97 protein-coding genes, 3 tRNA genes and 1 riboswitch (1 of these 101 running past the window's edge) are annotated in these 115343 nt (G+C 42.9%); of the genes, 44 read left to right on the top strand and 56 right to left on the bottom strand.

Features of this window, described 5'->3' with window-relative positions:
• The 5 genes from ABEB05_RS14050 to ABEB05_RS14030 all read left to right on the top strand — a co-directional run.
• On the top strand, window positions 1-898 hold the 3' portion of the coding sequence (locus ABEB05_RS14050) for a WG repeat-containing protein (RefSeq protein ID WP_265791282.1). It extends 161 nt beyond the left edge of the window; 898 of the gene's 1059 nt are visible here — the last part of the coding sequence; its start codon lies off the left edge, out of view; its stop codon occupies window positions 896-898.
• A 112-nt stretch (window positions 899-1010) separates the two neighbouring features.
• Window positions 1011-2393, top strand: a complete 1383-nt coding sequence (locus ABEB05_RS14045) for a 3-deoxy-7-phosphoheptulonate synthase class II (RefSeq protein WP_265791284.1) — start codon at window positions 1011-1013, stop codon at window positions 2391-2393.
• Between the two features lie 299 nt (window positions 2394-2692).
• A complete protein-coding gene (locus tag ABEB05_RS14040) occupies window positions 2693-3121 on the top strand; it encodes an Hsp20/alpha crystallin family protein (RefSeq protein ID WP_265791286.1) in 429 nt (142 codons plus the stop codon).
• Window positions 3122-3311: 190 nt separating this feature from the next.
• Window positions 3312-4799: a Do family serine endopeptidase gene (locus ABEB05_RS14035; RefSeq protein WP_265791288.1), complete on the top strand. Its 1488-nt coding sequence runs from the start codon at window positions 3312-3314 to the stop codon at window positions 4797-4799.
• Window positions 4800-4987: 188 nt separating this feature from the next.
• Window positions 4988-6022 carry a J domain-containing protein gene (locus ABEB05_RS14030; RefSeq protein ID WP_286669190.1) on the top strand — a complete coding sequence of 345 codons (1035 nt, stop codon included), beginning with the start codon at window positions 4988-4990 and terminating at the stop codon, window positions 6020-6022.
• 37 nt (window positions 6023-6059) lie between these two features.
• On the opposite strand, the gene ABEB05_RS14025 is transcribed toward ABEB05_RS14030, so the two are convergent.
• Window positions 6060-6389: a DUF2784 family protein gene (locus ABEB05_RS14025; RefSeq protein WP_345694308.1), complete on the bottom strand. Its 330-nt coding sequence runs from the start codon at window positions 6387-6389 to the stop codon at window positions 6060-6062.
• 152 nt (window positions 6390-6541) lie between these two features.
• Between ABEB05_RS14025 and ABEB05_RS14020 the strand changes: the two genes are divergently transcribed.
• Window positions 6542-7327: a S1/P1 nuclease gene (locus tag ABEB05_RS14020; protein WP_265791291.1), complete on the top strand. Its 786-nt coding sequence runs from the start codon at window positions 6542-6544 to the stop codon at window positions 7325-7327.
• Between the two features lie 14 nt (window positions 7328-7341).
• On the opposite strand, the gene ABEB05_RS14015 is transcribed toward ABEB05_RS14020, so the two are convergent.
• Window positions 7342-7887: a macro domain-containing protein gene (locus ABEB05_RS14015; protein ID WP_265791293.1), complete on the bottom strand. Its 546-nt coding sequence runs from the start codon at window positions 7885-7887 to the stop codon at window positions 7342-7344.
• Between the two features lie 257 nt (window positions 7888-8144).
• On the opposite strand from ABEB05_RS14015, the gene clpB reads away from it, so the two are divergent.
• Window positions 8145-10778, top strand: coding sequence for an ATP-dependent chaperone ClpB (gene clpB, locus ABEB05_RS14010; RefSeq protein ID WP_265791294.1), 2634 nt, complete (start codon window positions 8145-8147; stop codon window positions 10776-10778).
• A gap of 148 nt (window positions 10779-10926) precedes the next feature.
• On the opposite strand, the gene ABEB05_RS14005 is transcribed toward clpB, so the two are convergent.
• The 7 genes from ABEB05_RS14005 to ABEB05_RS13980 form a co-directional block, all read right to left on the bottom strand.
• Window positions 10927-11337, bottom strand: coding sequence for a DUF1761 domain-containing protein (locus ABEB05_RS14005; RefSeq protein ID WP_265791295.1), 411 nt, complete (start codon window positions 11335-11337; stop codon window positions 10927-10929).
• A 239-nt stretch (window positions 11338-11576) separates the two neighbouring features.
• Window positions 11577-11786 (bottom strand): helix-turn-helix domain-containing protein, encoded by a 210-nt coding sequence (locus ABEB05_RS17140; RefSeq protein ID WP_350356652.1) that lies wholly within the window; start codon window positions 11784-11786, stop codon window positions 11577-11579.
• Window positions 11771-11932 carry a hypothetical protein gene (locus ABEB05_RS14000; protein ID WP_265791297.1) on the bottom strand — a complete coding sequence of 54 codons (162 nt, stop codon included), beginning with the start codon at window positions 11930-11932 and terminating at the stop codon, window positions 11771-11773. The genes ABEB05_RS17140 and ABEB05_RS14000 overlap by 16 nt, the downstream gene beginning before the upstream one ends.
• A 157-nt stretch (window positions 11933-12089) precedes the next feature.
• The gene (locus ABEB05_RS13995; RefSeq protein ID WP_265791299.1) at window positions 12090-13478 is read right to left on the bottom strand and encodes a hypothetical protein; all 1389 of its coding nucleotides are present in this window, start codon (window positions 13476-13478) and stop codon (window positions 12090-12092) included.
• A 168-nt stretch (window positions 13479-13646) separates the two neighbouring features.
• Window positions 13647-14753, bottom strand: coding sequence for an aminopeptidase (locus tag ABEB05_RS13990; protein WP_265791300.1), 1107 nt, complete (start codon window positions 14751-14753; stop codon window positions 13647-13649).
• Window positions 14754-14913: 160 nt separating this feature from the next.
• A complete protein-coding gene (locus ABEB05_RS13985; RefSeq protein ID WP_265791302.1) occupies window positions 14914-19383 on the bottom strand; it encodes a translocation/assembly module TamB domain-containing protein in 4470 nt (1489 codons plus the stop codon).
• A complete protein-coding gene (locus tag ABEB05_RS13980; RefSeq protein ID WP_265791304.1) occupies window positions 19384-21300 on the bottom strand; it encodes a BamA/OMP85 family outer membrane protein in 1917 nt (638 codons plus the stop codon).
• Between the two features lie 178 nt (window positions 21301-21478).
• Here ABEB05_RS13980 and ABEB05_RS13975 point away from each other — a divergent pair, with 178 nt between their 5' ends.
• From ABEB05_RS13975 to crcB, 5 genes are all read left to right on the top strand, one after another.
• Window positions 21479-22756: a M14 family metallopeptidase gene (locus tag ABEB05_RS13975; RefSeq protein ID WP_265791306.1), complete on the top strand. Its 1278-nt coding sequence runs from the start codon at window positions 21479-21481 to the stop codon at window positions 22754-22756.
• Between the two features lie 192 nt (window positions 22757-22948).
• The gene (locus tag ABEB05_RS13970) at window positions 22949-23116 is read left to right on the top strand and encodes a DUF3309 family protein (protein ID WP_425558416.1); all 168 of its coding nucleotides are present in this window, start codon (window positions 22949-22951) and stop codon (window positions 23114-23116) included.
• Between the two features lie 327 nt (window positions 23117-23443).
• Window positions 23444-24025 (top strand): SCO family protein, encoded by a 582-nt coding sequence (locus ABEB05_RS13965; protein WP_265791308.1) that lies wholly within the window; start codon window positions 23444-23446, stop codon window positions 24023-24025.
• 13 nt (window positions 24026-24038) lie between these two features.
• Window positions 24039-24509 carry a copper chaperone PCu(A)C gene (locus ABEB05_RS13960; RefSeq protein ID WP_265791309.1) on the top strand — a complete coding sequence of 157 codons (471 nt, stop codon included), beginning with the start codon at window positions 24039-24041 and terminating at the stop codon, window positions 24507-24509.
• Between the two features lie 36 nt (window positions 24510-24545).
• A riboswitch (Fluoride riboswitch) is annotated at window positions 24546-24619 on the top strand.
• Between the two features lie 32 nt (window positions 24620-24651).
• Window positions 24652-25026: a fluoride efflux transporter CrcB gene (gene crcB, locus ABEB05_RS13955; protein WP_265791311.1), complete on the top strand. Its 375-nt coding sequence runs from the start codon at window positions 24652-24654 to the stop codon at window positions 25024-25026.
• A 66-nt stretch (window positions 25027-25092) separates the two neighbouring features.
• Here the strand turns inward: crcB and pafA are convergent, their stop codons facing one another.
• Complete coding sequence (pafA, locus tag ABEB05_RS13950; protein WP_265791313.1) at window positions 25093-26730, bottom strand: alkaline phosphatase PafA; 1638 nt, start codon at window positions 26728-26730, stop codon at window positions 25093-25095.
• A 172-nt stretch (window positions 26731-26902) separates the two neighbouring features.
• Between pafA and ABEB05_RS13945 the strand changes: the two genes are divergently transcribed.
• The gene (locus tag ABEB05_RS13945) at window positions 26903-27526 is read left to right on the top strand and encodes a TlpA family protein disulfide reductase (RefSeq protein WP_265791314.1); all 624 of its coding nucleotides are present in this window, start codon (window positions 26903-26905) and stop codon (window positions 27524-27526) included.
• 39 nt (window positions 27527-27565) lie between these two features.
• Here the strand turns inward: ABEB05_RS13945 and ABEB05_RS13940 are convergent, their stop codons facing one another.
• The 19 genes from ABEB05_RS13940 to ABEB05_RS13850 form a co-directional block, all read right to left on the bottom strand.
• Window positions 27566-28420, bottom strand: a complete 855-nt coding sequence (locus ABEB05_RS13940) for a DUF5777 family beta-barrel protein (RefSeq protein ID WP_345694302.1) — start codon at window positions 28418-28420, stop codon at window positions 27566-27568.
• A 6-nt stretch (window positions 28421-28426) separates the two neighbouring features.
• A complete protein-coding gene (locus ABEB05_RS13935; protein WP_265791316.1) occupies window positions 28427-28978 on the bottom strand; it encodes a YceI family protein in 552 nt (183 codons plus the stop codon).
• Between the two features lie 28 nt (window positions 28979-29006).
• On the bottom strand, window positions 29007-29501 hold the full coding sequence (locus tag ABEB05_RS13930; protein ID WP_265791318.1) for a hypothetical protein: 495 nt from the start codon (window positions 29499-29501) through the stop codon (window positions 29007-29009).
• A 49-nt stretch (window positions 29502-29550) separates the two neighbouring features.
• A complete protein-coding gene (locus ABEB05_RS13925) occupies window positions 29551-30810 on the bottom strand; it encodes an outer membrane beta-barrel protein (RefSeq protein WP_265791319.1) in 1260 nt (419 codons plus the stop codon).
• A 6-nt stretch (window positions 30811-30816) separates the two neighbouring features.
• Window positions 30817-31344: an RNA polymerase sigma factor gene (locus ABEB05_RS13920; protein WP_265791321.1), complete on the bottom strand. Its 528-nt coding sequence runs from the start codon at window positions 31342-31344 to the stop codon at window positions 30817-30819.
• Between the two features lie 299 nt (window positions 31345-31643).
• Window positions 31644-32099, bottom strand: coding sequence for a methyltransferase family protein (locus tag ABEB05_RS13915; RefSeq protein WP_265791322.1), 456 nt, complete (start codon window positions 32097-32099; stop codon window positions 31644-31646).
• A 5-nt stretch (window positions 32100-32104) separates the two neighbouring features.
• Window positions 32105-32941 (bottom strand): sterol desaturase family protein, encoded by an 837-nt coding sequence (locus ABEB05_RS13910; RefSeq protein WP_265791323.1) that lies wholly within the window; start codon window positions 32939-32941, stop codon window positions 32105-32107.
• Window positions 32942-32997: 56 nt separating this feature from the next.
• The gene (locus tag ABEB05_RS13905; RefSeq protein WP_265791325.1) at window positions 32998-33393 is read right to left on the bottom strand and encodes a rhodanese-like domain-containing protein; all 396 of its coding nucleotides are present in this window, start codon (window positions 33391-33393) and stop codon (window positions 32998-33000) included.
• A 34-nt stretch (window positions 33394-33427) separates the two neighbouring features.
• On the bottom strand, window positions 33428-33820 hold the full coding sequence (locus tag ABEB05_RS13900) for a rhodanese-like domain-containing protein (protein ID WP_265791326.1): 393 nt from the start codon (window positions 33818-33820) through the stop codon (window positions 33428-33430).
• A 119-nt stretch (window positions 33821-33939) separates the two neighbouring features.
• On the bottom strand, window positions 33940-35676 hold the full coding sequence (locus tag ABEB05_RS13895; protein WP_265791327.1) for a SulP family inorganic anion transporter: 1737 nt from the start codon (window positions 35674-35676) through the stop codon (window positions 33940-33942).
• A gap of 55 nt (window positions 35677-35731) precedes the next feature.
• Window positions 35732-37123 carry an MBL fold metallo-hydrolase gene (locus tag ABEB05_RS13890; RefSeq protein ID WP_265791328.1) on the bottom strand — a complete coding sequence of 464 codons (1392 nt, stop codon included), beginning with the start codon at window positions 37121-37123 and terminating at the stop codon, window positions 35732-35734.
• Between the two features lie 66 nt (window positions 37124-37189).
• Complete coding sequence (locus ABEB05_RS13885) at window positions 37190-37609, bottom strand: DUF6691 family protein (protein WP_265791329.1); 420 nt, start codon at window positions 37607-37609, stop codon at window positions 37190-37192.
• Window positions 37610-37654: 45 nt separating this feature from the next.
• Window positions 37655-38215 (bottom strand): YeeE/YedE family protein, encoded by a 561-nt coding sequence (locus tag ABEB05_RS13880; RefSeq protein WP_265791331.1) that lies wholly within the window; start codon window positions 38213-38215, stop codon window positions 37655-37657.
• A 229-nt stretch (window positions 38216-38444) separates the two neighbouring features.
• Window positions 38445-38702, bottom strand: coding sequence for a YgaP family membrane protein (locus ABEB05_RS13875; RefSeq protein WP_265791333.1), 258 nt, complete (start codon window positions 38700-38702; stop codon window positions 38445-38447).
• A gap of 36 nt (window positions 38703-38738) precedes the next feature.
• Complete coding sequence (locus ABEB05_RS13870; RefSeq protein ID WP_265791334.1) at window positions 38739-39050, bottom strand: hypothetical protein; 312 nt, start codon at window positions 39048-39050, stop codon at window positions 38739-38741.
• Between the two features lie 74 nt (window positions 39051-39124).
• On the bottom strand, window positions 39125-42349 hold the full coding sequence (locus tag ABEB05_RS13865; protein ID WP_265791336.1) for an efflux RND transporter permease subunit: 3225 nt from the start codon (window positions 42347-42349) through the stop codon (window positions 39125-39127).
• A 25-nt stretch (window positions 42350-42374) separates the two neighbouring features.
• Complete coding sequence (locus ABEB05_RS13860) at window positions 42375-43454, bottom strand: efflux RND transporter periplasmic adaptor subunit (RefSeq protein ID WP_265791338.1); 1080 nt, start codon at window positions 43452-43454, stop codon at window positions 42375-42377.
• A gap of 53 nt (window positions 43455-43507) precedes the next feature.
• Window positions 43508-44878, bottom strand: a complete 1371-nt coding sequence (locus tag ABEB05_RS13855; RefSeq protein WP_265791340.1) for a TolC family protein — start codon at window positions 44876-44878, stop codon at window positions 43508-43510.
• Between the two features lie 40 nt (window positions 44879-44918).
• Window positions 44919-45305 carry a DUF302 domain-containing protein gene (locus ABEB05_RS13850; RefSeq protein WP_265791342.1) on the bottom strand — a complete coding sequence of 129 codons (387 nt, stop codon included), beginning with the start codon at window positions 45303-45305 and terminating at the stop codon, window positions 44919-44921.
• Window positions 45306-45555: 250 nt separating this feature from the next.
• Between ABEB05_RS13850 and ABEB05_RS13845 the strand changes: the two genes are divergently transcribed.
• The 10 genes from ABEB05_RS13845 to ABEB05_RS13800 all read left to right on the top strand — a co-directional run bounded on the left by ABEB05_RS13845 (window position 45556) and on the right by ABEB05_RS13800 (window position 61003).
• Window positions 45556-46356, top strand: a complete 801-nt coding sequence (locus tag ABEB05_RS13845; protein ID WP_265791343.1) for a GntR family transcriptional regulator — start codon at window positions 45556-45558, stop codon at window positions 46354-46356.
• A 35-nt stretch (window positions 46357-46391) separates the two neighbouring features.
• The gene (locus ABEB05_RS13840; RefSeq protein ID WP_345694301.1) at window positions 46392-46595 is read left to right on the top strand and encodes a YgaP family membrane protein; all 204 of its coding nucleotides are present in this window, start codon (window positions 46392-46394) and stop codon (window positions 46593-46595) included.
• Between the two features lie 188 nt (window positions 46596-46783).
• Window positions 46784-49582 carry a PAS domain-containing sensor histidine kinase gene (locus ABEB05_RS13835; RefSeq protein WP_265791345.1) on the top strand — a complete coding sequence of 933 codons (2799 nt, stop codon included), beginning with the start codon at window positions 46784-46786 and terminating at the stop codon, window positions 49580-49582.
• Between the two features lie 10 nt (window positions 49583-49592).
• On the top strand, window positions 49593-50252 hold the full coding sequence (locus ABEB05_RS13830; RefSeq protein ID WP_265791347.1) for a response regulator: 660 nt from the start codon (window positions 49593-49595) through the stop codon (window positions 50250-50252).
• A gap of 592 nt (window positions 50253-50844) precedes the next feature.
• Window positions 50845-53028, top strand: coding sequence for a PAS domain-containing sensor histidine kinase (locus ABEB05_RS13825; protein ID WP_265791348.1), 2184 nt, complete (start codon window positions 50845-50847; stop codon window positions 53026-53028).
• A gap of 76 nt (window positions 53029-53104) precedes the next feature.
• Entirely contained in the window at window positions 53105-54964 is a 1860-nt protein-coding gene (locus tag ABEB05_RS13820; RefSeq protein WP_265791349.1) for a glycerophosphodiester phosphodiesterase family protein, read from the top strand.
• Between the two features lie 171 nt (window positions 54965-55135).
• Window positions 55136-58345, top strand: a complete 3210-nt coding sequence (locus ABEB05_RS13815; RefSeq protein ID WP_265791350.1) for a S41 family peptidase — start codon at window positions 55136-55138, stop codon at window positions 58343-58345.
• A gap of 472 nt (window positions 58346-58817) precedes the next feature.
• A complete protein-coding gene (locus ABEB05_RS17135; RefSeq protein ID WP_265791352.1) occupies window positions 58818-58955 on the top strand; it encodes a hypothetical protein in 138 nt (45 codons plus the stop codon).
• Window positions 58956-58969: 14 nt separating this feature from the next.
• The gene (locus ABEB05_RS13805) at window positions 58970-59668 is read left to right on the top strand and encodes a TetR/AcrR family transcriptional regulator (RefSeq protein ID WP_265791354.1); all 699 of its coding nucleotides are present in this window, start codon (window positions 58970-58972) and stop codon (window positions 59666-59668) included.
• A gap of 3 nt (window positions 59669-59671) precedes the next feature.
• The gene (locus ABEB05_RS13800; RefSeq protein WP_265791355.1) at window positions 59672-61003 is read left to right on the top strand and encodes an ABC1 kinase family protein; all 1332 of its coding nucleotides are present in this window, start codon (window positions 59672-59674) and stop codon (window positions 61001-61003) included.
• 159 nt (window positions 61004-61162) lie between these two features.
• Here the strand turns inward: ABEB05_RS13800 and ABEB05_RS13795 are convergent, their stop codons facing one another.
• Window positions 61163-61615: a BrxA/BrxB family bacilliredoxin gene (locus ABEB05_RS13795; protein WP_265791357.1), complete on the bottom strand. Its 453-nt coding sequence runs from the start codon at window positions 61613-61615 to the stop codon at window positions 61163-61165.
• A gap of 135 nt (window positions 61616-61750) precedes the next feature.
• The gene (locus ABEB05_RS13790) at window positions 61751-62359 is read right to left on the bottom strand and encodes a superoxide dismutase (RefSeq protein ID WP_265791359.1); all 609 of its coding nucleotides are present in this window, start codon (window positions 62357-62359) and stop codon (window positions 61751-61753) included.
• Window positions 62360-62602: 243 nt separating this feature from the next.
• Here ABEB05_RS13790 and sthA point away from each other — a divergent pair, with 243 nt between their 5' ends.
• On the top strand, window positions 62603-64057 hold the full coding sequence (sthA, locus tag ABEB05_RS13785; RefSeq protein ID WP_265791361.1) for a Si-specific NAD(P)(+) transhydrogenase: 1455 nt from the start codon (window positions 62603-62605) through the stop codon (window positions 64055-64057).
• A gap of 5 nt (window positions 64058-64062) precedes the next feature.
• On the opposite strand, the gene ABEB05_RS13780 is transcribed toward sthA, so the two are convergent.
• Together ABEB05_RS13780 and aspS are read right to left on the bottom strand one after the other, a co-directional pair.
• A complete protein-coding gene (locus tag ABEB05_RS13780) occupies window positions 64063-64773 on the bottom strand; it encodes a DUF429 domain-containing protein (protein WP_265791362.1) in 711 nt (236 codons plus the stop codon).
• 30 nt (window positions 64774-64803) lie between these two features.
• Entirely contained in the window at window positions 64804-66591 is a 1788-nt protein-coding gene (gene aspS / locus ABEB05_RS13775) for an aspartate--tRNA ligase (protein WP_265791364.1), read from the bottom strand.
• Window positions 66592-66796: 205 nt separating this feature from the next.
• Between aspS and ABEB05_RS13770 the strand changes: the two genes are divergently transcribed.
• Window positions 66797-67447, top strand: a complete 651-nt coding sequence (locus ABEB05_RS13770; protein WP_265791365.1) for a response regulator transcription factor — start codon at window positions 66797-66799, stop codon at window positions 67445-67447.
• Between the two features lie 645 nt (window positions 67448-68092).
• Here ABEB05_RS13770 and ABEB05_RS13765 read toward each other — a convergent pair.
• The 9 genes from ABEB05_RS13765 to ABEB05_RS13725 all read right to left on the bottom strand — a co-directional run bounded on the left by ABEB05_RS13765 (window position 68093) and on the right by ABEB05_RS13725 (window position 79479).
• Window positions 68093-69436, bottom strand: a complete 1344-nt coding sequence (locus ABEB05_RS13765) for an AGE family epimerase/isomerase (RefSeq protein WP_265791367.1) — start codon at window positions 69434-69436, stop codon at window positions 68093-68095.
• 126 nt (window positions 69437-69562) lie between these two features.
• Window positions 69563-70960, bottom strand: a complete 1398-nt coding sequence (locus ABEB05_RS13760; RefSeq protein WP_265791368.1) for a mandelate racemase/muconate lactonizing enzyme family protein — start codon at window positions 70958-70960, stop codon at window positions 69563-69565.
• Between the two features lie 46 nt (window positions 70961-71006).
• A complete protein-coding gene (locus ABEB05_RS13755) occupies window positions 71007-72155 on the bottom strand; it encodes a bile acid:sodium symporter family protein (RefSeq protein WP_265791370.1) in 1149 nt (382 codons plus the stop codon).
• A 135-nt stretch (window positions 72156-72290) separates the two neighbouring features.
• On the bottom strand, window positions 72291-73718 hold the full coding sequence (locus ABEB05_RS13750) for a mandelate racemase/muconate lactonizing enzyme family protein (RefSeq protein ID WP_265791372.1): 1428 nt from the start codon (window positions 73716-73718) through the stop codon (window positions 72291-72293).
• Window positions 73719-73776: 58 nt separating this feature from the next.
• The gene (locus tag ABEB05_RS13745; protein ID WP_265791373.1) at window positions 73777-74718 is read right to left on the bottom strand and encodes an RraA family protein; all 942 of its coding nucleotides are present in this window, start codon (window positions 74716-74718) and stop codon (window positions 73777-73779) included.
• Window positions 74719-75826: 1108 nt separating this feature from the next.
• Entirely contained in the window at window positions 75827-76831 is a 1005-nt protein-coding gene (locus tag ABEB05_RS13740; protein WP_265791375.1) for a sugar phosphate isomerase/epimerase family protein, read from the bottom strand.
• A gap of 948 nt (window positions 76832-77779) precedes the next feature.
• The gene (locus ABEB05_RS13735) at window positions 77780-78016 is read right to left on the bottom strand and encodes a hypothetical protein (RefSeq protein WP_265791376.1); all 237 of its coding nucleotides are present in this window, start codon (window positions 78014-78016) and stop codon (window positions 77780-77782) included.
• Window positions 78017-78302: 286 nt separating this feature from the next.
• On the bottom strand, window positions 78303-79109 hold the full coding sequence (locus tag ABEB05_RS13730) for a dienelactone hydrolase family protein (protein ID WP_265791377.1): 807 nt from the start codon (window positions 79107-79109) through the stop codon (window positions 78303-78305).
• A gap of 296 nt (window positions 79110-79405) precedes the next feature.
• Window positions 79406-79479, bottom strand: a tRNA-Met gene (locus tag ABEB05_RS13725).
• 225 nt (window positions 79480-79704) lie between these two features.
• On the opposite strand from ABEB05_RS13725, the gene proS reads away from it, so the two are divergent.
• From proS to ABEB05_RS13690, 7 genes are all read left to right on the top strand, one after another.
• Window positions 79705-81171: a proline--tRNA ligase gene (proS, locus tag ABEB05_RS13720; RefSeq protein WP_265791378.1), complete on the top strand. Its 1467-nt coding sequence runs from the start codon at window positions 79705-79707 to the stop codon at window positions 81169-81171.
• A gap of 18 nt (window positions 81172-81189) precedes the next feature.
• Complete coding sequence (locus ABEB05_RS13715) at window positions 81190-81867, top strand: hypothetical protein (RefSeq protein ID WP_265791379.1); 678 nt, start codon at window positions 81190-81192, stop codon at window positions 81865-81867.
• Window positions 81868-81869: 2 nt separating this feature from the next.
• Window positions 81870-83378 carry an NAD(P)H-hydrate dehydratase gene (locus tag ABEB05_RS13710; RefSeq protein ID WP_265791381.1) on the top strand — a complete coding sequence of 503 codons (1509 nt, stop codon included), beginning with the start codon at window positions 81870-81872 and terminating at the stop codon, window positions 83376-83378.
• A complete protein-coding gene (locus ABEB05_RS13705) occupies window positions 83375-83770 on the top strand; it encodes a VanZ family protein (protein WP_265791382.1) in 396 nt (131 codons plus the stop codon). Before ABEB05_RS13710 ends, ABEB05_RS13705 begins: the two co-directional genes overlap by 4 nt.
• A 78-nt stretch (window positions 83771-83848) precedes the next feature.
• Window positions 83849-84505 carry an energy transducer TonB gene (locus ABEB05_RS13700; RefSeq protein WP_265791383.1) on the top strand — a complete coding sequence of 219 codons (657 nt, stop codon included), beginning with the start codon at window positions 83849-83851 and terminating at the stop codon, window positions 84503-84505.
• Between the two features lie 166 nt (window positions 84506-84671).
• On the top strand, window positions 84672-85334 hold the full coding sequence (locus ABEB05_RS13695; RefSeq protein ID WP_265791384.1) for an energy transducer TonB: 663 nt from the start codon (window positions 84672-84674) through the stop codon (window positions 85332-85334).
• Between the two features lie 200 nt (window positions 85335-85534).
• The gene (locus tag ABEB05_RS13690; protein WP_265791386.1) at window positions 85535-86194 is read left to right on the top strand and encodes an energy transducer TonB; all 660 of its coding nucleotides are present in this window, start codon (window positions 85535-85537) and stop codon (window positions 86192-86194) included.
• 109 nt (window positions 86195-86303) lie between these two features.
• Here the strand turns inward: ABEB05_RS13690 and ABEB05_RS13685 are convergent, their stop codons facing one another.
• Complete coding sequence (locus tag ABEB05_RS13685; RefSeq protein WP_265791388.1) at window positions 86304-86738, bottom strand: NUDIX hydrolase; 435 nt, start codon at window positions 86736-86738, stop codon at window positions 86304-86306.
• Window positions 86719-87042 (bottom strand): DUF1844 domain-containing protein, encoded by a 324-nt coding sequence (locus ABEB05_RS13680; RefSeq protein ID WP_265791390.1) that lies wholly within the window; start codon window positions 87040-87042, stop codon window positions 86719-86721. Before ABEB05_RS13680 ends, ABEB05_RS13685 begins: the two co-directional genes overlap by 20 nt.
• A 129-nt stretch (window positions 87043-87171) precedes the next feature.
• Here ABEB05_RS13680 and ABEB05_RS13675 point away from each other — a divergent pair, with 129 nt between their 5' ends.
• The 3 genes from ABEB05_RS13675 (at window position 87172) to serC (ending at window position 90217) form a co-directional block, all read left to right on the top strand.
• The gene (locus ABEB05_RS13675; protein WP_265791391.1) at window positions 87172-87780 is read left to right on the top strand and encodes a 3-keto-disaccharide hydrolase; all 609 of its coding nucleotides are present in this window, start codon (window positions 87172-87174) and stop codon (window positions 87778-87780) included.
• Between the two features lie 122 nt (window positions 87781-87902).
• On the top strand, window positions 87903-89111 hold the full coding sequence (locus tag ABEB05_RS13670; RefSeq protein WP_265791393.1) for a DUF1015 domain-containing protein: 1209 nt from the start codon (window positions 87903-87905) through the stop codon (window positions 89109-89111).
• Window positions 89112-89134: 23 nt separating this feature from the next.
• On the top strand, window positions 89135-90217 hold the full coding sequence (gene serC, locus ABEB05_RS13665; protein ID WP_265791395.1) for a 3-phosphoserine/phosphohydroxythreonine transaminase: 1083 nt from the start codon (window positions 89135-89137) through the stop codon (window positions 90215-90217).
• A 65-nt stretch (window positions 90218-90282) separates the two neighbouring features.
• On the opposite strand, the gene ABEB05_RS13660 is transcribed toward serC, so the two are convergent.
• Window positions 90283-90900, bottom strand: coding sequence for a rhomboid family intramembrane serine protease (locus tag ABEB05_RS13660; protein ID WP_265791396.1), 618 nt, complete (start codon window positions 90898-90900; stop codon window positions 90283-90285).
• Window positions 90901-91035: 135 nt separating this feature from the next.
• Between ABEB05_RS13660 and ABEB05_RS13655 the strand changes: the two genes are divergently transcribed.
• The 5 genes from ABEB05_RS13655 to ABEB05_RS13635 all read left to right on the top strand — a co-directional run bounded on the left by ABEB05_RS13655 (window position 91036) and on the right by ABEB05_RS13635 (window position 94395).
• Window positions 91036-91107 (top strand) — tRNA-Thr (locus ABEB05_RS13655).
• A gap of 150 nt (window positions 91108-91257) precedes the next feature.
• Entirely contained in the window at window positions 91258-91638 is a 381-nt protein-coding gene (locus ABEB05_RS13650) for a DUF1206 domain-containing protein (protein ID WP_265791398.1), read from the top strand.
• The gene (locus ABEB05_RS13645; RefSeq protein ID WP_265791400.1) at window positions 91592-92062 is read left to right on the top strand and encodes a DUF1206 domain-containing protein; all 471 of its coding nucleotides are present in this window, start codon (window positions 91592-91594) and stop codon (window positions 92060-92062) included. Before ABEB05_RS13650 ends, ABEB05_RS13645 begins: the two co-directional genes overlap by 47 nt.
• Before the next feature lie 94 nt (window positions 92063-92156).
• The gene (locus ABEB05_RS13640; protein ID WP_345694300.1) at window positions 92157-92849 is read left to right on the top strand and encodes a septal ring lytic transglycosylase RlpA family protein; all 693 of its coding nucleotides are present in this window, start codon (window positions 92157-92159) and stop codon (window positions 92847-92849) included.
• 70 nt (window positions 92850-92919) lie between these two features.
• Window positions 92920-94395, top strand: a complete 1476-nt coding sequence (locus tag ABEB05_RS13635; protein WP_265791402.1) for a phytoene desaturase — start codon at window positions 92920-92922, stop codon at window positions 94393-94395.
• A gap of 74 nt (window positions 94396-94469) precedes the next feature.
• On the opposite strand, the gene fsa is transcribed toward ABEB05_RS13635, so the two are convergent.
• The gene (gene fsa, locus ABEB05_RS13630) at window positions 94470-95129 is read right to left on the bottom strand and encodes a fructose-6-phosphate aldolase (protein WP_265791404.1); all 660 of its coding nucleotides are present in this window, start codon (window positions 95127-95129) and stop codon (window positions 94470-94472) included.
• Between the two features lie 260 nt (window positions 95130-95389).
• On the opposite strand from fsa, the gene ABEB05_RS13625 reads away from it, so the two are divergent.
• The 4 genes from ABEB05_RS13625 (at window position 95390) to ABEB05_RS13610 (ending at window position 103431) form a co-directional block, all read left to right on the top strand.
• Window positions 95390-96610, top strand: coding sequence for an efflux RND transporter periplasmic adaptor subunit (locus tag ABEB05_RS13625; RefSeq protein ID WP_265791406.1), 1221 nt, complete (start codon window positions 95390-95392; stop codon window positions 96608-96610).
• A gap of 28 nt (window positions 96611-96638) precedes the next feature.
• Complete coding sequence (locus ABEB05_RS13620; protein ID WP_265791408.1) at window positions 96639-99908, top strand: efflux RND transporter permease subunit; 3270 nt, start codon at window positions 96639-96641, stop codon at window positions 99906-99908.
• 10 nt (window positions 99909-99918) lie between these two features.
• The gene (locus tag ABEB05_RS13615) at window positions 99919-102990 is read left to right on the top strand and encodes an efflux RND transporter permease subunit (RefSeq protein WP_265791410.1); all 3072 of its coding nucleotides are present in this window, start codon (window positions 99919-99921) and stop codon (window positions 102988-102990) included.
• Window positions 102991-103113: 123 nt separating this feature from the next.
• On the top strand, window positions 103114-103431 hold the full coding sequence (locus tag ABEB05_RS13610; protein WP_265791411.1) for a YtxH domain-containing protein: 318 nt from the start codon (window positions 103114-103116) through the stop codon (window positions 103429-103431).
• A 270-nt stretch (window positions 103432-103701) separates the two neighbouring features.
• On the opposite strand, the gene rpoC is transcribed toward ABEB05_RS13610, so the two are convergent.
• The 10 genes from rpoC to ABEB05_RS13560 all read right to left on the bottom strand — a co-directional run.
• Window positions 103702-108057, bottom strand: coding sequence for a DNA-directed RNA polymerase subunit beta' (gene rpoC, locus ABEB05_RS13605; RefSeq protein WP_265791413.1), 4356 nt, complete (start codon window positions 108055-108057; stop codon window positions 103702-103704).
• 51 nt (window positions 108058-108108) lie between these two features.
• Window positions 108109-111924: a DNA-directed RNA polymerase subunit beta gene (gene rpoB / locus ABEB05_RS13600; RefSeq protein ID WP_345694305.1), complete on the bottom strand. Its 3816-nt coding sequence runs from the start codon at window positions 111922-111924 to the stop codon at window positions 108109-108111.
• A gap of 183 nt (window positions 111925-112107) precedes the next feature.
• Complete coding sequence (gene rplL, locus ABEB05_RS13595; protein ID WP_265791417.1) at window positions 112108-112479, bottom strand: 50S ribosomal protein L7/L12; 372 nt, start codon at window positions 112477-112479, stop codon at window positions 112108-112110.
• Window positions 112480-112533: 54 nt separating this feature from the next.
• Window positions 112534-113058 carry a 50S ribosomal protein L10 gene (gene rplJ, locus ABEB05_RS13590; RefSeq protein WP_265791419.1) on the bottom strand — a complete coding sequence of 175 codons (525 nt, stop codon included), beginning with the start codon at window positions 113056-113058 and terminating at the stop codon, window positions 112534-112536.
• A gap of 26 nt (window positions 113059-113084) precedes the next feature.
• Entirely contained in the window at window positions 113085-113783 is a 699-nt protein-coding gene (rplA, locus tag ABEB05_RS13585; protein WP_265791421.1) for a 50S ribosomal protein L1, read from the bottom strand.
• Window positions 113784-113798: 15 nt separating this feature from the next.
• Window positions 113799-114230, bottom strand: a complete 432-nt coding sequence (gene rplK / locus ABEB05_RS13580) for a 50S ribosomal protein L11 (RefSeq protein WP_073066592.1) — start codon at window positions 114228-114230, stop codon at window positions 113799-113801.
• A gap of 71 nt (window positions 114231-114301) precedes the next feature.
• Window positions 114302-114868, bottom strand: coding sequence for a transcription termination/antitermination protein NusG (gene nusG / locus ABEB05_RS13575; protein WP_265791425.1), 567 nt, complete (start codon window positions 114866-114868; stop codon window positions 114302-114304).
• Window positions 114865-115047, bottom strand: a complete 183-nt coding sequence (secE, locus tag ABEB05_RS13570) for a preprotein translocase subunit SecE (RefSeq protein WP_265791427.1) — start codon at window positions 115045-115047, stop codon at window positions 114865-114867. Before secE ends, nusG begins: the two co-directional genes overlap by 4 nt.
• Before the next feature lie 25 nt (window positions 115048-115072).
• A tRNA-Trp gene (locus tag ABEB05_RS13565) sits at window positions 115073-115145 on the bottom strand.
• Window positions 115146-115215: 70 nt separating this feature from the next.
• The coding region (locus ABEB05_RS13560; RefSeq protein ID WP_486322322.1) for an EF-Tu C-terminal domain-related protein at window positions 115216-115343 on the bottom strand (128 nt) is incomplete at its 5' end.

The following is a 115343-nucleotide window of genomic DNA, read 5'->3' as shown; positions in this document are numbered from 1 at the left end:
CCAGCAAATTATGCCGCAGTTCCAGTTGTCGGAGAGTACTATTTGGCCGTATTCATTTTCTGAGGGATTAGCCGCTGTTCCTATGTCCGGCTCCATAGGATATATTAATCGCTCTGGAGAAACGGAAATTGAACCCCGATTTGAAGAAGCCAAACCATTTAATGATGGTATGGCGCTGGTCAAACTTGAGGGACAATACGGATTTATAGATGATTCCGGAGACTTTGTAATTGAACCACAATTCCATCAGGCTTATGAATTTCAAAACAACAGGGCTGTTGTTCAAAAAGGGCGGGGCGGAAACTGGGGATTCATCAACAGGGACGGCGACTTTGTTATCGAACCGCAGTTTATTTCTGCCCGAAGCTTTTCTGACGGACGGGCCCTTGTTCAAACCGCTGCTCACCGCGACTGGGGATATATCGACCGAGAAGGTGAAATAGTTATTGAGTCCCAATACCGGGATGCAAAATCTTTTGCCAACGGTTTAGCTCCGGTACAACTGGAATTTCGGCAATGGGGTTATATCGATAAAAATGGTGCTACCGTCATCCCGTCCAAATTTTTAGAAGCCGAGCCCTTTTCCGAAGGTATTGCCGTAGTGGCAATGCCTGTAAACAATGCCAATCTTAATCAAAAGAAATTTGGCTATATTGATCGGGAAGGCAGGTTTATCGTAGAACCCACCTTTGAGCAGGCCTTTGCGTTTAAAGAAGGTCGGGGAAGAGTCCAGAAAAAAGGAAAATTTGGGTTTGTCAATGGTCAGGGCAAGCTCGCAATCGATCCTATTTACGATTTTGCCTGGGATTTTTCCGGTAACTTTGCGTTAGTTAAGCTTGGTGATAAATACGGGTACCTCAATAAGCAGGGTATTTTTGTTCGCGAGCCGACCCGTTAATTTTACTTATCCAGTTTATCATTATAATTTATTAATTTAATAGGGCATTTACGTTGTTCCTATACCCTTTTTTATATACATTAAGGGTTTAATTTTGAATCAAAGTAACATCATGTTTTCAGATAAATCTGTAGCAACCGAAGTTGCAAACCCTAAAGACTGGTCTCCAACTTCTTGGAAAGACTTTCCCATCAAGCAGTTACCTCCATATCCGGATGAGGAAGAACTGCAAAAAGCGTATGAAGAATTACGGAAAAATCCACCGCTTATTACTTCCTGGGAAGTTGAAGCACTAAAGAACAAACTCGCAAATGTAGCTGCGGGACGCAGTTTTTTGCTACAGGGAGGAGATTGTGCTGAAAGCTTTGCCGGATGCAAGTCGCCCAAGATTGTCAATTTGCTGAAGGTATTGCTACAGATGAGTTTTATACTCATTCACGAGATGGAAACACCTATCGTCCGTATCGGACGTATTGCCGGACAGTATGCGAAACCCCGTTCCAATGATTTTGAAATTGTGGATGGCGAAAAGATTCATAACTACCGGGGCGATCTGATCAATAGCATCAACCCTACTCGCGAGGACCGCATGCCTGATCCGCAAAGACTTCTCAAAGGATATGAAAAGGCGGCCTTAACGCTTAATTTCCTCCGCGGATTGGCCGATGAGGGCTTTGCAGATCTCCACCATCCGGAGTATTGGGAGCTGGATTTCATGCGCGAAAACAAGTATTATAAGGAATACGAAGAGATGGTTAACTCCATACAGAAAGCGGTTAGCTTTATGGAAACCATCACGCCCAACCAGTTTAATACTGTACAGAAAGTTAATCTTTATACTTCGCACGAAGCTCTGAATCTCCATTACGATTCTGCACAAACACGCCAGGTGCCCCGCCGCGAAGGATGGTACAATCTGAGTGCCCATATGGTATGGCTGGGAAATCGGACCCGCAATATAGATGAAGCACACGTAGAATATTTGCGTGGAATCCGTAATCCTATTGGAATTAAGATCGGACCAAATTACGATATAGATGAAACGTTGAATCTTATCAATAAGCTGAATCCGGTCCACGAGCAGGGAAAGATTGTTCTTATTACCCGCTTCGGTAAAGACGAAGTAGAAAAGGGACTGCCGGACCTAATCCAGCGCATCAAGCATGAGGGGATGCCGGTAGTATGGAGTTGCGATCCCATGCATGGAAATACTTTTGCTACCGATGACGATATAAAAACTCGTAATTTCGACGATATTCTCTCCGAAATGCGCAAAACATTTGCCATCCACCGCGACCAGGGAAGTTACCTTGGCGGTGTACACCTGGAGCTTACCGGAGATAATGTAACGGAGTGTGTGGGAGGAGCTAAAGGTCTGCATGAAGGAGAGCTTCACCACAACTACGAAACGTACTGCGATCCGCGCCTTAACTATGAACAAAGCTTAGAAATGGCTTTCCTTGTAGCTAAAGAATGGAAAAAAAGTTATAGTTAATAATCTATTAAAATCCATTATTACTGGTTGTCAGTTATTGGTCTCATCCCAAATTACCAATAACTGACAACCAATTTACTAATCCCTGCCACAAATACAGCCCGCTGTCGCTTTGTCGACGGGAGCTATGACATTTTTTTGCTGCCCTCCATCGTTTCTGTAAAAAAATCAGTTCCTTCTGGCTGAATGTCAGCCGCTTATTCCTCTTTCCCGCCTTGGCATAGCTATTGCTCCTTTAAAAGTGAGTTTGATTGAAACAAAACAACTTTTAAACAAAAACCTTTTAGGAGGTAATTATTATGACACTTGTAAGATATAACCGACCCAACAAAGACGTGGCATCCAAACGATTTTCTGATATCATGGACGAATTTTTCAACGATGTTGTAAGTTCGCGCCGTGATAGTTTTGTGCCCGGCATTGACATCTCAGAGACAGAAAAGCAGTTCCAAATATCTGCTGAGCTGCCCGGCATGAAAAAGGAAGATATTGATATCAGTCTGGAAAATGGACGGCTGAGCATCAGCGGTGAACGGCAATTTAAAAATGAAGAGGAAGGCAAAACCTTCCATCGGGTAGAAACCAGTTATGGTTCTTTCAACCGTTCCTTCCAGCTTCCGGACAACGTCGATGAGAATAGCATTCAAGCCTCGTATGAAGACGGCCTTCTGAATATCTCCATCGACAAAAATGAAGACAAAGTGAAAAAACAAATTGAAATAAGTTAACTGATTTTCACAATCCCTTATTATCCCGATCCCAATGGCGGAAGTTGCCTGAAAAGTAGCTTCCGCCTTTCTCTTCGTTTAATATGACATAAAAATATTGCACAATAATAAACGCATTTAAGGGGTTTATTCATCTATCAGGACTTACAAGTTTTTTTAAACAAAATTATGATTCAAAACGGAGTTAAATATGAAAAACATTAAATATTCGAATGTACTTTGGATTTTGGCTGCGGTACTCCTTTTAGGGTTTTATACCCTTGATTTGGAGTCGGAGAAAGCCTCTGTCTTTACCATGCCCGATTTCTCCTCTACTACAGAAGTCCCCCAATCAAATAATCAGAATGCTCCTACCCTTCAGGACTTCAACGACGCTATTGTCAATATTGCCGATCAAACAAATCCTACGGTAGTAACGGTTCGGGTAACTAAGACCGTAGAACGACAAAATCCATTTTCTCGTTTTTTTGGCAATCCCCAGGGAGAACCTGAACAGTATCGGCGTCAAGGACTAGGATCCGGTGTCATCGTATCACAGGACGGATATATCCTGACCAATAATCATGTGGTTGCAAATGCTGATGAAGTAGAAGTTAAATTCTATGACGACACAAGAACAACCGCTGAGGTCGTGGGTACAGATCCCCAAACGGATATTGCTGTTTTAAAGGTTGATACAGAAGATCTCAACGTGATTGAGTTGGGTAACAGCGAACAGATCCGCGTGGGCGAAATGGTACTGGCCATAGGAAGTCCCCTTGGGGCTGAACTTGCCCACTCCGTATCGATGGGAATTGTTTCGGCTAAAGATCGCCATGTTGGCATTCTAGCGGAACAGGGAGGCTATGAGCGATTCATTCAGACGGATGCTGCTATTAATCCCGGTAATTCCGGTGGCGCATTGGTCAATATGAATGGCGAGCTTATCGGCATCAATACGGCAATTGCTTCGCGTTCCGGAGGTAATGACGGTATCGGCTTCGCGGTTCCCATAAATATCGCCAAAAGCGTGATGGAATCGATTATTGAGCACGGCCATGTTACACGTGGATATTTAGGTATCTCAATGGGTGGTGAAGTGGATGCTACCATGGCAAAAGCTCTGGGTCTTGATCAGCCATACGGCGTTATTGTAGGTAGCGTTGAGGAAGATGGTCCTGCAAAAGAGGCTGGTCTTCAAGAAGATGATGTTATCCAGGCTATTGATGGTGAACCCATCCGAAATTGGGGTGCGTTCCGCACTGAAATCGGTACCTCCTCTCCGGGCGACGAGGTAGAATTAACGATAAATCGTGATGGAGATACCCGGGATATTACGGTCACCCTTGGTGAAATGCCTGACGAGATGATGGCGAACCAAAACAGACCTACTGACAGAGAATCAATGGACGAACAGCTTGGCTTTAGCGTCCGTAATCTGAATAGTGAAATCGCGCGGCAGCTACAGCTGGATCCCGGTCAGGAAGGCGTTGTAGTAACAGAGGTTACGCGCGGAAGTAATGCTCAGCAACAGGGCCTGCAAAGAGGCGATGTTATCATATCAGTAGATCGCAATCCTATATCTTCTGTAGGTGAATTTCAAGAAGCTGTTCGCAGTATCGCTGAAGGAGACGATAATGTTGTTCTCTTACAGGTATTGCGTGGCGGTAACAAGCAATACATCGCTTTTGAGCTCTAATTCTTCTTAAAATTAACGACAAATGCTCTTTAAGCCCCTCCGATTCTAAGCCGGAGGGGCTTTTTTATGACAAGCTGGCGAAGACATTCTCTCTTTTTGACAAATCGTTAGTCTTTTCAGGATGGCACTTTATTTGCTTTTTCTATATATAGCAAACACTTGAAAGTGATGAGAGTTTAAATGGCATTATGGAATACAAAAACTATTACGACATACTGGGAGTCTCCAGAGATGCATCTCAGGATGAAATAAAAAAGGCCTACCGCAAAAAGGCGGCCAAATATCATCCGGATAAGAATCCTGACGACGACTCCGCGGAAGATAAATTCAAGGAGGTCGGGGAGGCTTATGAAGTGTTAAGCGACCCAGAAAAACGAAACCTCTACGATAAAGTCGGCAAAGATTGGAAAAAATATCAGCGTGCTGGCGGTAATGCCCAAGACTTTAACTGGTCAGACTACGCCCGCCAACAAAGTCAGGGACGTGGCTTTGGCGGACAACAGCGCCAGCAAAGCTATCAAAAGGGTTTTGACATTAATGATCTGTTTGGTGGCGGCGGTGCCAGAGATGCAGGTGCCCGCGGACGCGGCGGTGGCTTTTCCAGTTTTTTTGAAACCATTTTTGGCGGGGGGCGCAATCCTTTTGAGCAGGCTCAACAGACTCGCACCCAGGGCCGAAGATACCAAAGTAATGCCCGTAAGCGGTCTGCATCAGCAAAAACGAAACAGAATACCAAGGCCGAGGTTACTATCTCACTAAAAGAGGCCTTTGAAGGTACCTCCCGTACGCTCAGGGTTGGGAAAGAAAAGATGAAGATTAAAATACCAGCCGGTATTAAAGACGGTCAGCGCCTAAAACTTAAAGGCAAGGGAACGTCAAGAGCCCGAAACGGCGCGCGCGGTGATCTTTACCTGACTGTCCGTATTAATATGCCCGAAGAGTACGAACGTAAAGGAGATAACCTCTATCTCGATCATCCCATAGATTTATATACCGCAGTACTGGGTGGTGAAACAGTCGTGCAAACACTAAGTGGCAAGGCCAAACTTTCGATCCCGGAAGGGACTTCAAGTGGAAAACTCTTCAGACTGAATGGAATGGGAATGCCTAAGTTCAAGCATTCATCCAAACAGGGAGATCTCTTGGTTCGTATTCAAATAGAAGTACCGGAACAACTTTCAGCCGAGGAGAAAAAACTCTTCAAAAAGTTGGCTCAAAAGTAATGTATAACGGAATAATTGCGACAATTATAGTATTCTTTTACCTCCTCCGGTTTTGTTTGTAATCCCTGATATTTAGAGCCACAGAGAGTATAAGCGCAAGACCAAAGCTCACCCCAGTCAGCCAATCTACTGCGACTGCACTGATATTCATTGCCGTTAGCTCCTGAATTAAAAACTTTATGTAGGAGCTAGGCATATTCGTATAGCCAAGTTCCCTGCGCACCAGCCAGTGCCAATGAGTGCAGGGGCAATATCCCAATCCATACCATATTCCAAGTCCAAACCACGAAAAAGCAGTTAGCAGCAAAGATAATAAATTCCATTTCCGGACTCTTTTCCATATCCATCCAAAAAGGTTGAACAGCATCCATGCGGTATGAAAAAATAAAAAGAATATGTTAAGTAGCTCATACATTCAGACTCCGTAACTATATTAAAATTCAGAAAAGAGTTTACCTTTTTACTGAAAAGTAGGCATATTTGAACTGCCTGAAAATTTTGACTTAATCTATTCTACATATGACTTTTCTAATCACCTTAATCCTGTCTCTGCTCCTCATTAATCCTGTGGATATATCGGATAATAAGCAAAAAAAGTGGGGACAAACAGGTCATCGCATTGTAGGTGATATTGCAGCTGATTACCTGGATAAAAAAGCTGAAATGGCTATATCAAAAATTTTAGGGCATGAATCTATGGCCATTGCCAGTACCTGGATGGATAAAATAAGATCCGATTCACGATATGACCATACTCATGCCTGGCACTGGGTGACCATTCCCGACGGAATGACCTATGAGGAAACAGAAAAAAATCCTGATGGCGACCTTATTAACGCTCTTCAAACCATCATTACGGAACTGAAAGAAGGAAATTTATCAGAAGAGGAAGAAGCGAAAAAGCTTAAAATGCTCATTCATTTGGTCGGAGATCTGCATCAGCCGATGCATGTCGGAACGGGGGAAGACCGTGGTGGCAATGATACCAAAGTTGAGTGGTTTTATGAGCCTTCAAACCTCCACCGAGTATGGGACTCCGAAATCATTGATGATACCAAGCTAAGCTATACAGAATTTTCTAACGCTGTTAATCATCCAACAGAAGAACAACTGAGAGAGTGGCAACAGGGAGATATACTGGATTGGGCACATGAGTCCATGGAATATCGTGACCAAATCTATGACCTCCCCGATGACAATCAAATTGGCTATCAATACCAGTATAATAACCGCGATCTTTTGGACCAACAGTTACTTAAAGCCGGGGTACGTCTGGCATATGTATTAAATCAAATTTATGGATAATGGATAAACCATAATTATCCGTTACTCTCAAATACCTGTTCCATTATCTTTTTATGTGTTTTCATGGCTTCTTCTCCCCAGAGGACAAACCGAATCAGCTGTACCCATTTCAGGTTGGGTATACTTGCTTTAATAGTTTTGAATGCAACATTTGCGGCCTCATCCATGGGATATCCAAAAGCCCCAGTTGAAATCGCGGGGAAAGCAATACGTTCTATCTCATGGTCTTCTGCTAATTTAAGTGAATTTTTATAACAAAATCCCAATAGCTTATCTTCTGGCTTATCCCGCCCGTAAACCGGTCCCAGGCAATGTATTATATATTTATTGGGCAGATTGTGTCCCCCTGAAATGACTGCTTCACCGGGCTTGATCGGTGCCATCGAACGAGTTTCTTCAGTAAGTTCAGGTCCCGCAGCCCGATGAATTGCTCCTGCAACTCCTCCACCGGTACGGAGCTGAGCATTGGCAGCATTTACCACCGCATCCACATCCGGTTGATTGGTAATATCTCCGCGCTTCAGTTCAACTATCCTGCCTTTGAATGTTATCTTTTTCATAAAACAACAATTTAATTGGTGCTTTAGTGATTTAAACAACAAATTATAATTCTATCATTCAATAACTGCCAAAGCTGCTCATTTTAGTCCTATATGGCAGGTTATGGTTTCACAGTTACAGTAACAAATTCATTGCTTCACCCTTTATGACATATCAAAACTGAAAAATAGACATATTTCAAGATGCGGTATGGTATTGGCTTCTTTAATAACAGAATAGATCAACCAATGAATTTTAACAGAGTGATTATAACACTATGAATTTAGATAAATTTACACTTAAAGCCCAGAAAGCGGTACAGGAAGCTGTTGATGTGGCTTCCGGCAATAACCACCAGGCGGTGGCTCCGGCCCATATTCTCATGGCGTTACTCACCGATGCTGATAATGTGGTAAATACCATTCTCAACAAAGTTGGCGTGCGGGTGCCTCAACTAAAATCGGAACTAGAAGAACGTATCGACAAGCTGCCGGTCGTTAAGGGTGCATCTGTATCCGGACAGTACCTGGCAAACGATACCAAAGAACTGTTTGATGAGGCCCAATCATCTGCAAATGAAATGGGAGACGAGTACATCAGTTCCGAGCATATCCTAATTGGAATGCTAAAAGCTCAAAACGAAGCGGGACGCCTCTTAAAACAACACGGTGTAACCAAGGATAATGTTTTACAGGTTATGCAGGATGTCCGTGGTTCTCAGAAAGTAGATGACCCCAATGCGGAAAGCCGCTATAATGCGCTCAAAAAATATGCCCGTGATCTTAATGAAGAGGCTGAAAAGAATAAACTTGACCCAGTTATTGGCCGCGACCAGGAGATCCGGCGCGTCATGCAGATTCTTTCCCGGCGCACCAAGAATAACCCGGTATTAATCGGAGAGGCCGGAGTAGGAAAGACCGCTATTGCAGAAGGAATGGCACTGCGTATAAACCGCGGCGATGTGCCAGAGGGGCTGAAGTCCAAGCGTATTGTTGCTCTTGATATGGGGGCCCTGATGGCAGGGACCAAATTTCGTGGTGAATTTGAAGAACGACTGAAAGCAGTTGTTAACGAAGTACAGGACTCAGAAGGAGAAATTATTCTCTTTATTGATGAGATCCATACACTGGTTGGAGCCGGTGCTTCCGAAGGCTCTATGGATGCCGCTAACATTCTGAAGCCCTCGCTGGCCCGCGGCGAACTCCACGCTATTGGTGCCACTACCCTCGATGAGTACCGCAAGTATATAGAAAAGGACCGTGCCCTCGAGCGCCGTATGCAGAAAGTGCTGATCAATGAACCCAGTGTGGAAGATACAGTTTCGATTTTGCGCGGACTCCAGGAACGCTATGAGCTCCATCACGGAGTAAAAATTCGAGATGAAGCCCTGGTAGCCGCCGCGGAACTCTCTCACCGGTACATCAGCGAACGATTCCTGCCAGACAAGGCTATCGACCTGATTGACGAGGCTGCTTCCCGATTGCGACTGGAGATCGACTCCATGCCGGAAGAACTGGACCAGGTGGAGCGGCAAATACGTCAGCTTGAAATCGAGCGCGAGGGCCTGAAACGGGAACAGAATGAAGAAAAAATTGAAAATATTGAAAAAGAATTGGCTGATCTTGAAGAGAAACGGTCGACCATGCGCAACCAATGGGATACCGAACGCGACCTGATTAAGAAAACACGCGATCTCAAACAGGCGATAGAAACCTCGCGCAATGAAGCCGAAAAGGCGGAACGCGAAGGAAAATATGAGAAGGTAGCCGAGCTGCGATACGGCACCATCAACCAGCTGGAAAAAGATCTTGAAGAGACGAAAGAACAGCTGGAAGAAGTGCAGGAAGGCCGTGCCATGCTCAAAGAGGAAGTCGAATACGAAGATATTGCTGATATTGTATCACGATGGACCGGCATCCCGGTTCGGAAGATGCTGCAGAGCGAACGGGAAAAATTGGTTCACCTTGAGGAGGAACTGCATAAGCGCGTTGTAGGACAAGATCCCGCAGTTGAAACGGTATCCAATGCCGTGCGGCGTTCACGCGCCGGCTTGCAGGATGCCCAGCGTCCCATCGGATCGTTCTTCTTCCTCGGATCAACGGGAGTTGGTAAAACCGAGCTTGCCCGTTCACTGGCCAACTTCCTCTTTAATGACGAAGATGCCATGGTCCGCATTGATATGAGTGAGTACATGGAACGACACAGCGTAAGTCGCTTGGTGGGTGCCCCCCCTGGCTATGTAGGCTACGATGAAGGCGGTCAGCTTACCGAAGCTGTGCGGCGCAAGCCATACTCAGTCATTTTACTGGATGAGATCGAAAAAGCACATGCCGATGTATTCAATATGCTCTTGCAGGTACTGGATGAAGGTCGCCTTACGGACAACAAAGGCGTAACGGTGGATTTCACTAATACTATAATCATTATGACCAGCAACATAGGTTCTCACCTTATCTCCGAAAAAGTTGAAGAGACGGGCGGAAAATTCACGGATGAAGTCTATAACAAACTGCAAGATCAACTGATGGAGCAGCTCAAGAAACAAATTCGTCCGGAGTTCCTAAACCGTGTGGATGATGTCATTGTATTCCATCCGCTGGAGAAAGAACACATCCGGGAAATTGTGGATATCCAACTCAGCCGCGTCCACAAGATGCTGGACAAAAAGGATATCAAGCTGTCGGTTTCAGACAATGTTAAAGACTGGCTGGCCGAACGCGGATACGATCCCGTATACGGAGCCCGTCCGCTTAAGCGACTAATACAAACGAAGATTATCGACAAGCTTGCTACTGAACTGATCAAGCGTGAAGAAGAAGCCAAAGCCCATTTTGAGGCTACCATCAGCAAGGACGGTGAGAGTATCGAATTTGCGGAAGTGTTTGATAACGCAGAAGCGTGGGCAGATTAAATGCAGTTAGCAGTTTACTGTAAATCAGGAATATTCTACCCTACTTAAAATCTAAGATCTAAATCTGGGCTGCGTACCTCTGGTGCGCAGTCTTTTATACATTCCGCACCTGAGGTACGGGACGAGATTAAACCGACTGCCGATATTTTTACCACCAACCAAGTACAAGTCCGGCCAACACTAATCCAATTACGTGATAGCCGTTATCAAGAAAATGAAGTTTCATAGGAACTTCGGAAAAGATTCCGGTCGTTCCAGCAAGAGTGAATACAAAACCGGCGCCTGCCCCAAATCCTATTAAGGCTCCATTTCCAGCACTTCCAATACCCATTGCTTTCATAAACAATGCAAGAGAAGCAACGGCTATAAACTGCAGGATAAAAGAGTAGAGAAAAATAACCGGATTAGGTTCTCCGATATCTTCTTCGGTAACATTTCGTAACTTCATCCACGTTTTTGCAAAAAGCAGGTTACTGTACCAGAGTGCGCCTAAAGCAAAATACACCACGGTAGCTACAATAACCGCCAGCCAGTTAAGGGAAGAGATTATTTCAGACATAAACGTTGCTTTAGAGTAGAGGTTTACTCTATGTAATTAAGAAATATTTTAAAAAACAACTTAAATATTATTAATAAGTTGCCCGCTCCTCGCATAAAGACTGTTTTACCTACCGCTTTTCCCTATAGGATATGGCTTATACTGTCATCCCGCACCGGAGATACAGGACAAGATTAATTATATAGACTCTGGTAACATATTCAGTTTATTAATCTGTCTGGTGAATAATACCTGGCTGCTTACCTCCCGGCTCTCCATCCGGATACCCATCCGCGCCTTGACAACCCCAACTCTCGTTTGAATAATGATGAAAACGAACCAATACTCTCAAAACATATTTCAGAGACCGATAACTGATCTTCCGTTAATAATCTGTAGGTATATTTTATCCTCCGTTCAGTAAGATATTGATTGGGCGTTTTACTATATGCACTTATAAAAAGTCGCAAAAATTAAATTTGGAAAAATTAGCTTCCTCAGAAATTGCTTCCAGATCTATGGATTCATTAAAATGCTCATCTATATATCGTTTAGCCCGGACAATACGGCGGTAACGATAGGCTTTTGGATAATCCGTTGTATGTCGCTTCTTCATGCTCATACTTACTTAATTGAAAGCACATAATTTCTGTACCTCAATCTAATCCTGGCAGATTTTAAGGGCCCATAAATATTTTTATCAAACTAAAGGCTTATAAAAAAGCAGCACCAGATTATGGTGCTGCTTTTTATTCTATTAATGGATAAACGGATTATCCATCATCGTCCTCGGATTCTTCTTCATCAGCTGGACAACAACGATACTCCTGCGACTTTTCAAGCAACTCTATCTGACGTTCAAGTAACTTATTCTGCAATTTTTTGTATTCCAGATCCAACTGTATTTCACGCATTACGGCTGGCTCACAAATATTACATTCATCCAAGCAACTGCGTACGAACAATCCGGGCGTTGGCAGAGAAGATGTAAGCTCAAAAGAAAACTTTTGACGGGTTTCCTCTGAAATATCTCCTCCCTCTTCTTTCAGCAATCCGGCGTTCACCAAATCCCGATCTACGATCGCAAGTGCTTCTGCCCGTATCGATGGAGATAAAGGCTCAGCGGTGTTGAACGAAGCAAATGTTGCCGCCGTATCAACCCGGGAAAACCTCTGATCCGGATTGAGGCGTACAGCATTATCAAGATCGGCCGAGACGCTTTCACGTCCCCGACGCTCTACCGATAACCTATTTTCATCCGTTGCCAGCACCGAGTTAGGTATCACCGATATATCTCCCCGGGAAATAAACGGGTTGTTGGCAACCTTTGTATTGGCTGCCGGGTCAATGACTCTTCGTCGAATAGACTCAATCGTAAATTTTATGGTTTGAGTTTTATTGATCTGATAAAAGTAGTATGTAATTGCATGGCAATGATTGGGGTTTGAAAATACCCGGGAAGAAGATTCAAAATGATCTTCGGTTTCTCCCTCGGCATGGCTACGGGTATTAACCTCACCTACCGAAACACTGCTGGCCGTCCGTGTCGCTTGCACCGAACTGTGGTGGGACGACTCAACATGCTGATTAAGCTCACGAAGGAACGTACTGGTAGATTCGGCATCGTAACTTCCTTCAATATCCACTGAAGGGCCTGAAAAGAAGGTTTCGATAGGGCCGCTGGTGCCTCCGCTTGTTTTTGTACTCCCCCGGTTTTTATTAGAGGAACTCCCTTCATTCCGAATAGACAGGTCAGACATAAAATCACTCATCGAAGACATATAATAACGCTCCTCTGAGGTCTGCTCATGCCGATAGCTTATGTTTGTACTGCTGTCGTAACTAAATCGACTTCGGCGATCTATGCTAAACAGGCGCACCTTCTCACCAGGATAAAGTGTATTAGTATATACTAAATCTCCAAGCGCAAGTGGTCCTGTACAACGTTCCAACCGGGCTTTAATGATAACCTCAACTGGAATTCTACGACTGGTATTATCAAGGCTAACCTGGGCATTATGTACGGTACGATATTGAAAATCAATAATATCGCATGCCTCGTCGGTTTTCAACTCCGGACAACAAGGTATCGAAATCTTATCTTTATCTGGATTTCGATGTCCGGTCTCTTTCATCCCTTTTTCCTTTTTTTCCTGGTTCATTTTTCTCTCTGTTTTTTATGATTAAGGTGGGACTATTATTATAGCGAAAAAAAATAATATTTGCCCCTTTATCCCTAATTATTTTTGGGGCCGATCCCTTTTTAAAAGAATCGCCCCCAGAATGATAAACCCAAGGAAAATAATTGCCGGTATTACGTAAGTTTCAAATCAGTCGGACAACAAATTCTCTGGATTCAAGCCCTTCAAATCATCCGCAATAAAGGTGCGTCCCTCCCTGACTTTCTCGCCATCCAGATACACATCGGCACCTATACAGACCAAATCCCAGTGGATATTACTTTCATTTCCATTGGGGGCAATTTCGTAGTCATTACCGAGGGTCAGGTGATTGGAACCATAAATCTTTTCATCAAAGAGGATATCGTACATCGGCTCCTCAATCACGGGATTCAATCCAAAGCTGAACTCCCCAAACTGTCGTGCTCCGGCATCCGTATCCAGTATCTCTTCAAGCGCTTCATTATCGGAGGAGTCAGAATCCACTACTACTCCATCGCAGACTTCCAGTTTAACAAACTCAAACGGTTTGCCCTGATATACGCTGGGAGCATAGGTAATATGTCCATTAACAGACGATAAGACAGGCGAAGAGAACAGCTCCCCATCCGGGATATTACGCTTTCCAAAACAGGGAATCCATGTCTGACCTTTTACCGAAAATTCAATATCCGTCCCCTCACCTTCCAGACGGATTTTCTTGGTATCTTCCAGTCGTTTTTGAAGCGGTTTCATAGCCTCGGCTAATTCGCTGTAATCCAACAGGCAAGCCTTATAGTAGAAATCGCGAAACTTTTGGGTTGGCATTCTGGCATTCATGGCAAAGGCTTCTGAAGGATAGCGGAGCACTACCCAATTAGTATTATTCACTCGTTCCTTAAAGTGAACCGGATCAGCAAAATAATCGGCATAGGCCTTATTGGCCTTTTTACTGACGTCAGCCTGTTCATAGATATTGAGCGAGGCCCGGATGCCTACGAAAGCATCCATCTTCTTCATAAGGGGCAGCTGATCTGTTTCAGCCTGATTTTTCCAAAATTCTTTGTCTCCCTTTTCAGCAAGTATGCGGCGAACTTCAGTATCTTCAATCTGTACAAAGGGATGGGCATTCATTTCCCGTACTTTTTTTACCAAGGCCCGAAGCAATCCAATGCCATTGAGTCCTACCAACTGAAGCATCACATTTTGTCCTTCTTTAAGCTCACAACTGAAGTTGAGAATTTTATCGGCTAACTGCTGGTCTTTATTGTTAAACATAGCTTACCTATCAATTTTTGATTCTATATCGTTTATTCTCTTTGTGTTTGTATCCTTCATTCAGGGGCGATCCAGGGCATCCATGAACATAAATACGAATAATAAAAATTATAATACTTAATCTTTGAATATTTATCGTAGCTAAACGGTTAGTTTCGTTTTAGTAGTCGTGCTCCCACTTTAAGTCTATGCCTTCCCGGATTCCATTTCCCTGGCGCAGCATCAATTTCAGGTTTTCGCGCAACAGATATTCCAGCTGAAAACCAGTATTAGGGGTAGAGCCCGTTATCACATTTTGTATAGCAAAAAATACCTTTGGATTAATATACCAACCTGTGGTAACTGAGGTCCCCGTTTGTCCGCCGGTATTGGTATTATCAATTCTCACTACATCAATGCCAAGCTTCCGTGTTGCCAGAGACTCCACACGATCGAGCAGCACATCCAGAGCGATAGTGGTAGCAGATGTATTGTTGCCAGACCCTGTCACTACCTGCTGCCAGGAATCCAGTGCATAGAAGGGCTGACCAAAAAGGGTATAGCTGAGAATATTTTCCAGCTCCATTGGCGGCTGACTCTCGTACTTAAACTTTGGATCTTCTACCGTTCCCTCAATAATATACCATATCCTGATCTCTTCCTGGGTTTGTGGCGGTGCATACATTGACCGAACGCTCATCTGTGGATTGGTGGGTTCTCCGCTGAAAATGACCGAACCTTCTTCAATTTCAAATCTTTTGCCAAGAGGACGAGCATACCCATCTGCTGTATTCATGGTACCAAAAAGCTGCATATCATTTCCTTTCTCCTTAACCACATCAAGGGAACCATCCAATTCCATCTCCATATCAAGATACTGGCTATTTCGGACAAAAAACCGTCTGTTGAAGGAAATATTCATATCCATACTCAACGAATCGAATACAGAAAAATTCAGCTCCTCCTCTGTCTCAGAATCCAGCTTTATATTTTCTACTGATTCCTCCCCAAAGTTCTGTAACTCATAAAAACCACTAACAAACTCCAGATCACCAGACAAGTGTGCTCCATAAAAGGGACCTTGCATCCGCATGTCAGCATTTACAATGGCATTCATTTCATTGGTATTAGCGATCCTGAAATTTTTTGTACGCAGGCGAATATCCATATTACTAATACCGAAATCAGCAAAATCGGTGGTCCCTGTTATATTAAGCCTACCATTACCACTACGGGTAGTAAATTCCGCTATTCGCATTTGCCCCTTCTCGAAGTGGATATCAGATCGCATTTCATTCAAACGAATTCCCAGCGGAATTATACGGATACCTCCTCTGCGCAGCGTAAAAGCACCATTCGTTTCCAGACTATCAATAGGACCGGATAGCATGACATTACCACTTATACTCCCGCGCAAATCCCGGGCTGTTTGATCGTCCAGAAAATCATTGAGCGCTGCTAAATTAAAATCCTGAGTCTTGATATTCGCTGATATAGGATCGTTCCCATCCGGATAGGTAACCTCAAAGGTTTTAAAATCCATATAGAAGGGAAGGACGGTCTCTAGTTCTGCAGCTGTCTGTTTAAGGGAAGTAATAGAACCATTGAGGTTGAGTACGGATTGAGCATGCTCATAATTGACTGCAGCGGATACTGAGTCAAGTTCTACACCAGAAAGAACCGCCTGATGCAACGTTGTTCGGGCAGAAAACTGAGGAGAACCTGCGGTTCCTGAGAGGTCAGCTCTTCCGGTCAAAATTCCGGAAGTTTCTGTAAATCCTAGTTCCTCAAATATAGGTTCAAAACGTTCCATTGCAATAGCCCGAATCCTCAGTTCCCCATTAACGGACTCATCAAAAAACGTATCTGGCAAACTTTCCGGATCTGCTAACCGAAACGGCACATCTGCTTTCCCCCACATCAGTTCGTCCCCCTGATCTTGTACTAACAGGCTGCCGGTTAAGCGTTCTTCATCAATCTTTCCATCAATAGAGAGCGAATCAAAATTAAGTTCCTGATATGAAAGACCGGACATTACTATACTTCCATCGGCCCGTAACGTAGTATCTGTACGATTGAACTCCATTTCACCGGAAAGAATGCCATTTACATAGGATTCTTTCAATAATGCCTCCTGAATGGGGGCCAAATTTATACTATTTCCCTGAAGCGATCCTTGCTGGCGGAGTGAATCGGCATACGGAACAGCCAACTCAACAAAGGCACCACTGGAGGAGGTCATCTGCAAGGTATCCATCCGGAGTACTCCTTTAGAAAAATCTACATTGAACGACTCATTAAGGCTAAGGACCAAATCGGGACTTACAATATCAAATTCGGATATTCGAACATTTGTTGAATCATCGCTCACAGCATATTGTCCCCTCTGCTCTAAATACTCTCCTGATGTACCACTAAAGCGAAGTTCGTAGTTGCCTGCTGTTTCATCCTCTCTAACTTCACCGGCGGTTTTTATCCATACATCATGTAGCTGAATATCAGAAATAACAGGAGAAATTAAATTAATATCCAACGCATACTCGTTCTTTTCCTTAATAACAGCGCTAATATCTCCATGAGCTTGTTTCGTGGTAAATAATTCATCCAAAACGATATTTGACAGTTCAAAAGTACTCTCCATTTGTAAGTCATTGCCTTCAGCAAGATGCAACTCCGCATTAACGGTCCCTTCGGCTGCAACAGTGTCTACACCCATAAGAGGAGCCAATGAACTTATATCCTTTACCCTCAGATTGATATTAAATCTATTGTCAGGATCCAAAGGATTTTGAAGATGCCTTTGCCCCTTGATCATTCCGTCGGCAATCATACTTGATAGTTCAATTCCTTTAACCTCGGCCACCGTATCTATTACAGATATTTTTCCATCCAGTTGATATATAGATTCCTTATTTACCACAGAAGAATCAATGGCCAAAGCCAGGTTTAACTGCATATCAGCGGGTGTAAAACCGGTGCCTTTACCAGAAACAGATCCATTAAGAGAAGTTTGCAGTGAATCAATCTGAAAGACTTCCCCCAGATCTAATTGATCCATTCCTAAATTAAAATTATAGGTGGGCTGGTCTTGCAACTCATTAAGGCGGGCATCCACTTTTACCAAACCATCCCCTAGATTGAGACGTCCCTTTGTTGTCAGCCCATTCATATTCACCTGCCCCTGCATTGATAGCTTTCTGTTGTAGGAACGATTTTTACTATGATCAATAGCACTGATATGATATTTCCAGGGACTCTCCTCTGGATACCAACCTGCACCAAAAAATGTGCTGACTATATCCCATTCACTATCCAACATCTCATTTTGGGACCAATATCCCGGATTAATACGCTGTGCCCTAATTTCTCCCCGGATACCGGGATTTCCCCAAACCTGTTGAATGGTAATACTTGAAGATAACTTTTGTTTATTCTCCATAGCCTGAAAGTCAATCGCTAACTCCTGATTTTGTAACTGGGCTTTACTTTCAATCTGATTAAACGTAACTGATGGATGCGCTAACTGAGCTATTGTCAATTCCAGATCGCCTTTGCTTTGCTGATAGTCTGCCAGCGGTACATTACCTGTAAAATTCAGATCCAGTTCTTCGATAGCTGGCAGAGTTGTATCTCCCAACAGCGATTGCAAATCCAATCGATCGGCCTGCATTTGTAATCTCTCCAGATCACTTCCGCTTCCGGGGGCCCACTTAAGGTCTGCTTCTGCATTGAAATTGTAAATGTCTTTTGAACGAGCCTGCAGACTTGCCTTATAATCACCCGAAGATCCTGTAAGTGATATCTCTGCCTCTATTTCCTGTTGTAATGAGAGCTCTTCGCTATAAGGAACTAAATCCTGAAAAGATAATGGGTTTGCAGAAAGAGCTAGCTCAACAGTCGAATCCGATAGATTCACCAGTCCGGAAGAACGTAAGCTTGATTCTGCTGTAGATAACTGCAGTTCTTCTAGCGTAAGCTGTTTGTTTTTAAAAGTAGCTGCAGACTCAACAAATACTTTTTTCCCCTCGGCAATATGATTAAACTCGAAATCGAGAGCCTCCACCTTTGCCTCAAAATCCGATTCTTTTATATCGAGATTACCAAAGAGTTCAATATTTGCTATTTCAATCGGAGTGGTCAGTGCCAAGGAATCTCCATTTATGTGTAACTCTCCACCTGCAATGGACAAATGATCTATACGAAATGGAAATACCGATGAAGTCGTATCTGGCGGAGGAGTGGGTTTTATCAGATTCTCCATATTCCATCGGCCATTTTGTTGCTCCAGATGGGTAACAGGTTTATATACATTCAAATCGGATACTACCATCTGATCAGAAAAAAAACTCCATATTGAATAAGTGGCATGAACTGAATCGATGCTCGCTAAAGTAGCTTCATCTTCTACATTCAGTTGTATTTTTTCCAATGTAATGCCACGCCATAGGTCGCCCGAAAGATACCCGATACTTAAATTAGCGTTAAGTTGGCTATTGATAGCATTCACGGTATAATTCTTAACCCAGTTACGAACCGGATCAGTTGTCAGTGAAAATCTCAGAGCAGCTATGAGAAACAGCAAAATAACGGTCACCCATCCGAGGCGAATCATCCATTTTTTTAACCTGCTATGTGATGCCGTTTTAACCATCTAAAATGCCTGACCTATACTAACATGAATACCAATGCGATCCCATGAACTGCCATAATTACGCCCCCTATAGAAATTTAAATCTTGCTGAGTAGGGTTAATTTTGTATCCGACGTCAAGACGCACAGGCCCTATAGGTGACTGGTAACGTAAACCTCCACCCGTTCCAAATTGAATCGGACGAATTCCCCGATCAACGTTTGAATCCCATATCTGTCCCCCGTCTAAAAATACAGCTATTCCAAATCCATCTATGAGTGCATTAAGTTCTTGTCGAATTTCCAGATTAAAACCAAACATGGCTCGCCCTCCTGAAGGCACATAGCGCTGGAAACCACTGCTATCAACTTCTGCCCGCTTTGGACCCATTTGGCGACGTTGCCAGCCCCGAACGGAATTGGTACCTCCCATATAATATCGGATGTTTTGCGGTAAAGAATCGGTGGATACATTAAACAAGCGTCCTCCCTGTACCCGGGTAGCAAGCATGGTAGAACTGCTTAACCGTGTAAATTTTCGGACATCAAGCGAAATTTTCTGAAAGTTTAAAGAGGTTAGTCCCATAAAACCAAATATTTCCGCATAAGGCTGTATTACCCATCCTTCCTGCTGCCGACCGTACCCTTGCGTATAATAGCTCGAAAATTGCAGGGATGAGAGATCATATTTTTGTGTTGAATCGGGCATATTTTGTGCAAATTGCTGCGAAAGCTCCCGGTTTTTGGTGTACTCATAAGAGGCGGATGCGGTCAAAGTTTTACTGTATTGATAAATAAAACTATTGGTAATACCTGTCCTGAATAATTCGAAATTACTCTCCAGAAGATGCTGCACAAAAGGAGACAGAATAACACTGCTTTTCGTATTAAAAACATATGGAAAAAGGTAGTCAAGACTGAGGGATTGTTCGATAAAAGACGCCCGGCCGGTAGAAGTAAACCGATGTGCAGCCCCGAATGCATTTCTGTGTTGCCAACTTACCTGTCCACGAAATTTCTCCTCGGTTCCAAACCCTGCTAATAATTCAACGGACCGACTTTCTCTCTCCCGCACCCGCAATACCAAACGTAGAGTAGAATCTCTGGGTTGCTCCTCCGGAATACTAATAGTAGCAAAACGTACAAGATGGTGATTAAATAGCTGTTGTTGAGCATCCTGCAATTTTTCCAGACTGTATCGTTCTCCAACCTCAAGAGAAGCCTGTCTTTTTATATATTCATCAGACAGGCGATTGTTATCCTTGATTTCTATCTCACCAATAGTAGTAAGGGGACCCGCCTTACAATGTATCATTACACTGGCACTCAAATTTGTAGAATCAATCTCTGCCTCAATACTCACAGAGGCATGGGCAAAGCCAATATTTTTAAGTACATCAGTAAAACTACCAATTACCTCCGGCTCTCGTATGGACTCATACCTGTTACCTTCCTGGAAGGCATGATTTCTTTTCACCCTTTCGAAACTATTTTTGGAGTGAACTTCCTGTTCATCTAGTCCCTCACTGTCAATCTGGTACTCTAACTTTTCTATATGAACGGGAGCGTTTTCATCTATATAAAAATACACTTCCTTTTTCCAGGGCTCATCTCCTTCTTTAATTTCATAATTAACATTTACGTTGATGAAGCCCCGGCGTTTGTAATAATTTGCCAGTCGAATATTATCCTTTCGTATGGTCGTTTCATTCAGACTATACCCCTCTCTACTACCATAGATTAATTTTTTAAAGAAGGGAGGCACCTCTGTTGCAATTTGATCCCTCAGCAAAACGTCCGAAAAAGCCTCATTCCCCTCTATTTCTACCTTCCAAACCTGGGGACGTTCGGGATCATTAGGAGCGGAGCTCCCGTCAGTAGTCCATCCGGCTAACAGCAGTCCGACAAAAAATATGTGAATAACAACTTGGGGAAACAATATTCGTTACTTATAGCTATTTAAAAGTATGAGCGCCGCCTAATAGAGTTTGGAAATATTATAAGATAATGGTTTTACTGATCAAAAAGCGATTTATAACATCTGAGATACAGTTTTCGATTCTTCATTTTTTCAATACCTTGAGTTAAAATTAAAAACCTATATAAATCTATCAGCTATGGCAATGCATCTACGGTTTGTCTCTTTTGTCTGCCTCTTCAGTTTGTTACTGCTGTTAAGCAGTTGTACTTCATCAGACGAATTTACCGGATATTCCTACGATCCTGAAGGCGTCACCAATACAACTGATAAGGAAATACAGGAGCAACACAAGCGAACGATTGGCGTATCATCGACCGGTGTATGGATAAGCAATGAATTTGACGGAGCCCGAATGAACAATTTTTACAGGGTGAAAGATTCACTCTATCGCGTTGTAATTGAGCCTGAAAATCATCCGATAAATAATAGTCCATGGTACTCCTTTAAAATTCATAGCGATTCTCCTCAAAAAATACGCCTGCAGCTTGCCTATAAACACGGAAAACATCGCTATTTTCCCAAATTGAGTATCGATGGCGAACATTGGAGTCCTATTCCTCTGTCAAGAATTGAAGCAGATACAGCAGCCGGGACTGCTACCCTTACCCTTGACCTATATGAAGAACCGCTTTGGGTATCGGCCCAGGAACTACTCACCTTTGATGACATGCAGCAGTGGGCGGACTCTATTAGCACTTCAGCATCCGTAGCCAAGCTGGATACCGTGGGATACTCTCATAATAACCGCCCCATCCTGAAAATTAGTGCGGTACAAAATATCTCCACCAGAAACCGGGGTGTTCTCATTATCACAGGGCGTCAACATCCGCCGGAAGTTACCGGGGGACTAGCCAGTCAATACTTTATTGAAACAATGCTCAACGACAGCGAACTTGCAAAGAGTTTCCGCGACAAGTTTGATATCCTGATCTATCCAGTAGTAAATCCGGATGGCGTGGATAACGGACACTGGCGACATAACGGTGCGGGCATAGACCTTAACCGGGATTGGGAACATTTTAATCAGCCGGAAACCAAGGCTATTCGTGATGATCTTCTGCCATTAACCAATGATTCCAGCCGCACCGTGTACTACGGAATTGATTTCCACTCGACGAATGAGAATATATTCTATCCGATTAACCGAGACATTTCGACCTTCCCGGAAGACTTTACCTATGGGTGGATAGATACGCTCATAAAGGCGGCGCCGGACATGCCCATTAATGTTGAACCTTTTCCGCCTAACTCCCCTATTGCCAAGAATTGGATTTATCACACTTTTGGAGCTGACGCCGTCACCTATGAAGTGGATGATGCCGCAGATCGAAAAAAACTTGAGGAGATATCCCGGCAAACAGCTCAAATAATTATGCGTCAATTGCTTGAAGAATGGAACAAAAACAAGAAATGATCTCTAAGTAACTTCAGATAGGCTACAGAAGAATACTTGATGGGCATAATCATTCCAAACAATAAGCATCATTTATCAGAGTAGTACTTGGTATTCTCAAAATTATCTTCCTGTCTGGGAACATAATTGAGGTATACCAACTTTAAAGGATTGTAAACTGAGAATGACCGGTGTTTCACTCATATTTAATTAATGAGGTTTATTATGCTAGGTACTATTCTTATTATCGTCCTGATTCTGATGCTTCTCGGTTCTCTGCCAACCTGGAGATACAGCCGGACATGGGGATATGGCCCCAGTGGACTTCTCAGTACACTTCTGATCATTTTTCTGATCCTTTGGCTACTGGGACACATTTAATAAAACCCTAGATCAGGAAGTAAAGTAAGTGGCTATTATTGATCCTTCATAGTCGTATCTGAGCTATTGGAAAGACTCAGGTAATTAACGAATATCTAAGTTTCTCTCCAACTAACTTCATCGCCTTCCTAAAGTGCGTTTCTTTTTTTAAGTTCATTACTTTGTGATAATCATCTTTCCATGTCAGAAACAGATAATATCTTTTTTATACTGAACTTATCTCATTTTCTGATAGTTATTATTTTTTCATTGCCTTGAAAAGTTTTGGAGACCTAAACAAACACTCTCCACGAATTTCAAACTGTTACCAACGTTTATATTTCACTTATGAAATCCACGTCCTTATTCGTTTGGGTTATCTTTCTCTTATCAATTGCGCTGGCTTCTTGCGGGCCTGAAACTATTGTTGACCTTGGAAATGAATCCTTTACACTCTTTAATTCTGACAGCACAGAGGTACAATTCCCAGATGATTATAAAGGTAAAACAACGGTCATTAGTTTTATTTATACCCACTGCCCGGACGTGTGTCCTGCTATTACGGCGAATATGAAAAATATACAAGCGGAACTGGATGACACTACCAATATTCGTTTTGTCGAACTTACTTTTGATCCGAAACGGGACACCCCATCGACATTGGCCAAATATAAAAAGCTTTATGACCTTAACGACCAGTTTTCTCTTCTTACCGGTTCTGCCTCCGAGGTCGATTCTCTGCTAAACAGGCTCAATATTGTGGCCCAAAAAACGCAAATTGATTCCCTGCAGCAAGATAGCAGTGAATACTTTATGAACCATTCAAATACCATCTATTTAATGGATAAACAGGGACGCATCCGAACGGAATATCCTGCTAATGTTGTTCCCCCGGAACATGTGTCCGAAGACCTTCAAAAAATACGTTAGTGATATTAATGCCATGAATTCTTCCCGCTTAATTCTTTTAACCGGATTAGTAATAGTTGGGATCTGTGCATGTACTTCCAATGAAAGTAAGGAAGGACAACACGAAGGAGTCATATTCGGTAAAATAGAATTATCAGATGGCTGGGTTAGACCCGCCACAAAAGGAGGTATGAGTGCAGCCTATCTGACTATAAGTAACGGTACAGTCTCCCGGGATACCTTGATGAATATTTCAAGTAGTGCCGCCGCTAAAGCTGAACTTCATGAATCGTATAAAGGCGAAAACGGCATTATGGCAATGCGTCCAGTCTCCCAACCGGTTATTCCGTCCGGGGAAAAATTGCATATGAGTCCCGGGCGATTTCATATTATGCTTCAAGATCTCAACAGGAATCTTAGCGTTGGTGATTCGGTGGATATAACCTTGACCTACAGTCGTGTTGATACGCAATCCATTCGGCTACCAGTAAAATCACAACCTTAAGCTGCAAATAAGCTCGGTTTTAAGTAGTTTTTCTCATTTATCTACGGCGACGGAGTTCGCCCATAGCCGTTCTCTACTTTTAGAAGAGAGCTGATGACTCCTGTGTGAACAATTTATAGAAATAACCCAACTGGAGTATCCTATGCTACAATCCATTTTAATAGTCGGTGTCGGTGGTTTTTTTGGAAGTATTTTCCGTTATCTAATGACCCATTACGTTAATACAAGTGCCCAGTCTATTTTCCCGTGGGGCACCCTATTCGTCAATTTATTGGGCTCTTTTTTTATAGGCATCATCATCGCTTCTGTAATAAGCGAAAATTTAAGTCAACCTTATCGCCTATTGCTGGCAACCGGTTTCTGCGGTGGATTCACCACTTTCTCTTCTTTTTCCTATGAATTCTTCTCCCTGCTTCAGCATGAGCATACCGGCTATGCTTTTCTATATGCCATAGGCAGTTTTGGATTGGGACTTCTGCTTGTTTGGCTTGGCTTTACCCTTGGGAAAGCAATATAAGCTATAGAAAATGGCAGGGCTATTCTGTAAAGACCCTGCCTTATATCCTTACAAGCTTATGACCTGTTATTTAAACTCCAGGACTTTTGCCGATGATCCACTGGGAAAGCTAATACCCAACATATTGGATAGGGTCGGAGCAATTTGAGGAATAGTTGTCTTTTCACTTGAAGAGCCCTGTGGTACGCCCCACCCATAGAAAAGAAGCGGCACATGCGTATCATAATTGTAGGGAGATCCATGTGAAGTCCCGGTTTCATAACTGCTGTCCAGCCAGCCCGGTTTTAGCTGAATAAATACATCCCCGGAACGATCTTCCTGAAATCCCCGCTGATACATCGCCTGGTATCCCTCCGAATATCCCTTGGTGCGATAATTATAGGCCGTATTTGTGGAGTTTACGGCTTTAAATTGCAAAAGAAATTCTGCTACCTCTTTCTGTAATTCCTTAAGCGAGACTCCATTTCTATTGACCAAATCATGATCCAGGTAAACCTGCTGATTTGCATACGCTTCTACCCATTCGCCTTCACCGTATCTGCGATTTAAATATCCTTTAAGCACATCAATGACTGCATCACTTCTGAAGTATCCGCCCGGCAGTTTTTTATCGATCAGTTCCTGGGGAACATCTACCGCACCATGGTCGGAGGTCAGCATAACAAGATAATTTCCCTCGCCGACTTTCTTATCAAGATAATTCAACAGATCTGCCAGGTCCCGGTCAAGTCGTAAGTAAGTATCTTGCAGTTCAATAGAATTTGGTCCAAATTGATGACCCACATAATCGGTGGAAGAGAAGCTAACTCCAAGGAAATCAGTCGTTTCATCAGATCCCAAATCCTCTCCTTCAATTGCACTTTTAGCTAATTCCTTTACCAGGGTATTACCAAAAGGAGTGGAACTTACGATTCCATAGGAGTCTCCCCTGTTTGCTTCTAGATCATGCGGGAAAACCGGGGCTTCTTCATTTTCAAAAGTACCTTCATATGAGGTATTATCGGCATTGCTTTCGGTATAGTTTTCAATAGGCAAAAGCGTTTCCCAGGTTTTATTACTCAATTCACGAGCCAATCCTTCTTCGTTAAAGTTCTGGATCCATTTTGGCAGCTGGTCGCGGTACCAAGAGCTAGTCACAAAGTTCCCGGAGTCTCCTTCATACCAATAGGCGGCATCTCCTACATGTCCCGCTGGCAGAACAGCTCCCCGATCTTTAATGGATAAAGCAATCACTTTATGATCGTTGTTGGCCTCTTTAAGTTCGTCAGTAACGGTTGTACTCATCAAATTTGCGGGAGACATCTTACCGGCCTCTCCTTCCGTTCCCACAGGTGTTGTAGTTGAATCTGCAACCACATACATATTTTTGTCAATATTACGATCGTACCACGAATTTCCTACAATCCCGTTTACCGCTGGCGTTGTTCCCGTATAAACAGCAGCATGTCCGGGACCAGTGTAAGTGGGAAAATAATTGAAATGATTATTGGTAAAACTGTATCCTTCATTCACCAATCGTTTAAAACCATCTTCTCCATATTTATCCCAATACAAAGGGATATATTCATATCGCATCTGGTCAACCACTATACCAACAACCAGCCTAGGCTTATCTTTTTCAGATAGATTATTCTGTGCCCATACAGACTGGGTTGCAATAAGCAGGGTTAAAACAACAAATCCTATACTTTTTAAAAGTTTCATATAATCGACATTTGCTAATGTGAATATTTTCCTAAAGAAAATAACCTCTTTTAATAAAGAATCGAATTATGATTATGATAAAAAATTAATTGAATGATTCATGAAGCTTTCATTGTTCATCAGCTAACAAAACGATGTATATATTTGTTCCAAAACTCTTATTTTTCAGCTAATGAATTCTACTGATAACAATCAAAAATCTTCTGGCCTTAAAAGAACGTTAATCGAATGGGGCCTCATCGGTGTAGTTATTGCCATTCTTTATGCTACGGGATTGCATACCGAGGTACTCGGTACCATGCAGCGTGCCCTGCTATGGACCGGACTATTCGATGCCGATACTTCTGAAATTGCTACCACCGAGGGATCATTTTTATCTGAGTCGGACTATCGTTTTGCCTTGGAAAAAAAGAATGGAAAGACTGTTTCACTGAGTGATTACCGTGGCAATGTAGTTTTTATAAATGTATGGGCTTCGTGGTGTCCACCCTGTGTGGCTGAAATGCCTACTATCGAAACACTCTATGACAATGTTGCCGGTGAAAAAAATATTCAGTTTATCCTTCTGGCAATGGATGAGGATCAACAAAAGGCCATTGATTTTATGGAGGGAAAAGAATTCTCTATGCCCTATTTCTTTCCTGCATCCGCGCTACCGAACCACTTTCGAAGTCAGTACTTGCCAACAACCTATGTCCTCTCCAAAGAGGGACAGATTGTGTATAAAAAGGAAGGCATAGCTGATTATAGCTCTTCTAACTTTGCCCAATGGATTAGGGACCTGGCCCAAAAGTAACAATTGCTGCAGACTATGTGTCCCGTCGGCAACTAGCACCTATTTTACCAGAGAAAAAACTCGATTCACGTTAAAGCCAAATCGGAAATCACCTGCCCAAAATTGCTCCCTGTTTGTAGCTAAAACATATTGTTCAAGATGCCATTCCGTAGAGGTAAAGAAAAGCTGAAAAACATGTCCCCCGGTCTCTATATTCAATCCTAGTGAAAAGGTGTTCTTGGTATTAGCAGCCCGTTCACCAATCACGGGATAGTATTCCGCAGATAGCGCGAAGCGCCTCGAAAGTGGCATATGAGCTCCCAATCCTACTGCAAAAAAACTATTGGGATCACCGGCAGAAACACTGCTCATATGACCATACATTGGGGTAAGTTGCAAGCTAAGGTGATCATTAAATTTCCTTGAAAATATGGCCGATATGGAGGTACTCACATCGTCTTTAATCGGCCGATCGTTCTCCTGGGTTACTATACCAAAATCACCTTTTACGGATATGCTAATAGGTTGGGTATCCGACTGATTTTGTTGAAGAATTGCCAGCTTCGTACGCAGGTCTACGATATTAGTTAGTGAAGAACGGCCGATACCCATAGACCATCGATCGGTAATTCCATAATCAATACCCAGCCGTACATTTCGAACATTATCGATTCCAAAGAAGGTCTGAAGTGGACGCTGAGTGGCAACGCCAAAGCTATGCATAATGGTACTATTTAAATTACCAGCAGGCAGATGTTCCGTACTTGCTTGGGTAATCAATGTGGGAGCCCAAAATACATCCTGAACCGGGCCATCAGTTTGTACTCGTTTCCGCTCCATTTGGCCATACACCGTGGAAGTAATCAGAAGAATAATAAACAGAACTGAGAATAATTGTTTGTTCATCGTTTTCATAAGATTCTACTGCTCGATTGGTTTGAGTGTTGCTTCGATTCTAATATCCATTTGTTCACTTACGCGATAAAATAAAATTCCCGGAGGTTCTATATCATAATCTTCGATATTAATGGTCCACGAAGAAGTAAGATGAAGACCCTCCGATGTAGGTTTAAGGGTGCCCTCAATACTTCTCTCCCTGCTAATCCCGTGAATAGTAAATTCACCTTCAACCGTCACTTTTTGTGGCGTTTCATTTTCCGGATCAAAGGGAGTTGTTAGTTTGCCATAAAATTCTGCAAAGGGATATTCTTCAGCTTCCAGCGTTTCTAGCATATCTTTGTCGCGCTTACCGATACCAGTTTTCAGGGTTGTTACATCCAGATAAAAATCAACAACGGAATTATCCAGATTAATTTTACCCACCAGGTAATCGCTTTCGCCGGTAAAGGTATGCAGGGGTACGGATGAGTCAAACTCTGCGTGCCCCGATTCCGTCATAAAGGCCTGTCCATAAGCCTCCGGGGAAAAACCATAAACCATGAACAGACATAGAATAAAAGCCCGATGAAGCATAACCGCTTTAGATTTTATGATTAATCCTTTAATTATTCTGCGCGCCCTCATCAATCCATTCCCTGATCAATGATATTTCTTCGTCAGATAAGTAAGGTCCTCCCACCGGCATGCGCTGTCCTTGATCAGGAGAAGGTTCAATTTTATCCACCAGAGGACTTCCCGCTGCATCATTAGGTTGAACCACCAGCTCTCCATATTGTAAGCCCTCACTTTCTATCACATTATTATAGGAATCAAGTCGTACGCCGTTCCTTTGTTCCCCTATATGACAATTTGACCCCCCACAACTTGAATTAAATATCTCCAGCACATTGGAAAAAGTTGGCTCCGCTGGTGGTTCGTTTCCATTGCCTCCATTCCCCCCATTACCTCCGTTTGGATCGGTAGAACTGTCCCCACAGGATACCAGCAGCATCCCCAGAGAACATAGCACAATCAGTGAATAAGAACGCATTGACCGGAATTTTATCCCCCCAATGGAAAACGACTCTATCTCTTGTTGCTTATCTGAATATTCCATAATCCCTCGTTTTTTGATCTTTAATTATAATTTGCAAATAGCTTCTCAACTATTGAAGCTGAAAATTAAGTGACACAAAACTTCCGATGGAATACAGCTTTACGTTCCCTTCTCCAACCCCTTTCAAAGGTACTCTTACATAGGGTTCAGCCCTCAGGCTCCACCTGGGATGGATATCATATTCCAGTCCAATTGAAAATCCCACATTACTCATTAAGTGTCCTGTGCCCGTCCTTTTATTCCAGCTTTGTGGTAATCCTTCACCATTTTGGTCATATCTAAAATCGTATTCTTCATTCAGCATGATATAGGAAGCAATACCAGTAGACGCATACAGTCTGGAATGTTCAAAATTTAGAAAGTTATACTTCACGTTTATCGGGATATCGAGAATAAGGCAGCGGGCAAATGTTTCATCGGGTAGAACCCCGGGATTCCCATAACTGCCGTACCCTTGATTAGGGTTATAATCTCCTCCCTGGGCAGTATATCGAACATCCGACTGAATAACTCCCCCGGAAACAGAGAGATTCTTTGTCAGACGGTATTCCACTGCCACCCCAATTTTATATCCCATATCCGAAAAGTTTGACAATGAACCCACCGTGCTAAAATCCGGACTGGCCACAAAACCCAAAGCAAAACGCGAGGATGCGATCATGCCTTCTCCATTCTCAGAATGATCAGAAGTTATCGATTGATTTTCAGTTCGCTCATTTCCTTCTTCTGACTCGACTGTAGCGAATACTTTTGGGTATACTTTTTTACCCAAAGAAGACAGATTACATTCGGGACAGTAAACCTCATTCACATTCAACCCTCTGCTCATCTGATTACTTACTAAATATTCCTGCTGGGCTTGTTCTGCCTGCCTTGTACCAGCAATATTTTGCCTGTTATCCTCTACATCTCCATTTGAGGATTCATCAGCCATTTCTCCACTGATATTCTGATCAGACTCCAGATTATCATCGGCTTCCGGTGACGTAATATCCGGAAGAGTTTCCAACTCCTCAGACTGCTCCGGTTGATCTTGCTGCTGTTCTGTTTGCTCGCTGAGTTGCTCATTAATTTCATCAATCGAGACATAATTTTGATAGGTGAAATATCCTAGCAGCGCAAATAACAGCAAGGAAGCTGCAATCAGCCATCGACGCTTCTTCTCCAAGGATCTCTTTCTTGCTGCCATATCGAGCTTCTTTTCCAGCTTCATCCAGTCTTTTTCCCGATAGGAAATATCAAATTCCTGGACTTTTTTCTGGAAAAACTCCTCAATAGGATCTTCCGGATTATGTTTGTTTGTAGACATATTGTGTTACTGCGTTAAATTTTTCTCCAGTATAGCCTGCAAGTTCTTTTTGGCTTTAGAAAGATTCGACTTGGAAGTCCCTTCAGCAATTCCAAGCATTTCAGCAATCTCCTTGTGTTGAAACCCCTCGATCACATGCAGGTTAAAGACGGTTCGATATGCCGGGCTCAACTGTTGGATTAAATCAATAATTTCCTGGTAAGAAATTTTGCTGATGATTGTCTCGTCATGAGCTATTTCGCTTTCAACGTTTTCCAGTTGCTCCCGCTTCAGGCTACTTTTATGCTTGTGGAAATAATTGATTGCTGTGTTGATGATTATCCTTCTCAACCATGGTTTAAAGGGACGTTCAGGATCGTATTGAGCGATGTTCGAAAACAATTTCATAAAGGCATCATTCAATATGGTTACGGCCTCTTCCCTGGAATCGGCATAGCGCAGCGTTATACTCATGCCATAGGCATAGAACATTTTGTACAGCTCTTTTTGGCTGTCACGCTGCCGCTTTCGGCATCCTTTGATTATTTTTTTCAACAAGGATTTCTCGATTTTCCAGAAACTAAATTATAGTTCACCTCTACAGCATATCTTACTTCCTCTATCCCCCTATACAAGAAATTCAAGGATAAGGGTTGCCTCTATTTTCAAAAAACTTTCCGCTATATCAGAATAAGGAATGTGAGTACTTAAATGATAATTCTAATCCTTCACTCAAGACTTCCCAGAAAAAACAATATGAGCAGAAAGCTTGTCTATTAATAATAAGGTTACACAATCATCCGGTATTTATGAAGAGCAATAAAAAGGTAAAGAGAGGCAGTTATATAAAAATATCAAATCCAGCGGTGTACTTTCGATCGATACTTCTCAAATTCTTCCCCGAATTTTTTGTGAAGTACTTTCTCTTCCGGTATAATCTGGAAGTAATTCATGTACAATACGAAGAGAGGCAGGATTAAAATGGCAAGCATATTCCCAAGATAGATTCCATAGGAAATTAAAATCAGCAATAAGGCCAGGTACATGGGATTTCGCGAAAACCGATAAATCCCACTATCAACCAAACTACTGGCACTATCTGGCTTATGAGGATTGATGGAAGTAGACTTCCTATAAAACTGAATCAGTCCCACCACCCCAATCATTCCTCCCGCTGCAAAACAAAATACTGACACCCACCAGGATATCCGAAAGTCAGTCCCATGAAAATGAAAGAAGTTATCCATTATCCACATCAAAGAAGCAAAAAAGATTGCAACAACTGCAGGAGGTATTTTAAGCTTCAACATCTACTTTATTTATCATTGTCCCTTTTATCGCCTTCCCGAAAAGGCATATCAAATAATCCCTTTATTTTCCTATCCTTATCGGAATCAAATTCATCCAATCCAATACGCAGTGTTTTGAGAGGGTTATGGAGCCGAAATGTCTTCCCAATGCGATCCCAAAAAGAAAATAACGAACTGTAATTTGAATCAGTTTCCGGCTGCCAGCGTGAGTGGTGTACCTTGTGCATTGCCGGTGTAACAATGATTGCTCGGAGTGCTTTATCTAATTTTTCAGGAAGTGCAATATCAGCATGATGGAACTGCACTACGGCAAACATGATGGTTTCGTAGAGCAGTAGCTCCCACAGGTAAATACCCGTTATTAAGATCACTCCTATTCGCAGTGCCGAAGAAAAGATAATTTCCCCAGTATGAAACCGGCTGGCCGTGGTTACATCCATATTGGGATCGGCATGATGAACGCGGTGAAACCGCCATAAAAACGGGATTTTATGATTTATCAAGTGCCAAAAATACATCCACAAGTCCATCAACAAGACGGCCCCGAGAGTATGTCCCCAGGCCGGCAAGCCTACTGCCGCCAGCCAGTTTAAGATACCGAATCCGTTTTCATACGCCCAGTTAGAAGCCCACAGCCAGGTACTGACAAAAAAAACTGAAATGATCAGCGCATTGGTCAATCCCAATGCCATATTCGCAAGCAAATGTTTTCCTTTTTCTTTAACAGAGCCCTTAAAAAAATCAAAAAATGGATGTGCCTGCTCAATCATCAACAGCACAATTAGTCCAATCACCGCTGCCAATACCTGAGTCTGTTCCAGTAAATTTATCAATGCTTGCATAGAATCAAATATGATCTAATTCCATTCTAAAATGGCCGGTACATTTTTTGTTAATTTCACTTCTTGCTTTCCAATCCCGCAGCGACCAGATCCTCAAAGCCGCCTATGTTATAAACGTTTTCAAAACCATTTTCTATCATTAGCTTAGCAGCCTGACCGCTGCGATTGCCAGAGCGACAGTACAAATAATAGGTTTTATTTTTGTCAAGGGAGTCGAGACGGGCTTCAAAATCACCATTAAGCAGATCGTGATGACGATCTGTTACAGCAAGATGCCCCTCGTCATACTCATCCTGGGTACGCACATCGATGACAATACCCGGGACTTCACTATATTTCTGTTCAAACTCTTCAGAACTAATTCTCACCTCTTCAGATCCATTCCCACACGCTTGGATAATAAATAATCCGATTATGGCAACTAGCCCTATTCTAGCTATATGTTTTATCATATTTATATAATTGATTAGGAGTTTTAACTAACATTTAACTTGTTTGTTTGAATCCAGCATTCACAAGGCTCTGTAAACCTCCAACATTGTAAACATTTTCAAAATTGTTTCTTTTCATAATGTTAACTGCTTGTCCACTACGCGCACCGGTTCGGCAGTACAAATAGTATACCTTGTTTTTATCTAGGTTCCTCACTTTTTCATTAAACTCCCCGGATGTTACATCAAAATTATGATCTACTTCTTTCAGGTGCCCACTTTTGAATTCACCTTTTGTTCGGACATCAATAATAATACCTGGGTCTTCTTCTAAGAGCTCTTTAAACTTTTGTGGAGGAATCATATTCTTTGAATTTTTAATTCTATTGAGATAAAAAAGTGCAAATGCGGCACCGACTAAGATTATTACAATTAACGAAGTATCCATTTTCAATTGTTTATATTAAAATTCAAACTACGGTTATTATATATTCTTAAAGATGATATAAGAACCAGCAGTTAAATATTTCCAATTGGCCTTAAGTCCGAGTGTACTCATAAGCTGGTTTAATTATTAGTCTGTAAAGGCGAATACTCATACTCTTTAGACATATTTTGTTCGGAATAGAAAGTGGCCAAAGCGTCATTCACATCAAAAAAGAAGTTATTTTTACCCATCTCACTGACGATATCACAGGTCTTAAGCTTATCGCGTACCGGTCCGATAGCACCGGCAATATAGAGATCAAGTCCCCTTTCTTGAAGATCCTCAATCAAGTCCCGTAATGCATGAATGCCCGTGGAATCCATATCGTGGATAGAAGAAGCATCCAGAATTAACAGCTGAAGTTCCTCATTTCGTGAATCAATTAAATCATCCAGTTTATCGCGAAAGTGAGTAACGTTCGCAAAGAATAACTGGGAGTCAAAACGATAAATTAATACTTTATCATCAGTTTTGGCCTCCGGGTAGCGTTTTACATTGCGGAAATTTTTTGTATCACCCAGTCGGCCAAGCTCAGTGCTGTGCGGCCTGGTTGAACTATAAATAACAACTACAAGTGATAGCACAACACCTACCAATATACCTTCTTCGATACCTAGCACAAGTGTTGCAACAAAGGTGGTCGCCAACATTGCCAAGTCTTTGCGATCTGTTTTCCAGAGATATTTCATTTCGTTGATATCAAAAAGTCCTGCCACGGCTACCATAATGATGGATGCCAGCACCGCCATTGGCAGGTAGTAAAAAAGCGGTGTTAGCAGAAGTACGGTCAGTGCAATAATCGCCGCACTGATTATAGTCGCCATGCCTGTTCGGGCACCAGCCTGATCGTTTACTGCCGTCCGTGAAAACCCACCGGTGGTGGGATAGGACTGGAAAAAGGCTCCACCGATATTAGCTACTCCCAGACCGATTAATTCCTGATTGGGATCCACTTTATAGCCGTGCTTATTCGCAATGGCTTTGGCCACAGCGATAGATTCCATATATCCTACCAGTGAAATGACCAAAATCGTCGGCAGCAACTGCTGGAAATCACTCAGATTAAATGACAAAATTTCCAGTGATGGCAACCCTTGTGGAATTTCTCCTACGATGACCACACCTTTTTGATGAAGTCCGAAAACGAAGGTCACCAACGTTCCTAATACAACCACAACCAAAGCGGATGGAAAGGTCGGTTTCCACTTTCTAACCAAGATAATAAGAACAATAGAACCAATACCAATAGCGGCCGTATAAGGTTCAATATTGGCTGCTTTTTCAAATAAACCCAATAAAATTTCATGCACATAGTTGGTTCGCGGCAAATCTATACCAAATAGATTCTTAAACTGACTGGCACCGATGATCAGGGCAGCGGCGGATGTAAATCCACTTAATACTGGATGCGATAAAAAGTTCACCAGAAAACCCATCCGAAATACGCCCATCAGCAGCTGAAATACCCCAACCCCCAAGGCCGTCATAATGGCTAGCTGGATAAATCGGTCGCTGCCTACTTCGGCTATCTCTCCGACGCCGGCAACTACCAGTAGCGAAACCATGGCTACCGGACCTACAGCCAATTGGCGTGAAGTCCCAAAAATGGCATATAAAACCAAGGGTACGAGGGAAGCATATAACCCATAAATGGGTGGCAATCCAGCAAGTACGGCATAGGCCATACCCTGCGGAATTAGCATAATGCCGACCGTTATCCCGGCATTGAGATCTCCTTTAAGATCACTGGATGAATAACTCCGTATCCACCCTGCCATTGGTACAAATGGTGATATTTTGTTAAAAAATTCTTTCATATTAATCCGTAACAATGCCGTAGGGTATCAGCATTCGGCGAAAGGGAAATTTATATTACTCTACTTTTTGATTGTAGTTTTCAAAATCATCATCTACCCATTGTACTTTAAAGCCCTCCTTAGCCAAAAAGCTGCTAGCATATGAAGCACGACGGCCACTGGCACAATGGACCAGCAATTCTTTATCCTTTGGGAGCTCATCCAGATGATCTGCCAAACGAGTATGAGCAATATTCAACGCCCCGGGTATATGACCTTCCGCATATTCTGTGGCCTTGCGTACATCCACAACTTGATTGTCTTCACTATCTTTCAATTGAACTATATCATCAAAATCTATTGCTTCGATATACTCTAATTTATCGTCCCAACTATTTAGATCATCCGGTGTGGCATAACCTTTTATGTTATCGATTCCTACTCTAATCAAATCACGTACCGCCTCTTCAACATTCGCCTCCTCAATGATGAGGTAAATATCTGACTCTCCATCTACATATGAACCAACAATAGTATTGAACTCATCTTCAAACGTCGAAAGCAAACTACCTGCAAGGTGGCCTTCTTTCATAAAAGAACTTTTATTCCGGGTATCAACAATAACTCCATCCTTTTCTAATATTTCATGTAACGTTATTCGTTGTGGATGGGGAAGTTTATGCAATATAGCTGGCCCTTCTCTATTTACTTTTTTCATCCGCCCAAAATATAACGGTGGTTCAGGCTGGCCATCCAAAATAAAATTCACAAACTCATCCTCGCTGCCCGACGCCTTGAAAGCGGGGCTAAAACGAAGTTCATATCCAACTGTTGATTCCGGAACTGCTCCCAATGCTTTTCCGCAAGCGCTACCTGATCCATGAGCAGGCCATACCTGTAGATATTCAGGCAATCCCTTAAAATCTTCTACTGATTTATATAACTCCTTAGCTGCTGGTATCATAGCTCCTTTTTGGCCCGCCGCTGTTTCTAGAAGGTCTGGACGTCCTACATCACCCACAAAAACAAAATCACCGGTAAGCATCCCCATAGGCTGATCCGTTGCCGCACCATCAGTAACCAGAAAACTTACTGACTCTGGCGTATGTCCCGGCGTATAAATCACATCAAATTTGATATTCCCAATACTAAAAGTGTCACCCTCAGTAATTAATTCATATTTATAGTCACTATTGATGAGCCATTCGTACTTCCAGTTTTCATTACCTTCATCAGACGCATAGACCTTAACATCACGCTCAGCAAATTCACGCAGTCCGGATACGTAATCAGCATGAATATGAGTGTCAGCTGCAGCTGTAATCTCTAGGCCTTCTTCTTCTGCCAGCCTATAGTACTGATCAATATCACGCATGGGATCAATGATTATTGCATCGCCCGTTGCCGGGCATCCAATTAAATATGCATATTGAGAAAGCTTCTTCTCATGAATTTGTTTGAAATACATTTCCTTATTGTTTTAAATTTTAGATAGTTGAATACGATACTACTTCAGTAGTCATACCAGGTGTTTTCAATGTTTAATATTTGACCTCACTATTCCATAGGTCCATGTTCCAATTACGGCTCCAACTATAGGTACCAAAATAATTTCATATCCTGCACCTGCAAGTGTAAATAATGGTCCCGGACATGCCCCCGTCAGAGCCCAACCAAGACCAAATAAAGTGCCACCGGCTAAATAACGGGTAATTTGACTTGGATCTTTGGGCTGTATGGTAATCAATTTATTTTCGGAATCTTTCAGTTTTAACTTCCTAATAAGCGAAATAGAAATCATTGCCACCACGATAGCCAAACCTATAACACCATACATATGGAAAGCATCAAATCGAAACATTTCCTGTATCCGGAACCAGGAAATTACCTCTGATTTAACAAGCACGAAACCAAAGAAAATTCCTGTGGATAAGTATTTCAGGTAAGTATTCATAAATCAATCCAGTATTTATTATTCTATCGTCTATATTTTTATGAGCTACAGTATAAAAGGATACACCAAGTAGGTAATAATAAGTCCACCAATAAAAAAGCCAATGACAGCCAACAAGGAGGCAAACTGAAAGTTGGCCAAGCCCGCAATTGCATGTCCGGAGGTACATCCACCGGCATACCGCGCGCCGAAGCCGACTAAAAATCCACCAATTACCATTACAACAATTCCTTGAAGAGATCCTAGGTTACTCCAACTAAAAAGGTCTTCAGGCATCATACCGGAAAAGTCGCTTATCCCCAATGCTTTCAATTCAGCTAGGGTCTGTTGGGAAAGGTCAATAGGTTCCGGATTATTTAGCAGCCACCCGCCTATAAAGCCGCCTATTACCGTACCGGCAATAAATACCAGATTCCATCCACCCTCTTTTTGCCAGTCATACTGAAAAAATTCAATATTTCGGGGCATACAGGCGGCACAAACGTGTCGCAAATTCGAAGACACACCGAATTCCTTGCCCCCGATAAGTAATAATACAGGTACAATTAATCCGATTAACGGCCCCGCTATATACCAAGGCATAGGTTGCTGTAAAAACTCAATCATATCATTATCACATTTCAAATTTATACTAAGATCAACAATTCTTATTAATCCCAGTCAAGATTTTATTATTGTGATATAATAAATAATTTTGAGGGATAAATTAACTTGTCAACTTATACTCATATGATTAAGCGCAAAGATAGTCTAAACGATTCACAATACCGCTGCATAATACCAACTGACCTATCTAGCACATAAAAAATGAGGGTATTATATTGGCTGCTATTAATCAGCTTTGGGCTTTAGCCTTAGATTGATCGTTGTCGTTAACCCCTATACCAAATTTAGCCAGTATCTGTTCAGCAAGACACCATCGACTTATAGACGACTGAAATAAATTTAGACCCACAAAAAGGGTAAATAAAAACCAGTAGGGACTTACGAAGTATCCTAGTACCAGACTTATAGTTACGAAAGCACCGGCCAGAGCTCGAATTGCCCGTTCCATAGGACGCATTGTTGAACAACTTGGATTTTCTTTTTGCATAGTATTGCTTTGTTGAATATTAAAATTTGAAATTAATTAAACTGCTTCTTCCACATTCAGAGAATACGCGTGGAGTGGATTCTGCTGTTCGGCACCTGTTTCCCTGTTATATGTTTTGACTTCTTCAAGCACGCGCTCCACACATTCACCATCTTGAATTGAAAAAAATAACGTAGAATAAATTCCGTGATCATCACCTGCAAACCAATTAGTAATATCCGGCTGATATTCGCCCGTTCTAAAACCATGCACATTGGTTTCACTATAAATTGGGACCTTCTGTTGTGCTAAAATTTTGCGGACATCATCAGTGTATTCTTCGATACTGAGTATGATTAATAACTTCATAGTATTCTTGTTTTTATGTATTAAAATTATAGCCGGATGACTATTAGACGCCCGGCTACAAATAATATTTAGCGTTACGCTTTCTTCTCATTCAACTCTTTCATCTTATTCTCTACCATAAAGTAGATCAGTGGTATCATGACCAGCGTCAAAGCTGTAGATGCTATCGCACCCCCCATCAGTGATATTGCCAAACCCTGGAATATCGGATCAAACAGGATAACCACCGCACCAATCACCACGGTACCGGCCGTCAACAGTATTGGCATACTACGCACCGCCCCGGCTTCGATCACAGCCTGCTTAAGTGACTCACCGTCCCCAAGCCGTATGTTGATAAAGTCAATCAATAACACTGAGTTTCGTACCATAATACCGGCCAGAGCAATCATTCCAATCATCGATGTAGCCGTAAAGAAGGCTCCCAGCACCCAGTGTCCCACCAGGATACCAACCAGCGAAAGCGGGATGGCGATCATCATTATAATGGGTACTTTGAAATCCTGAAACCAGCCGATAATCAACATATAGATGATCACCAAAACTACGGCAAAGGCTATACCCAGATCGCGGAATACCTCGTAGGTTATCTGCCATTCACCGTCCCATTTCAAAGTATAATCATCGGTCATAAACGGTTGTCCAGCAAAAATTTGTGCCAGATCATATCCTTCCGGCATATCAATGGCATCAACTTCACCCCCGGTATCCAGCAGGGCATATACAGGACTTTCAATTTCACCGGCCACCTCAGCCAATACATAGGTTACGCGTCGCTGATTTTTGCGGTGTATACTCGATTCAAGAGTATCTTCTGTCACCGTTACCAGGTCAGCAACAGGAATCATCGCTCCTGATGCCGATTTCATATGTAATTGTTTAAGCTTTTCGATATGAGAACGTCCGGCCTTCGGCAATTTTACCGTAATAGGGACATCGTTCAATTCTTTTTCACTGTAAAGGTGTGACACATCCTGTCCGCGCAGTGCCATTGTCACAGTTTGAACAACCTGCTGTGATGAGATACCCGACATCATCGCCTTTTCGGTATTTACATCAAGCTTGTACTTAGTCTGTGGGGCTTCTTTCATCCAGTCTACATCGACAATCCCTGCCGTTTTCTCGAATATGCCTTTCACTTTACGACCAACACGCTGTCGCTCATCGGTATCGGGACCGTAAACCTCTGCAACAATAGTGGACTGTACAGGCGGGCCGGGCGGTACCTCAACAACCTTCACATTGGCGTTATATTTTTCTCCCACTTTTTGCACAATGGGACGAATGCGCTTAGCAATAGCGTGACTTTGATCACTGCGCTTGCCTTTATCTATCAGGTTCAACTGGATATCTGCGACATTAGGACCTTTTCGCAAATCGTAATGACGGACAAGACCGTTAAAATTAATGGGGGCATTATCACCCGCATATATCTGGTAGTCCTTAATCTCCGGTACATCCTTCAGACTCAGTCCCACTTCACGGGCCACGGCGTTGGTCCGCTCGAGCGTGGTTCCCTCCGGCATGTCAATGATCAGCTGAATTTCATTTTTGTTGTCAAAAGGCAGCATTTTTACCTCCACCATCCGGAACACAAACAGCAGCGTTGATGCCAGCAGCAAGACCGTCACCCCACCTATAAACAACCAACGTTTAGTAGCATTTTCCAGTAGTGGATTCATCGTACGCTCATACCATCTATAGATGAATGTCTCTTTAAGATCATACTCTTTTTCCTCTCCATTCTCATCCTTCTCCGTTTTACCGTGCGGCAACAGGATATAGGCCAGCCACGGGGTAATAACCAGCGCTACAATCAGGGAGAAAATCATCGCCAATGAAGCACCAATTGGCATTGGACTCATATAAGGGCCCATTAACCCCGAAACAAACGCCATCGGCAGTACCGCCGAAATTACGGTAAAGGTTGCCAGGATCGTTGGGTTCCCCACCTCGCTTATAGAGGCGATGGCCGCCTGCTTAAGCGGGAGTTTCTTCATCTTAAAGTGCCTGTGCATATTCTCGGCAATAATAATCGAATCATCCACCACAATACCCGTCACAAAAACCAGCGCAAAGAGTGTAATCCGATTAAGAGTATAGCCGAACATGTAGTATAAAAAGAGGGTAAGCGCGAAAGTTACCGGGACTGATAAGAACACCACCAGTCCTCCGCGCCAACCCAAAGCAAGGGCTACCACAAAGGTTACGGCCAGAATAGCAACCAGCAAGTGCTCAAGCAGCGAAAATACCTTTGCTGAGGCTGTCTCGCCATAATTACGTGTGGTCGTAACATTTACATCAGATGGAATAAGACTCCCATCAAGGTTATCTACTTTTCTTTGGATTTGTTCAGCAATCGCCATCGCATCGGCGCCAGAACGCTTCGCTACTGAGATAGTTACCGCAGGATACGATTCCCCCGCATTCAAGCCGGCTTCCTGAGCTTTTTGATGACCAATCCCATATGAGACATATTCGGAAGGCTCCTCCGGACCATCGCGAATCTCGGCAATGCTGTGTAAGTAAATAGGATCCCCGTTTTGCACATCTACAACGACATTCCGAACCTCTTCGGCAGATTTGAAAAAGTCTCCGGTATCAACCAAGTACTCAGTATCGTTACTACTAAATGATCCGGATGAAAGCTCTTGGTTGGCCGCTTGTATTTGTCCGACCACCTGCATCGGATCAATGCCGTAAGAGGCCATTTTATTCTTATCCAGATTTACCGAAACCTGACGGGTTCTCCCGCCGTGGATATCGGTCTGGGCCACATCCTCGATCTGCTTAACCTCTAGGGCCATTTCATCAGCTAAGCGCCGTAAATCAAAATCGCTGTATTTATTGCTCCATAACGTCAATGTCATGATCGGGACATCATCAATGGAACGGGTTTTCACCATGGGTTGGGTCGCCCCCTCGGGAAACCGATCCATGTTTTTCATGATTTCGTTATAGAGCCGAACTAAACTGCGCTCTACATCTTCGCCCACGTAGAAACGAGCCGAAACCATGGCCTGATCAGGCATAGAAGTAGAATACACATATTCAACGCCTTCAATATTTGAGAGTACTTTCTCCAGAGGGATCGCAATATTCTTTTCCACCTCCTCAGGTGTAGCTCCGGGATAGCCGACAAAAATATCGGCCATCGGTACATCAATTTGTGGTTCCTCCTCCCTGGGGGTTAAATAGGTCCCGTAAAATCCGAGCGCAAGGAACACGATCATCAACAAAGGGGTCAATTTTGAGTCGATGAACCCTTGTGCAACTTTTCCTGCAATTCCAGTCTTCATAATGATATATCTAAATAGTTTCTATTTACTGCGTACTTACTTTTCGTCCTTCACGTAGCGGTTGATCAACTGAAGCTACATACGATTCACCTTCCGACAAGCCCGATAAGATCTCTACCCCATCAGCACTTTCATCGCCAAGACGAACCCAGCGAAGCACAATTTCAGAATTATCATTCAGCGTATATAAGCCAGTCAGCTGTCCGCGCTCAATAATGGCAGACTTCGGCACCATGATCGAACGATCGCTCTCCGTTACCAGTCCAACCTGGGCAAACATCCCCGATTTTACACCTGAATTCTTTTCCAGTTCAGGTAGCATCACTTCAACAGCAAACTGCCGACTACCACGGTTACCAGCCTGATTAATGTTTTTAACTACTCCAATACCATCGTTATAACCAGCAGCCTTGATATCCACCGAAACAGTATCTTCATAATTGAACAGCGAAATATTGCTCTCAGGAACCGTGATATTCACTTTCATGATGCTTTCCTGATCAAGCGTAATAATGGGCTGCCCTGGTGCGGCCATATCTCCTTCGGTAGCCATTTTTGATACCACATATCCGTTAAAAGGAGCCGTTAACCTTGTATAATCGAGCATATCTTCCACTTCCCGAAGCTTGCTCTCCAAGATTTTTACTTTGGCCTTGGCCATCTCGTACTGCGTGGATATATCATCCAGCTCCTTTTGAGTTGCGCTTTCCTGCTCATGCAAACTCTTAATGCGGGTATGATTGGTCTCAATATTTTGCAGCGCCGCTTTAGCTTCCAGCAGGCTTGATTCAACCTGATTCTTCTGTGCTTGCAAATTGTCATCCTTAATCCGAACCAGCACGTCACCTTTGCTGACGTAATCCCCTTCTTCAAGATCAAGCTGTGTGATACGTCCCATCACTTTGGTACTCATGTTGACCGTGCGGTCACTACTTACTGCCCCAGAAAAGCTGTGTGATGCTATTCCCTGAACGTATTCTGCAGTTTGAGTACCTACCGTTATGGGCTGATCTTGAGCGGGCTGCTCATTGTCAGAAGAGCTGCAAGAGCTTGCCACCAACATTAGCACTGCAAGTGCAGATAATAGTCTTCCTGATATGTTCATGATTCTCTGTTTCATTGTTTTGTTTGTTTTGTTATTAAAATCTTTTAGGAAAATTAGTAAGGCATTTCGTGCTCAAGCAGCAACTCGAGTGTTGCCACACTTAAATTATATTGATAGAGAGCATTTAATCTCTGAAATTTGGCTTCCTGGAGTTTTGTCTCAGAAGATAGCAGATCCGTAGTTTTCTCCATTCCTTGGTCATATCGGTTGTTTCGGATGCGATAATCTTCGGCGGCCTGCTCTACTGATGATTCCGCAAAGTCAAGCTGTATCTCAGCCTGATCCAGTGAACGCTTTGCCTGCTGGATTTCAAGCTTATTTCTAAAAACTTTACTCTCATACGCCAGCTCGGCTTTCTTCAGTTCCGCTTTTGACTCCATCACTTTTCCCACGTTGCTGAAGCCACTGAACAAGTTCCATTTCAGCGTAGCACCAATCATATAACTTTCTCCCTTGGTGCCAAAGGGAACCTCATCATTAAACTCATAGCTACCGAAAAGATTAATGGTCGGCACAAAATTAAATTTCGATGCCTTAAACATCTGCTTGGCCGCAGAAACACGGTGTCCCATTGCTCGCACCTCGGCATTTACAGCTTTTTCAGAATCAATCCTCTCATCAGATAATCCGGGACGCATCTGCAGGCTATCTGTAGGTACAAGGGTGACCACCTCATCCATATTCAACAAATACCGCAAGTTATCCTGAACTGTCTGTAGCTGATTTTCCACTTTTGACTGTTGACTTTCCAGCTCAAGAACGCGGACATTGGCAGCCAGATAATCAGCTTTATTGATCATATCCTGCTCATAAAGATTTTTAGCCTGTCGTTCATTTTCCTGCGCTGTTTCAAGAGATTGAACAATAACTGACAATCTGTTATGCATCAGTTGTAATTGATAGTAGGTATCTTTTACCTGATAACGCGTATATTCAAGGGTTCCCTCCAGTTTCTCTTTGGTTGCTTCCAACTGTTCTTTTACCGCACTGCGTTGGAAAAGCGCATCCACATTAAGAAGTGGTTGACGTAGCTCAAATTTAGTAGTAAAGTTATCATAGGTATCAGGACCGTTTAATCTTGAAGGATTAAAATCCGCTTGTGTTACCGCTTCCTGTTTTAATCTAAAACCGAATACATTCAGAGGATCGTTTGTTGAAATACCGGTTTCTTCAATGGATAACTGTGGTAAAAAGGCAGCGTTGGTCTGCCGATATTGCGATCGGATCCTTGCTATATCCGCCTCGGCCATGCGTATTTCAAAACTGGTCTCTTCAGTAATAGCAAGTGCCTCTTGAAGACTTATCTCCCGAACGCTTGTCGTATCCGTGGCATTAAATTGAGCCAACACTGGCTGGAAGGAAATCAGCATCACGCCAGCCAACAGCACTAATATTTTGTCAGTTACTTTGTCAATAATTCGCATTGTATTCTATCCTGTTTGATAATTTCCATCAGATTTTCTTTTACAGCTGATTGATCACTTTCTCCAATCGTGATCGCACTTCATCGGCAATGGGATGCAGCTCCTCATTCTCAACCGCTTGCATTGAAGCAACCGGATTTACGGCAGAAACTTCCACTTGTCCACTTTCATGTTCCTCAATAATTACATTGCATGGGAGCATCACTCCTATTTTATCCTCAGACCTAAGTGCCTTATGGGCAAAATGTGGATTACAGGCGCCCAAAATTCTATACTTTTTAAAATCTATGTCCAGCTTTTTCTTAAGCGTTTCTTTAACATCAATTTCTGTAAGGACGCCAAAACCTTCTTCTTTCAATAAGTTTGCTACGGTATCAATAGCTTCATCAAATGATTTATCTGTAGTTGCTGAATAAAAATATTTCATAACTTCTGTTGGTTTGGTTGGTTATTTATCTTCCATGAATATAGACACAGAAATTAAACTTGTCAATACAAGTAAATACATATATTCAATGGAGTTGATATATTTATTCTATAAGCCCATTAAGTATAGTTAAAAGCTTTTAAATGGAATTTATAAGGAGAATACAACTGAAATAACTTGTTATTACAGGTATTTCTTTTATTCGTTTTTTTATTTATCTTTAATTGAATTATCAAAGACGATTAAAAAAATGGATTTAAAAGAAGGTATTCCCTTACATAAACAGATAAGCGACTGGCTGAAGAAGGAGATTGAAAGTGGGGCGCTAACATCCGACGAGAAGCTCCCTTCAGAAAATGAACTCAGTAAAAAGTTTGATGTAAGCCGCGTGACGGTACGTCGTGCTCTACAAACACTTGAAAATGAACAGCTGATTTATCGCTGCCAAGGACTGGGGTCGTTCGTAACTGATCAACGAACGCATCAATCCTTTTCGATTCTGAATGACTTTACTGAAGAGTTGGCGGGAACGGGAATGAAAGCAAGCTCGAAACTTATTTCCTTTCACCAAGCTGATATCAGTGATCGCAAAGATCTGCTTTCATACCTGGATATTGGTAACAAAACTATTGCCATTCAATTGGAACGTGTTCGACTGGGTGACGGAGAGCCCATTGCCTATGATGTTACATGGATGCCCATTTTTTATGGTCAGCTTATTGAAGGTTATGACCTGGAAAAAACCACTATATTTTCTATCCTCGAAGATGAATTTGAAATTCCGATCAAAAAAGGATGCTATCGCATTGAAGCTTCGATGGCTGGTGATAGATTAGCTAAACACTTAAAAGTTGATTCACAAACCCCATTATTATTAATGAATCGCATCTCCTATACTATTGGAGATAAACCAGTTTATTATCAGAAAAGATACTATCGAAACGATAGAATGGTATTTGAACTTATGGCTGAAAGACAAACTTCAAATTCCAATAAAAAAGACGAATTGCCATTTAAAGAAATAATACCAGTTTTTAGAGATAACAATTAACTGTTGCAATCATCCCAACAAAAAAGGTGTATATCATGAAAAAGAACATGGGAACTATCGACCGCCTAGTTCGAACTATGCTCGCCATCTTAGTAGGTATTCTTTATTTTCTGAATCTCATTTCAGGAACTACTGCTATAATTCTGGGGGCTTTAGCTGTCATCTTTCTGCTTACTAGCTTAATAAGCACTTGTCCTCTGTATATGCCGTTTGGCCTATCGACACGGAAGCAGAAATAGTTTGAATTCCATATTACCATAAGCTACAAGGCGACCCACAACGGTCGCCTTTTTATTTTATCAGCCATTTTTCTGCAAGCTACCCTGTATTACCCAGCCCACAACAAATTGCCCTACAATCTTAGCAAAATATCTCTTACACTGTTAATCTGTTAGGATAGTTTATTTAAGATGTAACTTTTGGAGTTATGGCAAATAATGACCAAATCATAACACTTTCCCCTCTTAATATTACGATTATTTACCTTGTTGTTGCTGGTCTCTGGATTGCCTTTACCGATCAACTTCTTGAATCACTAGCGAGCGATACTCACACACTTTCAATATTACAAACCTACAAAGGATGGTTCTATGTAATCATTACTGCTCTTGGTCTTTTCTGGCTACTAAAACTACACGAACGTCAAACCCTTGCCAGCAAAAATGAATTACTCAAACTGGTTGAAGAACTTAAAACGGAAAAAGAACTCAACGATATCCTCTTTGAGCGTATTCCAGTTCTGATCACCATTTACGATCCCGACCTGGAGGCATTTGAAGTAAATAAAGAGTTCGAGAAAGTAATTGGTTGGTCGAATGAAGAGATTGAACAGAAAAGCATCAACTTGATGGAGGCCTGCTATCCCGATAAGGAGATTCGTGAAAAGGTTGTCGATTTCATGAACAGTCCCGGTGTTGGATGGAAAGAATTTAACATAACCACTAAATCCAGAGAAGAAATTCCGATCTCTTGGACTAATGTCCGCCTAACGGATGATACGTCAGTAGGTATCGGGATTGACATGAGTGAGATTAAAGCGTCGCAGGCAAAGATCCGCGAGTCTCAGAAACTGCTCAGAAAAATATTTGAAAGCCTGAAATCCAGCCTGATTATTCTGGATTACGAAAGTCGTACCATTATCAACTGCAACAAAAGCACCGAAGAGCTATTCGGATACACCAAAGAAGAGCTCGAAGGAAACTCCACCCGAATCCTTCATGTCAGTAAGGAAAAGTTTGAAGAATTTAATGAAATGGGCGCAGCCGAACTTGAAGAAAAAGGGTTTTTCCAGACGGAGTTTGTTATGCAGCGCAAAGATGGAAGTACCTTCTATTCTGGTCATACGGTTACACTGGTTTATGATGAAGAAGGAGAAGTTGACAAGGTAGTAAGCTTGGTTAGGGACATCACTGATCAAAAGAAAAACGAACTGGAACTTAAACGGCGCCAAGAACGCTTAATACGATCTCAGAAGATTGGCCAAATTGGTGACTGGGAATTCAACCCAAAAACCGAGAAAATTAATTGGTCCCCAACGATGTTTGAGATCTTTGAACGCGATTCAAAATTGGGGCCTCCCTCCTATGAGGAAATCCAAACAAATTATTACGGGGCATACAGCAAAAAACACAACAAGGCCATAGAAGCAGCCATAGAGAAGAAAGAATCCAGTGATATTGATCTGCGATTAAAAACTGATAAGGGAAATAAGAAATTTGTCCGGGCAAAAATAATATCCAAAGAAAATGACAAGGGTGAAGTTATTAAATTGTTGGGTATTGTACAGGACATAACCGATCGTAAGAATTCTGAACAAAAACTTAAGCAGCGAAATACCTTTATTGAAACCACGCTCGAAAATCTACCTATAGGTGTAGCTGTTAATACAATAGATGACGGGCAAGTTACTCTTATGAATAAACGTTTTTGTCAAATTTATGGATGGCCAAGAGAAATACTCAAAGACGTAGACAGCTTTTTTGAACATGTCTATCCCGAAGAAGATTACCGTTCCAGAATAAGACAACAAGTCATGAAAGATATGGAAAGCGGTGATCCCGAAGCGATGGAATGGTCTAATATTTCCATTACAACACAGGATGGAGAAACAAAAATTGTTAATAATAAAGCCATCCCCTTGTATGAACAAAACCTAATGATTTCAACCGTCATAGATGTTACACAGCAGAAAAAACTTGAACAACGACTCCGTGAATCTGAGGAAAAATACCGTCATATTTTTGAAAAAAATCCGCAACCAATGTGGATTTATAATCCTGATACACTGGAATTTGTGGAAGTGAACCAGGCAGCTATCAAGCACTACGGGTATTCGGAAAAAGAATTTTTAAATATGACATTAGCTGATATCCGACCGCCCGAGGATATAGAAAAACTAAAAAATGCTGTTGATAAACACTGGAGCAAAAAAACATACACTGGAGAATGGAGACATCTTACTAAAGATGAAAGCCTAATACATGTTGAAGTGACTGCAACAAATGTACAGTACAAAGATAAAACCTATAGGCTTGCGCTTATACACGACATTACCGAACAAAAGCACATGCAACAAAAAATTATAGACTCCGTCATCGAAGGTGAAAATCAAGAACGCAAACGTATTGCCCATGAACTGCACGACGGGTTGGGACAATACCTTGTTGCGGCCAGTATGAATTTTGAGTCCGTAAAGTCCGATATTGACAAGCTGCCCCAAAAACGACAAAATCAATTGAACACCGGACTCTCACTTCTCAAAAATGCCGTTTCTGAAACTCGCAGTATTGCTTATAACCTGATGCCCAAAGCCATTGCAGACTATGGACTGATTACAGCCGTAAAAAACCTGGTCCAAAATCTTCAAAAAAGTACGGATATAGCTTTCCATTTTGACTATAACAAAGAGGAACTGAACTTAAAGGATCAGGCTGAAATAAATATATTCCGTATTATTCAGGAACTTGTTTCCAATGCCGTACGTCATGCCGATTGTTCCACAATTTCTATAGAGTTGCAAGTCAACCGTAATTCGATTAAACTTATTGTTGAAGATGATGGCAGAGGAGTACAGCTAGAAGAGGAACATAGTAATAAGGGACTGGGGCTTCGCAGCATAAAGACAAGAGTTTCTAACTTACAGGGTACTTTTGATATTAATTCACAGCCAGGAAAGGGAATGACAACAACCATCACTATTCCACACCTCCAATCCCTGCTAAAGTAATGGAATGGCCATGGCCAAAATTAATATACTACTTGTTGACGACCATGATATTGTACGAGATGGTATTTGCGCCCTTTTGGAAGATGAAATAGGTTTTGAGATAATTGCAGAGGCTCAAAATGGTCAGGAGGCGGTTGATATTTGTACTGAACGAGAAGAAGAGATCGATTTTATTATTATGGATATTTCTATGCCTGATATGAATGGCATAGAAGCCACCCGCCAAATCAAGGAGGCACACCCGGAGATTAAAATTCTGGCCCTTACCATGCTGGATGAAGAACAACATATTCGTCAGATGATAAAGGCGGGAGCCTCGGGCTATATACTTAAAAACTCGAATCGAAGTGTGCTCATTGATGCGATCACTGCGATATTAGATGGCAAACACTATTTCAGCGATGATGCCACCCGAAGCGTTATGATGGATCTTGTAAAAAGTCCGACCCAAAAAAAATCAGGAGATCCTGCACAACTTACTGATAGAGAAAAAGAGGTGTTGGAACTCATCGTTCAAGAACATACCAATGCCGAAATAGCTGAAAAACTGTATATCAGTCCCCGCACTGTTGATGCCCACCGCCGGAACTTACTCCAAAAAACAGGAGCGCAGAACACCGCCGGTTTGGTCACCTACGCCATCAAGCATGAATTAGTCGACCTAAACTAATAACCCTCTTTACCGCTTAGGTGTTTTCACCCATGGCAAAATAGGCGTTATCTGCCATATTATTCCTATACAAAAAGCCATAGATTGAGAAAGAAAGAATCCGGGTGCAATCAATGCAAATTCTACTTCAGGGTAAAAATTCTCAACTCACAGCTACAGTTGAAGATATGTTGTCTTCTGCAAAAAACTGACAGATTACCAAAATTTCATCTTATAGGTTTCCCACTGAAAAAGCATCTCTCAGGAACTTACAATGTAATTATAAGTAATTTAGCCGATTATTCTATTCCCGGCAAAGAATTGATTAGAATAATTACTTCCCATTGGCTGTACTCCATGTATTCGGCCGGGAACTGTTCACAAAACCTTTATTAAAGGCGGGAGCGCTGAGTGATATCCAACTGGGTGTTTCTGAGTATCGTCTACAGAAAGCAGTCAAAATTACTTCAAAAGGAAATCAACATATCAATGTGAAAAACACCTACAAAGAATAGGTATTTAAGATGATAAATAAATTAGGCTTTTAACGTCTTACCAAAGAGGCCAAAATTGATGATCATAAGATCTAATATTTATTATCAATTGATCAAATATGCTTTCAAATAATTCTACAAGCTCTAAGATTGAAAAAAGCTTAATAGACAGTCTAAGTGCCCATATTGCAACTATGGATTATGAAGGTACTATCATCCAAACTAATAGGCCGTGGGAAGAATTTGATGATAGCCAGGCGCAGATTAAACGTCCTGACACTGATGAAAATTTCTTTTCCATGCTACAGAAACCGGCGGAGCTGGGCAATGACTATGCCTTGAAGTTTATCATAGGATTAAAGAAAGTGTTGCGGGGTGAAAAAAAAGAATACAAACTTACCTACCCTATCCAAACACCCGACCATGATCATTGGTTTAAATGTACCTTTCGTCCACTGGACAAAAATGGGCAATTCCTTATGGTCCACGATGAGGTTACGGACTCTATCAAAGCCAAGCAGCAAATCGAAGAAAATAAAAGTCGCTACCAGATTCAATTTGAACAAAGCCTTGACGGTATTCTTATTACGGATACCAAAGGGCAAATCCTTGACGCCAATCCTGCCGCTGAAAATATTCTTGGGCGAGATCATGAGGATCTCGTCGAATGTTCCCGGGAAGATATCATGGATATAGAAGATCCTGTATACCAGGAAGCACTTGCCACACGAAAAAAAACCGGTAAGTACCAGATTGAAACGGACCTGATTCATAAAAAGGGACATAAAATACCTGCGGAAATATCTTCCAGTGCCTATCGGACCGATTCGGGAAAGCTTCGTGCAATTGTCAATATTCGGGATATCAGTCGCAGAAAAGAAATAGAACAAGACCTGGTCAGAAATAAAAAATTTATCAAAGATGCACTCGGAAGTATTCCCGGGGCATTTTTTGTACTCAATGATAAAGGTGAAATGATTCGATGGAATGAAAACCTAGTAACCCGACTTGGATATTCTGCGGAAGAATTATCTGGGAAAAAAGTCTTTGATTTTGTTGTTGAAGGTCACAAAGAAGATAATTTTAAACAGTTCAAGAAATGCCTTGAAGGCCAGGAATTATCTTTGGAAACAAAAATTACTAATAAAAAGGGAGAGATTAGAGACTACTATATTGGAGCTAAAATGTTTATCCAGGATGGAGATAAATATGTTTCGGGAGCCGCGCTGGACGTAACAGAAGAAAAGAATATTGAGCGAGAAAATCGTAGAAACCAGCTGATGCTCGAGCAACTATTCCAAAATGCTCCGGTAGGCATTGCTATTGTAGATAACGAAAATAAGATCAAACAAATCAATAAAAGTTTTGAAACTATTTTTGGATATCGAAAAAAAGAGATAGAGCAAAAAGATATCAACACATTATTAGCTCCCCATCATAAAAAGGCTGAGGCAGAAGCCATGTCTTCTGCTACTCAAAACGGTCGAACTTTTCAAAAAGAATCACTACGTCTTCGAAAAGATGGGCAGGAAGTACCCGTGCTTATCGGTAATGTTCCTGTGGAGTTTCAGGAAGAGATAATTGCCACCTACGGAATTTATGTGGATATTTCTCAGCAGCGCCAATATCGCCAGAAAATTGAGGAGGCCCTGAATGAAAAGATGCTATTATTGTCAGAACTTCATCATCGGGTCAAAAACAATCTTGCTCTGATTAATAGCTTGGTGGAACTTCAGGTTTATGAATCTGATAATGAGCACCTGAAGAAAAAACTTTCCGATACACAAGATAGAATACTAACCATTGCTTCTATCCATGAGGTTTTGTATCAAAGCGGAGACTTAAATAATATCCCCTTCAATAAATTTATTAAGAAACTGTTTGATACCCCGGCCTTCAAGCAAAAGCTTGACAATCATAATATCACAGTGAATGTTGATAAAACTGACTTATCTCTCAATATTAACCAAGCTATTCCATGCGGACTTCTTCTAAATGAGTTGTTTGGTCTAATATTCGAAACCACCAATGTTAATAACAGAAAAGAGCTTGACATAATCTTTCGCCAATATGGGAAACAAGTTCATGTTATCCTTGAAGGTGATAATATTATCGAATCCCAGGTAGCCGTTAAGAAGCAAAAAACGCTACATAACCTTCTTCTTGAAACCTTGGTTGAACAACTCAACGGAACCTTCCTATGGCCAAACACCGATAGTGATTATCAAAAATTTGAATGTATTTTCACTCAAAAGAATAATTACGGCCCGCCAAATGGATTGGTAGGAACTGCATTTAATTAACAAGTCTAACTTTAGACCCGTAATACGAGACTTAAACTAATGGAATTCTATTTTTGATTGGTTATTATGTCGGGTAATGAAGAAATATCTTTCTCAAATTTTTCATACCCGTCATAGCCGGTCGGCTTGGAGAAGCCTCATTCACTTATGGAAACCGATGGCAATATGGACCCTTTTCGTTTGGGCGATCGTTGCCATTATTTTAGCCCCTGTCTCATCTGCCGTATTAGGCTTACAATTCTTTCGGAGCGGTAATCTCATTGTTGGTAATGAAGATCTGCTTTCATGGTTATTATCCCCGGTTGGATTAGGATATATCTTGCTCGCTGCGGCCCTATCCCTTACAGCTTGGGTTATTCGATTTGCCGGTTTATCACAAATTGTAACGGATGATATCCATGGTAAAAAAGTAAGCTCCCGTGATATTATTATCCGGATCAGCAGTAAAATCCATCTACTCTTTCGTCTATGTCTGACCATAGTTACAGCGGGACTACTGTTCGCTTTACCGCTGTTGGCAGGACTCGGCTTTATTTATGAGTATTACCTTAATACCTACGACATTAACTACTATCTGTCTGAAACACCCCTTGAATGGCATCTTGCACTATTGACCTCTACAGCCTGGTTTGTCATATGGCTGTTAGGTGCCATGTATTGTATTGCCAGAAGTATTTTAACACTACCGACTTATTTACATAGTCAAAAATCAGTGAGAGAATCTTTTATTTATGCCTGGAATCTGGATTTCAAACAATCCAAAAGCAACCTGAAAATCATCCTGGTAATCACTGGTATTTGGTTATTTGTAGGGCTGACAGCAGCCGGTATTTTCTTTGTCCTGTCAACTGGGGTGATTAATTGGATGAGTCACTACATCCAAAGTGTACGCTTCATTGCCCTCTCTACCGGCATTTATGTAATAGGCTCTCTCATGCTCGATGCCCTTATTTCATTCCTGGGCTTCTCCCATGTTTCCATACTTATTACAAAATTATATTACCAAGAAGTTGGCATATCCACAAAAGCTCCTTCCTCCCGGCCGAAACTCAAAAAACTAACCTCCTTTTTAGGAAATGCATTACGGCCAAAGATTCTTGTTTCAATTATTGCAGTCGCTATTCTTAGTAGCGTTGTTTTGAGTGGCTATATGATTACAGAAATTTCAAAATCAACTTCAGACTCTGATATAAAAGTGATAGCCCACCGTGCGGGGCCACCACCCGCTCCTGAAAACACCCTTCAGGCACTTGATCTCACCTTCCAAACCGATGCTGAATATGCTGAAATTGACGTCCAGTTGAGTAATGACAGTGTCGTTGTAGTGGCTCATGACCTAGACCTTATGCGCATGGCCAATAACCCGGCTCAGATATCCGAAACAAACTTTAATGAGCTCCAGAATATACTCGATAAGAAAGGTCGGGCGAAGATAAACACATTGGATGATTTTTTAGAAGCCGCTCAGGGACAAATTAAATTGATGATTGAGCTTAAGCAAAACAATACTGCCTTAATAAGCCGTACTGTAAAAAAGCTCCGGCAAAAGGAAATGATTGATGGGACAATAATCCTCTCACTTAACCTTGAAAGCCTCCGAAAGGTTCAGGATATAGCACCCGAAGTTGCTACTGGATATATTTCCGCCTTTACATTGGGAGATATAAGTCAGCTTCCTGTCGGACTATTGGCTATAAATCAGCGTTCAATTTCCAAACAGTTAATAAATCAGGCACAAAATCGTAATTTAGAAGTATATGCCTGGACGGTTAATGAGGTTCCAGGTATGGCACATATGATCGAATACGGAGTTGATGGAATCATTACAGACAATCCCAAATTAGCCATCCAGGTTCGCAGGGAGATGCAAGAACTTACCGTCACTGAACGACTGCTCCTTCAATTTCAGCAGCTGGTAGTAGTCGAAAGAGAATAAAAAAACTCGATTGGTTCATATTATCCGATCACCTGGTAATTAGAGAATTACTTGCTTTATTTAACAAATCTCTTACATTATTGTTTGATTGATATTTTTACTTTGGCCTTATCCATCACATTCATCAAAAAACGTGGCTATTAGGTCGTTCAATTCCACCTAATTAATCATATGAAGAAATTTATATTTGTACTGGGATTTTTTTTCTCCCTTTCAGCTATACCCGTTCAGGCTCAATCCGATGAACCTTTTGTCCGCTTTCCTTCTGTCAGTCCCGATGGTAAAATCATCGCTTTCTCTTACCAGGGAGATATATGGACCGTACCTGTTAGTGGAGGAAGAGCCATCCGTTTAACGGTACACGAAGCCTATGAATCTCTTCCTAAATGGAGTCCCGATGGCGATAAAATTGCTTTTATAAGTGACCGCCACGGCAACGATGACCTTTTTGTAATGAATGCAAATGGGAGTCAAATCCGACGCATCACCTATCATTCTACCACCGACGAATTAACTGGATGGACAAACGATAACAAACTTATTTTTACAACAGACCGATTATATAACCAGATAGAATGGGAGCCTGAAATTCATACCGTTCCAGCTGAAGGCGGTACCCCGGAACGTTATTTTGATGCTTTCGGATTTATGTCAACAATGTCTCCAAACGGCAAATTTATGGTGTTTGTCCGCGGATATAACGGAGTTTATCGCAAAAACTACGATGGGCCGGCCAATAAGGATCTGTGGCTTTACCATACTGAGAGCCAAACTTTTCGACAACTAACGGATGCAGAGGGCAATGACATGTATCCCACATTTGCCAATGATCAAGCACTATATTTTATCAGCGAACGAGATGGAACTCATAACCTGTATCGCATTACGCTTACCGATAAAGGAATGCCCAGTAGTTCTCCTAACCAAATTACCCATCTGGAAGGTGACGGCATCCGTTATTTTGATGTGAGCCCAAATAACCAAACGGTCGTCATGGAATACCAGACCGGCATTTATACGCTTGATGGTAATAATATGGAACCGATATCCATTGAGGTATCTCACGACGATCGCTTTTATAATATTGAGCGTAAAACCTTTACAGAAAAGGCCGAAGAATTTGTAATATCTCCCAATGGCGATTTAATGGCTTTTGTCATTGAGGGTGAAATTTTTGTCAAGCCCAATGACCCTGACAAAAACCGTGCAGTCAGAGTTACAGACCATCCCTATCGAGACCGTGATGTAGCATTTTTGAATGATAAGACCCTCATATTTAGCAGCGACCGTAACGGGCAGTATGATTTATACAGTCTCAAATCCGGGCAGGACGAGACAGACAATCTTTTTGAAAGCATGCGATTTGAAACCACACAGCTTACCTCGACCGAAGAAGAGGATGAGCGGAATCCCATTATTTCCCCCAACGGCGAAAAAGTTGTTTTTAACCGAGGTCGGGGAAAATTAGTGGCAGCTGATATTTCTGATAGTGCAAAGCTATCGGAAGAACAGATCCTGCTGGATACTGGCTGGGCAACCGCCCGAGACATCGCCTGGAGCCCCGATAATGAATGGCTCGCATACGCCCTGCCCAATCTTGACTTTAATACCGAAGTATACATCCATCCGGTTGATGGTAATACCGACCCAGTCAATATAAGTAAGCATCCGCATCCGGATACCGATCCTGTATGGAGCCCTGACGGTAGTAAACTGGCTTTTCTTTCCTCCCGCAATAATGGAGATAACGATATTTGGTTTGCCTGGTTAACTAAGCGGGATTGGCAGCGCACGGAGCTGGAATGGGGAAAAAGCCAGAAACCTAAGGAAGTCACCCCGGAAGATACGGCAAATGTAAACGTAGAAATTGATTTTGACAACATTTATAAACGATTACAGCAGGTTACTTCTCTTCCGGGCAACGAATCAGACATCGCTATATCGGAGGATGGACAGACCTTCTACTTTGTAACCAATCGCGACAGTCGCCGGGAATACAATGCCGATCAGGATTTATACCAGGTAACATGGGACGGAAGTGAAAGAAAAGCTTTAACCGATGGGGATATCAATCCCCGCGACGTCCGCCTGAACATTGATCTTAATGCCCTCTACCTGAGACGGGACGGAGGTACCATTAGTCGCTATAATCTGGATGAAGATCGCCTTGAGCAGTTCCCCTTCCAGGCTAAGATGACTATTAATCACTCTAAACAGCATGAGCAGATTTTTGAAGAGGCCTGGCGCACGATTGACAACGGTTTCTATGACCCGGATTTTCATGGAAAAAACTGGGATCAGCTTCACGACCATTACAAGCCATGGGCTATGCAGGCCTCATCCGACCGGGATTTTGAAGATGTCATTAACATGATGCTGGGCGAACTCAATGCCAGTCACATGGGATTCTATGGCTCCGAACGTGCCGAAACACAAAGTATTCGCACCGGACTGCTCGGTGTGGAAGTAACTCCCGTGGAAAAAGGTGCGAAAATTGATCGTGTTGTTTCCAATTCTCCCGCTGATCGAGAAGTGAGCAAACTTCATGTCGGAGAAGTAATTACGCATATAGATGACCAACCGGTTGCCCAAACAGACAATTTCTATCAGCTACTTACCGATAAAGTTGACACACCTATACTCTTGACGGTCGAAAATACGAAAGGAGAGCAACGCGAAATTACAATCGAGCCAACCGGGAATCTCAGCGATGAACTCTACAAAGAATGGATAGAAAAACGCAAAGAACTGACGGAACAGTATTCCAATAGCCGCCTGGGATATATCCACATCCAGGGGATGAACTGGCCAAGCTTTGAACGTTTCGAACGCGAGCTGGTTGCCGCCGGTGAGGGAAAAGAAGGCATTGTAATTGATGTTCGCTATAATGGTGGCGGATGGACCACTGACTACCTTCTGACGGTGCTTAACTATCGCCAACACGCGTACACCATTCCCCGGGGAGCAACCAACAATTTAAGTCAGAGAAAAACTGAATTCCGGGACCACTATCCCTTTGGCGAACGTTTACCTCTTTCAAGCTGGACCCGCCATTCTATTACATTGGCCAATCAGAACAGTTATTCCAACGCTGAAATATTCTCCCATGCCTACAAACAATTAAACCTGGGAACCCTGGTTGGGGAGCCGACTTTCGGTGCTGTCATATCAACTGGTGGTGCAGGACTTATGGGAGATTCCTATATCCGGCTGCCCTTCCGCGGATGGTTTGTCAAGGCTACGGATCAAAACATGGAGCACGGTCCCGCTGTGCCCGATATAGAGGTCATTAATCCACCGGATTACCGAAGCAAAGAGGATACTCAACTAATACGCGCAGTAGATATCCTACTCCAGCAGATTGACAATGACAACCGGTAAACTGGTTTTAGGACTTGCTTGCTTTCTTTCTGTAATGGACCCGGATGTCAGCACTATCCTATAGTCATTGTTATTTGAGTACATATTGCAATTATTCCGGGATTCTTTCAGCAATGCGGAATGTAATATCATCATTTACTTGTTTAACAAACATAAGTAACTAAGCATAGATTTATGGAAGATTTCAGGATTACCGATATACGTTCCGGCAACATTGACCGTAAACCTCAGAAAGACGAAAATTGGTTTCATACAGAAACGGGATTTCCCCCTCGGGCCGCGACCACTTTGAGAAATCTCTTTCGCTGGATGAGTACATAATTAAACGGCCCGCCGCTACGTTTTTATACGTGTAATGGGAAATGGTCTCAATGATATCGGTATCTTTTAAGACGATATTTTAGTTGTTGATCGTTCCATAAATGCTGTAGATACCCATTTAATCGAAGCAATCCTGGAAGGAGAAATGGTCGTGCGGAAACTACTGAAGAAAAGAAATGACGTTTATATTTCAACGGATGGCAATCTAGAAAATGCAACCCGGATTACAAAAGCCCATGATTTTGAAATATGGGGCGTAGTTTCACATGCCATCCATAAATACATTTAATACGCATATTTATTATGACTACCATAAATTCTGAAACCGTTGAAATAAAGTTTGCGATTGCTGAGGCTGCGGCCGATCTATATGTAGAAGGCGACAACCACTTTAACATAAAAGATGCTGCACAGAAGGTGGGTATTACACCCGCTGAGGTATTCAACTACTTTCCCAACAAGCAGGCGATTCTACAGTTTTACTATACGACTATTGTATTCCGTTATCGCCTGATGATTGATGAAATTGAACACTTTGATTCCTATACCATTGGGGAAAAACTATCAAACTTTGCATATACTACCTTCGACATACTGGATGAAAAAGAGGCCTTCGTTGAGCGTACATTTAAATCACTGATTCTATGTTCCTACGCAAAGACAGATTTTGAAAAAGAAGTAGAAACCCTCATGGTAGATTTCTTAGAAGATGACAACAATCTATCTGTCAGTTCTACAACTATTTTAAACCACTATTTTTACGCTTTTCTTCGCCGGCAATATCTTGAGCTGATACGTTTTCGGCTCTCCGACACCAGCGAAGGACACGAACTGACCATGCAACTCACTGATAAGCTTACGAACTTTCTGCAAGAGCTTTTATATAACAGGGTTCTCGACCAGGGATTTGAACTCGGTAAATTTATCTATACCAACAAAGAAACATTTATACAGCAGATTCCGGGTGTTCGTGAACTCCTATCCAAAATTGAAATACGATAATTTATGAGTAACGACTTTCCATCTTCAAAATTTGAAAGAGGCAAAATATTTGCCAAGACAGGCCTAAAAGTAGGCACAAACTATGCGAAACGATATTTAAAAAAATCAGTAGGAAAAAAAGAAACCGAAGAAGAGGGACGTCAGTTCCATTCCGAAAATGCCCGGCAGGTTTTTAATGAATTTTCTAAGCTCCGGGGCACTGCTTTAAAAATCGCCCAATCACTCAGTATGGATGAAGGGATCCTCCCTAATGAGTTTTCCGAAGTGATGAGTGAAGCTCAATACAGCGTGCCCCCTATAAATAAAGCGCTGGCTCGCTCTATCATAAAAAAAGAACTCGGGGGCTATCCCGAAAAACTGTTTCACAACTTTGACCCCGAAGCTATTGCCGCAGCATCAATCGGACAAGTACACGCGGCCGAATTAAAAAACGGACAAAAAGTAGCGATCAAGATCCAGTATCCAAACGTACGGAATACCATCCATTCCGACCTGGCAATGGCTAAATCGCTAATGAATCGACTTACAAAGCGGGGTGCAAACCTGGATGACTACTTTGAGGAGGTAGAATCCACATTGATGGAAGAGACAGACTACCTGCAAGAGGGCCAATATATTGAATACTTTTACGACCGTTTTGCCGGTGAACAGGTAATTACTCCCCAGTGGATTAAAGACTATTCCTCTCCAAAAGTGCTGACCATGACCTATATAGAGGGGCGTCACCTGAAAGAATTTCTGGCTACCGATCCCTCTCAGGAAAAACGAAACCATTTTGGACAGTTACTTTGGGATTTTTTCCATAACCAGGTAGAACAACGAAATTTTATCCACGCCGATACGCATCCGGGAAATTTCTTTTTCCGGGATGACAACCGCCTGGGCGTCATCGATTTCGGATGTGTTAAGAAATTTGATGAAGAGTTTACTCAAAACTATATGCAGCTTTTGCCCGTCCTCATCAATGGGGACGAGCAAGATATCCGACAGCTATACAAACGATTGGACATCATCAAGGAGAATCCCGACAACCCCAAGAAGGAGGAACAGTTCTTCCAGTTCTGCAAAAATTATGGCCATACCTTTGCCATGCCCTACCTGGATGATGAATTTGATTTCGGAGATCCCTCCTTTCAACAGCGGATAAACCGTTATGCCAAAGAAATGCCCATCATGAATGAGCCCCGCGGTGATAAAAATTTTATCTACAGCACCAAAGTCCATATCGGACTTTATAACATTCTGACTAAGCTAAAAGCCCAGGTAGATACTCGTCGCAGTAAGGAAATAACGCAGCGGGTACTCGGGGAAATGCAGCAAGAACCCACTAATTAGGATACGGACGGCGAAAATTTACATAGTTGTCCTGTTTTGCTACGCTCCAGTTTTATAAAATTACTAGACTCGATAACTTAAAAAGGCCGATGATTTTTCATCGGCCTTTAATATTAAAAATAAGTCTGTATTGTAAGAAGAAAAGTCGGTCTTACTTACTTATTCAGAAACCTCTTCTTCCCCTTCAAATGCTTCAAATACCATCTTTAGGTCATCAGCGATCTCCACTTTTGTTCGACCTTCAATACGATGGCGCGGAATCATTGCTTTAATTTCTCCGTCCTTAAAATAGGCAAATGCCGGTGAAGATGGAGGATATTCACTAAAGTATTCACGGGCTCTAGCCGTTGCCTCCTTATCCTGCCCTGCAAATACCGTAACTTTATGATCCGGCTTGGCATCCGATTCATTTAGCGCTATTTCAACTGCTGGACGTGCATTACCTGCTGCACAGCCACAAACCGAGTTTATGACCATTAACATTGTGCCTTCCTTATACTCGTCCATCGCACGGTCAACATCATCAACGGTCTTCAGTTCTTCAATTCCCAAATCCGTAAGTTCTTCACGCATCCATGAAACATCGGGGCCTGTTCCTAATCCAAATTGCATAATAGAGTTTTTGTTTATTTCAGCTTTTATGTAAGTATAAAATATAATGCTATTATGAAGTATTAAAGAAGAAAAGCGTTCCGTCGTAAACGAAACGCCTTCTCCTTTAATGATCTTCTTCGAATCCACCTTTAATTAGGTAGCATCCGCATAATATTCATTTACCTGGTCCCAATTAACCAGATTCCAGAAACTTTCCACGTAATCACCACGCTTATTCTGGTAGTGCAGGTAGTATGCATGTTCCCAAACATCAAGTCCTAAGATCGGGGTTAATCCGTTCATATAGGGGCTATTTTGGTTAGCAGTGGATAGTACTTCAAGACTACCGTCAGATTTCACGCACAGCCAACCCCAACCAGAACCAAACTGTCCGGTTGCTGCATTACTGAATTCTTCTTTGAAATCAGCGAAGCTTCCAAACTCTTCGTCAATAGCATCAGCTATATCTCCGGTAGCTTCACCACCGCCATTTGGGGAAAGAATCGTCCAAAAGAGCTTATGGTTAGCATATCCACCACCATTATTAATGACTGACTGGCGAATATCTTCAGGCACTTCATTAATTCGTTGGAGGACACTCTCAATTGGAAGATCAGCAAACTTATGCCCATCCAGTGCTGCATTCACCTTATTGGTATATCCCTGGTGATGTTTCGTGTGGTGAATTTTCATAGTACGCTCATCAATATGTGGTTCAAGCGCATCATAGTCGTATGGTAAATCCGGTAATTCGTAAGCCATAATTATTATGGTTTTAAATTTTTAAATTAAAAATAATGTGACGACAAAAAATAATAACTGTAAACAGATTAAAATATTAAATTTAGCATTTAATCTGTACAGTTTTCAATCAAAAGTAACGGCTTTTTCGTTCCAATTTTAAATGTTTTTAAAACAACCATTAAAAATGGAGAATTCCTTCGCAAATTCCTCTATTTTACTTTTCTTGTCACAAAGCATTATTTAGGATAATAAAACATTATTATGAGTCGAGATTACAATGTTATAATTATTGGCAGCGGGCCGGCTGGTTTTTCGTGTGCCATGCAAAGTTCGAAGTTTGATCAGCAGGTTCTAGTGGTTGAATCCCACGAAGAACATTTGGGCGGGACCTGGATTAATACTGGAACGGTACCAAGTAAATCGCTTCGTGAAGCTGCTAAAACCATTTTGGAATTTAATGAACAGTTTGGGGATGACGAAGCAAAAAAACCTTACGAGCGCTTTAAAATGGCTGATTTGCTGCAATACAAGCAACAAATATTAGAAAAAGAAAATCAGAAGGTTAAAAATGATCTCATTAAAAACAATGTGGATGTAGCTCGCGGAATGGGCCGGCTAAAAGATGAGCATACTGTTGATGTCGTTACGCATTATGGGACGACCGAAACCTACACCGCTGATTATATTCTTCTGTGCACGGGCAGCACCCCTTCCCAGCCAGAGACTTTTTCCATTGACCATGATAAAATACTGGATTACAAATCGATCCTCGACCTCACCCACATACCGCGCCGATTAGCTGTAGTAGGTTCCAGCGTTAATGCTTTTGAGTATGCCACGATTTTTGCTTCCCTTGGAACCCGGGTAACATTGCTTTGCGAGCGAACAGATTATCTCTCCTTTCTGGATGAAGAAATTAAAGAACACCTGCAAAAATCTCTTAATAAAAAGGGTATTACGGTTAAAGATAACATCTCCGTACAGGAAGTAGAATTTAATCCCCTGTTAAATAATACAGAAGTAAAATACAGGGCCAATAACGGAGATGACAGGCTTCAGGTTCTTGAAACCGAACATGTGCTATATATAGGAAGTCGCCAACCCAATGTTCATGATATTGGACTGGAAGATGTTGGGGTTGCTACAGATGAAAAAAACTTTGTGGCTGTAAATGAAACATTTAAAACGAATATTGACAGTATTTATGCTGCCGGGGATATTGTAGGTTTTCCAAGACTGGCTTCAGCTTCTTTTTCACAAGGACGACTGGCCGCCTGCAATATGTTTGGCATACCTACCCTGGAAGTACCGGAGCAAATCCCCTATGGGATCTATTCTATTCCAGAGATTTCCAATATTGGTCTCTCAGAACAGCAAGCAAAGGAAAAAGGCTTTGATGTTACCGTGGGACGCGCTTACTTTAAAAATATTGCAAAAAGCAATATGACCAACCACGATGAAGGCTTGCTCAAACTAGTGTTTGATACTAACTCTCTGAAACTATTGGGGGTTCATATTCTGGGTGATGAGGCGGCCAATCTCATCCATCTGGGACAGTCCGTAATCGCCTTTGACGGAGATGTACGTTACTTTATCCAGCAGGTAATGAACTACCCGACGTTAAGCGAGGCATACCGAATTGCAGCTTTTAATGGAGTGAACCGAGTCTATAAGACCGGTACCAAGTATCACAGTCTTCTCAAAGAAGAAGATTAAAAGAATCAGACATAATGAATAGCCATTGGTAGATCGGTTTCATCAGTAGGGGGATCTTCCGGCAGCGTTTTAATATCTTCTTCGATCGAATAGCCTGCATACAGGGCCAATACCATGGCATCTACAATATCATCTTCGTCAACCTGATTGCGCCGGTACTCTTCCTTGATATCCCGGAAAAAATCATCGGCAAACTTACTTTTTTCCTTCAAAAGACCTAACCGATGCCGTAATCCTTTTTTAGTAGCTTTTTTCTGAAGAATGCTATTACCGCCATTTAATTTTTGGAAGAGGAGTTCCGGATGACTCTCAAATATCTTTTCACGCAATTCCTCCTTTTCCTGCAAAAACCGGTCAATAGTCTTAATGTTAGGCGTAATATTCCAAGCCTGGATGGTTACCTTTTTACCGGTTATCTCGTAACTCGTCATAGAAGCCTCGGCATAGGTGGGAGCATGCAGTGCCGGACGAATAGGTGGACTAAAGACGCTGGATTGATAGTCCGGCCCCAACACTTCCCTCAATTGACGATCACATTCCCGCTCATAGGATTCTCTGGTGAGGCCTATCGGCACATCAATAAAAATACGATCGTACTCTACCAGAAACTCTTCGAGCTGCTTATCTGATTCCACCAACCAATAACCTGCATGTTCCTCATCCAGTGAAATAGCAATCCATCCCGCTCTACAGCCGTCAATACCTAAGGTTTTCAATATAACTATACTTTAAAATTTAGTTTTCACTTACTTTTCTTCCGGACCTACCCCACGTTTCAGGCGAATATGCAGCTCATCCAGCTGCTCCTGGTCAACATAATCAGGGCTGTTATCCATGGTACTTTGGGCTTTCTGATTTTTTGGAAAGGCAATTACATCCCTGAGACTGTTTCCTCCGGCCAGAATCATAATAATACGATCAACGCCCAGTGCAATGCCGCCATGGGGGGGAGCTCCATATTTAAAGGCATCCAGCAGAAAACCAAATCGCTCCTGGGCCTCTTCTGCTCCAATTCCCAATAATTCAAACATCCGTTTCTGTAATTCTCGATCGTGGATACGAATAGAACCACCACCAATTTCATAACCGTTAAGCACTAAATCATACGCCCTAGAGCGTACCTCGGTAGGATCATCATCCAGCTTGCCAAGATCTTCTTGCTTAGGCGAAGTAAAAGGATGATGCAGAGCATGATACCGCTGGTCCTCGCGACTCCATTCAACAAGCGGAAAATCCGTTACCCACAAAAAATTAAAAGCATCTTCATCAATAAGGTTATGTTCTTTTCCCATCATGAGCCGCAATTTACTCATTTGCGTATAAACATCGGGGGCGGGACCCGCTAAAATTAACACCAAGTCCCCCATCTCCGCCTCGGCCTTCTGCACCATTGCATCAACAGTCTCCTCTTTAAGGAACTTTTCGACACTGCACTTAACGCCATCCTCCTCATTCAACTTAATATAAATAAGCCCCCCGGCTCCCGTTTCTTCTTTTACACGTTCTGTAAGGCGATCAATGGCGCCGCGCCCCATCTCACCCTGTCCGGGTACGGTAATACCCAATACCGCTCCGCCTTCCTGTACCGTATTGGAAAATATATTAAACTCTGAATCCTTAACCAGCTCCGAAAAGTCTGCAAATTCCAGTCCAAAACGTGTATCCGGCTTGTCTGTGCCGTACGTTTTCATCGCTTCCTTATACGTCATGCGCTCAAAAGGAGGGGCAACATCCCGTCCAATCGTTTCCTTCATCAGCTTTGTCATCATCTGCTCAGTCGATTCCATAATGTCTTCCTCATTGACGAAAGACATTTCCACATCAATCTGGGTAAATTCTGGCTGGCGATCTGCCCGGAGATCCTCATCGCGAAAACACTTTACAATTTGGAAATAGCGATCAAAGCCTGAAACCATCAATAACTGCTTATAGGTCTGGGGACTCTGGGGAAGCGCAAAGAATTTCCCGGCATTGACCCGGCTGGGCACCAGGTAATCACGTGCGCCTTCGGGAGTGCTTTTCATCAATACGGGGGTCTCCACCTCCACAAAATTGTGTTGGTGATAATATGATCGAACTGTCTGATAAAAATCAGAGCGGAGAATCATATTTTGCTGAATATCGGGCCGCCGTAAATCCAGGTAACGGTATTTTAGCCTTATCTCTTCCCCGGTTTCAATATCTTCCTTTATCTCAAAAGGAGTGGTTTCCGCCTTTGAATAAATTTCTAATTCCTTAACGATAATTTCGATATCTCCCGTATCAAGATCGGGATTAACATTTTCGTCATCCCGCTTATCAACCACACCTTTAATACCAATAACATATTCAGTGCGCAGCTGCTCAGCCTTTTCGTGGAGCTTCTTATCCACTTCATTAAATACAATTTGTGTGATGCCATATCGATCCCGCAGATCAATAAATATTACACCTCCCAAATCGCGACGGGTATCAACCCATCCATTTAAAACAACTTCTTCGCCGGTATTTTCAATTCCCAATTCTCCACAGTTGTGGGTTCGTCTCCACGCCATAAGTAAAACTCTACCTTTTGCTAAATTTATGATCTCATTAAGAAGCTTGGAAAATAAGTATTATGAAGACCAATCGCTTACTGATCTTCAAATTTCACAATATTAGAATAATTTCATCTTTTAACGCTTCTCTTACTGCACCAGTTTAGTTACTTTATTAAATAAATAATGTTCAAGTTGGTATCATCTAAAGCGAGAGTTCTCCATGGCTCCAATTTCTATCCTTATTGCGGAAGATCACGAGATCGTCCGTTTTGGCATAAGTACTTATCTATCTTCCGCTGAAGATATTACCGTTGTGGGGGAAGCATCCACCGGTGAAGAATGTCTTAAGTTGTTCGAGCAAACCCAGCCCGATGTATGCTTGCTTGATATTGGCATGCCTGACAAAGATGGCATTGAAACGGCCGGCATTATTCGCAGCCTTGATCCGGATGTCAAAATACTGATCCTCTCCATGCATATCGACCGCCAAAAACTGGCTGATGTCCTTGAGGCCGGGGTTGATGGATATCTTCTTAAAGACACCGATAAATCGGATATACTGCACGGCATACGCGCTATAATGAGGGGCCAGCGCGTATTTAGTCCACCGATCTCTGACATGATTACTGAATCATTTTTAAATAAGGAGGAAATTTCCCCGCCCAAAGTAGAAACCGACCTAACAAAGCGTGAGCGGGAAATCCTTGAGCTTATCGTCCAGGGAATGACCAGCAAAGAGATTGCAAAAGAGCTTTACATTAGTCCCCGCACCGTTGATACTCATCGATCGAACCTTATGGAGAAGCTGGAATTAAAAAATATCGCTGATTTAGTTCGCTTTGCTCTTAAGAATAAACTGGTTTCAGCATGAGTATAAGCTATCTACGTAATTATACGTATCAAAAATACTTATTTATAGCTATTGACTGCTATATACCTGACAATTACATTAGAAGTACAAATGGGGTAATAGCCGTCTGTAGATGATATATAGCAGCCACTCTGTGAAAGGATGGCTGCTATTTTTTTTATCCTTCCCTTTTACCATTTTTTCTATCATTCAGATCTTCCAGGAGCTACTTAACTTACCCTAACATAATTGTTTGAAAAGAGGCTTTAAAGGAAGGATGAAAACTTATCGCGCAAAGTCTTCAATGCCCTGCATATTTGTGTATCCACGGTATTAACGGATATATCCAATTGTTTGACAGTCTCTTTACCTCTGTTCTCTCAAACAACCAGGTTAGGTGGAGTAGGCAGATCTTAATCTGCATAAATCATCATTACGGTAAGTACAGCCAATTTCCAGCTAATCTATCTTTTCTTTATTTATTTGTTCCAGTGAAAAAACTGCTGCTTTTGGAATCCACCTTATACGCTTCCCAGTCATTGCGTTCCTGCGCAGACTGGCAGCCAACGAAAACAACAATCATTAAAATGCAGCTCCAATACCGCCCCAAAAACATACACTTACAATAATTTATCTGTATACCATCCATTTCCTACCGGATATTCCCTAATGCTGATTCATTTCCCTGAGAAGATCTCTGGATCTGAGCAGAGATCTCACTGTATGATAATTCCCTTTCCATATGGAAGCTTTTGTTGATTCTGCCGCCTCCGGATCTTCATCAATGCCACTTCTGTACCATCCGCCATGTTCCGAATCAAGCATATACTGTTTAATATATTCCCATTGCCTTGTAAACCGATCAAAGTAATTCCGAGGATCATCGGGGAAATACCGGGCCATAATGAGCAAAGAGTGCAAGGCCTCGGCCTGCGACCACCACTCTTTTGATGTCTGGGTTACCGTTAGTGAATCGTCTCCCTGAAAATAGTAGCCGTAATCGTATATCCCGCCGTCCTCTTCGTCCCATCCGTGATCAATGGTATGATCGACCATCTTCTTGGCAAGCGACAGCGTTGAATCGACACTAAAGTCCAGAGAATGTGCGGCTTCCAGAAGCAGAAAGGCTGTTTCGATATCGTGTCCAAAAGTAATATGGTCTACATCCAGGTTTTCTTTCTGTACCTCTCTGGAAGAGTCTTGGTAAACAATGGGCAACCAATCCTCCGCAAAGTAAAGGTTCATATATCCTTTATCGGTCACAATTGTGTCCCGCACAATCCGGAACATTTCATGGAGCCGCTCCCGAACCAAACTGTCCGGCCATACCTGGTGCAGTTCCGCCAACGCTTCTAACATATGAATGCTGCTGTTATAATCCTTGGGGAAGGAGGAATCAATGGGCTGACCCTTGCGGTTGAGATCATTAAAATACCCGCCGTGTTTGGTATCATATGCTCCCTCTTCCAACCATTGGAAAGCTTCCTGCGCTAAATGCAATGCTTCTTCATTTTTCGAGAGCTGATTATAGGAAGCGAGTCCATAAATGGCGAAAGCATTGCCGTAAAGTTGCTTCCGGATACTTCCATCTTCTTCTGTTATGACTTCTCCCTCACGGCTGACCATCTCATAAAACCCTCCATGCTCCCGATCCCACATCACATCCTTAAGAAATTGATAGCCGTGCTTGCCATACTTTTCCATTCCCGAGTGGTTTTTATCCGTTTTCGCAATTTTGGAACTGGCCCAAACATGTCGCGCCTGTGTAACAATAAATTTATCCTGCGGGCCCTCGGGCTGCCAATCGTTGGTAAAGCGACTCAGGAAACCGCCATACTCCTCATCAACTGTTCGGGGATACCATAGCTGATACTGATCAGTCAGCACACTATCAATCTCTGCCGCAATATTTGCATACTGAACGTCATCACTTGCCTCCTCTTCTGTCTCTTGGCTCTGGCAGCTGGCTACCAATATTGTGACCAGTACCAAGTTTAATCCAGTTAACATAATTCTCCTCCATTGATCTCTTACCATAAATATCCCTTAAAATCTGAATTTTTTATTTAGAGGCTCTAGCCAAATCGACTATCTGAAATAACTCAGATACCCAGTCTGTTCTATTGTATTTGAAACTTAACTCCACAAACGATCCCATGATTGTGATTCGTCCCATTCCGGGGTGGGTTCAAAAAATCCGATTTCAGGATCCATGTGTTCTTTAACCACCTCTTCGTTTAGTTCAACACCTATACCCGGTTTTTCAGGAACGGGAACGTATCCATCCTGCACAATCGGCTTTTCTATGCCTGTTACCAAGTCATCATACCAAGGGGTATCCACAAAGTGATGCTCCAGCCAGAGAAAATTTTCGGTAGCAGCAGCGGCATGAACGGCTCCAAAAAATGAGACCGGTGAGGATGCATGATGCAGCTGCATCGGGATACCATGCTGCTGAGCATAGTCTCCTATTTTCTTGGTCTCTAATAATCCTCCGCAACCAACGGGATCTGGATGAATGACATTAACCGCCTGCTTATCAATGAGCTCTTTAAAACCCCCATTGAGCATATAAATATCTTCGCCGGTCTGAGTAGGAGTCGTTGTTGATTCGGTTATTTTCCGCCATTGGTCGGTGTAGGTCCATGGAATAAGATCTTCCATATAGGCCAAGTTATAAGGCTCGGCGGCGCGTGCCAGTTTTATAGCTTCATTTACTCCAAAATGTCCCCAATGATCTGTACCCATAGGGATTTCATAACCAATTTTTGAGCGCATGACATCAATGTATTCCATCAGTTTATCTATCCCCTTCTCAGTTACCTGAACCCGGGTAAAGGGATGTTCGGTGTTTGCATAACTCCCGGGTATGCTGTTCCATCCGCTTAGTCCACCCGGCTGGTTCTTCCAGAATTCCGCATTGACGAGTGCACCTTCTACATCTTCAATCAGGTTAATTCCTATATCCATTTTCAGAGAAGTGTAACCTGCATCAACCCGTTCCTGCATGCGACGGGCGTACTCCTGGGGATCCTGGGACATGGTCGTATCGCAGTAGATACGAACTTTATCCCGATATTTGCCACCCAGTAACTGATATACCGGTACGCCGTAAGCTTTTCCGGCCAGATCCCACAGTGCTGTTTCTACGCCCGAAACCCCACCACCCTGACGACCGTGGTGACCAAATTGGCTGATCAACTTAAATAGCTTCTCAACATTGCAAGGATTTTCACCCAAGATCCGACTTTTAAGCATCAGGGCATAGCGATAGTCTCCAATATCCCGCACATCTCCGTGTCCGACTATATCCTGATTCGTATAAATTCTTATAATGGGCGTTCTAAGTACACGGGTTACCCGGAGATCCGTAATTTTCAGATCAGAAGGACTGGAATTTCGTTTTACGTTTTGCGTCGCGTATGCTACCTGATCTCCTATGAATGGCATCGACATCCCAGCCATACTTAGCCCCCCTATCCCCATATTTTTGAGAAAGTTTCTACGGCTATTTCCTTTCTTTTTATCCTTCATAATATCGATACTCTCTGAATTAAATTCTTAGCTACCAAATCACCGGCTAGCTATTTATTTCATTTGCCTGCTGCTGGATGCCGGCTGCACTAACATTGGCCTTTTCCGTATCTTCTTCTTTTAGTGCCTTACGGCGCCACCAGTTAGCCAGTGTGGAACCCGAAACATTCATCCACGGACCAAAGACAGCCGGAGCCAGACCTACGGTCGCTATCTTACCCATTTCTGCAGCGAGTCCCGAAGCCATACCCCCATTTTGCATTCCAACCTCAAAGGCAATAGTCCGACAGGATTTTTCATCCATACCCATTAACCTGGCACCCCAATAGCCAAATAAATAACCGGCAGCATTGTGTATGATTGCCGCTAATACCAGCAACATGCCTATGGCGACCAGTGAATCACGGCCTGCAGCGGTAATGACCGTAATAATCACCGCAATACCGACCATTGAAACCACCGGCATAATATCGTCCAGCCATTTGGCTTTACCGTGCAAGAAATGATTAAACAACAATCCTACTACAATGGGCAGGATAATCATATTTAAAATGCTGAGCATCATCCCAAAAGCATCAATTGGCACAAACTGACCAGCCAGTAACTGCATAAGGAAAGGAGTCATAAACGGGGAAACCATCGTTGCCACGGCTGTTAGAGTAATCGACAGGGCCAGATCGGCCTCCGCTATAAAGGCCATTACGTTAGAAGCTACCCCACCAGGACACGAGCCAATAAGTACAACACCGGCGGCAATTTCAGCCGGAAAATTAAACGCCAATGCCAGGCTAATACCTACTATGGGCATGATGGAAAATTGACAAACCAGTCCCACCAGTACACCGCGTGGCTTCTTTAAGACCCCAGCAAAATCTTGCAGGCTCAGCTGGGTACCCATGCCAAACATAATGAGCTGAATAAGCGGTACGATGAGCTGACTGGTATCAAAACCGCCGACCTCCACAATAAGTCCCGGATAAAACATGGCAAAAGTAACAGATGCAAAAATCCATATGGAGAAGGCAAAGGACTTAAATAAGGTATCCGTTCCCCGAACCCCCAGTGCCAGAGACACAAACATGAATACCATAAGCGGCCCTATCGCTCCGGCACCATAACCCAACAGATACAACAATAATAATGAGATAAAGCAGCCGAGACTTAGATACAGAAGTACTTTATATATATTCTTCATCAATACGTGAGTTTATATCTTTAATTTTTTATGCAGATTATTAAGGATTGAGTCCCGATGGACCGATATAATTTTTACCGTTTATCCGATCTCATAGCTCATTTTAAAAAACACGGATCAAATATCTGGTTAAGGTTAACTCCATAGCCTATCCCACGACCGGGCTTCGTTCCATTCCGGAGTAGGTTCAAAGAATCCTGATTCATCGGTCAGATTCTCTTTAATAGCTTCCATATTAAGCTCGAAACCCAGTCCCGGTTTTTCCGGTACCGGTACATAACCTTCATCAAACACAACGGTATCATCCGATATAAGGCTGTACCAGTTGTCGTTTTCAACAGAGTGATGCTCGAGGGCTACAAAATTCTGAGTAGCCGCTGCTGCATGGACCGAAGCAAAGAATCCGATAGGAGATCCCGCATAATGCAGATACATTGCCAATCCGCCCTGTTCGGCGTAATCCCCAATACGCTTTGTTTCTAATATTCCGCCAGCTGATCCCAGATCAGGATGAACCATATTTACAGCCTGTTTGTCGATTATTTCCTTAAATCCTCCTTCAAGGCCAAAAATATCTTCGCCGGTCATAGTTGGAGTAGTAGTTGAATTCGTAATTTCCTTCCATTTATCAATCCACTGCCAGGCAATCGTATCTTCCAGATAAGCCAGCGTATAGGGTTCCAGACGGCGGGCCAGCTTGATGGCTTCATCCACATCAAAATGACCGGTATGATCGATCCCCAGAGGAATTTCATAGCCAATGGTATCGCGCATTACCTTGACGTACTCCTCAAGGGCATCAAGTCCTTTTTCCGTAATCTGAACACGCGTGAATGGATGATCAATTTGGCCGTATTCTCCGGGCGTGCCAGAATACTGACTTTGAAGATCGCGACTACCTACCGGTGCATGGGCATGCGTATTGGTTAATGTTCCGGGAATATCAGCCACTAAGCCAATACCGATGTCCATCTTTAAAGCGGTATATCCTTTATCCACACGCGTTTTTTGCATCCGTTTAGCAAAAATATGGGGATCATCCGCCCCTGCTGTATCGGCATAAAGACGCACCCGATCACGATATTTTCCGCCCAATAGCTGGTATACCGGTACGCCATAGGCTTTTCCTGTGAGGTCCCACAGAGCTGTTTCTACTCCGGAAACCCCGCCCCCCTGGCGTCCATGATGGCCAAATTGACGGATAATTTTAAATATCTTTTCAACATTACAGGGATTTTTGCCTAATATTCTGCTTTTTAACATCAACGCATAGCGAGGATCACCAGCATCCCGCACTTCACCGAATCCCGATATTCCCTGGTTGGTATCGATGCGAATGATGGGAGTTCGAAAAGGAATACCATCAATCTCGGCAATACGCATATCCGTAATCTCCAAATCTGAGGGAGCCGAGTTCCGGTTAACCCTGGAAGTCGCATGTTCAATCTGGTTTCGATAAGGAGCCATCAGCAGGGAACCAAGTCCAAGCCCTCCCATTCCGGCCTTCTTTAAAAAGTCACGTCGATCAGTTCCTTTTTTATCTGATTTATTATTTTTTTTCATAATCCTATATCTCTATATCCCCTTATGGTTATAATAAATTTTGTAGCGTATTAAGTCATTAGTCGTCTAGTATGCTATCTATTGTCACCTGACTAATACCTATCTCTTCTTTTAGGTATTGGGTATTTTCTTCTACCCAGTTTTCAAAATTCTCCTCGATAGCATCCGTCCACTCGGTATCCATTTGCCCAGCAGTATATGTCCCTTCGCGGACCCGCTGGTGTGCGAAAGTATCCTGGGTTCGAATAACCTCAGACTGATCGACCACTTTCTCTGCCAAGTGTGCAGGAATAAAAATAACCCCTTCTTTCTTGGCCAATACCACATCGCCCGGCATAACCGTAACAGAACCGATGCGCGTGGGCGTATTCAATCCAATTAGCATCATTTCCTGTATAAATGAGGGATGCCAGGCGCGAACAAAAGCATTAAAGCCTTCAATTTCTGACAGCCCTTCCCGATCCCTGGAGGAACCGTGAAAAACCACTCCATTGCCGGAATTCGCGTAAATAGTATTTCCCAGCCGATCCCCAATCAGCGTACCATCCTTCACCTTGCCATAGCCGTCCGCGATATAGACATCCCCCTTTTCAAGCATATCGATAGGCCAGGTATTAGGCGGACCTGAACGCCCTGCCTCTTCGCCCTGGTCTACAATTTGCTTCTGTACCGCAGGACGCGCCGGCGTATAGGTCGCCGTCAAAGCCCTGCCCACAATGGGTTCTTCTGGATGCAGAATCTCCCATTTACCACCCTCAAACTGGTTATGGTAGCCTTCTTCCCGAATAATACCCCACGCTTCTTCAATCGTGACGTGCTCCATACGTTCAAGAATACTGTCGGGCACCCGGGGACGGCCGTCATCAAAGCGTTCCCCCTCCCACTCCGGAGTTAAAGCAATGAGCCGTTCTTTGGGTATTGTTTGCGCTTCCGACTGATATTGAAAGCAGACACAAAACATTAGAAGGAGTACTGGAATAAACTTTAAATATTTCATCATGTATTTTCTATATATTTCTAGTTGTTGTTTTTGATTAAACAGATGTAAAAATAACTGGCAGGTCGACCAGCAAAACAGAACACAGCTGAGTTACTTCTCTGGAGCCAAGTTTCACCTCTTCCGCAACCCTATGATATAACCGGTAGCGAATAGGGTTTCCCAAATAATATCCTTCACTTTTATATATTCCCGTAACCGGTGTAAGAAATTCTTCATCGGATGGATTAGGCTTCAGCTCAAAAACACCATAATCATTCCAGCGATAGCAATGGACTATATTTTATCCTTATTGTACCGGTATCCTTATAAATAAATAATTAGTGGAAAAAGCTTCTGTCCAATTCGAAGGCTAATATCCCAATCGCTGATATAACCGTTAATAATGCCCTATCCCTTAAAAAATCTTTGTGCGATTTTTTCATGATTCCATTGTTAATCCGATACAAATGTTACCATTGGGAAACGAAAGATTAATATACATACCCTTCGAAAGCTTGGTAAGCGATACTTATTCCCTCAAGCTTCTGATACTAATACGCTTATCCCTTGTCCATCCACCACAAAGAAAATATTATTTACAGAGTCTTATTCAAATATTTTTCTCTTTTCTAAAAAATATTGCAAATAAAAAAATTGGTTGCGCATCTGATTTAATGAGGAGCGAACGTTCAGCCTTTGCGCAATCTCATACACATCATTATCATTATATGATATGCCTTGGAATCAGGATACCTGGAATAGAGTCCCAGCTGCAAATTTATAAGTAAAGTTTTGCAGTAAATCGATTAATCCATATACCAAACTGACTACCGAATATCGGCAATGGTGTCAATAATTAAGTGGGCATTTGTACCGGATTATCCGCATTCTGCCATTTGCCAAAAGTGGCAAACCAAAGCCTCCAAAAAATCATCATAAACGGGAACGGTATTCCCACTACAAAGAAATATTTACTAACAGGATGATAAATTGAAGAATAAAGAAGTATCTATTTAATCAGAATAACGATTCACTTTATTTTCTCCGTTATCCCAAATACTGCCTACCAGATTAAATAAAAATGGCCGTATCCATTTCCTGAAGGAGAGGATACGGCCCTGACTAATATTTAGTCGTTTTCGGAAAAGGCGGAATCAAAGGCCCCTTCGGCAGCGGGGAAATCGATATTCTTAACATATCGGCAAGATTCCTCGGCACCAAACTCACGATCCATACCGCTGTCTTCCCACTCAACGGAAAGCGGCCCGTCATACTGAATGCGGTTCAATGCGCGAACCACCCGCTCAAAGTCAATCCTTCCGCGACCGATAGAAACAAAATCCCAGTACCGGTCAACATCACCAAACTCCAGGTGTCCGCCAAAGACTCCCGAACGGCGGGTTTCAGAAGACCACCATACGTCTTTCATATGTGCGTGATAAATACGGTCACTGAATTCCCGGATAAACTGGATATAATCTACGCCCTGGTAACCCATATGGCTCGGATCGTAGTTAAATCCAAAAGCTTTTCTGCCGTCCAGTGCGTCAATAGCCCGCTCGGCCGTTACAATATCAAAGGCTATTTCGGTAGGATGCACTTCCAGACCAAAGCGCACGCCTACATCATCAAATACATCGAGGATGGGATTCCAGCGGTTGGCAAAATCTTCGAATCCTTCGTCAATTAATCCCGGCGTATTCGGAGGAAAGGAATACATCTTTGACCAGATAGAACTGCCGGTAAAGCCATTTACCACATCGACACCCAGCTTAGCGGCTGCCCTTGCAGTATCCTTTATTTCCTCTGCAGCCCGCTGGCGCACCTGTTCGGGTTCACCGTCACCCCAGATACGGCCCGGAAGAATCTCCTTGTGTCGCTTATCGATGGGATCGCAAACCGCCTGACCCACCAGGTGATTACTGACCGACCATACCTTCAGATCATACTTGGCGAGCAACTCTTTGCGCTGCTCGCAATAACCATCTTCACTGAGCGCCTTTTGAACATTAAAATGATCTCCCCAACAGGCAAGCTCCAGTCCGTCGTACCCCCAAGAGGATGCCTTTTCTGCTATAGTTTCCAATGATAAGTCAGCCCACTGACCAGTAAATAAAGTTACAGGACGTGCCATAATTTTGAACGGTTTAGTTTAATATTTTCTTTTCATATCGAGCTTGTTTAGTCTCGTTTATTTACGATAAAATGTCAAAAAAGAATCTTAAATGTTGAAATAACTTTTCTTACGGATATATATAACCTGATTCAACAAGAAAAGATATGAAAATCCCTGGTTTGACCACCTCAATAGCTAATCTTAACAGACAATATCCATCCCTCCTTTACGGCAATAATTTTGGGATATTATATTTGTCAACGCGCTTAACGGCTAAATCTTTTCTAACTCCGGATAAAATAATAGCCATGTGTCATCCCAGATACCGACCGCACCTTGCCATGTAATAATAGCGCTATTACCACTGGGAGTCAGAGACACTACCACTACTACTTAGTAACGCTATCACTGGGAGTTAGAGTCACTATGACCAGGAGTTAGTATCGCTGACTCCAAGAGTTAGTGTCACCGACACCAGAAGTTAATATTACTGACACCAGGAGCAGCCATGGTTATCGTTACACAAGAAAAAGCCTGCGCCGTAGAATCTATCAAAGCACCCTCCTAAGAAATATCCCACCGATCCGGAGGGAATACAAGGCCGGGAATCAAGTCCCCCTTTCGGCACGGCCGTTGAAAAGATACTGCATGTAAACTGAAGGAGGCAAGGGGATGATTTGATACATTTTGTTTTTTGTAATCACTAATATTGTTCCATTCTTGAAAGGGACAAAACATAAATGCACCATGGCATAATGGTTTAGGCAACCCTTTTTGTGTTTTTATTGATAAGCAGTGTCCATTTTTTGTCACCAAAAAATAGACGAAAAAAGTGCTGGGGAATAGCAAGATATTGTTTTGTTATAAATCTCAATACGGGGAGCGCCGGGTTGCGTTAGTTGTTTTTGCTCTTAGCGTTCCCGCTATTCCCCAGACCCCGGTTTATTTCTTTGTGCTCCAATGGACTTATCCTGTTCGCAAGGCTGGTGGGACATTATTCCAACCCACCGGCCTTAGCAGGTGAGGCGTGGAAAGGGAGCGGGAGGTACGAAAGAGAAATAAATGGGGAAAGCTGTGATAAAAGCAGGAGATACTTCCGGACTTTCCCCTTGTTGGGGCAACCGAATAAACGAGATCTTCATTTATTTCCGTACCGAGCGATGCCGAACGCCGAAGCCGGTTCGCCGGTCGTTTTTGCTCCACTTTTGGCGACCAAAAGTGGTAAGGAAAACGTTAAAAGACGGGAGAAGATAAAGAACATTTCCCGAGATAAAAGAGCAGAATTTTTAAACATGTCTCCTTGTCTTGTTCCATTTTTGTAACGACCCAAAAACGGCGCTAGCCCCCCCTGGAATCCTGACAAGGGACATTTTTATTTATCCTACACCTAACAAAATAAGGCGTACAACTTGTTATAGTTACTTTTGGAGCAGCCTCATCAGAGCGGTTAGGGAATTTTTTAAAAACTTATTAATTCCTAAATAAACACTTAAAGACTTTTAAGAATACTCTTTAAGCGATCCCACGATTCATTACGCGCCTGCACATTGGGGTCATCTTTCGGCGCTTCGGGATCATCGCCGCTGCGCATATAAGCGTGTCCCGCCCCCTCGTAGATTTCGTACTCATAGGTTTTCCCGGCCTTCTCCATCATCGCCTCGCTATCTTCAATCGTCGCATTTACACGCTGGTCATCTCCTCCGTAGAATCCATAAACCGGTGCTTCAATGCGCTTATAATCTTCATAATTGTCAGGCCCCGTCCCGTAAAATACCAGGGCCGCTTCAATGGCATCGCCCGCATTGGTGGCAAAGCGGAAGGATTGAGACCCGCCCCAGCAAAATCCTGCTACAGCAACTTTCCCGTTCCCCGCTTTTATGGATTGTGCATACTCAAGCACGTTCTTCAAATCCTGCGTTACCATTTCGGCATCCAGATTATAAATGGCCTCGCGTGCCGCGTCAGAGTTTTCAAAATCAGAGGTTTTCTCTACTCCATCCACGGTATTGGAAATAAGATCCGGGGCGACGGCTATATACCCGGCTTCGGCCAGCTGATCGGCGAAACTGCGCGCCCAGTCATTAAGTCCGCGATTTTCATGGATCACAATAACCACGGTAGCATATTCTGAGCTTTCAGGGTATGCCACAAAATTATGCATCGTACGTCCACTCGATTCCAATTCAACCCACTCGTGGTGACGCGGAGAGTTTTCAAGCTGCTGTACGGCATAATCCTGTGCAAAAAGTGATGTAGCAAGAACAACCGTAAAGATAAATGTGAGGAAGGATTTCATAATAAATACCCGTTTAATTAACTGTTTCCCGCTCTTTCTTTTTTGAGTAGGACTTCTGCTTCAACTACTAAAAAAGCCCAGACTGATAACTAACCAATTTTGCAAACTTTTGAAATGATTATTTTCTCTCCTCTCTGCTTTTAACTATTGCAGTCAATATAGAATGTATAAAAAACGACGGATACATTACATACACTGTTTATCACGCCCCAGCTTCCGATCCCCAAAACAAAAAATCCCCAAGCAGCTATATTCAACTACTTAGGGAGATATGGTATATGATATATAGTATGGAGTAGCGTGGGGCGGAATCGAACCGCCGACCTCCGGGTTATGAATCCGACGCTCTCACCAACTGAGCTACCACGCCATTCAAATCAAGAGTTGCCAAATATATAACTTTTCTATCAAAATATTAAGGGAAAAAATCTCTTTTGCATCTTTCCGAGAGCTAATCCCCCCGCAGGCGCTCATGCCTGCAATCCGATTGTGTGCCTATCCTTAAAAGGGAACCCAACTTCTTTTTTGAGGGTCCTGTTTTTCGCCTTATTTTTAGCGTCTGAATTATAAACCTTTTTTCTATTAGTAGAATAACATGGCTAACAAAATCACGGAACGCACAGAAGATTTTTCACAATGGTACCAGGATGTCATTCGCGAAGGTAAACTGGCGGATCATTCCCCGGTGCGCGGAAGCATGGTGATCCGCCCCAATGGATTTGCCCTGTGGGAAAATATGAAGCAGGCCCTGGACCAGATGTTTAAAGATACCGGCCATGAAAATGCCTATTTCCCGCTCTTTATCCCGAAATCCTTTCTTTCCAAAGAAGCCAAGCACGTGGAAGGCTTTGCCAAAGAATGCGCCGTGGTAACCCACAGCCGCCTTAGAAGTACCGACGACGGCGTGGAAGTAGACCCGGAGTCTAAGCTGGAAGAAGAACTTATTGTCCGGCCCACTTCTGAAACTATTATCTGGGATTCCTACCGGAACTGGATTCAATCCTACCGCGACCTTCCCATTCTTATTAACCAGTGGGCCAATGTCGTCCGCTGGGAGATGCGCACACGCCTCTTCCTGAGAACCATGGAGTTCCTGTGGCAAGAGGGGCATACCGCCCACGCCACCAAACAAGAGGCGGTTGAGGAAACCACGCGGATGCTGGAAGTGTACCGCACCTTTGCCGAAGACTTTATGGCCATGCCAGTCATTAAAGGAGTGAAAACGGAATCCGAACGCTTTGCCGGTGCAGAAGACACCTATTGCATCGAAACGCTCCTGCAGGATAACAAAGCGCTGCAGGCTGGGACCTCGCACTTCCTGGGACAAAATTTTGCAAAGGCTTTTGACGTGAAGTTCCAGAGTTCGGAAGGAGAGCATGAGTACGTCTGGGCTACCAGCTGGGGCGTTTCAACACGATTGATCGGTGGACTTATCATGACACACTCGGATGACCAGGGATTGGTTCTCCCTCCAAAATTGGCTCCAAACCAGGTGGTTATCGTACCTATCTGGAAGAGTGATGAGGAAAAAGAAGAAGTAATGGATTACTGTGACGATATCGTCAGTGAGCTTAAAGAACGCGATATCCGGGTTAAGGTGGACGACCGGGAGAACATGAGTCCGGGCTGGAAATTCAATGAGCACGAAGCTACCGGCATCCCGGTACGGCTCACCATCGGGCCTCGCGACCTTAAAAACAACAATGCCGAACTGGCCCGCCGCGATACACTGGATAAAAATATTGTGGAGCGCGAGGGACTGGCCCAACGAGTGGATGATCTGCTTAAGACCATCCAGGAAAAGCTCTATACTACAGCGAAGGAACGGATCGAGGACAATACCCACTCGGTAGATTCCTACGATGAGTTTAAGGACATCATCGAAAACGAGGGGGGCTTTGTCTATGCCCACTGGGACGGCACTGCTGAAACCGAAGAGAAAATAAAAGAGGAAACAAAAGCAACTATCCGCTGTATTCCCCTCGAAGACGGAGAAGAAGGAGAATGTATGGTAACCGGCAAGCCTTCAAAACAGAAAGTTCTTTTTGCACGGGCTTACTAATCAATCATACAATACATATTGAAACACATTTCACCAGATAGCGGTACCGGCCTGGACAGATACCTCGGGAAGAACGTGCTGGCCCGGGTGGTATCCGACTTGCTGAATCCGCTATTTCTATCCCCGCTTGTGATCTTTATTATCAGCTGGATATTACAGTTACCCGCATTAACTACCTTTCTGGTAACTTCTGCGGCCCTGATATTTTATACCATTATCCCGCTGATCCTGGCTTTTTACCTGATCCGTACCAAGCATATAATTTCTTTGGATCTGCCGGTACGGGAAACCCGGAGCCGATTATATATTTATTCCATCATCAGTGCATTCGTACTTTTCCTGATTTTCCTCTTTAATCTGGAGAGCCTGGACCCTCTCATCGTTATTATTTCAGCGATCTATTTTATCAATCCGATCATAAGCCTGCTCATTAATTTCTCTTGGAAAATAAGCATCCACACCGGTGCTCTTGCTTCTGCTGGGGCTATTCTCCTCGGCCTTACTTTCTTCTACCCTTCATTGGCGAGCCTCAACTCTTATATTTTTTCCTTAACAATCCTTTTTCTACTTTTACCAGTGATGGTTTGGTCGCGCTATCGCCTGAGCGTCCATACCCTTCCGGAACTTTTGGGTGGAATTGTCACCGGATTCGGACTGACCATAATCGAACTCTTTTTGTTCAACAATCTCTGGTAATTATGCTTAATGCTCCCGTATCACATTATCTGTTTACCGCTGCACAAAGCAGAGATATCGATGAACAGACCATCAATGAAATCGGTATTGAGGGATTTACCCTTATGGAAATTGCCGGTTATTCGGCCAGTCAACAAATACTAAATATTTACCCTGAACTATCTCACGGGATATATCTCTGCGGAAAAGGAAATAATGCGGGTGATGCATTGGTTATTGCCCGATACCTGATCCAGCACGATATCAATGCATCTATCGTATTTTTAAGCGGTATGGATGGTCTTTCTCCGGATACCCACAAGAATTTTGAACTACTCAAAAAGTTTGATCCGGAGAATAAGATCTCTATTTATGACAGCTGGGATGACTTCTCAGGACAGGCCTCCTTCGATTTTATTATTGACGGCATGCTTGGCACTGGTCTGGATAGTAACCTTCGCGGGGATTATCAAAAAGCCGTTCAGTGGGCCAATCAGCAATCGGTACCTGTTTTTTCCATAGATATCCCCACCGGACTTCATGCTGATTTGGGTGAAATCATGGGAAAGGTTATTAAAGCCGATCATACCTTTACATTCGGAGGACGCAAACAAGGTTTTTATCTGCAGGATGGCCCACTACACACCGGTCAGGTCACCTACTGCGAATTACCATTCCCCAACGAGCTCAAAACTTCCTGCAATACCTTCTTAATAGACGAATCCTGGGTGTCGGAACATCAGTCGTCGCTTGGAGTTCACAAATATGATACAGGTGTTCTTTATATTATTGCCGGCTCGGAAGGATTGACCGGTGCCGCTGTCATGGCTGCTAAAAGTGCCTGGGCCGAGGGGCTGGGCGCCGTTTTTTTAGTATGTCCACGTGGATTGCTCTCAGTTTATGAACATAATCTTCCTTCGATCATAAAAAAACCGGTGGGAGAACAATCCGATACCTGTTTCAGCGAAGCACACCTGCCGGATGTCCGGCAAATTGTCGGGGAAAAACAGGGAGCGGTTCTGTTAGGTCCCGGACTGGGCCGAAAGGAAGAGACCGTACGCTTTGTAATAGATTTTCTATCCCAAAATAACCGGAAAACAGTTATAGATGCCGATGCCCTGTGGGCCCTTGCGCAATCTCAGAAGTGGAAAGAATTTGAGGAAAAGCAATGGATTTTAACTCCACATCCCGGTGAGCTTGCGAGACTGCTGGAACAGGATGTAAAAAAGGACTATCAAAGATTAAATTTGGTTCGTAATTTCTCCGCTGAGCATAATGTTACGACGCTATCCAAGGGCATGCCGGGTATAGTATCAACTAAAAACGGAGACAGCTATCTGACAAATTACGATACCCGCTATTTTGCGCGCGCCGGCAGCGGAGATGTGCTTGCCGGTAAGATATCAGCTTATTTGGCACTCGACTATTCCCCCGAATACAGTTGCGCGCAGGCTCTTTTAAACGGAAAGAAAAAACTATTTACCTATTTAGATACCAATAGAGATCTACCGGAACCAACAGATTTTATATGAAACCTACCGCGCTTTACACTTTTCTGGCAAATAATACCTATCTCCTGGTAACCGCTATAGTAGGACTCACTATATTAATGCTGGCCCTTATGCTGCTGCCGGCCGAGACGTTCTCCCACAGTAAGTTATTTAGCTACGACAAGATCGGCCACTTTCTTCTGTTTGGGAGCTGGACGCTTTTGCTCGGACTTTATCACAATATTGCTCTCTCGGGCAACACAAGTATCTGGATCATCTTTCTCATTGGCACCTTTTTCGGAATATTTGTAGAGTTCCTCCAATATAGCCTTCCCGCCCTGAACCGCCATGCCGATGTTTATGACATCCTTTTTGATGCGGGCGGCTGCCTGGTTGCGGTCTTTCTCCTCCAAAAAATAATCCCTGAAGAATAATTTTACCCTAAAGAGTTGATAATAACCATATTTTATTATTATTTAGTACTAACTACTTAGTATTAAAAACTTAATATTATGGATTATCGACGAAAAGAACCCACAGCTAATCTCAGAACATACTATACTATTTTCCTTCAAATTGCAGTTATAGCTGTTTTGCTCATTTTCATTGTGGCTACCAAAATAGAATTCCAGTCCTCTCAGCAAAACGTAAATTTAGTCGAAGAACAGGAAGTGCTTGAAATGGAGGAAGTCATCCAAACAGATCAAGAGGAGATACCTGCTCCCCCGCCCAAGCCACAGGTACCGGTAGAAGTGCCTAACGACGAGATCATTGAAGACCAGGAAATTAACCTGGATGCCGACATGAACCTGAATGACCCGCTGGATATGCCGCCCCCCCCCGACGAGGAAGAAGAGGAGGAAGAGGATTTCTTTATGGCCGTGGAGGAGATGCCTAAAATTAAAGGCGGACAAGAGTGGTTGTATGACAATGTAGAATATCCGGAGCGCGCTAGAAAGTCGAACATTGAAGGAAGGGTTACGGTTCAGTTTATCGTAACCGAAAACGGTAAAGTAGAAGACCCCAAAGTTATCCGCGGTATTGGCGGCGGATGCGACCAGGCGGCGCTGGAGGTTATCAAAAAAGCCGAATTTACGCCGGGACGTCAGCGCGGCAAACCGGTGCGGGTTAAAATGTCCCAGCCAATAGTTTTCCGATTAACAAACTAAGCTTTGCCATTGATATAAATGGATCTGCTTCCAATTTCTATTGGGTTATCATTGCAATAATTATAGTTGTACGTAAAAAAATATAGCTGATTTATTTGCTTTAATAGGGTAAATGTATAAATTGCAATTATATATAAAATAACCCTGAAACATAAAGCTTATTGTCATGTCAAAACAAGGAAGCAGAAAAACTGCCGAAGCAGATCTGCGTAATTACTATACACTTTTTTTGGAACTTGGACTTTTGGCTGTCCTTCTCATCTTTGTTGTAGCTACAAAAATTGATTTCCGGGCATCTCAGCAGGATGTCAACCTAACACAAGAGCAGGAAGTAGTTCAAATGGAAGAGGTCATTCAGACTAAGCAGGAAGAAATGCCCCCACCACCGCCCAAACCACAGGTACCGGTAGAGGTTCCCAACGATGAAGTCATTGAAGACCAGGAAATTAACCTGGATGCTGACTTAAATTTTGATGAGCCGCTGGATATGCCGCCGCCTCCCGCAGAGGAAGAAGAGGAGGAAGAGGATTTCTTTGTAGCCGTGGAACAGATGCCTGAACTGATTGGCGGGTTGGCCGAGCTGCAACAAAAGATAAACTATCCCGAGCGGGCAAAACGCGCCGGAATAGATGGCCGGGTTATTATTCAGTTTATTGTGACTGAAACCGGTGATGTAGAAGACCCCAAAGTTATTCGCGGCATTGGCGGCGGATGCGATCAGGAAGCCCTGAGAGTAGTGAAGGAAGCGAAGTTTCAGCCTGGACGTCAACGCGGCAAGCCCGTACGTGTCCAGTACAGCCTTCCTATTATATTCCGCCTGCAAAACTAATTTTACATTAAATAACAAAGTATCTCAAAGGCGCACTTTTTGGTGCGCCTTTGCTGTTTTGAGCCCTTCTAACCTCTCCACGAAATGGTTATACAATTTTTTTTGTTTAAAAAAGTTACAAAAGTAGAAATTGGATATAATTATTTGTTTCATTAGGCAAACATTAACGAAATTGTCTTAGAATCAGTGCGGAGGATGTTATGAGTATACAAGAAAGAAAAGAACCCGAATCCGATTTAAGGAAGTATTACACGGTCTTTCTTCAGTTGGGACTTGTGGCAGTATTGCTGCTTTTTATTGTAGCAATGAAAGTGGAATTTGTCGCAGATAGTCCGGATACGGATCTCACCGAAGAGCAGGAAGTGGTTGAGATGGAGGAAGTCATCCAAACACAGCAAGAGGAAACCCCTCCCCCCCCGCCCAAGCCACAGGTGCCGGTAGAAGTGCCTAACGACGAGATCATTGAAGACCAGGAAATTAACCTGGATGCCGACATGAACCTAAATGAACCGCTGGATATGCCGCCACCTCCCGAGGAGGAAGAAGAGGAGGAAGAGGATTTCTTTGTAGCGGTAGAACAGATGCCCGAACTGATTGGCGGGTTGGCCGAGCTGCAACAAAAGATAAACTATCCCGAGCGGGCAAAACGTGCCGGAATAGAAGGTCGTGTTATCGTCCAGTTTATTGTAACTGAAGATGGAAATGTAGAAGACCCCAAGGTTGTTCGGGGCATTGGCGGCGGGGCTGATCAAGAGGCCCTTCGCGTGGTCAAACAGGCGAAGTTTAAGCCCGGGCGCCAACGTGGAGAACCGGTACGCGTTCAATACAGCTTGCCTATTATCTACCGTCTGCAAAACTAGTTTTACTTAACCAGTTATTTTCATAAAAGAAAAGGCCGCTGTTCTTGCAGCGGCCTTTTCTTATTTCTATTCGGGAGATATGATTTAATATCGGCATTACATAACTAACTTATAACTCTTCGAGGACCTCTCTTAAGTTATCATATCCCACTTTTCCTTTTGCTTTTTCCAGAGGAACCCATTCTACTTTCTCAATCCCTTCTTCTTTTTGTGGCACGAACTCATAGTTGTTGGAATTAAGCTTCATCAAATACCAGTGGGTTGTTTTTCCATACCTGGTATTCGACCGCTCATATTCATGATAAGTCTCTATAAGCGGTGAAACAACGGTTGGATCGGTTTTAAGACCGACCTCCTCGGATACTTCGCGTATGGCACATTCCTCGATCGATTCCCCCTCTTCAAGCTTTCCCTTAGGTAAATCCCATACGCCCCTGCGATGTATTAGCAATACTTTGGGATCGGAATCCTTATCAAGGGTATCTACAACTACTCCGCCCGCCGCAGCAACTCGTTTCAGGGTATTACTCTTCTTGTCCTTCATCACTTTCATCCTCTTTTTCAGTCTCATCGGCATAGTTCATACGCAGATTATTCAACGTCTCTTTCAGATAGTTATCCAACTCTTTGGGAAGATTTCCTTCGGTAAACTTCTGCAACATTACCAGGGTATCAATGGCAAACTTTGCCGACTTCAGTTCTCTTTCTACTTCCCCGGTGTTTGGGTTTTCAATTTTCCCCATCCCCATCATCGCTATTTGCTGATGCTGCTGAACAAGCATCATAAATAAAAGTTGTTGCTGTTTATCTTCTGATAAGTTATCTCCGTCAAAATTCATTTGATCCATATGCTACCAATTTTTAATAATTAGATGATTTTGATTAGGAATAAACAGATTTGTAATTATTCCATTCATTCGATATTGTGCTTCAATGTTCTTAATCTGACTCTAAAAATAAATGAATTAATCAGAGGCATGAAATATTTTTTGCTGGCATGCACCTTTCTATTGTTAACCAACCCCACTATCGCCCAGGAGTTTGAGCCTATATTCAATGGGAAAGATTTATCCGGCTGGACGATTCACGGTACCGAGCATTGGTATGTCGAAGATGGCGAGCTGGTATGCGAAAGTGGCCCTGATAAAGAATATGGTTACCTGACAACCGATAAGACCTATAAAAACTTTGTTTTAAGCCTGGATTTTAAACAAGAATCCAATGGAAACAGCGGCGTATTCATTCGATCCAGTGTTGAGGGGACTAAAATAGAGGGCTGGCAGGTAGAAGTAGCCCCGTTAGGTTCTCATACCGGGGGAATTTATGAATCTTATGGTAGAGGATGGCTTAAAAAACCCAGTCCGGAAGATGAAAAGGCACTAAAGCCCGGGGAATGGAATCATATGGTTATCCGCGTGGAAGGCGATAAAGTAACCAGCTGGCTGAATGATAAAAAAATGGTCGCATTGGAGGATCAGAAAATCGGTCAGGCAACCGGTTCCATCGCCCTTCAAATCCACTCCGCAACCGAAGGCAATGAGGTCAAAGTCAGGTGGAAAAATCTGCACATAAAAGTTCTGGATTAGTATTGCCTCCTGTTTTCCCCAATGATTAAACAGATTATTTTATTCTGATTTGAAACTTTAATTATTGCTTTTTACCAAGTACCTTTGATAGCTGATATTTTGTTTAATTTTTATTTAACCTAATGGCTCATTTACATCCTTTTAAAGCGTGGCGGCCGGACCCAAAACGGGTAAAAGAAATTGCCTCTGTTCCTTACGACGTTATTACTTTTGATGAAGTGCAAACGATAGCTGAAAACAACCCCCATAATTTTTTACATGTAAGTCGGCCGGAAGTTGACCTGCCGGATAATACAGATCCCCATGATGATGCTGTATATGAAAAAGGGGCTGAGAACCTTCAGCAGTTGCTGTCCGGGAAAACACTTCAACAGGATGAGCAACCTTCTATTTATATTTATCAACTCATTCGGGAAGGACGAACCCAAACAGGAGTTTTTGCCTGTGTGTCGGTAGAGGACTACGATAATGAAGTGATTCTCAAGCATGAACTGACTCGTCCTACTAAAGAGGACGACCGCACCCGGCATATTCTCACGCAGCAGGCTCATGCCGAGCCCGTTATGCTTACGTATAAGGATGATGAAAAGACTCAGGATCTCATCGATCAGGTAACCCGAGAGGAACCACTTTACAACTATGTGGCTCTGGATGAGGTACGACATAAGCTATGGAAAGTTGAGCATACTGAACCATTTGAGAATGCTTTCCAGAACATTCCAAAGCTTTATATTGCAGATGGACATCATCGGTGCAAAAGTGCGTCCCGTGCTGCTGCAAAGATGAAAGAGGAAAATGAGAACCATACCGGAGAAGAAGAGTATAATTTTTTCCCGGCGGTAGCCTTTCCGATGTCTGATATGCATATCATGGCATATAATCGGATCGTACATGAAATTCCGGATCATTTTCTAAATGAACTTGACCAAAATTTTGAACTCCGAGTTGATGTCGATCCCGTACCTTCTGAAAAAGGTGATATTTCCATTTATATCGATAGACAGTGGTATGGGATGACCTTGCCGATTACCGATGAGCCCAACAGTGTGGAAAAACTGGATGTTCATCGTCTACAGGAATTTCTGCTTGATCCTATGCTGGGAATTTCTGATCCCCGCCGCAATGAAAATATTTCCTTTGTAGGCGGTATCCGGGGTACTGAAGAACTCGAACGATTGGTACAAAATGGTAAAGCCCAAATGGCTGTAAGCATGTACCCCACTGGCATAGAAGAATTGATAGAAGTCTCGGATAATGGCTTGTTAATGCCGCCAAAATCAACTTGGTTTGAACCTAAATTACAATCTGGACTGCTTGTCCATACTTTTTAATCACATAAACACCCATACATATTATGAATCGCGTTCATAACTTTAGCGCAGGACCTGCTACATTACCTTTGGAAGTACTCGAAAAGGCCCAGGATGAACTAACTGAATACAAAGATAAAGGCCGCTCCATCATGGAGATGAGTCATCGTAGTGCGGAATATGAAGCAATTGACCAGCAGGCAAAAGAGCGTTTGACTGAGCTTCTTGGTCTGGGCAATGATTTTGAAATTATGTTTTTACAGGGAGGGGCCAGCTCACAGTTTATGATGGCGCCTTTCAATTTCTTATCTGAAGACGAAACAGCCGATTATATCGATACCGGACGCTGGTCAAATAAAGCTATAAAGGAGGCCAAGCTATTTGGAAACGTTCATCGACCATTTAGCAGTAGCGAGAGTGGATATGACAGAGTACCGACTAACGATGAGCTCGATTTTAGTGACAATCCAAAGTATGTACATTTTACATCAAACAATACGGTAGCCGGCACCCAGTTTTCTACTGAACCGGAAACCAATGGAGTCCCGCTGGTCTGTGACGCCTCTTCCGATTTTCTGTCCAAGCCTATTGATGTTTCCAAATATGGAATTATTTATGCCGGCGCCCAGAAGAACGTGGGTCCCGCGGGTGTGACTATTGTTATTATTCGCAAGGACTTTCTGGCCCAGGCAGATACGGATAATGTACCAACCATCCTGCAATACCAGACGCATACGGAAAAAATATTCAATACGCCTCCTGTCTTTAATGTGTATATGGTGAACCTGGTACTCGAATGGATTCAGCAAAAAGGAGGGCTCTCCTACTTTAAAAAGTTTAATGAAGAGAAAGCAGCACTTCTTTATGATGAAGTTGATAAGGATGATTTTTATCGTGGAGCTGTAGAAAAAGATTCCAGATCCATCATGAATGCTACGTTCAGGCTGCCAACAGAAGATCTCGAACAAAAATTTCTTAAAGAAGCCCAGGAAGAACATGATCTATATACCCTTAAAGGGCACCGGAGCGTAGGCGGTGTCCGGGCCAGCATGTACAATGCTTGTCCCCGGGAAAGTGTAGAGACCCTGGTTAATTTCATGGCTGATTTCCGTTCCAAAAACGGATAACAACAGCTGTCCTATTTATTGTTTGTATAAAAATCAGCATGGATCCTAATGGGTTCATGCTGATTTTATATTAAGCCTATAACTGTTAGAACATGATCGATAGAATTGGGTACAAAAACGACTAAATATACAATCCCCCATATAGCTCCTGCCAAATGTGCTTCGTGATTTATTTTCCCTTCTTTTTGTTTACTGGCATAGATGCTGTATATCAAATAGGCAATAGCAAATACAAAAGCCGGGATAGGTATGGGAATCAACAGCAGATATATATTTTCCATGGGAAAGAGAAAAATAAAAGCAAACAGTACAGACCCTATAGCCCCGGAAGCTCCAAGCGTAGCATAATTGGGATCATTCCTGAACTTAACCACCGAAGGCAGACCCGATACAATTAATCCCGTTACATAAAGCCCTAAAAAATATATGGGTCCCAAGACCTGTTCCATTACCGGGCCAAAAAAATAGAGAGTAAACATATTAACAAATAGGTGCCCCAGGTTGGCATGCAAAAAACCGGAGGTTAAAAGTTCGTACCAACTATGCTCCCGAACTGTACGATAGGGTTTTAAATATCCTGTCTGCAACATAGCAGGATAAGCATACAGTGCGGCAAGAGATACCAATACACTTGCAGCGACTAAGTAAAAAGTAACGGGACTTGCGGATAAAAAGTTTTCCATATAATATTTATTCATTTTTTCAGAACCTGAAAATAATCAAGAGCTTTCTGTAACACCAATTATTTTATTTCATCTTACAATTGTTTAACTACTTGGTATAAAAGTTGGACAATGCTTATATTTTTCTGATCTAATGCCGGTGTAGCTCAGGGGTAGAGCGATTCTCTCGTAAAGAATAGGTCGCTGGTTCGAATCCAGTCACCGGCTCATTTATTTTATTACCTCTCTTGTTTTATTCTATTCCTTTAGTGACAAAAAGAGCGACACAACCTGTTTAAGTTAGTAAGTTCCTGTCCTTCACATTACCTTGTGAGATATAAACACTAGTATATCAGCTGATATCTATCCGCTATTTGTATGAATTCAAGCAAACAAACCGTTATCAAAATTATAGCCCGGGTTGGCTTCATCGCCAAGGGAGTTGTTTATTTTATGGTTGGGCTTCTGGCATTACAAACAGCTATTGGGATGGGCGGCGAAACAGCCGGCACTAAACAAGCTCTCGAAGAATTTATTTACCAACCTTTTGGTTCTATTTTACTCATAGGATGTATTATTGGACTTTTTGCCCATGCTGTTTGGAAAATCCTGCAGGCGATCATTGATCCTGAAAACCGGTCCAAAAGCAATGAAGTTTTCCTATTGAGAATTGTGGATTTCTTCACTGGCCTTCTCTATCTCTCTTTTTCCTATGCAGCCCTGGCAAATCTTCCGGGGACTCAACATCCAAAGCGATAGTGAAAGTACTGAGATATGGGTTGGAAAAATATTGGAACTTCCTTTTGGGAAATGGCTGGTACTATTTGTCGCTTTCATCATTATAATTGCCGGGATTTACCAATTCTATTCGGCCTATGTGGCCAATTTTGACTATCGCTTTGATATTATAAACATGAATGACAAAGAACGGACAACACTTCGAAAGTTTGGTCAGATTGGTATTTCGGCGTGGGGTATCGTCTATTGTATGCTTGGAATACTTTTTTATCAAGCTGCCATATCGTTTAATGCAGAAGAAGCCGGAGGCCTAAATGATGCGTTAAGTGCTTTAGGTGAACAACCTTTTGGAGTTTGGGTTTTAGGCACCACTGCGGCCGGGCTCATGATTTATGGCATATATCTGCTTATATTATCCTATTATCACAAAATATATGAGGCTTAGATACATCTTAAAAGATTATTAAATTGTTTCTCCACAGGTTTATAGACGGCCTGAAAAATATTTTTATAAAACCCTATAGATGACCTAACAATACGTGCCTCGTAAACTTTCTTATTTATATATCTTCTTTGCTGCATCACTATTGATAAGTTCTTGCGGAACGCTTTCGCGTACCCCCAGTAAGAATCCCAAAGAACCATCGGAAATTGATTTCCCAGATGCAGATCGTATCGGACAAAAAATTGAGGAGGGGGTTGCCAGCTGGTATGGCCCTAAATTTCACGGTAAGCTAACCGCTAATGGAGAGCAGTACGATATGCACCAGTATACCGCGGCCCATCGCACCCTCCCTTTTGATACCATTGTAAACGTTAAAAACCTGGATAATGGAAAAGAGGTTCAGGTACGTATTAATGACCGAGGACCTTTTGCAAAAAACAGAATTATCGATTTATCAAAAAAAGCTGCCAGTGAAATTGATATGATTGGCAATGGCACCGCCAATGTAGCGCTATTTGTCATGGAAGGCAGCCTTGAAAATTCCCGGACTACCGACCTTAAAGTTGCTACCTACACGGTACAGCTCGGTTCTTTTCAGGAAAAAAACAAAGCCTTTGAACAATCCCGCAAGATTACCGGATCACGGGTAGAAACAGTAGAACTGTCTTCTCAAAAGGTATATAGGGTTTTCTATGGGACTTTTGTCAAAAAAGAGGATGCAAAAGAAAAAATGCGGGAGCTTGCCAGACAGGGTTATCGCGGATATGTCAAACAAATTCAAAATTAATTGCGCCGCCGGAATGTATTATCCCTATTTATAGTTTAAGGGACTTTCCAACAATTTTCGGACTATATTAATGAGCGAACATATTATTATCATCGGAAGTGGATTTGGGGGGCTTGCTACTGCCTCTCGACTACTTTCGGAAGGGTATTCCGTAGAAATATTTGAAAAACGAGACAAAGCCGGGGGGCGTGCGTATGTCTATGAAAAAAATGGGTTTACCTTTGACGGAGGTCCCACTGTTATCACAGCTCCTTTTCTTTTTGATGAAATCTTTGACAAGGCAGGCAGGAAACGCGAAAACTATATCTCCTTTACTCCCTGTGATCCCTTTTATCGAATTTTTAATGCTGATGGCGACAAATTTGACTATAACGGGAATCATGAATTCGTACTGAGCGAAATAGAGCGGTGGAACCCCAATGACAAACAGGGATATACTGATTTTATCAAATCAACAAAAGCTATCTTTCAAAAAGGTTTTGTTGAGCTGGCTGACCAGCCGTTCCTGAGTTTATGGGATATGATTAAAGTTATTCCTGATCTTATACGCTTGCAATCCCATCGATCGGTCTATAACTATATCTCAAAATTCATTGAAAATGATTTTCTGCGACGTGTTTTTTCCTTCCATCCACTGCTAGTTGGGGGCAATCCCTTTGATACCACCTCTATCTACGCGATGATACATTATCTCGAGCGTGAATGGGGAGTACATTACGCTATGGGAGGCACCGGGGCTATTATTGAAGCCTTTACGCAGCTGATCGAAGAGCAGGGAGGCAAAATTCACTTGGAGGCGGAAGTTGATAAAATTCTTATTCAAAACGGCAAAGCCTCAGGAGTTCGGCTAAAAAATGGAGCACGCTATCGGGCTGATAAAATCGTTTCCAATGCAGATGTGGCATTTACCTACCGCCATATGATTCCGAAGGAGGAAAGACCCACCTACAGCAACCGGAAACTCGATCGGATGCGGTATAGCATGTCTCTTTTTGTAATCTATTTTGGAACCAAAAAACGGTACTTGGACTCCAAGCTAGAACATCACAATATTATTTTGGGAGAGCGATATGAAGAGCTCCTTCAAGATATATTCCATAATAAAGAACTCGCAGAAGATTTCTCCCTCTATCTTCATATGCCCACTAAAACAGATCCCTCATTGGCACCAGAAGGGTGTGAAAGTTTTTACGTACTTTCTCCGGTACCACACTTGGACGGCGATATCGACTGGAACACTCAAGCCCCACTCTACCGGGATGCAATCATGAATTTCCTGGAAGAAAACTATCTTCCCGATCTCCAGGAAAATATTGTCGTTGAACATCATATAGATCCACTGCACTTCCAAAATACTCTCAATAGTTATAAAGGATCAGCTTTTTCAATTGAACCTATTTTAACGCAATCGGCTTGGTTCAGACCACATAATAAAGCAGAAGATATAGACAATCTCTTTTTTGTAGGGGCAGGAACCCATCCCGGAGCGGGTATTCCCGGGGTGCTTTCTTCGGCGAAAATTGCTGAAAAGCTCATTTGCAGCTGATCAAAAATACAAAATGCCGCCACAGGTAGTGACGGCATTCATAATAAATCGGAAATAGAATCCAGTTATTCCACTTATTCCGCGAGTTCTTTCTGCAGGGAATCCCAGTCAGCCAGAAAACGCTCAAGCCCACTATCAGTTAATGGATGATGTAACAATTGGTCAATAACGCTCAATGGCATTGTTGCTACATCCGCACCCAATCGTGCAGATTCCAAGACATGCATCGGATGACGAATACTGGCAGCAAGTACTTCGGTTTCATAACCATAATTGTCATAAATGGTTACCACATCTTCAATCAGTTGCATGCCGTCTTCGGAAATATCATCCAGGCGCCCGATGAAAGGCGAAATATAAGTGGCTCCTGCTTTTGCTGCCAAAAGAGCCTGAGTTGCAGAAAAACAAAGCGTACAATTAGTACGAATGCCTTCATCCGAAAGGGTTCGAATGGCCTTTATTCCATCTTTAATCAGCGGTACCTTCACTACAACATTTTCTGCTATTGCGGCTAAGTGGCGGGCTTCTTCCACAATTTCATCGTACTCAGTAGAAACAACTTCTGCAGAAACATCGCCTTCAATCATATTACAAATTTTTGCAATATGACCTTCAAAGTCAGCTACTCCAATCTTAGCACATAGGCTGGGATTGGTAGTCACTCCATCAAGTACTCCTAAATCATGTGCTTCCTGAATTTCATCCAGATCAGCGGTGTCAATAAAAAATTTCATAAGTCGGTATTATATATGTTACAGTTGGTCTTTGAGGATCTGCAAGTAAGATATAAAAAAAGTTTCTCTTTCTTAATTGTCTCTTAATTAATTATTGCAAGACTTATACCTTGAATTAAAACAACCATGACCCTGCAATTGTTAAAAGGTTTAAAAAACCAATAATGAAGGATTTAGCCTCTATTATCCTGAATCATTTTTCAGTTACTTACGTAAGGCCATTGTTGCAGACATTGACAATACCCAAAAAAATTATACTCGTGAAGAAGTTACCCTATTATTTTGCCGTTATTTCCCTGATTATTCTACAAGCATGTAGTGGTAGTAATGGACCTCCGGCTAATTTTAACAACCCGGGACAACAACAGCGAACCAGTGTGGAAACAGTTACTGCTGAAACGAAAAGTATTTCTGACCAAATTAAATCGTTCGGAAATATCAGGGCAGAAGAAATTGTGAATATTACTCCGCAAGTTTCCAACAGGATAACCCATATTTATGTTGATTTGGGAGATACTGTGCAGCAAGGAGATGTCATGGCCAAAATATATGATGCCCCCTTTCGCGATCAATTTGAGCAAGCGAAATCTCAATTAGAACAGAGCCGGTCTGCTTATGTCAGAGACAGCCTGCAGTTTAACCGGCAGAAAAAACTGTACGAGCAGGAGCTCATCAGTTCATCAGAATTTGATGATGCACAGGCAACCTTCCAAAATAGCAAGGCTCAGTATGAATCTTCCCGGGCTAACCTGACCCAAAGCCGTGAGGATTTGGAAAATACAGAAGTCACTTCACCAGTATATGGCGTCGTTCTTAGCAAGGAAGTCTCTGTGGGTGATGTAGCCACAACGGGCCAGACAGCCTTTGAGGTTGCCAACCTCACCGGCTATCAGACACGCATCTTTCTGCCTGTAGAAGAATGGCGTAAAGTAAAGGTAGGACAAGAAGTTAATTTCCGACTTTCAAATGATTCTGATATTAGTGGACGAGGACGCGTCAGCCGAATAAGCCCTCGTCTGGATCCAACAACCGGATTGGGAGAAGTGGTTATCAGTTTAACCGAAAAAAATCCTTTAATTGCTCAAGGTGTTTTGGTAGAATCAACAATTAGTATTGAAACCCATGAAAATGCCATAGTAATTCCCCGCTCAACGCTGGTGGAGAATGTGCAGACATTCATAGAGCCCGAATCAAATTCCATACAGCTGCGGCGTTCCTATTCTGCCTTCGTAGTGGAAGGAGATTCCCTCGCGCTTCAACGTGAATTGAAGCTTGGCATTGAACAAGGAGATCAGATAGAAATATTAGAAGGTATTGAAGCCGGGGATGAGGTGGTTATAACGGGCCAGCAATCGCTTGGAGACAGTACCAAAGTTCGAATTGCCAATCAGCAGGATTTCAATGAACCTTCACAAATCCCGATTGAAAATGCAGCCTCAGATAGTATAAAGCAGTCAACAAACCCTGAATCTGACGAATAAAAGCTCATCCTAAAAGGACTTACATTTTATGAAAGCACTTGCTAAAAAAGCGGTTGAGCGTCCGGTCACTTTTTTCATGGTGAGCCTGATCGTCATTGGATTCGGGCTTTTCGGACTCTCCAATCTCAGACTTAACCTCTATCCTGACGTATCATTTCCAACCATAACCGTTTATACCACATATGAAGGAGTGGCGCCGGGAGATATGGAAACGCTTGTTACACGCCCCATAGAGGAAGCGGTAGGAAGTATCAGTGGAGTTAGAGAGGTGCGGTCGATGTCTAACCAAGGAACTTCGATTGTTAAGCTGGATTTTGACTGGGGAACCAATTTATATAATGCAGAATCGGATGTGCGGAAGGAACTTGATTTCGTACGTCGAACGATCCCTGACGATGCCGAACAACCTATCGTCTTTTCATACGACCCGAACCAAGAACCTATCATAGTCCTCACGCTGACTTCCGACATACGGAGTCCCCGAGAACTCCGAACCATTGCCGAACAAGATCTCGAACAACACTTGGAACGTATTCCCGGCGTGGCATCCAGCGAGACCTCCGGAGGTTATGAACGGCAAATCAATATCGATATCAGCAATGAACAGATGCGGGCCTACAATCTCAGCATTTCAACCATTGCAAATAAGCTGCAGCAAGAAAACATACAGGTCCCCGCCGGTGAACTTATTGAGGGACGTACCATTTATTCCCTTCGTACGATCGGTGAATTCAAAAATGTAGAACAAATACGGAATACTATAATTACCGTTCGCGAGGGCGAACCTCTCATGCTTAGGGATGTGGCCACGGTAGAAGACGGTGTTGCACAGCCCATCGGCAATGTGCACGTAAATGGTGAACAGGGAGTCATCCTGAATATTTATCGCCAAAGCGATGCCAATGTGGTTACGACCGCCAATTCCGTAGTCGATAATATTGACAACTTAAATCGTATCCTCCCCGACGACGTTTCCATTGACGTGCTCACTAATAAAGCAAACTTTATTGAAACATCCATCGATAACTTACTATGGACAGGTCTGCAAGCCGTCATATTGGTAGTCCTTATTCTGCTGGCTTTCCTTCGTAGTGGGCGATCGGCTCTCATCATAGCCATTTCCATACCCGTTTCCATCATATCTACATTCAGCATTATGGATTGGGCAGACCTGAGCCTGAATATCATTTCACTCTCAGGCCTTACACTAGCTGTGGGAATGGTAGTGGATGATGCCGTAGTTGTGCTGGAAAATATATTTCGCTTTAAAGAAGAGGGGCACGATAGAGATGAGGCCTCAGTTTGGGGAGCACAGGAAGTAGCGGTACCTGTCGTCATATCTACACTGACTACGCTTGTAGTCTTCATTCCCATCCTGTTTGTTCCAGGTATCGCCGGATTCCTCTTCCGTGATTTGGCCCTCACTATCTCTTTTGCGCTTTCGGTATCCTCCATTGTTGCGCTCAGTCTCATTCCCATGATGAGTTCTCAATTATTGGATTCCACAGAATCCGATAGTGCCAAAGATTCCTATCTTAAGCAACTGCTAGACTGGAGCCGGGGAAATATCTTTAAACGAATATTAGCTTCACCATTACTTTTGGTAGGAGCAATTATTTATCCGATTATTTGGGGATTCAAGTATGTAGGCAAGAAGATCGGATTGTTCTTCAATAAAAAAGTAGGCCCATTTATCGACAGAGCGCTTGACCGTATGGAATCCGCATACCGACAACGATTAACAACACTTTTAAATCATAGCGGTACCGTTGTAACCTCAGCAGTACTGCTGTTCCTGCTGACATTGCCAATATTCGGTTTTCTTGGCGGAGAATTTTTTCCTGAAGTTGATGACAATACGTTTATCCTGAATGTTCAAAGGGAACCGGGCGTAAGCTTAATTGAGCTGGAACGTTCAGTCTCCCGGATTGAGCAAATCATCAACAAAGAAGTACCGGAGACGCGGCTTGTGGTATCCGATTTTGGAGATAAAGAAGGCATTGAGGGTGCCGACAATCCCGGTGGATACAACGGAAGGGTTCGTGTAGAATTAGTTCCGCAAAGTGAACGCTCCCGGTCCGAGAGGGTTATTGTCGCTTCCCTGCTTCAAGAACTTACCCAAGTGCCCGGAACAGATATCAAAGAAGTTCAGGAAGACCCTTTAAGTCCGGAAGGAGAAAGCGGACTTATCGTACAAATATTCGGATATGAACCTGAACAAAGAGAAGAACTGGCAAATGTTGCAAAAAGTAGATTACAGGATATCGACGGCATAGCCAATGTGTATAGTGCCGCAGAAGAAGGACGTCCAGAGCTACAAATTACAATGGACAGGGAGCGTATTTCACGACTGGATATGAACACTTCTCAGGTAGCTTCGGCCCTTGGAAATGCTGTTAAGGGCAATTTAGCAACTACTTATGTAGATCAGGGAGTAGAATTTGAAGTTATGGTCCAACTTCAAGAATCTGATAAGACTAGTATTGATGATCTTAGAAACCTACAGGTAGAAACACCCGGCGGAGAATGGGTACCGCTTGCAAACCTGGCCCGCATAGAACGTTATAGCGGTCCAACTAATATCATTAGAATTAACCAGGAACGCATTACTGAAATAACCGCTGATCTGGCTGACCTGGATTTAAAAGAAGCTAGTTCTCAAGTACGTCAGCAACTTGATACAATTAACTGGCCGGACGGATATCGATATGAAATTTCAGGTACGGCCGAAGACCAACAAGCATCATTTAATTATTTAATGATTGCTTTTATCATCGCCGGTATTCTTACCTACATGGTCATGGCCTCACAATTTGAAAGCTTGGTAGAGCCGTTTATTATTATTCTCACCATCCCACTGGCCCTAACTGGTGTTTTGTTGATGCTATGGATAACGGGCACTTCTATCAGCGTTACGTCTATGGTGGGACTGATACTCTTGTCGGGTATTGTTGTTAATAATGGTATTGTTATGATCGACTATATTAAAATCCTACAGGCCCGTAAAATGGAGCGTAACGAAGCTATAATCAAAGGGGCTGTACGACGCCTCCGACCAATACTCATGACAGCTTTTACAACGATCTTGTCAATGGTCCCTCTTGCCTTGGAGCTAGGCTCAGGTTCCGAAACATGGAGTCCTATGGCCCGAACGGTTATCGGCGGACTGGCCATGTCTACGTTCCTGATGCTTTTTGTTGTTCCCTGCCTCTATCAACTTATTAACATCATGGTAGAGAACTTCGGATTCGATTCAGTCCATAAAGAAGATCCTTTGCTGCAATCGGAATTGAAATAATGACAACGCTATGAAGAAATTTACTTTAGCCGGCAGCGTCTTAAAACGACCGATCAGCGTAATCATGGTTACCCTGGTTATTATTGGGTTTGGTGTATTTTCGCTATCCAACTTGAAGGTGACGCTCACTCCTTCATTGAACATCCCGATACTTGCAATCTCTACCAGCTACAGCAATGTAGCTCCTGAAGATATGCAAACCCTTATTGTTGAGCCTATTGAAGGGGCAATTTCGGCGGTTGAGGGTATCGAAACGCTGGAATCCAACATAAGCAAGGGAAGTGCTTTTATTATCCTGCGACTTAAGGCAGGCGTAAATATTCGCCATACAGAACTAAAAGTACGAGAAGAATTATCACGTATTCGCAATGAACTGCCCGAAGAAGCCGCAGAGCCAGTAATATTCCAGTTCGATCCGGATAATTTCCCTGTCATGCGATTGAGTTTGGATTCTGATCATACCGGACTGGATGAGCTGCGGCGTCTAGGCGTAGAATTTATAGAACCTCGTATTGAGCGATTAAAGGGAGTGGCCTCGGCAGACACTCGTGGAGGTCTTGAGCGTAAAATATTTATCAATGTATCCCCCATGTCACTGGCACAGCATCGCCTTATCCCTTCTGATATCGAGTCTGCTTTGCGGTCCAATAATGTTCAGGTCCCTATTGGCGATATACAAAATGGTCAAAACAGTTTTAGCCTACGTGCCACCTCTATGTATTCAAATGTAGAACAAATAAGACAAACGATTGTAACGGTTACCGAAGAAGGAGTACCCGTTCGCATTAAGGACATAGCCGAGGTTGAAGACAGCTTTGCTGAAATTACAACGCTTGTGGAAATCAATGGAAAAAACAGTGTTTCTTTGGAAGTTCAAAAGAAATCTGATGCCAATACCCTGGATGTTGTAAACGCTGTCAAAGATCAGCTATCAAACATCAATAACAATCTTCCACCTGATGTTAGCCTGCAGGTTTTGACCGATGATGGAGAAAATATTGAAAATTCGATATCAAACCTCACACAATCGGCACTCGCCGCGCTCCTTGTTGTTATTGTCGTTCTGCTGCTTTTTATGGGTGGATGGCGAATCTCACTGGTTGTTGCAGCTACCATACCGGTATCCATTACTGCGAGTTTCGGTGCGATGTACGCCGCTGGGCTTTCTCTGAATATTTTAACTATTACTGCCCTGGCTCTGGCCATTGGTCTGTTGGTAGATAATGCTATTGTCGTCTCTGAAAGTATTGCCCGTAAGTTGGAAGAGCATACAGACAAAATGCAGGCTATTCTCGAAGGCACTAATGAAGTGGTGGGGGCGCTCTTGGGAGCGACGCTAACTACACTCGGAGTTTTTGTTCCCATTATTGGCTTATCCGGTATTCAGGCTCAACTTTTTGTAGAGTTTGCCATTACTATTAGTATTGCAATCGGGATATCCTTCATATCTTCAATTATATTAGTTCCCGTTCTTGCCCTCCTATTCTTAAACAGCGACCAATTCAACTCGCAAGCAGATACTTCTGCAAGTATGGGTAAACTGGAACAGTGGTATGCCCGTACTCTACGGTGGGTCATGTTCCGAAAATGGACCGCTGTTATTACTGCCCTCGCTATCTTGGGATGCACATATCTGCTATATAACAATTTAAGATTTGAGTTCTTTCCGCAATCCGATTCGGGAAGTGTATCCGTCAATATAGAGTTACCTTCGGGAACAAAGCTTGTAAAAACAGCTGAGGTCTTGCGGGGCTTTAGTGACCAACTCCAGCAAAAAGACGTAGTTGAAACCGTGGTTACTCAGATGGGCCAGAGAGGCTTCACAACCCGAACCAATGTGGGGCAAATGACCATTACCCTCGTCGATGAAGAAGATAGAGATATTACTACCAACAGTTTTTCCGCACAACTGCGTCAGGAATTACAGTCCCCGGGAGTAGATGTCAACATAAGCGGTGGTGGCGGTGGATTTGGAGGCTTTGGCGGGGGCGGCATAACCCTTAGCCTCGTTGGACCAGAAATAGAAGTCCTGAAAGCAATTTCTGACAAAATAGAACGTACACTCCTTACAGATCCCAACGTAATATCCGTAGATAACGGACAGTCCGATCCTACTCCCGAATTACATTACCGGGTTAATCGACAGCGAATAAGCAGAATGGGTAGTTCTCTCAATGACGTTGCGAGTTCGCTAAAAACACAGGTACAAGGTACGCGGGTAGGCTTTTTGCGTCAGCAAGGACGAGAAATTCCCATAGATGTACGGACCTCTAAAAATGATCTCACCAGCCGGGCACAACTCCTGGACCTCCAGTTATTACAAATAGAAGACCAGCGGTTGCCCGTGGCCGCTCTGGGTATCTTTGAAAGCGTAGAAGGGGTTGATCAAATTTCTCGCCGTAACCGCGAAACTGTACTGGATGTAAATATTGAGGTTGATGGAAATCCCAATGAATTTCGTGAGGAAATTATCAGTATAATACAGGAGCAGGTAGTACTTCCAGAAGGCTATCGCTATGAATTTACCGGATCCCTTCAAGAGTCCGATGAAGGAAGCAATGAGATTATATGGGCTCTGCTCTTTGCAGTATTGTTGACCTATATGATTATGGCATCACTGTTTGAAAATTTCGTTGATCCTTTTGTAATCTGGTTCAGCATACCCCTCGCATTCTTTGGGGCCTTATTTGGACTTTGGATGATAGGAACACCATTGAGTGCGACCGCCTTTATAGGAATGTTTATGCTTGTCGGCATTATCGTTAATAATGGCATTGTACTGGTCGACTATATGCATCTCTATACCAAACATAACGCACATTCAGATTCTTTACTCAACAATGCCATTGAAGCCTGTAAAAGACGACTCAGACCTATTCTTTTAACGGCTATCACAACTATTTGCTCGATGATTCCACTTTCCCTGGGAATCGGCACCGGAGCTGAGATCTGGGCACCCCTTGCTCGTGCTGTCATTGGGGGGCTCCTTTTCGGTTCTATCCTAACGCTCTATGTGATTCCCGCCTTTATAATGGGGAATAAAAAAGAAAGACGAGAAGCAATTCGCCAACATAAAGAGTAAATATTAATTCTTGCAAGCACTTTTAAATAAGTTCAGTAAATTGCATATTAAAGCAACATAATAATCGTTATTAACAGTAATGTATTTGAACAAAGAAGCTACAGTTTAAGAGGTTATAATATTATGAGTAAGTCAAAAGATTTTACCCTTGGTTTGTTATCCGGTGCCTTGGTAGGTTCGGTCATCGCACTTCTATATGCTCCTGACAAAGGTAGTAATACCCGTGATGTTCTTTCTTACAGACTAAGTTCTTATATGGATGAATTAACCCATCTTATTGATAAGCTGTCTGACGAAAAGGAATCGATCTCTGAAGCGAAAAGAAAAGGAGACTTAGTTGTTGAAGACGCTCGAAAGAGGGCTGAAGATTTAATCAACGAAGCAGAAGACTTGTTGGGTTCTATTGAAAAAGCGAAAGAAAATGTAAAAGAATCCGAATAGCATTCAACTATTTGGGCATCGCTTTCTTTTTTCCAAGAGGTCTCCTTATCTGCAGGGAGACCTTTTTTTGTGGGAAATATACTATATAAAGCCAATAATTATAATCTCTTCCAGTTTCTTATGAGTAGACAGGCTTTTAAAAGCCCCGGAATAAAAATCCAAATAGCTCAATTTCATAGAAGATGGTCTTTTGTTAGAAACTAATTACAAATAAAAAAGCGCCTGATTATAAAATCAGGCGCTTTTTTTGTTAAAGTATATTATTGCGGACTAGGAATCATCTTCTTCTGCTTCCGCTGTTTCAGCTGTTGCTTCGGGTACTTCTTGTGCACCATCGGGTTCGCCAGCTCCACTGAGCTGATCAAACACTTTCGCAACTTCTTGCTCATCTTCATCAAGCTCGGCCTTCTTACCGACAATAAGATCGTCGTATTTTCGCAGGCCGGTTCCAGCAGGTACTTTATGTCCAACAATTACATTCTCCTTAAGACCAAGCAGTTCATCTTTCTTAGCCTCTATAGAAGCTTGTGTTAAGACCTTAGTAGTCTCCTGGAAGGAAGCGGCCGATAACCAGCTTTCAGTAGAAAGAGCAGCCCGTGTAATACCAAGCAGAATGGGCTTGGAAATTGCAGGTTCTGCCTCTCTGGTTTCAAGTTCTTCCTCACCGTCCTTAATAAGCTCGTTATTAATTTCACGAACTTCACGGCGATCTAAAATAGTGCCTTGCTTAAGGTCACTACCTCCGACATCGGTAACTACGTATTTACCAATAAGCTCATCGTTCTTGCGGTTAAGCTCGAACCGATCCACTTTATCCCCTTCAAGGAACATGGTATCACCAGAATCGGTAACCTCTACCTTCTGCATCATGGTCCGCACAATAGTTTCAATGTGCTTATCATTAATCTGTACACCCTGCAGTCGGTAGACCTCCTGAATTTCATTCACAAGGTATGACTGTACGGCATAAGGACCGAGAATATTCAGAATTTCTTCTGCAGGAATCGTACCGTCAGAAAGTTGTTGTCCGGCCTCTACATAATCATTCTCCTGAACAAGGATATGCTTGGAGAGTGAAATGAGATACGTTTTTTCTGTCTTGCCGTCCTTACTTTCGACAATCACTTCCTGCTTACCACGCTTTCGTCCGCCCATGCGAACGATACCGTCAATCTCAGATACTGCAGCAGGATCACTCGGTGAACGAGCCTCAAACAGCTCCGTAACACGCGGCAAACCGGCCGTAATATCCTTGGATTGACCCGTTGATCGTGGAATCTTCGCAAGTACCTGTCCTGCTGATACCTCCTCGCCGTCTTCAACAACAATATGCGTATCGACAGGCAAGGTTTTCTCACGGATACGATCGTCTTTCCCTTTAACCAAAAGCGTGGGTACGAGTGAGCGATCTTTGGAATCTATCACCACTTTTTCGCGGTGACCGGTCTGAGCATCTGTTTCTTCGGAAAATGTAATGTCTTCCAGAATATCTTTGTACTCAACTTTACCATCAATTTCCGCATAAATATTTGCATTATACGGATCCCAGCTACAGATGGGAACTCCCTTCGGAATTTCATCCCCCTCTTCAACCAAGAGTTCTGAACCGTACGGAATATTATAGGTTGTCAGTACCTTACCTTCTTCGTCTACGATTTTTATTTCTCCGGCCCGACTAAGAACTACATCATGTATTTCTTCTCCGTCATCGTATTCAACTACTCGGATATTCTCAAACTCAATCTTACCGCCAAACTTCGCTTTGTGTTGTGATTCTGACTCCATTCGAGAAGCCGTACCACCAACGTGGAACGTTCGGAGAGTAAGCTGGGTACCAGGTTCACCAATTGATTGAGCAGCAATAACACCTACTGCCTCACCAACCTGTACCATAGTTCCCCTGGAAAGATCGCGACCGTAGCATTTAGAACATACACCACGCTCGGTTTCGCATGTAAGTACTGATCGAATCTCAACCTCTTCAATGGAGGTCTCAGCAATACTTTGGGCTACGCCTTCATCAATCATTTGATTCGCTTCACAGATCAATTCATCTGTCAGGGGATCATAGATATCGTGCAGAGAAACGCGGCCCAGAATACGATCTTCAAGACTTTCGATAACATCTTCGTTATCCTTAAGTGCCTTCATCTTAATACCGCGAAGCGTACCACAATCTTGCTCATTGATAATAATGTCTTGCGATACGTCAACAAGACGACGAGTCAGGTAACCCGCATCAGCCGTTTTAAGCGCCGTATCAGCAAGACCTTTACGAGCACCGTGTGTTGAAATAAAGTATTCAAGAACCGTAAGTCCCTCTTTAAAGGATGAGAGAATTGGATTCTCAATAACTTCATTACCTTCCTGCTGTGAACTTTTCTGCGGCTTCGCCATCAATCCACGCATACCGCCCAACTGTCGAATCTGTTCTTTCGATCCACGAGCACCAGAGTCGGCCATCATATAGACGGGATTAAAACCCTGCCGATCTTCCGTCAACGCAGTAAACAGGGATTCAGACACGCGGTTTGTAGTACTTGTCCACTTGTCAATAACCTGGTTATAGCGTTCATTATCGGTAATGAAACCCATCTCATAGCGGCCGGTAATATCTTCTACTTCATCCTTGGTATTCTGGATGAGCTCATCCTTTTCATCCGGAATAACAATATCTTCCAGACTAAAGGAAATACCTCCGACAGTAGCCTGCTCGAAGCCCATCTCCTTCATATTATCAAGGAATTCAACCGTTCGGGAAGTTCCCACCTTATAATGGATATCACCAATAATCTTACGCAGTTCCTTCTTACCAAGCGTACGATTAATGAAACCCATTTCATCCGGCAGAATCTCATTAAAGAGTACACGGCCGGTAGTAGTTTTTATAATCTCATATCCTTCTTGTTCTCCGTTTTCATCTAGATTAGGAATGCGGACATTGATTTTTGCATGCATATCCAGGCGATTCCGATCGTAGGCTACAAGAACCTCACTGGTATTGGCAAAGGTTTTACCCTCTCCTTTTTTATCACTGGCCATCTTCGTCATGTAATAAATACCCAGAACCATATCCTGTGAAGGCACCGCAATCGGTCCACCGTTAGCGGGACTCAAAATATTATGCGAGCCCAGCATCAAGACCGAGGCTTCAAGGATGGCATCATGACTCAGCGGCAAGTGTACCGCCATCTGGTCACCGTCAAAGTCAGCGTTAAAAGCGGTACAGGAAAGAGGATGCAAACGTACCGCTTTTTCCTCAATAAGTACCGGCTGATACGCCTGTATCCCTAATCTGTGTAAGGTCGGTGCACGATTAAGCAGTACCGGATGTCCATCAATAACATTCTCCAGTACCTCCCAAACTTCCGGATCGCGACGATCAACAACCTTTTTGGCCGATTTAACTGTCTTTACATAACCACGCTCAATAAGTCGTCGAATAATAAACGGCTTATAGAGTTCTACCGCCATTTCTTTCGGAAGACCGCATTCATGAAGACCTAACTCAGGTCCGGCTACAATTACCGAACGTCCGGAATAGTCAACCCGTTTACCCAACAGATTCTGCCGAAAACGACCGCTCTTACCCTTCAGCATGTCACTGAGTGATTTCAGCGGACGGTTATTATTACGTACGGCATTGGATTTACGAGAATTATCGTAAAGGGAATCAACAGCCTCCTGCAGCATCCGCTTCTCGTTGCGAAGGATCACATCGGGCGCTTTAATATCGATCAGACGCTTCAATCGATTATTTCGGATAATAACCCGGCGATACAGATCATTGAGATCGGAAGTTGCAAATCGCCCTCCTTCCAAAGGTACAAGGGGACGAAGTTCCGGTGGAATAACCGGGATTACACGCTGTACCATCCATTCAGGACGGTTTTCGGTATGCTGGTTAGCGGCACGGAATGATTCTATAACCTGCAGACGCTTCAGTTTTTTCTTCTTCCGCATCTGGGAAGTTTCATTACGTGCTTCATAACGAAGGCGATAAGCCAATTCATCAAGATCGAGCGTAGCAAGCAGCTCTTCAATGGCATCGGCTCCTTCTTTAGCACGGAACTTGTCAGGATCTTCGTCATCCATCTCCCACTGATCCTCGGGGAGTTGTTCCTGAATGTCGTAGTATTCCTCTTCAGAAATAAGATCGCCTTTTTTGTAACCAAGATCACGGGCCACACCCGGATTCATGATCACATAGGTCTCATAATAGACAATCTTTTCCAGATTCTTGGACGAATAGCCAAGCAGGTATGCAAGTTTATTTGGTAGTGACTTAAAGTACCATATATGAACCACCGGTACCGTCAGGGAAATATGCCCCATGCGTTCCCGACGAACGGCTTTTCGCGTGACCTCTACACCGCAACGGTCACAGATAATCCCTTTGTAGCGGATTCGTTTATATTTGCCACAGTGGCATTCATAATCTTTAACCGGACCAAAAATCTTTTCGCAGAAAAGACCGTCCATTTCCGGTTTAAAGGTACGATAGTTGATTGTTTCGGGCGTTAAGACTTCGCCATGCGAGCGGGAGAGAATAGTCTCCGGCGACGCAAGAGAAATACCAATTGTATCGAAGTCTTTCGAAACTGTTAATGTGTTAGTAGTCGGCAAGGATGTACCTCCGGATTGACTTTATTTAACAGTGCAAATTCTGTGTTCTAATTAATCGATGTGAATCTCAAGACCGAGTCCCATCATTTCTCGCAGCAGTACCTTAAATGATTCAGGTACATTACCTTCAGGCAGATTTTCGCCCTTGACAATTGCTTCATAGATGCGGGAACGACCTTTCACATCGTCACTTTTAACAGTAAGCATCTCTTTGAGGATACTGGAAGCTCCATAAGCATACAGAGCCCATACCTCCATTTCACCGAGACGCTGACCACCAAACTGAGCTTTACCACCCAGTGGTTGTTGCGTAATTAATGAATAAGGTCCAATAGACCGGGCATGCATTTTGTCCTCAATCAAGTGATTGAGTTTCAACATATACATATAACCGACTGTGGTTTTCTGATCCATTGGCTCGCCTGTGCGTCCATCGTAAAGCGTAACGCGACCATCTTCAGGCAGACCTGCTTCTCTGAGCTGCTGCTTAACCTGGTCTTCAGTTGCTCCGTCAAAAATAGGAGAAGCGAACTTCACGCCAAGCTTCTTAGCGGCCCAGCCAAGAATAGTTTCATAAATCTGACCAAGGTTCATTCGTGATGGTACTCCAAGTGGATTCAAGCAAATATCAACCGGTGTACCGTCTTTCATAAAAGGCATATCCTCTACAGGTACTACCTTTGCGATAACACCTTTATTACCGTGGCGGCCGGCCATTTTATCTCCTACCTGCAGCTTACGTTTTTTAGCAACATAAACTTTGGCTTTTTGAATAATACCCGGTGGCAGATCATCTCCGACCTGAATCTGATACTTACGTCGCTTGGCTTCGGTATCAATTTCTCTACGCAGATCACGGTAGTTCTTGAAAAGTAATCGTACGTGCTCTACCAATTCATCATCGGTAGCCCATTGAATATTTTCGTTAATATTAACGGGATCGAGCTCTTCAAAATCTGACTTACGATATTTCTCACCTTTAGGTATAAGCTCTACACCATTAAAATCGTACACGCCGGGAGACGTCTTGTCTCTTAACAGGCTGTAAAGATTATCCACCATTTGGCTGTTAAGCTCATCTACCTTTTCGGCATGCCGCTCATTTTCCAGTTCAACCTGCTTCTTCTCCTCTTTTCGCGAAATCTGTTCGTCTCGCTTACGACTGAAGAGCTTGGTATCAATAACTGTTCCATGGACACCCGGCTTCACTTTCAGCGATGCATCTTTCACGTCACCGGCTTTATCACCAAAGATCGCACGCAGAAGTTTCTCTTCCGGTGTTGGATCTGTTTCACCTTTGGGTGTAATCTTTCCAACCAGAATATCACCTGGCTTTATTTTAGCACCCGTCCTGATAATTCCGTGTTCGTCGAGGTTCTTAGTGGCCTCTTCGCTAACATTCGGAATTTCACGTGTAAGTTCCTCTTCACCACGTTTGGTGTCACGCACTTCCTGTTCAAATTCCTCGATGTGAATGGAAGTATACAGATCATCCTGAACGACCCGTTCACTTACTACAATGGCATCCTCAAAGTTGTATCCTCGCCAAGGCATAAAGCCTACCAGCAGGTTACGTCCAAGAGCAAGCTCACCCTGATCGGTAGCACAGCCATCAGCCAGCGTTTGGCCTTTTACAACCTTGTCACCTACTTCAACAATAGGCTTTTGATTGATAGTGGTACTTTGATTGGTACGCTCAAACTTTGTCAGGTCGTACTTCTTAATGCCATCATCAAAATAGCAGTTTTGTTCCAACTCCGTACGATCATACTTCACATGGATCTCTTTAGAGCTTACATAAACTACTTCGCCATCTTTTTCTGCAGTAATAATAGCCCGCGAGTCTTTAGCAGCACGGTGTTCAAGTCCCGTGCCCACTACCGGAGCTTCAGGACGTAACAAGGGCACGGCCTGACGCTGCATGTTCGAACCCATAAGGGCACGGTTAGCATCATTATGTTCAATAAATGGAATAAGCGCAGCAGCAACCGAAGTTAACTGGTTGGTAGCTACATCCATATATTCAACTTGATCGGGGCTGGCTAATCCTACCTCTCCGTCGCGGAAGCGAGAAAAGATATTATCATTTTTGAATATGCCATTTTCACCCAATTCAGCATTTGCCTGAGCAATAATGGTCTCATCTTCCTGTTCAGCTGAGAGATATTCAATATCCTCAGTTGCCTGCCCTTCCTTAATCTTCCGATATGGCGTCTCAAGGAATCCAAAATCGTTAACCTTCGCATGTACACATAAAGAGGTGATCAATCCAATATTCGGACCTTCAGGAGTTTCAATAGGGCACAGTCTACCGTAGTGCGTATAGTGAACGTCACGAACTTCAAAGCCGGCTCGTTCACGTGTCAGTCCCCCAGGCCCGAGAGCAGACATACGTCGTTTGTGTGTAAGAGTCGCAATTGGGTTGGTCTGATCCATAAACTGCGACAGCTGGTTCGTACCAAAGAACGTATTAATTACCGAAGAGATCGTCCGTGCATTTACGAGATCCTGCGGAGTAAGTTGTTCAGCGTCCCGGGAATTCATCCGTTCTTTAATAGTACGGGACATTCGGGCCAAACCGATAGAAAATTGCTGTCCAAGCTGTTCACCGATTGTTCTCACACGCCGGTTACTCAGATGATCAATATCATCAACCTGGGCCTTCATGTTTTTCAGGCGAATCACCTCTTTAATAATCGCCACAATATCTTCTTTCACCAGATAGCGGATATCCATATCCACATCCAGCTTAAGACGCTTATTCAAGCGATAGCGGCCTACTTCACCCAGATCATACTTCTTATCGCTGAAAAACAACCGCTCGAGAACCTGCCGTGCGGTTTCGGGATCTGGCATTTCACCGGTGCGTATCTGCTTATAGATTTCACCAAGAGCCGATTCTTCATCATGAGTCGGATCCTTGCGCAGGGTATTCATGAAAATATTACGCTCAGAATCTTCTGGTGCCATATTCTGGATACGTACTTTATCCATATCCGCTTCTTTCAGCAGTCCGTAATCATCTTCAGTAAGTTCATGGTCGATCTCCAGAAGAACCTCCCTGTTCAAGGCTTCTGTAACTTCGCCCGTCTGATCATCTACCACTTCTTCCATTTTCTCTTCAACGATATCAACCGCCAGCCGTTTTCCGACCAGGTTCTCATTGAAATTCTTTTTTGAGCCTACTTCTACTTTCTCAGAAAGCTCAAATAGGTTAAAAAGTTCCTCATCTGTAGAGTAGCCAAGAGCACGTAACAGTGTTGTAAATGGGACTTTCTTTTTACGATCAATATAAGCCCAAAGTACATCTCGGATATCTGTAGAAAACTCAATCCAGGAACCTTTAAACGGAATAACCCGTGCATTGTATAGCTGTGTACCGTTAGGGTGTACATTTTGACCGAAAAAAGCACCCGGTGACCGATGAAGCTGGCTTACAATCACGCGCTCAGCGCCATTGATAATAAAACTCCCCTTTTCGGTCATCCAGGGAAGATCTCCTAAAAAGACCTCCTGCTCAATTGTTTCCGTTGTTTCATCATCGTCATCAACAGCGGAAAGACGCAGCTTTGCTTTTAGCGGAACCGCATAAGAAAGCCCGCGTTCCTGACACTCCTTCATGCTGTACTTCGGAGTATCAACGCTGTAATGAAGAAACTCAAGGATATGGGTTTCCCGCGAATCCTGAATAGGAAAATTATCTTTAAAAATCTTTTGTAGCCCCTGAACCTGGCGATCTTCGGGTGCGATATCCAACTGGGTAAAGTCACCAAAAGATTCTAACTGGATATCCAGAAAATCAGGATAATCCAATACATGTTCAGTACTGGCAAATGTTAAGCGATCAGTGAAAGGAACTTTTTCCATTTTGCTTTGTGTACTCAAAGGAACCTCTCCTTTAAAATTTATTAAGATGGTGATGAGCCGAATTTGCCGCTTTTATCCACACTTAAAAATAAAGCGGATTTTTTAGCATGCAAATAGACGCCAATAGCCAATACCGGTGATACGGCATTGGCTAATGACAAAAATGTTAGTATTTGAACCTAATTATTTAAGTTCAACTTCAGCGCCTGCTTCTTCAAGCTTAGACTTAAGGTCTTCAGCTTCTGCTTTATCAACACCCTCCTTAATAGGATTAGGTGCGTTATCAACAAGCTCTTTTGCTTCCTTAAGGCCGAGACCCGTAATACTACGAACCTCTTTAATGACGGCAATTTTCTTGTCGCCGGGGCCATTCAGAATAACATCAAATTCTGTTTGTTCTTCACCGCCACCGCCTTCGTCGCCGCCACCAGCTACTACTGCTGTTGCAGCCGCAGGCTTAATGTCGTATTCTTCTTCAAGAACGTTAGCGAGTTCGTTTGCTTCTTTTACTGTTAAATTAACTAATTGTTCAGCTAAATCTTTAACGTCAGCCATTTTATTTCTCCGATTGATCTTTGTGAATTGAAAATTCGTAATGTTAGTTTGTAATTATTCTTCGCCTTTTTCGGCGATGGTTTCCACGGCTCCGGCAATATTTCTGCCGGGAGCTTCGAGTGCACTTACCACATTGGAAACAGGTGCAAGCAGAAGCCCAACGATATCACCTATCACTTCGCTCTTAGACTTCATTGCCGCCAAGGTACTTAGCTCATCCTCACCGTAATAATCTCCATCGATGATTGCAGCCTTAAACCTTGGCTTTTCTATTTCCTCGTTTAATTTTTTTATCACTTTTGCGGGTGCAGCAAGCTCTTCTTCTACAAAGGCAAAGCCATTTTGTTCAACCAAGTGGGGATATAAATCTTCGTATCCTCCCACCTCGTCCATGGCTCGCTTCATCAGCGTATTTTTGTATACCTTATACTTAATGTCGCCTTCGTAAAATTTTCCACGCATATTGTTGACTTCTCCAACAGACATTCCTGAATAGTCGGCGATATATACAGCACCGGCGTTTTCAAGATCTTCTGTTATTTGTTCAACAACTGCTTTCTTTTCTGCTAATGTTGGCATTGTTCAGTTCCCTGTTTTTATAACTTCTATACAGAAATTATAGATGAACGACTTAATGGAATACTTGGTCCCATGCTGGAACTCATATACGCGCTTCTGATATATAAACCTTTAGCAGAAGCGGGTCTGAGTCGCATGACTTCCTGCAAATATTTCATTGCATTCTCCCGAAGTTCACTGGCATCAAAGCTAACCTTTCCAATTGATGCGTGCAGAATTCCGTAGTCATCCACACGAAAATCAATCTTGCCGGCTTTTACCTCTTTGATAGTCTCAGCAACATCGGTTGTAACGGTACCACTCTTAGGATTAGGCATCAGTCCACGCGGACCTAAAACAGGTCCCAGTTTTCCGATCTTGCCCATAACATCCGGGGTGGCAACGATCACATCAACGTCAGTCCATCCATCTTGAATTTTTTCGATATACTCTTCCAGACCTACGTGATCTGCTCCGGCCTCTTCAGCTTCCTCTTGTTTGGCTTCGTTTACTAATGCCAAAACGCGAACTTCTTTACCGGTGCCATTAGGCAACGATACAGAACCGCGTACCATCTGATCGGCATGTCGGGGATCAACTCCCAGACGAAGATCCAGATCGACGGATTCATCAAAATTAGCTGTAGAGGTTTTCTTCACAAGATCACAAGCTTCTTCCAGAGTATATTCCAACTCGGGATCGATGAGCTTTGCGGCCTTTTGATACTTTTTTCCTCGTTGTGCCATAATTTATCTTACTTCCTATTTATCTCTTAGCACTCGAAGCCCCATACTCCGGGCAGTACCTGCAATCATTTCAGCAGCGTTTTCTACCTCAAAAGCATTAAGATCCTGCATTTTCTGTTCCGCTATTTCTTTGCACTGGGTCCAGGTTACCTGACCAACCTTTGTACGGTTGGGTTCTCCGGAACCGGATTTAATCCCAGCAGCTTGCTTGAGCAGAACAGCAGCAGGTGGAGTCTTAGTTATGAAAGTGAAAGACTTATCCTGGTACACTGTAATTTCAACCGGAATAATAGTACCGGCGTCTTCCTGTGTAGCAGCATTAAAAGCCTTACAAAACTCCATAATATTAATTCCAGCCTGACCTAGAGCAGGTCCAACAGGAGGCGCAGGATTAGCCTGCCCACCACGAATCTGGAGCTTAAGTACTTGATCTACTTTTTTTGCCATTTGAATTTACTGCTTATACTTATCTGTTTATTGCCGCGTAATAGCTCACTTTGCATCAGTGATTTAAGTGGTCAAGTTGCAGGTTCTACCTGGTTCACATCAACTTCAACCGGGGTCTTTCGACCAAAAATACTTACAAGAACACGTAATTTCAGTTTCTCTGCATTAACTTCTTGTACGGTTCCATCAAAATCTTTAAACGGTCCATCAATAACCTTAACAATATCGCCTTCATCATAGGGTATTTCAATCTTTCCACCCTCTTCCATGGCTTCTTCACTCTCATGGACTCGGCCTAGTATCCTATCCACTTCCGACTTGCGCAATGGCTTTGGACGATGCTGATTTTTTCCCGCCTTCAAAAAACCAATAGTTGACGGTGCACCCTGAATAAGATTATTTACTTCTTCATCATAAGAGGTTTTTAAAAGTATATAACCCGGGAAGAAATTTTTCTCCCGCGTACGCTTCTTACCTGAGCGAATTTCTATCACCGTTTCAGTCGGTATAAGAACTTCGCTAATTTTATCTTCCAGTCCCTGAAGTTCGATTTCACGATCTAAATATCGCTTAACCTTCTTTTCGTGACTGGAAAACACACGAACTACATACCAATCATGCTGTTCTTCTTGTGTCATTGATAAATGGCCTCTAATATAGTGCTATAAACTTGATCTACCGCAAAAATGAATCCAGACAGAAGTATGGTAAAGATAACCACAACAATCGTATAATCCACCAGCTCATCCTGATCTGGCCAAGAGACTTTCTTCATCTCTTTGCGGACATCCAGTAAAAATGCTTTAATCTTATCCATGTACTTATCACTTGTTCAATATCTGCACGGGTGGAAGGACTTGAACCCACAACCTTCGGTTTTGGAGACCGCTGCTCTGCCAGTTGAGCTACACCCGTAAATGCCAAGAGAATAGACCTTCACAAGACCTATTCTCATAAGCAGTTGTGCTATCTACCGAAGTAGATATTATTCAATTATGTCAGTTACCACGCCGGCGCCGACTGTGCGACCGCCTTCGCGGATTGCAAACCGAAGCCCCTCTTCCATGGCCACCGGCTGGATCAACGTCACGTCCATCGTCACGTTATCGCCCG

The sequence above is a fragment of the Fodinibius salicampi genome (genome assembly GCF_039545095.1).
In the GTDB taxonomy this organism is placed as follows: Bacteria; Bacteroidota; Rhodothermia; order Balneolales; family Balneolaceae; genus Fodinibius; species Fodinibius salicampi.
The sequence above is the reverse complement of the archived record's forward strand: the minus strand, read 5'-3'. Positions and strand labels throughout refer to the sequence as shown.

Bases quoted from the DNA above. Each gene is read 5' to 3' on its own strand.
- ABEB05_RS14045 (WP_265791284.1), top strand. From the start codon at position 1,011: ATGTTTTCAGATAAATCTGTAGCAACCGAAGTTGCAAACCCTAAAGAC.
- ABEB05_RS14040 (WP_265791286.1), top strand. From the start codon at position 2,693: ATGACACTTGTAAGATATAACCGACCCAACAAAGACGTGGCATCCAAA.
- ABEB05_RS14035 (WP_265791288.1), top strand. From the start codon at position 3,312: ATGAAAAACATTAAATATTCGAATGTACTTTGGATTTTGGCTGCGGTA.
- ABEB05_RS14030 (WP_286669190.1), top strand. From the start codon at position 4,988: ATGGAATACAAAAACTATTACGACATACTGGGAGTCTCCAGAGATGCA.
- ABEB05_RS14025 (WP_345694308.1), bottom strand. From the start codon at position 6,389: ATGCTGTTCAACCTTTTTGGATGGATATGGAAAAGAGTCCGGAAATGG.
- ABEB05_RS14020 (WP_265791291.1), top strand. From the start codon at position 6,542: ATGACTTTTCTAATCACCTTAATCCTGTCTCTGCTCCTCATTAATCCT.
- ABEB05_RS14015 (WP_265791293.1), bottom strand. From the start codon at position 7,887: ATGAAAAAGATAACATTCAAAGGCAGGATAGTTGAACTGAAGCGCGGA.
- clpB (WP_265791294.1), top strand. From the start codon at position 8,145: ATGAATTTAGATAAATTTACACTTAAAGCCCAGAAAGCGGTACAGGAA.
- ABEB05_RS14005 (WP_265791295.1), bottom strand. From the start codon at position 11,337: ATGTCTGAAATAATCTCTTCCCTTAACTGGCTGGCGGTTATTGTAGCT.
- ABEB05_RS14000 (WP_265791297.1), bottom strand. From the start codon at position 11,932: ATGAAGAAGCGACATACAACGGATTATCCAAAAGCCTATCGTTACCGC.
- ABEB05_RS13995 (WP_265791299.1), bottom strand. From the start codon at position 13,478: ATGAACCAGGAAAAAAAGGAAAAAGGGATGAAAGAGACCGGACATCGA.
- ABEB05_RS13990 (WP_265791300.1), bottom strand. From the start codon at position 14,753: ATGTTTAACAATAAAGACCAGCAGTTAGCCGATAAAATTCTCAACTTC.
- ABEB05_RS13985 (WP_265791302.1), bottom strand. From the start codon at position 19,383: ATGGTTAAAACGGCATCACATAGCAGGTTAAAAAAATGGATGATTCGC.
- ABEB05_RS13975 (WP_265791306.1), top strand. From the start codon at position 21,479: ATGGCAATGCATCTACGGTTTGTCTCTTTTGTCTGCCTCTTCAGTTTG.
- ABEB05_RS13970 (WP_425558416.1), top strand. From the start codon at position 22,949: ATGAGGTTTATTATGCTAGGTACTATTCTTATTATCGTCCTGATTCTG.
- ABEB05_RS13965 (WP_265791308.1), top strand. From the start codon at position 23,444: ATGAAATCCACGTCCTTATTCGTTTGGGTTATCTTTCTCTTATCAATT.
- ABEB05_RS13960 (WP_265791309.1), top strand. From the start codon at position 24,039: ATGAATTCTTCCCGCTTAATTCTTTTAACCGGATTAGTAATAGTTGGG.
- crcB (WP_265791311.1), top strand. From the start codon at position 24,652: ATGCTACAATCCATTTTAATAGTCGGTGTCGGTGGTTTTTTTGGAAGT.
- pafA (WP_265791313.1), bottom strand. From the start codon at position 26,730: ATGAAACTTTTAAAAAGTATAGGATTTGTTGTTTTAACCCTGCTTATT.
- ABEB05_RS13945 (WP_265791314.1), top strand. From the start codon at position 26,903: ATGAATTCTACTGATAACAATCAAAAATCTTCTGGCCTTAAAAGAACG.
- ABEB05_RS13940 (WP_345694302.1), bottom strand. From the start codon at position 28,420: ATGAAAACGATGAACAAACAATTATTCTCAGTTCTGTTTATTATTCTT.
- ABEB05_RS13935 (WP_265791316.1), bottom strand. From the start codon at position 28,978: ATGCTTCATCGGGCTTTTATTCTATGTCTGTTCATGGTTTATGGTTTT.
- ABEB05_RS13930 (WP_265791318.1), bottom strand. From the start codon at position 29,501: ATGGAATATTCAGATAAGCAACAAGAGATAGAGTCGTTTTCCATTGGG.
- ABEB05_RS13925 (WP_265791319.1), bottom strand. From the start codon at position 30,810: ATGTCTACAAACAAACATAATCCGGAAGATCCTATTGAGGAGTTTTTC.
- ABEB05_RS13915 (WP_265791322.1), bottom strand. From the start codon at position 32,099: ATGTTGAAGCTTAAAATACCTCCTGCAGTTGTTGCAATCTTTTTTGCT.
- ABEB05_RS13910 (WP_265791323.1), bottom strand. From the start codon at position 32,941: ATGCAAGCATTGATAAATTTACTGGAACAGACTCAGGTATTGGCAGCG.
- ABEB05_RS13905 (WP_265791325.1), bottom strand. From the start codon at position 33,393: ATGATAAAACATATAGCTAGAATAGGGCTAGTTGCCATAATCGGATTA.
- ABEB05_RS13900 (WP_265791326.1), bottom strand. From the start codon at position 33,820: ATGGATACTTCGTTAATTGTAATAATCTTAGTCGGTGCCGCATTTGCA.
- ABEB05_RS13895 (WP_265791327.1), bottom strand. From the start codon at position 35,676: ATGAAAGAATTTTTTAACAAAATATCACCATTTGTACCAATGGCAGGG.
- ABEB05_RS13890 (WP_265791328.1), bottom strand. From the start codon at position 37,123: ATGTATTTCAAACAAATTCATGAGAAGAAGCTTTCTCAATATGCATAT.
- ABEB05_RS13885 (WP_265791329.1), bottom strand. From the start codon at position 37,609: ATGAATACTTACCTGAAATACTTATCCACAGGAATTTTCTTTGGTTTC.
- ABEB05_RS13880 (WP_265791331.1), bottom strand. From the start codon at position 38,215: ATGATTGAGTTTTTACAGCAACCTATGCCTTGGTATATAGCGGGGCCG.
- ABEB05_RS13875 (WP_265791333.1), bottom strand. From the start codon at position 38,702: ATGCAAAAAGAAAATCCAAGTTGTTCAACAATGCGTCCTATGGAACGG.
- ABEB05_RS13870 (WP_265791334.1), bottom strand. From the start codon at position 39,050: ATGAAGTTATTAATCATACTCAGTATCGAAGAATACACTGATGATGTC.
- ABEB05_RS13865 (WP_265791336.1), bottom strand. From the start codon at position 42,349: ATGAAGACTGGAATTGCAGGAAAAGTTGCACAAGGGTTCATCGACTCA.
- ABEB05_RS13860 (WP_265791338.1), bottom strand. From the start codon at position 43,454: ATGAACATATCAGGAAGACTATTATCTGCACTTGCAGTGCTAATGTTG.
- ABEB05_RS13855 (WP_265791340.1), bottom strand. From the start codon at position 44,878: ATGCGAATTATTGACAAAGTAACTGACAAAATATTAGTGCTGTTGGCT.
- ABEB05_RS13850 (WP_265791342.1), bottom strand. From the start codon at position 45,305: ATGAAATATTTTTATTCAGCAACTACAGATAAATCATTTGATGAAGCT.
- ABEB05_RS13845 (WP_265791343.1), top strand. From the start codon at position 45,556: ATGGATTTAAAAGAAGGTATTCCCTTACATAAACAGATAAGCGACTGG.
- ABEB05_RS13840 (WP_345694301.1), top strand. From the start codon at position 46,392: ATGAAAAAGAACATGGGAACTATCGACCGCCTAGTTCGAACTATGCTC.
- ABEB05_RS13835 (WP_265791345.1), top strand. From the start codon at position 46,784: ATGGCAAATAATGACCAAATCATAACACTTTCCCCTCTTAATATTACG.
- ABEB05_RS13830 (WP_265791347.1), top strand. From the start codon at position 49,593: ATGGCCAAAATTAATATACTACTTGTTGACGACCATGATATTGTACGA.
- ABEB05_RS13825 (WP_265791348.1), top strand. From the start codon at position 50,845: ATGCTTTCAAATAATTCTACAAGCTCTAAGATTGAAAAAAGCTTAATA.
- ABEB05_RS13820 (WP_265791349.1), top strand. From the start codon at position 53,105: ATGAAGAAATATCTTTCTCAAATTTTTCATACCCGTCATAGCCGGTCG.
- ABEB05_RS13815 (WP_265791350.1), top strand. From the start codon at position 55,136: ATGAAGAAATTTATATTTGTACTGGGATTTTTTTTCTCCCTTTCAGCT.
- ABEB05_RS13805 (WP_265791354.1), top strand. From the start codon at position 58,970: ATGACTACCATAAATTCTGAAACCGTTGAAATAAAGTTTGCGATTGCT.
- ABEB05_RS13800 (WP_265791355.1), top strand. From the start codon at position 59,672: ATGAGTAACGACTTTCCATCTTCAAAATTTGAAAGAGGCAAAATATTT.
- ABEB05_RS13795 (WP_265791357.1), bottom strand. From the start codon at position 61,615: ATGCAATTTGGATTAGGAACAGGCCCCGATGTTTCATGGATGCGTGAA.
- ABEB05_RS13790 (WP_265791359.1), bottom strand. From the start codon at position 62,359: ATGGCTTACGAATTACCGGATTTACCATACGACTATGATGCGCTTGAA.
- sthA (WP_265791361.1), top strand. From the start codon at position 62,603: ATGAGTCGAGATTACAATGTTATAATTATTGGCAGCGGGCCGGCTGGT.
- aspS (WP_265791364.1), bottom strand. From the start codon at position 66,591: ATGGCGTGGAGACGAACCCACAACTGTGGAGAATTGGGAATTGAAAAT.
- ABEB05_RS13770 (WP_265791365.1), top strand. From the start codon at position 66,797: ATGGCTCCAATTTCTATCCTTATTGCGGAAGATCACGAGATCGTCCGT.
- ABEB05_RS13765 (WP_265791367.1), bottom strand. From the start codon at position 69,436: ATGTTAACTGGATTAAACTTGGTACTGGTCACAATATTGGTAGCCAGC.
- ABEB05_RS13760 (WP_265791368.1), bottom strand. From the start codon at position 70,960: ATGAAGGATAAAAAGAAAGGAAATAGCCGTAGAAACTTTCTCAAAAAT.
- ABEB05_RS13755 (WP_265791370.1), bottom strand. From the start codon at position 72,155: ATGAAGAATATATATAAAGTACTTCTGTATCTAAGTCTCGGCTGCTTT.
- ABEB05_RS13750 (WP_265791372.1), bottom strand. From the start codon at position 73,718: ATGAAAAAAAATAATAAATCAGATAAAAAAGGAACTGATCGACGTGAC.
- ABEB05_RS13745 (WP_265791373.1), bottom strand. From the start codon at position 74,718: ATGATGAAATATTTAAAGTTTATTCCAGTACTCCTTCTAATGTTTTGT.
- ABEB05_RS13740 (WP_265791375.1), bottom strand. From the start codon at position 76,831: ATGGCACGTCCTGTAACTTTATTTACTGGTCAGTGGGCTGACTTATCA.
- ABEB05_RS13730 (WP_265791377.1), bottom strand. From the start codon at position 79,109: ATGAAATCCTTCCTCACATTTATCTTTACGGTTGTTCTTGCTACATCA.
- proS (WP_265791378.1), top strand. From the start codon at position 79,705: ATGGCTAACAAAATCACGGAACGCACAGAAGATTTTTCACAATGGTAC.
- ABEB05_RS13710 (WP_265791381.1), top strand. From the start codon at position 81,870: ATGCTTAATGCTCCCGTATCACATTATCTGTTTACCGCTGCACAAAGC.
- ABEB05_RS13705 (WP_265791382.1), top strand. From the start codon at position 83,375: ATGAAACCTACCGCGCTTTACACTTTTCTGGCAAATAATACCTATCTC.
- ABEB05_RS13700 (WP_265791383.1), top strand. From the start codon at position 83,849: ATGGATTATCGACGAAAAGAACCCACAGCTAATCTCAGAACATACTAT.
- ABEB05_RS13695 (WP_265791384.1), top strand. From the start codon at position 84,672: ATGTCAAAACAAGGAAGCAGAAAAACTGCCGAAGCAGATCTGCGTAAT.
- ABEB05_RS13690 (WP_265791386.1), top strand. From the start codon at position 85,535: ATGAGTATACAAGAAAGAAAAGAACCCGAATCCGATTTAAGGAAGTAT.
- ABEB05_RS13685 (WP_265791388.1), bottom strand. From the start codon at position 86,738: ATGAAGGACAAGAAGAGTAATACCCTGAAACGAGTTGCTGCGGCGGGC.
- ABEB05_RS13680 (WP_265791390.1), bottom strand. From the start codon at position 87,042: ATGGATCAAATGAATTTTGACGGAGATAACTTATCAGAAGATAAACAG.
- ABEB05_RS13675 (WP_265791391.1), top strand. From the start codon at position 87,172: ATGAAATATTTTTTGCTGGCATGCACCTTTCTATTGTTAACCAACCCC.
- ABEB05_RS13670 (WP_265791393.1), top strand. From the start codon at position 87,903: ATGGCTCATTTACATCCTTTTAAAGCGTGGCGGCCGGACCCAAAACGG.
- serC (WP_265791395.1), top strand. From the start codon at position 89,135: ATGAATCGCGTTCATAACTTTAGCGCAGGACCTGCTACATTACCTTTG.
- ABEB05_RS13660 (WP_265791396.1), bottom strand. From the start codon at position 90,900: ATGGAAAACTTTTTATCCGCAAGTCCCGTTACTTTTTACTTAGTCGCT.
- ABEB05_RS13650 (WP_265791398.1), top strand. From the start codon at position 91,258: ATGAATTCAAGCAAACAAACCGTTATCAAAATTATAGCCCGGGTTGGC.
- ABEB05_RS13645 (WP_265791400.1), top strand. From the start codon at position 91,592: ATGCAGCCCTGGCAAATCTTCCGGGGACTCAACATCCAAAGCGATAGT.
- ABEB05_RS13635 (WP_265791402.1), top strand. From the start codon at position 92,920: ATGAGCGAACATATTATTATCATCGGAAGTGGATTTGGGGGGCTTGCT.
- fsa (WP_265791404.1), bottom strand. From the start codon at position 95,129: ATGAAATTTTTTATTGACACCGCTGATCTGGATGAAATTCAGGAAGCA.
- ABEB05_RS13620 (WP_265791408.1), top strand. From the start codon at position 96,639: ATGAAAGCACTTGCTAAAAAAGCGGTTGAGCGTCCGGTCACTTTTTTC.
- ABEB05_RS13615 (WP_265791410.1), top strand. From the start codon at position 99,919: ATGAAGAAATTTACTTTAGCCGGCAGCGTCTTAAAACGACCGATCAGC.
- ABEB05_RS13610 (WP_265791411.1), top strand. From the start codon at position 103,114: ATGAGTAAGTCAAAAGATTTTACCCTTGGTTTGTTATCCGGTGCCTTG.
- rpoB (WP_345694305.1), bottom strand. From the start codon at position 111,924: ATGGAAAAAGTTCCTTTCACTGATCGCTTAACATTTGCCAGTACTGAA.
- rplL (WP_265791417.1), bottom strand. From the start codon at position 112,479: ATGGCTGACGTTAAAGATTTAGCTGAACAATTAGTTAATTTAACAGTA.
- rplJ (WP_265791419.1), bottom strand. From the start codon at position 113,058: ATGCCAACATTAGCAGAAAAGAAAGCAGTTGTTGAACAAATAACAGAA.
- rplA (WP_265791421.1), bottom strand. From the start codon at position 113,783: ATGGCACAACGAGGAAAAAAGTATCAAAAGGCCGCAAAGCTCATCGAT.
- rplK (WP_073066592.1), bottom strand. From the start codon at position 114,230: ATGGCAAAAAAAGTAGATCAAGTACTTAAGCTCCAGATTCGTGGTGGG.
- nusG (WP_265791425.1), bottom strand. From the start codon at position 114,868: ATGACACAAGAAGAACAGCATGATTGGTATGTAGTTCGTGTGTTTTCC.
- secE (WP_265791427.1), bottom strand. From the start codon at position 115,047: ATGGATAAGATTAAAGCATTTTTACTGGATGTCCGCAAAGAGATGAAG.